Raw genomic sequence first — 115,343 nt, 5'->3', positions numbered from 1 at the left:
GTGGGTCATAATGGTAATGAACAATCCGCCGTTATCACTAAATTTTTTCAATGCAGCGCTTGTTTTTGCCATTTGCATTAGGGAAAGAACACCTTCCTGCATCCTTGCACCGCCCGAAGCAGTAAAAATAATAAATGGAAGCCTTCGTTTATCAGCCTCTTCAATAGCACGGGTAATTTTTTCTCCAACGACAGATCCCATACTTCCCATGATAAAAGTTGAATCCATAATCGCTAATACAATTTCGCGTCCGTTAACCTTCCCAGTTCCAGTTAAGACTGCTTCATTCATCTTTGCTTTCTCGCGAACTTGTTCCAGTTTTTCTAGATAGCCAGGAAAACCAAGCGGATTTTCAGAGATCAGCTGGCCGTCCATTTCTTGGAATGTGCCTTCATCAATAAAGCTCTCCACACGTTCATATGCATTCATTTTCAGATGGTATCCACAGTGTAAGCACACTTTTAAGTTTTTCTCTAGATCCTTCGAATATAAGATTTTACGACAATTTGGGCATTTGGTCATTAACCCTTCAGGTACATCATGTTTTGCCGCTTCTGAAGGAATGGTTGCATATTTTTTCTTTTTAGGTTTCGTAAAAAAATCTTTCAGCAAAATTAATCCTCCTTTAAAAACAACTGGGAAGCAGCTTGTTCTATATCTTTTACAATTTATCGTACTTTCGTAAAAAATAATGTTGGAATTCGTCGATGTTTTTTCGACACTTTTCACATTGTATCATAAATTTCAATAGCATGTTCTGAATTCCTTTTTATGATGCTGTCTAATAAGAGAAGATATTTATCTCTATGGATGAAATTTCCCTTATTGGAAATTAATTGTGACGAATATTCATTTATTATTTGCCATATTTTTAATAGCAGCCGATTTTCCGTAATGGCAATAAGCTGATGATAAAATCTATCTTCCGTATTGATTTCTTCGCTTTCCAGCTGTTCTTTCAAGACATGTAGTTTCTGAACATATTGCTCCTTGGAAACAAGCCTAATTACATCCTTTTCAATTAGAGCCTTCGTTTCCAATACATCTTGCCTAACCTGTGAATCTTGTAAAATAAAGGTACTTAGAAGCTCTACTAATTGATGATTAGTAAAATCGCGAAGATATGTACCTTCACCCCTCCGAGTTTCAATCAACCCAAGCAGTTCTAATGCCCTAAAAGCTTCTCGAACAGAAGAGCGCCCTACATTAAGACGCTCTGAAAGTTCCCGTTCTGAAGGAAGCTTATCGCCAGGCAATAATTGGTCCTCTGTTATCATTTCTCGAATTTGATGTACAATCTCAAGATATAGCTTTGTTTTGCTTTGATTTGAACTCACTAATCAAATCACTCACTTTTTCCAATTGCAGACAGTCGCATTGTTCTAGCTCTAACTTCTTCAGGATCGACTTTTAAACGTGCTACTCCTGTTTCCATTGCAGCTTTAGCAACTGCAGCGGCAACGGCTGGAGCAACTCTTGGATCAAATGGTCTTGGGATGACATAATCTGAGTTTAGCTCACTTTCTTCTATTAAGCTTGCAATAGCCTCCACTGCGGCTTGCTTCATTTTTTCATTAATATGTGTGGCACGAACATCTAATGCACCACGGAAAATTCCTGGAAACGCCAACACATTATTAACCTGATTTGGGAAATCAGATCTACCGGTACCAATCACTGCAGCCCCTGCTGATTTCGCATCCTCCGGCATAATTTCCGGATCAGGATTAGCCATTGCAAAAATAATAGAATCCGGATTCATTGATTCGACCATTGCTTTTGAAAGTGCCCCTGCTACAGAGACCCCAATAAAGACATCTGCACCTTTAATGACATCTGAAAGTTTACCTTCTTCTTTATTTCTATTCGTATATTTTGCAACTTCTGATTTAACACTGTTCATCCCAAAAGTACGGCCTTCAAAAATAGCCCCTTTTGAATCACACATAATAATGTCACGAACACCGTAATGATATAATAATTTTATAATAGCAATTCCAGCAGCCCCTGCGCCGCTTGCGACAACTTTAATTTCAGACATTTTCTTGCCGACAATTTTTAATGCATTTACTAATCCTGCAACCGTTACAATTGCTGTTCCATGCTGGTCATCATGAAAAACAGGAATATTAACTTCTTTCTTTAATCTTTCTTCCACTTCAAAACAATGAGGTGCGGAAATATCCTCTAAATTCACACCGCCAAATGTTGGCTCCAATAGTTTCACTGTTTCTACGATTTTATCTACCTCTGTAGAATTTAAACAAATTGGAAAAGCATCTACACCTGCAAAACTTTTAAATAATACTGCTTTTCCTTCCATAACAGGAAGTGCAGCCTCAGGTCCAATATTCCCTAAGCCTAATACTGCTGTTCCATCTGTTACAACAGCAACCATATTCCCTTTCATGGTGTATTCATACACCGTTTCCGGTTTATCGTAAATCATTTTGCATGGTTCAGCCACCCCAGGTGAATAAGCAAGACTTAGATCCTTTGCATTTTTTACGACTACTTTAGACTTGGACTCTAATTTTCCTCTGTTTATGCGGTGCATATGTAATGCTTCTTCTCGTAAAGACATGATTTCACTCCTTCGTTAAGTGGTCTGACCACACATGTCTATTAAATAATATACCACATTTATCTTACAAGTGAAAAATATTATTGTAAAATCACGTTTTCTTGTCCTAATAAATCCTTACATGCCTTTAAACATTCATCAGAACCATCGACCCAGTCATTTCGTGATAGCTGTACTGTTCGCTTGCTGCTTTCATAATATAAAATGACAGGGATATCTCCAGTAAATTTTCTTAATTTTATTTTCATTTTCTCTATGCCGATAGAATCTTCAATCTGTTTTGTTACTTTAATATACAGTTTTTTATTGTCCATTTTAGAGTTCTCTGCTGCTTCATCCATTTTAGTTATTTTTTGGACAATGAATTGAAGCTTTCCATTTCTCTCTTCCACTGCTCCTTCCATGACCGCAAGCTGCCCTTGATTACAAACACTGCTAAATTGTCGGTAAACGTTTGGAAAAATCACAGCTTCCATTTCTCCTGTGGCATCACTAATTTTCAAAAAGCCCATGACTTCCCCTTTTTTAGTACGAATCGTTTTAAATTCATTTATATATATGCCTAGTTTACAGTGCTTCTGTCCTTTTTTTATATCTACTACTAAGGTTATCGAAAGTTGCTCCAGCATTTTTTTATATGAACTTACAGGATGATCAGATAAATAGAGTCCTAATACTTGTTTTTCGAATAATAGCTTATCCATATTTTGCATCTTTTCAACTTCCATATATTTGGGTTTAAGCTGGAAAACGTCATCTTCTGAAAATAAATCATATTCCTGATTTTCCGGTCTGACTAGTGCAGCATGTTCTATTGCGATATCCAGACTTGCAAGTAATGTCGCACGGTCATGATTAAAATCATCCATTGCCCCGGAAAATACAAGCGATTCTAGTACATTTCGATTTAAAGCCTTCCCGGAAACCCTTATACATAAATCAAATAAATCGCTAAACGGTTTTGTTTGTCTTGCTCCCATTATTTCCTTCAAGGTAGCCATGCCAACCCCTTTTATTGCAGCAAGACTATATCGAATTGAGCCTTTTTCCACACTAAATGGGTAAAAACTATGATTGATAGAAGGAGGAAGAATCTTTATTCCCATTAGTCTAGCTTCTCTTATATATTGTGAAATTTTATCCTCATTTCCTATCGCAGATGTTAAAAGCGCCGCCATAAAATACAGGGGATAATGTGCCTTTAAAAAGGCGAGCTGATATGCTATAAAGCTGTATGCCACTGCATGACTGCGATTAAAACCATAATTGGCAAATCGGACAATTAAATCGTAAATATCATTTGCAGTTTGGCTATCATAACCCTTTTCTGCAGCACCTTTAACAAAATGTTCTCTTTCTTCATCCAATACTTCTTTTTTCTTTTTTGCAACCGCTCTTCTTAATAAATCTGCCTCCCCAAGTGTAAAGCCCGCCATTATGGAAGCTATTTGCATTATTTGCTCCTGATAAACAATAACGCCATATGTTTTTTTCAAAATTGGCTCTAAATCAGGATGTGGATATCGGATCGGTTCCTGTCCATGTTTTCGTCTTATATAGGTTGGAATGTTCTCCATTGGGCCGGGTCTGTACAAGGCATTCACTGCAACAATATCTTCAAAATCTGATGGTTTAAGCTTTTCCAGCACATTTCTCATACCATCTGATTCAAGCTGAAATATGCCTGTGGTAATACCATCGCTTAATAATTTAAATGTTTTTTCATCAGACAGCGGCAAACTTTTTATGTTTATCTTTCTTCCCAGACCTTTTTGAATACTAGCAACAATTCTTTCTATAAGGGATAAGTTTCGCAGACCCAGAAAGTCCATTTTCAATAAACCGATTTCCTCTAAAATATCCATCGGATACTGTGTCAAATAGACACCATCATGTCCATCTTGGATAGGAATAATATTACTTAAAGGTTTATCACTTATAATGACTCCTGCAGCATGCGTAGAGGTGTGTCTCGGTAACCCCTCCAGCTTTAATGCAGTGACAAAAAGCTTCTTATGCAGTTCTGATTGCTGTACAAAGCTTCTCAGCTTTTCTGACTGTTCATATGCCTTATTCAGTGTTGTTCCCGGTCTGGATGGAATAAGTCTGGAAAGCTGCTCTAATTCTTTTGTATTAAATCCAAAAACACGTGCAACATCTCTGATCGCAGCTTTTGCTGCCAGAGTTCCAAATGTGATAATTTGGGCAACATGCAGCTTTCCATACTTTTCTGCAACATATTGAATTACTTCATCACGGCGATGGTCAGGAAAATCAATATCTATATCAGGCATCGTAATTCTTTCCGGATTCAAAAATCGTTCAAATAGTAGTTCGTACTGAATGGGATCCACATCTGTAATATTTAAAGTATAGGCAACTAGGGAACCCGCTGCAGACCCGCGTCCCGGTCCAGTTAAGATTCCATTATCACGGGCATATTTCATAAAATCCCATACTATCAGAAAATAGTCATTGAATTGCATCTTATTGATTATATTTAATTCATAATCTAATCTTTCTATGTAAATGGGAGCCACATGATCAATTCGCTCATTTAAGCCATGTAAACATAATTCCCGCAGCAAATCCTTTGTCGTCTGATTTCCTTCTATTGGGAATTTTGGCAATAGCCTTTGATTCATCTTTATTTCTAAATTGCACGAATTTGCCAATCGAATCGTGTTTTCCAACGCATCTACTTCATCAGCAAATAACTGTACAATTTCTTCCTTCGATTTTAAATAATATTCTTCCGATTTCAGTGTAAAACGTGTTTCGTCACTTAATTTTAAACCTTGGCCGATGGCTAGCAAGCATTCTTGACTAAAAGCATCCTCTTTTTCAACATATCTTACATCATTAGTCACTATAGTGTTTATCCCATTATTTTTTGCGATATCTTTTAATTTTTGATTGATTCTTTGCTCATCAGGAAGCAGATGATTTTGCAGAGATAAAAAAAAGGAATCACTCTCGAATAACTGTTGATAAAACTTCGCTGTACGGATTGCATTTTCCGTTTCATTTCGAAGTAATAGATCTTCAATTTCACCCTCTATCCCTGGTGAAAATGCAAATAAACCTTGCCTGTATCCTTTTAACCATTTTGTTGGTATACCTGCCGGGGACACGGTTTGAATAGTACTTGAAATTTTTATTAGGTTTTCAAAGCCTTTTTCATTTTTAGCCAATAAAACAAGAGGATATGATTTATTTTCCTGTGTTTCGCTTAAAACATCTACAGTAATTCCAATAATTGGTTTGATTCCATTCTTTATACATTCTTTATAAAAAGGGATAACTCCATATAAAACATTCCGGTCTGTAATAGCAAGTGTTTGATAATTTAACTTTTTCGCTTGCTCAATTAAACTTTTTATGGAAACAGTACTAGATAGCAGACTATAAGCTGTTGATATTTGAAGGTGTATAAATGACAATCCTACTCCCACCTTTTTACTTCTTTCTTTTATTATAAATCGATAAAAACAAAAAAGAAAATATGTTCTCATTTTTATACTATGTTTTTTCTTATTTGATTTACAGGGACTTTATTTATTTCTGATAAGTTTTTTTATTTCATTTCATATACCGGTGTGTTGTCCCATATAGTGTAGGGAAGGACAATCGATTTCAGGGGATGGTCTCTAGTGAATGAAGCATTTTTTCCGGCCTTTTTTAATAGTTTTTTTATCGGTTTTGGTGTCATGATTGGGGGAACTTTAATTGGTGGACTCGCATCATTTATTACTGGACAACCACTACTCACGGAAATTACAAGAATATCCAGCAATTTGCGAATATGGGCGATTATCGCTGCAATAGGCGGCACCTTTGACACTGTATATAGTTTTGAAAAAGGATTTTTAGACGGAGGGACAAAGGACATTGTAAAGCAACTTTTGCTTATCCTATCTGCTATGGGCGGCGCAAATACCGCTTCCATTATCATATCTTGGCTTACACAGGAGCATGTCCAATGAGAGTTCCAACCTTACATCGAAAACCGGTCTGGCAAAGATTTTTTGCAGGGGTTGTCATTGGCGGCTGTATTAGCTGGATGATCTTTCTTTTCATGTATGGCACCCTGCAGGAAAAACAATCCATAGTTATTAAAAGACAGAACTCCATTATTAAAGACCTTAGAGATGAAAAAAAAATATGGCAGGATGAGTGGGATAAGCTGACAAAGAAAAATGCAGAAATGTTGATTGTCCAAAATGTAAGTGTGAAAATTAATAGGTATGAAAAATACGGAATAAAGGATTCTCATAGCATTTTTGAAAAGGAAGAAGAGATAAAAGAAGACTTACGATCCTTGATTGCGAAAGACATTAGTGAAGTCTACCAAAACAAGGATTTAATCTTTAAAACCATTGAAAATAAGACGCTTAAAATAAATAATCGCCGTTATAAGCTAGTAATTAAGGACATATTATTCTATTCAACCATCAATATTTATTTGGAACTAAAGTTAGCGGACTAGTAAAGCCTCAAATAGAGGCTTTACTGTCTTTACATACTTCCACCAAGTCTTTCATGACGTTTTGTGCTTCGTCCCATGAATAAATCGAAGCACCCGCAGCAAGCGGGTGGCCGCCGCCGTTATAATTACGGGCAATCTGATTAATAATAGGCCCTTTTGAACGAAGTCTTACCCTAATTTGGTCCTCTTCTTCAATGAAGAAACACCAAGCCTTAATACCTTTTATATTTCCTAACTGACTTACAAGCTGTGATGCTTCCGATGGTACTACATTAAATTCGCGCAGCATCTCTTTTTTCAAAATGACAACCGCTGCTCCTTCATCTAAAACCTCAAAATTTTGCAAGACATAACCTTGCAGCTTTACCACCTTAGGATCCAATTCATACATTTTATTGTAGAGACTATTTCTGTCAAATGAATAACGAATTAGTTCTCCTGCATAATCAAATGTTCGTTGTGTTGTGCTTGGATATAAAAAACGCCCGGTATCGCCAACTATTCCACCGTAAATTAGTCTTGCAGCCTCATCCGACATTTTTAAACCTTTGTCTCTACCAAATAAATAAAATTCATAGATCATTTCACTGACGGAAGATGCATCTGTATCTACCCATAATAAATCCCCATATGGGTCCTCATTTGGATGATGATCAATTTTAATTAGCATGTCCCCTAATGTATATCGATCGTCGCAAATTCTCTCTTTGTTGGCTGTATCACAGACAATTACTAAAGCACCATTGTATGCCTCATCCGGAATAACATCAAGGGTCCTCAAAAATTCTAATGTTGGTTCGGGTTTACCGACAGTATAAATATTTTTTTCAGGATAGGATGCTTTTAAAATTTCAGCAAGTCCTCCTTGGGAGCCATACGCATCAGGGTCAGGGCGAACATGACGATGTATAATAATAGTTTCGTATTGCTTTATTGTTTCAAATATCTCCTGTTTCATTTAATCACCTTCGTTAATTTGTCATGGAATTCATAGATACTTTGTAGATATTTCTAGTAATTATCGTTACAATATTGTTTGTATATAGCCTAGATTATTGTCTTTTGGAGGATAAAAAATGATTATTTTAGTGTTTCTTATTGTTATTTCTCTTTCCTTTTATGTTTATTATAAAATTAAATATGTACGCAGCAGATTACAAATGGAAAGAAAATATTTATCCGGAAAATCCAGTATTGCACTTGGATTATTTGTCGCTTTTTTCGGAATCAATCAATTGTTTCTCTATCATACGATAACGACCTATATAGTAGCAGCTGTTTTTATTATCATAGGTTTTCTAAGTGCCTGGACTGGTTTTAAAGCTTTTAAATATTATAGGCCATTTGCCCTGAAAGAAATCGAGGAATTGAATAGTTAACAGATGCCGCTTCTTATGTAAAGCGGCTTTTCTCTTCTATCGGTCAATTAGCTGACAGGTTAATAATGCCTTTCCCACCAGAATCCCTTCATGGTAAACCTCGACATCTACTTTTCCAAATTTTCGTCCTACTTCTAGAACTTTCGGAATAATTTCTATCGTACTCTCAATTTGTACTGGCTTAATAAAATAGACGGTCATGTTTTCGATAATAATATCTTCTTTTTTTTGCTGACGCAATTTCCGGTTAGCTGCTTCATATAGAAGTGTGGTGAATACACCATAGGAAATGGTTCCGAGCGGATTCGTCATTTGCGGAGAAACCTCAAAAAAATAACTTTCTTCATCTTGATTTTTTATAGAGGTAGAATCTAGCCGTGTTGTTATGATATCGTCTATCGTTTCCCCAACCTGAGGCTGGCGCTGTGTCATTTGCAACGCTTTTAAAATATCCTGTCTGCTAATAATTCCTTGTAGGCGCTGATAATCATCCACAACCGGGATCATTTCAATTCCTTCCCAAATCATCATGTGGCTGGCAGAAGTTAGACTTGTTTTTGGACTAACCGTAATAGGATTTTTCGTCATTACCTTTTCAATAGGTACGAAAGCTTCCTGCTCAATGATATCTTTAGCTGTAACCATCCCCTGAACCTTCATATGGGAATCTACTACCGGAAATCGACTATGAGTAGTATGGCGCTTTTTTTCATACCAATTTTCTACTTTTTCATCGATTTTTAAATAAATTGTTTCGGCTAAAGGTGTTAGGATATCTTCTACTAGTATAATCTCTTTTTTAATCAGCTGATCGTAAATAGCACGATTTATCATGGTTGCAACTGTAAAAGTATCAAAACTGGTAGATAAAATCGGGAGTTCTAATTGATCGGCAAGTTTTTTGACACGTTCTTCGGTATCAAAGCCGCCTGTAATGAGAACTGCCGCACCAGCGCGCAATGCCAGTTCATGGGCATTGGTTCGATTACCGACAATTAGCAAGCTGCCTGCATCCGTATACTTCATCATTGCTTCTAATTTCATGGCACCAATGACAAATTTATTTAATGTTTTATGAAGTCCTGATTTCCCACCCAAAACTTGTCCATCTATGATATTTACAACTTCAGCAAAAGTAAGCTTTTCAATATTTTCCTTTTTCTTTCTTTCGATTCGAATCGTGCCAACACGTTCAATAGTGCTGACATAACCCTTATTTTCAGCATCTTTAATGGCTCTATACGCAGTTCCTTCACTTACATTCAAAGCCTTCGCAATTTGCCTAACCGAAATCTTCTCACCAATAGGCAAGGTATCTATGTATTGCAAGATTTGTTCATGTTTAGTTGCCAAGCTTTTCACCCTTTTTTCCGCCGCAATATTTAAGCTTCATTATAAAGTGAAAAGCTTGGTAATTCAATTAATAAGAAAAGCATACCTTAAAGTTAAAGCTAATTAATGTAGGAATTCCGCATTTTAAATAGATAATTCAGGCGTTTCGAAAAATAATTCAGGCACTACCGGGATTAATTCAGGCGGAACTGCAAATAATTCTGCCACAAGCAAAAAACCCCTGAAACAGGGGTGCCAATTAATTTTCTAAGTAGCAATGAAAGAGTTTTTTAATGTGATCTAATTCGTTTCCTCGCCTGAATTTCTCTCTTATTGTAGGATTTTTTCTTTGGTGAATAAAGAAGTGCTGAAAGGTTCCCTGCAATCACCAATAGAGCAAATCCAAGCCAAACAGATGCAAATAATCCGCCTGACCCAGATGCTGTAAATGGCAGCTGTGGAATGGCATAATAAATCAGGGCTGCTGCGAGCAGAAAACAAAGTAAATATCTATTTCTTTTCATCACAATACCTCCATTTTTTAAGGCTTGTATTATTTTATGCGTTTATTCATTAAAAGTGCACAAAAAAAACGACCTAAAATTAGGCCGTTATCATAGTTCAATCGTATCTCCAGCATGCATGATTTTCCCATGCTGCCCTTCTAATAGTTCAATAAATTTAGCAGGATCTTGTTTAATAGGAGGAAATGTATTGTAGTGAATAGGCACTACTGTTTTTGCTTTCAAAAGGCTTGCAGCATAAGCCGCATCATCCGGCCCCATCGTAAAATTATCTCCAATTGGCAGGAACGCTAAATCAATAGGATGTCTTTCCCCGATAAGCTTCATATCTGAAAATAGCGCAGTATCACCAGCATGATAGATTGTTTTTCCCTCTGCCATTAACAGAACACCAGCAGGTTCTCCTAAATAAATGATTTGTTTATCTTCTGTATAATAGGATGAGCCATGAAATGCCTGTGTTAATTTAACCTTTCCAAAGTCAAATTCACAAGAACCGCCAATATGGAGAGGATGTGTTTTTAATCCTTGCCATTCCATATAAGTGGCAATTTCATCATTTCCAATGATTAGAGCACCGCTTCTTTTAGCAATTTCAACGGTATCTCCAACATGGTCATTATGACCGTGCGTTAAAATAATGACATCCGGGTTTTCATTTTCTGCTTTTAAATCTGTTTGTGAGTTTCCATTAATAAAAGGATCAAATAAAATCGTTTTCCCATTTGTTTCAACTTTCACAACTGAATGTCCATGATAAGATACTTTCAATTTCTTCACTCCTCTTATTTTTATTCTTTATGTACTTCGGGAAAAATAGCTTTATTTCCTTCCGCCACTCTACCTTAAATAATAGAATAACTTCTGAAATTTTGCTATTCTTAAGAGGAACCTATTTAAGGAGATGACGGTAGTGAACCAACGATTACAAAGTTTAACGGAATGGTTAAAAACGGAAAACATTGATGCAGCATTCATCACTTCTTCCGAAAATGTATTTTACTTAAGCGGTTTTTATAGCGATCCCCATGAGCGATTACTTGGTATTGCTGTATTTCAAGATAAAGAGCCTTTTTTAATTTGTCCCGCTTTAGATGCCCATGATGCAAAGCAATCAGGTTGGGAATATGAGATTATCGGCTGTTCCGATACAGATAATGCTTGGGATATTGTTGCCCAAAATATGAAATCCCGAGTGGAGAAAGTTGCAAAAATGGCTCTAGAAAAAGAGCATATCAATCTTGAACGCTATGAAGAAATACTGAAGAGATTTGCAGGCGCTTCCTTTGTTGCTGCAGAAGAAAAGCTGCGTGAACTTCGCCTTGTGAAAGATGAAAACGAAAAACAAATCTTAAAAAAAGCAGCTGAATATGCTGATTTTGCCGTGCAAGTTGGTATTAACGAAATCGCTGAGGGAAAGACAGAACTTGATATCATTGCAGCGATTGAATACGAACTAAAGAAAAAAGGAATCTCCCAAATGTCATTTGAAACGATGGTGTTGACAGGTAATAATGCCGCTTCACCACATGGAAATCCTGGATTAACAAAAATTAAAAAAGGCGATCTTGTGTTGTTTGATTTGGGCGTCATTTATGAAGGCTACTGCTCTGATATTACTAGAACGGTTGCTTATGACCATATCAATGATGAACAGCATAAAATCTATCATACAGTACTTAAAGCTGAGGAAGAAGCTGTTAAGGCAGTAAAACCAGGGATCAAAGCAAAAGAACTAGATCAACTTGCAAGAGATATTATTACAGACGCAGGTTATGGTGAATATTTCACCCATCGATTAGGCCATGGTTTGGGAATTGGTGTCCACGAGTTTCCTTCCGTTACCAATACGAATGAACTTGTTTTAAAGGAAGGTATGGTATTTACGATTGAACCTGGAATTTACGTACCAGGTATTGCCGGGGTTCGTATTGAGGATGATGTTTTTGTTACGAAAAATGGAGTAGATGTTTTAACATCGTTTGATAAAACTTTACAAATAATAAAGTAAGCTAAAAATCCACCCATTTTGGGTGGATTTTTTTCACCATTATTGAAGCAGTGTCTTCGCATCAACATATTCAAGTTGAAGAGAGTCTGCAACCGCTTGATACGTACAACGACCATTTAGTGTATTAATACCTTTAAATAATGGTTCATTATCAAGACACGCTTGTTTGTATCCTTTGTTCGCGATTTGCAATGCGTATGGAACCGTTACATTTGTTAACGCAATCGTTGATGTACGTGGAACAGCTCCAGGCATGTTAGCAACGGCATAGTGAACAACACCATGTTTTTCATAAGTTGGGTTATCATGAGTTGTAATGCGATCGCTTGTTTCGAAAATTCCACCTTGGTCAATAGCAATATCCACTACAACAGAACCTGGCTTCATAGACGAAATCATTTCCTCTGTCACTAATTTCGGTGCTTTTGCACCAGGGATAAGAACAGCTCCGATTACTAAATCAGCATCTTTCACAGATTCAGCAATATTATATGGATTTGACATTAGAGTGGAAATATCGCTTCCGAAAATATCGTCAAGCTGACGTAAACGATCAGGGTTTAAGTCAATCACAGTTACTTCAGCACCTAGACCAACTGCCATTTTCGCAGCGTGCGTTCCAGCCATACCACCGCCAATGATGGTAACTTTTCCTCTTTGTACACCAGGAACACCTGATAACAGAATTCCTTTACCTCCATGATTTTTCTCAAGGAATTGAGCACCAATTTGCGGAGCCATTCTTCCTGCCACTTCACTCATTGGAGTTAATAGTGGTAAAGAACGATTTGGAAGCTGTACTGTTTCGTATGCAATACCGATTACTTTGCTTTCTAATAATGCTTTTGTTAATTCTGGTTCAGCTGCAAGATGTAAATATGTAAATAGAATTAAACCTTCTCTGAAATACTTATATTCACTTTGTAAAGGTTCTTTAACCTTCATGACCATTTCCATGGACCATGCTTCTTCAGCTGTTTGGACAATCTTTGCTCCAGCTTGAGCATAATCTCCATCGATGAATCCGGAACCTAATCCCGCTCCAGTTTCAATAAAAACCTCATGTCCAGCTTTTGTTAACGTTACAACACCTGCTGGAGTCATAGCTACACGATTTTCGTTATTTTTAATTTCCTTTGGTACCCCAATACGCATAAGATAAACCTCCTTTATATCATCCATGAACAAAATATATTAAAAAAGTAATTTTAGAAAGCACTTTCATTTTATCAAATATAATCGTATATTCCTATTAATTTTTCTCTTACTTATAAAAAATAATAGAATAGCCACCCTAAAGGTGGCTAGATAATAACCTATTGTTCATCATTTTGATCATAGATATGAAATTGTCCATCTGGCTGATCGACAACTCCGCTGGCATAGGCATCCATAATTTGATTTGTCGTTTCTTCAATTGCCTGTTCATCATAAGTAAGGTCTTTGCTAGGTTCCTGCTTTTTCATACATACACCCCTTCAAGTTTTAAATACTCTATTATTTTTCGGTTACGAGGAATAAATTATCCGAAAAATATGGAGGAAATAAATTGAAGAGTTAATCAGTAAAAGTCATATTAAAGCCTTATAGATCCTTTTCTATTTCATGAACGACATGATTAAGCTCAGGTACGATAAGCTTCTCCATCGCTAATCGTACTGCACCTGTAGAGCCGGGAGTTGAAAAAATAACACGGTTTCGGTAAATTCCAGCTGTCGCCCTGGACAGCATAGCAGCAGGACCGATATCTACCGTATAACTTAGCATTCGAAATAGCTCACCAAATCCAATTATTTCCTTTTCGAAAAGATTGGTAACTGTTTCTATGGTAACATCCCGCTTTGCAATACCAGTTCCTCCATTTAGAAGAATTGCTTTGATATTGCTATTTTCCAGAACTTCATGAATAGAATTTATTATTTCATCCCTGTCATCCTTAATAATTTTGTAATATTCCACTTGATGTCCGTTTCCAATTAAAAGATCTTTCATTAACTTTCCGCTCTTATCATTTTCAACATTTCTTGTATCACTAATGGTAATGACGGCACAAGTCACATAGCCCTCAGCGTTTCGTTTATGTTCTTCCACACTCATCAATATTCTTCCCTTTGTTTATCAAGTAAAAATCGATATTGATAATACTTTTCTGCAAATTGATTCACTTTTCGCGAGAATTGATAATTTGCGCCTGCCCCAATAGCCAGTGAAACAAAAGAAGATTTTGAAGAAGAATTTTTATTAAAAAGTGAAATAAAAAATACTTTTAGCAATTGTTTAAACGGCTCCTCCAACCACCTATAATCGATTATTTTTTCCATGCCTTCATAAAAATACAAGGAGTGATGCTCCTCTAATTCATCCGTTAACTCTTTCCACCCCATCCCTTTTAACCGATTTGGAAGAGATGCAGTATGAAAAACTTTCAAAGATGTCATCATTTCAAATGGCTGTCGGACATCATATCCATAGGTGATAGCTGTTAATTGTACGGACCGTAAATTAATCAAGATTAAAGCTAAAAAATCGGAGCTCAAAAAAATAGGCTGTGCTGTTGCTGTCATTCCTCCCTGCAGCAAGGAATATATTTTATGTCGTGAAACATGCTGGTCAGCTATGTATGAAAGCTGATCAATGGATAGCTTTTTCATATCCTCAATTAAAAAAATGGATTCGTCAAAAACTTTTGCTGATTTTAGGATTCTCTCTCTCGCTTCGTCCTGGATATGCAAACCTTGAAGAAGGGAATGAAGATGAAATAACCATGTATCCAGCTTTTCAAAAAACGGTTCAGTCAAACTTTCTGGAATTGATGTAAATGCCTTTTCAACCCATTTTCCATAAAGATTCTGAAAATCATTTCCTTCATATGATTGAAAGGATTGAACATATTCTTCAATATCCTCCCACACCTTTTGTTCGTTTTTCGTCCATGTCATCTTGTAGCCACCTCATTCCAAGGAATATTTTTCTACTATTAGAAGTATATCAAAAAGGAAGGAAAGAGAACAAAAAAAGTACAACCCTCAGGTATTTAGAAGGTTGTACTTATAATTTTATAAGGCTGCAATTCGCAGTACATCTCGTGCAATCATTACCTCTTCATTCGTCGGGATTACCATTACCTTTACAGGCGAATGGGGATAACTGATGAAAGCCTCTTTCCCGCGGATTTTATTTAACTGAGGGTCCCAGTAGACTCCCATAAATTCAAGTCCGCGCAATACCTTCCCTCTAATAATATCACTGTTTTCGCCAATTCCCGCTGTGAAAATAATCGCATCTACCCCAGACATTTTAGCTGCATAAGTTCCAATGTATTTATGAATACGATTTGCAAATATTTCTAAAGCTAAATCAGCACGCTCGTTACCTTCTGATGCCTGTGATTCAATATCACGAAGGTCGCTTGATAAACCAGAGATACCAAGTAATCCTGATTCTTTATTGAGCACTTGTAATACTTCATCAACCGTTTTCCCTGTTTTCTCCATGATAAATGGAATGAGAGCAGGGTCAAGATTTCCTGATCGTGTCCCCATGGCAACACCTGCTAAAGGGGTAAATCCCATCGAAGTATCGATGGATTTTCCACTTTCAATAGCAGCTATACTTGCCCCGTTTCCAAGATGACAGGAGATTAATCTTAGTTGTTCTGATGGGCGTCCTAGCAATTCGGCCGCACGTTCTGACACATATTTATGGGAAGTGCCGTGAAATCCATATTTTCGAATCCCGTACTTTTTATAATATTCATACGGTAAGCTATATAAAAAGGAGCTTTCGGGCATCGTCTGATGAAATGCGGTATCAAATACTGCGACTGCTGGAACATTAGGCAATGCATTTTTAAAAGCTTTTATTCCTGTAATATTCGCAGGATTATGAAGAGGTGCTAATTCTGACAAATCCTCTAGTTGCTGAACCACCTCATCATTTATTAAAACAGAATCATGGAAAACTTCCCCTCCATGGACAACCCTGTGCCCAACACCGTTAATTTCGGATAGAGATTTAATAATTTCTAATGATGTAAGCTTTTCTAACAGTAATTTAACTGCTACTTCATGATTAGGAATATCAAGAATTTCCGTTTGTTTTTCATCGTTTACCGTTATATTAAAAATAGAATCGTTTAAACCGATTCGCTCAATAAGTCCTTTTGTAATTACCTTTTCCTCGGGCATTTCAAATAATTGAAACTTTAAGGAAGAACTTCCGGCATTTATTGCAATTATTTTTGACATTGATACCGTCCCTTCTATTCTTAAGTCAATTTATATCATATGTTTTGTATCCATACGATTCATTTAAACATGTTAAAAAATGTTTATCAAGCTTAAGACCTAATTGCAATCGGTTCCAATTCAAAATAAATATATTCAAATCTTTACAAAAAATTAAGCCGGTGTCATACACCGGCATCAATACTTATTTTCTGCAAACCACTTTTCAATTTTTTGAAGAATACTTCCCATTGCCTGTTGATTAGATAGTGTAGGCAGTGATGCAATAAGCACTTGTTTAGGCGCAGAAATTTCTTCTGATTTTTTTTGTAAAATAAAAATACTTTTTGCTGCACGCGGATTTTTAAACATAGATAACGGAAGCTGCAGCACACCTTGAATATGTGCATGCTCTTGTATATATGTATGGAGTTTAGGAGCCTCCTTCGATTCAAATAAATCATTTGGAATGAGGAAGAATAAGTATCCCCCTGGTTTAATATGATTTAAACTTTGTTCTATAAATAAATGATGAGCATAAGAATGACCTTCTTCTGCTTTTAATTGGTATTTTTGTGCACCTTCATCATTCGGATAATAACCGACAGGAAGATCACAAACAATTGCATCAACCGGATCAACGAATAAGGATTGCAATGCATCCTGATGAAAAAATTGAATAGGATGTCTTTGTAAATTCGCTCCAATATAAGCTAGCTTAAGCAGAAGATCATCCACATCTACGGCAACGGCATTTATTTCTTTTGGTCTTAAATGATTCAAAATTGTCGTTAATAGATTTCCGGATCCTACCGCTGGATCAAGCAATGAAAAGGACTGGGAGTTTTCAAAAAATTTATTGATTAAATAACCCATGAATAGTCCTATGGAATCTGGTGTCATTTGATGGTTAGGTTGAACACTGTCCTTCATCCCTTTTAAAATTGCCAATTGATAGGCTTTACGGATTTGTTCATTTGAAAATTGATTCCAAGATAGTTCACTATATATTTTCTCTAATCTTTTTCTTATTATTTCGCTTAATTCCTCCTGCATAATATCTTCGTGGAAAATATTTTCCCCTGTTTCTGCTAGAGCTTCTAAATAAGTGCACGAAAGTTCCGCTTGCAAAATCTCCGCCGTTTCATTCAATACATTAAAAATCTTTTCGATACTTTCCAACTTCATTAACAAAATTCCTCCTGCAATATCCTATAAGAAATCAGTGACAATAATAGACCCCGATTTAATATCGGGGTTAAATTAGCGTTATTTTGCTTCTTTTGCTGCCGCAATTGCTTTATCGTAATCAGGATGATTAGTACCTTCACTTACGTATTCTACATATGTAACCATATCATTGCTATCAACGACAAAAACAGATCTTGCTAATAATCTTAATTCTTTCATTACAACACCATATGCTTCGCCAAATGATAAATCACGATGGTCAGATAATGTTACCACATTGTCAAGACCGCTCGCTGCACACCAGCGTGCTTGCGCAAAAGGTAAATCAACTGAAATTGTAAGGACTTTAACATTATCAAGTTTTGATGCTTCTTCATTGAAGCGGCGAGTTTGTGCATCGCAAACACCAGTATCAATGGAAGGAACAACACTAATGATACGCACAGAACCTTTTGTATCGTCAAGTGTTACTTCTGATAAATCATTTGCTAATACCGTGAAATTAGGAGCTTTATCGCCAACCTTTACTTCATTGCCGACTAAAGTCATATTTGTGCCTTTAAATGTTACGGATGCCATTTATTCATTTCCTCCTTAGGTAATTTATTTCTATATCTATTCCTATCATACTGAAGAATTCGCTATTTTTCCAATTAAAAACCTCGCCGAAAACGGCGAGAGTTGTTAATTGCTGGTTTCGTATAGATTGTTAAAATCAAAGGTCCATTTAAACTTGTTGCTTCCCGTATTTTTTTTACAATTTCAAATACAGATTTCATTTCAGGTTATCTTTTCTAAATAAGTTCCTGCTTAACTTAGCTTTTCATCTACTTAGGCAACATAGTCTAAGAATAAAACTGTATTAAAAATCAAAATCTTGTTTTTGCTGCGTAGGCTGGTGTGTCTTCCATCCATTTGAATTTTGATTATTTTGGTTATTTTGGCTATTCTTCTTTATCATTGACTGAATTTTATCTACGACACTAGGTGCAACATCTAAGATTTTTTCAAGAAGATGGGTACTCTCATCGAGGTGCAGCATTTTAACTCCGGACGAATTAACGATTAAGAAAGCAATTGGTGTAATCGAAACCCCGCCACCGCTTCCTCCGCCAAATGGAAGCCCGGACCCGCCACCTTGCTGTCCTTGACTTTGCTCTGATGCATGCGATTTTCCATTAGCATTAAATTGGCTACCACCGGCAGCAAATCCAAATCCAACCTTGGAAACAGTTAAGATCACACTTCCATCCGGTGTTTCCACAGGATCACCAATAATGGTATTTACATCTATCATTTCCTTTAAATTTTCCATGGCAGCTGTCATTAAGCCCTCAATTGGATGGTCACTCATTTCGACTCCTCCTCATTAAATGGAATGATTATTTTCATCTTCTGAGACCGTAGATAAAGGCTTTGTTTTAAATGAGCCTTTACCACCTCTCCAAAACTTCAATATTTTTATTCCTGCTAAAATAGCATTCCCGATTCGAATTTTAAACATACATTTTATCTTTGTTTGGGATAAGGGAATTTGGAAGGAAGGATGAATAGAGATTTCGGGATACACCATAAGTTTCATATATTTACTCAGCAGCCCCACTATGCCTCCCTTAAACGCCCAAGCGGTCCCTGTTAAAACCCCGGTTAAAGCAGCATCCTTTACTCCGATGACAGAGTGCCATTCCAACTGTTTAACCTTTATCGTTTTAAAAAATTTCCGAAATACCATATTTAAGCCAAAAACATGTTGTAATAGTTCCTTATAATCGGAAAGGCGGTCACTAATTTCATGAGGAGTTATTTTGTTCGTATCATGATCCCCATCCGTATTTTTCGTTTTATAAATAAGATGTGGTTCATCCTTATCAATTTTTACAACGGGCACCTCTATGGTATAACGAATAATTTTCCAAACCTGAAGTTTAATTTTAAAATGATCATCATCTTGTTGATGAGAATAATCCAGTATGATGGTGACAGTCGTAAACCAAATAATGAAAAAAATTAGTATAAGAATTCCAATTATAATAGAGGCTACGATCATCAGGACACACAACCTTTCAGCCTACCATTTTCTCCAGTTCATAAAAAAATAAACCTGCTCTTAAAGAGCAGGCTGTAATAATTGTTTTTTATTTTCTTCCCGTACGACAGTTGTATCAGCAAACAAATCATGTAATCCTTGTTTTTTTGAAGTAAATGCAATGATTACATACAATATCGAGATAGTTGTAGATATATAACGTCCAATTAATTCCCGAATCAATATCATTCCCCAGGTTCGTTTAGCTTCTTTCAACGAAATCACTTTCAATCCGAATACCATCTTCCCAATCGTCTGCCCTGTGAATTTCGTCATTAACACAAAATATCCATAAAAGACAAGAGCTGTGGTAATGGCAATAGGCGAGAACATTCCTGTGTTTTCCAAAGAAATACCAAGCAGGCGGAAAATTGATTTAACAAGCAAACGATCAATGCTTCCGATCACAATTAAATCTACTAAGTATGCCCAAAACCTCATCCAAAAGCCGGCAAGATAATAATTATTTTCCTTTGATTCGCGATTATTAGTAAGCAATTTATCTGCTTCAGCCGGATCTAGAAGATATTGATCATCGTTATTTATTCCACTCATTTTCTGCCCACCTCCTTATTTCGAATAAAGATACATTAATCTTGGCGCATTTGGTTGGGCTAGTAAATGCATCAATCCCGACAATTCTGCATCTTTGCCAGCCATTTTTTGTGCTGTCATGGATAACAAGGAGCTTAATCCAAAATTTGAACTATATTGAACTACTTGTGCTCCTTGTATATGATAATCCTTTTCCATATTATTGATAACATCATCCAAATAACCAAAGTCATCTATTAAATTTAGTTTTTTCGCTTGTCTTCCATCATAAACTCGCCCATCTGCTAATTCACGTACTCGTTTTTCCGGAATATTTCGCCCTTCTGATATAACCTTTACAAACCCGGCATAAGAATCATTGACCATATTTTGGAGGATTTTTTTCTCGCTATCTGTCATAGGACGTGATGGACTCATGATATCCTTATATGGTCCGCTTTTTATGGTCATAAAGTTAATTCCGTATTTTTTTGCAAGCTCTCCATAGTTTACCCCTTCCATAATAACACCAAGTGAACCTGTAAGTGTCTCAGGGCTTGCAAATATTTTTTTCGCTGGGGTAGATATGTAATAACCGCCAGATGCTGCTGTAGCACCCATTGAAACATAAACGGGTTTTTTCGTTGTTTTTTGGATTTGAACAATTTTGTCGTGAATTTCCGCCGACTCTACTACCCCTCCGCCAGGTGAGTTCACACGAATGATAATGCCTTTTACATTATTATCATCTTTTGCATAGTTTAATTGATCCATAAAATCTTGAAAATTAAAGCTTCCGTTATTTAATAAGGAACTTGCACCTCCGGAATCTTGAATCACACCATTGACATTTAAAACAGCGATTTTTTTAGTGCTTTTTCCATCCTTCATAACATCCTCCGTGAAATTTTGTTCCGGGGTTGTAAAAGCCTTATCAAAAAGGCTGGAAAAATCAGTTGTAAAGGCAGTAATAGCAAAATTAACAATAATTGATACTACAAATAAAGCAGCAGCAATTCCTAGTGCCGCCCATCTTTTTTTATTCATTCTTCATCCTCCTTCTAGCTTTATACCATATGTATGATGAAATGATTTTTTAAATATAATTTGTTACACTAATATTACTATTAATTTAGACTTGTGAAATGAGGTAAAATTATGACGGAACGTAATCACATTTATTTTTTTCATAAAGAACGATCTGATGCAAAAATATTTGCTTTATTTGAACTAGCCGAAAGGTATGGCTTTCAAATTGTTCAAAATCCAAACGATGCAAACATCATAATAAGCATCGGAGGAGATGGAACCTTTCTTCAAGCAGTAAGAAAAACGAATTTCCGTCAGGATTGTCTTTATGCGGGAATAACTACAAAAAATGAGCTTGGATTATATTGTGATTTTCAGCTTGAACATGTTTCCGACATGATTGACGCCATTACCCAAGAAAAAATCGAAGTTCGAAGGTATCCCGTTCTCATCGCTAATATTGATGATCAAGGATCCTTTTATTGTTTAAACGAATTCAGCATCCGTTCCGGGATTATCAAAACATTTGTAATGGATGTATTCATTGATGATCTTCATTTTGAAACGTTCCGCGGCGATGGGATGCTAATTGCGACTCCTACTGGAAGCACTGCTTATAATAAGTCTGTGAATGGAGCTGTTGTTGACCCAATGCTACCGTGTCTTCAAGTAAGTGAAATAGCATCGTTAAATAATAACAGATATAGAACTTTAGGCTCCTCCTTCATTCTCGATGGCAGTCGCAAACTTACCTTAAAGATTACCGGAGACGGAAACGAATATCCCTTAATGGGAATGGACAATGAAGCTCTAAGTATTCGCCATGTCGATAAAGTAGAAATCAAGCTAAGTGACAAAAAAATAAAAACAGTAAAACTAAAAGACAATTCCTTTTGGGAGAAAGTCAGGAGAACTTTCTTGTAATTATGTATAAAAAGCAATCGGGTATATTTCCGATTGCTTTTTATACGGAATAACCGGATGGAAGGTTTCGTCTAATTCTAAAATAATTACCAGATTCATGCGCTAATGCTGTTAGGCTTCTTCCATTTACTGCTTTTATATACATTGGATGCAGATAGAATAATAATGGCTGCCCAAATACATACAAAAGCCCACATATGTGCTTTTGTAAAATGTTCATTATAAAAAAATACACCTAGGATGAGCATGATGGTTGGAGCAATATATTGTAAAAAGCCTAACAAATACATTGGTATTACTTGTGCACCTTTTGCGAAAAACAATAATGGAGTGGCAGTTACAATCCCCCCTCCCATTAGTAAAAGATCCGTTCCTAAAGATCCTGAAAATATCGACAGGTTCCCCTTTAAAGAAAGATAAATGAGAAAAATAATTGCAAAAGGAGTTACTGTCATTGTTTCTAAAGTTAAACCAATTGAAGAATCAACTTTAATAACCTTTTTCACTAACCCATATAAACCAAATGTCAATGCTAAACTAAAGGCAACCCAAGGAAAATGACCATATGACAAAGTGAGAATTATTACCCCAATCGCTGCAAGAAGAAAGGAAATAATTTGCACATAATTAAGCCTTTCTTTTAAAACAAAAACACCTAATAAAATACTAATTAATGGATTAATATAATACCCCAGACTTGCTTCTACAATATGATCAGCATTCACGGCCCAAATATAAATGAACCAATTCATTGTAATGAGAATGGAAGCGACTGTAAGAGATAAACCAGTTTTTCGATTGGTCTTTAAATTTTTTATTGTTTCTACGAACTTTTTCCACTTTTTTGTCACTATTAGTAAAATGACCATAAAAGCAAAAGACCAAAAAATTCGATTCGCTAATATTTCATCTGCTGATACATGCTGCAGCCATTTCCAATATACAGGTAATACTCCCCAAAAGATATAGGAAAAAGCGGCATAAAAAACTCCCTTTTTTTCATTCTGCATCATTTCTCTTCTCCTCTTTTCTAGTTCTGAGTCGATGATGTAATATATACTCGTTTCTCAACTCTAATATTATAAATGAAAGAAAGGCAGACAGTATATAAACCGTCCACCTTTTTATCAAAAATTTATTTCACCTTTTCCATTTCCTGTTGACGTAATTCAATGCGACGAATTTTTCCTGATGTTGTTTTCGGCAATTCGTTAATAAATTCAATTTGGCGCGGATATTTATAAGGTGCAGTTAATGCTTTTACATGATCCTGTAATGTTTTGATTAAATTAGGATGCTCTGGATCCATACCATCCTGAAGGACTATAAAGGCTTTCACGATATTTCCTCTAATTTCATCGGGGCTTGCGACAACAGCACATTCCTTTACAAATGGATGTTTGACAAGAGCATCTTCCACTTCAAATGGTCCGATTGTATATCCTGAGCTGATGATAATGTCGTCAGATCTACCTTCAAACCAAAAATAACCATCCTCATCTTTCTTTGCCCTGTCACCGGTAATATAGTATTCCCCTCTAAATTGCTTTGCAGTTCGTTCAGGATCTTTATAATAATTTTTAAATAATGCAGGTGTTTCAATATGAACTGCAATATCTCCAACTTCCCCTACTTCACACGGATTTCCGTTATCATCAATTATTTCAACAGTATTCCCGGGTGTTGGTTTTCCCATTGAACCCGGTTTGACATCCATTTCCTTCGTAATCCCAACAAGCAAGGTATTTTCCGTTTGGCCGTATCCGTCTCTTACAGTTATATTAAAATATCTCATAAAAGTCTCAATCACTTCTCTGTTTAATGGTTCACCGGCAGATACTGCACTATGTAAATTTGACAATTGATATTCATTCAAATTGTCTACCTTCGCCATTAAACGATATTCTGTTGGTGTACAGCATAACACATTTACTTTATATTTTTCTAAAAGATTTAAATATGTTTTCGGTTCAAATTTCCCATTATAAACAAAGCCTGTTGCCCCTGAACCTAAGACTGATAAAAACGGGCTCCAAATCCATTTTTGCCATCCTGGCCCTGCTGTCGCCCATACTACATCATCTTCTTCGATGCACAACCAATTCGGAGCTGCCGTGCGTAAATGAGCGTATCCCCATCCATGGGTATGTACGACACCTTTTGGATTACCGGTAGTTCCGGAAGTATAGGATAAAAATGCCATATCGTCTTTCGATGTATCACCAATTTCTAAATGTTCCGAGGAAGTCTCCATTAAGTCATATAAGGAATTCCAATCATTTGTTTTATTCCCAACGACAAATTTTAATATATCCTTTAAATCTTCGATATCATTAAACTGCTCGATATATGGATAATAGGCTACAATACCTTTTACCTCTGCATGTTGAATGCGATATTGTAAATCTTTTGCTTTTAACATTTCGGAGCTTGGAATTACCACAATTCCGGTTTTCAAGGCGGCAAGGTATATCTCATATGCTTCAATTAATCTTGGAACCATTACTAAAATAACGTCGCCCTTTTGAAGTCCGGACTTCAAGAAAATGTTTCCAATCTTATTCACATTTTTCATTAAATTGGAATAGGTAATTTCTCTTGTTTCTCCTTGTTCATTTTCCCATTTGATTGCTATTCTGGAAGGATCTTTTGCAAACCTTTCAACTTCCTCTACTATATTGTACTTTTCCGGTGCTAATAAATCCTCACGCCTCATCCAAACTCCCCCTAAACATTATTCTTCTATATCATTATACATAATAATTTAAAAATTTGAAATTATTAAATCGAAGAAGAGCAAAAAGGAGCGGGCATTGCCCACTCCTTTATCCATACTTTATTTAATTATTGAATACGTCCACCTAGTTGTTGCTCAGCCATAGAAACAAGGCGTTTTGTGATTTCACCACCAACAGAACCGTTAGCACGTGAAGTTGTATCTGCTCCAAGGTTTACACCAAATTCGTTTGCAATTTCATATTTCATTTGGTCAAGTGCTTGCTCAGCACCATTTACTAATAATTGATTATTGTTTGGCATGTGTTTTCACCTCCTTGTGAGTATAGATTTTGCAAAAACACATGCCTTCATACAACGAAACGTATGGTAATTGTTCCTTGTATAATTAATTTTTACTATAATTTCTATTTACAATAAATCAGAAAACTGTTCGCTTTTAATAGGGTCTTCACTGCTAACAATAATTGTTTCTACATTATTCACAGCTTCTTCTATTAATGTGTCGAAGTCAATATCACTTTCATAATATTGAATTTTAGAAAGTTTCGGCCTTGTTTTAGGAGAAGGCGGGGTAAAGATTGTGCAACAGTCTTCATAGGGCAAACTTGAAATATCAAATGTATCGATTTTTTTTGCGATATCAATAATTTCCAGTTTATCCATTGAGATTAACGGCCTTAAAATTGGTGTTGCCGTTACATCGTTTATCGCTATCATACTTTCAAGCGTTTGGCTTGCTACCTGTCCTAAACTTTCTCCTGTAACAATCGCTAATCCATCATTTTTTCTTCTTATTTCATCTGTAATTCTAAGCATCATTCTTCTGGTCGCTGTCATCGAGTATCCTTCAGGGATATGCTTGTGAATGGTTTCTTGTATTTTTGTAAACGGAACAAAATGCATTTTTACATAGCCGCTAAATGCAGAGATTTTCTTTGCTAAATCTATCGTTTTTTGTTTTGCCCGTTCACTTGTGAAAGGAGGGCTTTGGAAATGAACTGCCTCTATTTGAACCCCTCGCTTCATTGTTAAATACCCGGCTACAGGGCTGTCGATTCCGCCGGATAACATGAGCATCGCTTTACCGGATGATCCAACTGGAAGTCCTCCTGCGCCTTGAATGACCTCGCATGATAAGTAAATAGCATCAGGTCTGACATCAACAAGAAGATTAATATCCGGATTTTTCACATCCACTTTAATATTTTCTATATTTTGTAATATATGCCCTCCAACCGCATGATTAATGTCATTCGTATCGTATTCAAACGATTTGTCGCCGCGTCTTGTTGATACTTTAAATGTTTTTCCCGATTCGAAAATTTGTTCGACTAAAGACAATCCTACTCGCTGAATATCTTGAATATTTCTTTCTGTACGAACAGCTAAGCTAAAGGATTGGATACCAAAGACTGAGGTTAGTTTCTCCATAATTGGATCACTATCCTCACCATTTAATAAGATGTACATACGATCATGTCCACCTTGAATATGAATATTTTTAAAATCCTTTAATACTTCACGAATGTTTCTTTTCAAATGGGTAATAAAATGCTTACGATTTCTACCCTTTGTGGATAATTCTCCATAACGGATTAATATACGGTCATATTTCATTTTGAATCCCTCATTACCATATTTAATTTTTCTAAAATTTGTTGTAGGGTTTGGATAAAGACCTTCGCTTCATCCATTGTATTATCATATGACAAGCTGATTCTTACTGCACCTTCTGCTAGGCTTTCTGGAACTCCTGTCGATAATAATGTTCTGCTGAGTTTTCTCTGCTTTGATGAGCAAGCGCTTGTAGTAGAAACATATACCTTTTCCTTTTCAAGTGCATGAACAATAACTTCTCCACGTAAACCAACGACAGAGAAATTAATAATATGTGGTGCGGAAACAGATGGTTTTGTATTTAATTGAACTTGCGGTATTTGGCCGAGCTGTTCCACTAAATAATCGCGGATCTGCAGAAGCTCTGCACCTTTTTCTTTCCTCTTATCTTCTATCATCCGCATGGCTTTTGCCATGGTTACAATCCCACCTGTATTCTCGGTACCGCTACGCAATTTCCCTTCTTGGCTGCCACCGGTTAAAAGGGGAGAAATTCTTATCCCATCACGTTTAAATAAAAGACCATTTCCTTTCAGTCCATGAAATTTATGTGCTGAAATCGTACATAAATCAATATTTGCCTTATACAGGTCTAGTGGAACCTTTCCAAATCCTTGTACATGGTCTACATGAAATAATACTTTTGGATAGTTTTTCAGGATGCTTCCAATTTCCTCAATTGGTTGAATAGCCCCAATTTCATTATTTACATGCATGATGGAAACAAGTATCGTTTCTTCTGTTATCGCGGACTCCAGATCCTCAACATTTACTTGTCCATTTGAATCAACAGATAAATAAGTTATCTTATATCCCAATGATTTTAATTGCTCACAAGTTTCATAAACAGAAGCATGCTCAATTCCTGAAATAATAATATGTTTCCCACGGGAAGCATACTGCAATGCGGTTCCTTTAATTGCTAAATTATTCCCTTCCGTTCCACCTGAAGTAAAGAAAATTTCGTTTGACTTTACCTGTAATAGACTAGCTATTTGCAATCTGGCCTGTTTTAAAAGCTCTTCTACCTGACCACCTAAGTCATGTAAGGAAGACGGGTTTGCAAAAAACTGAGTTGATATTTTTACAAAAGCATTGATTACCTCGTCATATGGCTTTGTTGTAGCACTATTATCGAAATATATCATGAAATACACCTTCATTTATTTAATATGAAAAGTCCTAATAGGAAAAACGTTAACAAAAATAAATCTTATCATAAATTACGACTATTGAAAATGAAGTAGATTTATTTTCCTATTGGAATGTTCGTATGACATCCATAGCATTTTATGCATAAAAAAATAAAGACAAAAGCAGCACTCCGCTTTTGTCCTTATTATTCTTCGTTCAATAAACTTTCAATATGTTTTAATGCGCCAGGCTCCACTTCTTCTACTGCTGTTGCAGCTTCTTCAAGAGCTGCCCGGTAATCAAAGCTTCTAAAAGCTTCTTCCGCATGTTGTAAACCAATTGCAACCTTTGGATAACGGGCACGATAACGATTGCCATATTGAATTACCTTTTCCGCTAAAACAACACTTTCAATCAAATCTTCTGTTTTTCCGCTTAAATGATCTACTGTATCTACTGCATTATTTAAGTGCTGCTGTACTGAGATTATATTTAAAGGTTTTTCATTTAGGCTCGCAAACACATCCTGTATGTGTTCCATTGCTTGTTCCAGAACTGATTGATAATCGTTAGGCAGCCCCGGGACATTACTTTTGGAAATATTTCTCTTCATTTCTGTTATTTTTCTCTTTAAATCTTGCACCTTTTCACGTGCTTCCAGTTCATCTTTCCTTAGAGTTTGCAGGTGCTCCGTAAATTCTTGTTGCTCTTTCTCAATTTTCTCCATTAAATCTTTGATTTCCTTTAGGTCTTCACTAAGAAGTGTATAAGCGGAATTCTCTTCCCTTAATCTTGCTTCGAGCATTTCATATCTCTTCATTAGCTGAGATAATTCCTTTTCAAAATTAACCGGAATTTGCTGTTCCCCTTCCAATAACTGATAGCTTTCCTGAACAATTTCGGTCTCCGCTTTTATTTTTTGATTTGCTTCTTTTAATTTGTCGAATATGTTTATAATGCTATTTTGGTGCTGATGAATATAATGCTTTGCATGTACTTCCTTTTCGAGAAGATCATATAAGATCTCGATCTTTTCTTTTATCTCTTGTACGCCTTTTTCAACTTCTGCAATCTCTGTTTTCTCTAAAAAGCTGCTATAAGTTACTAAAGTTTTTCTTAGTTGTTCTATCTCTTTTTCAAGCTGCAGATGTTCCAAAATAAATCCTTGTTCAGACATCTCCTTATAGCCTTCTTCGATTTCATTCACTTGAGATGGCAAAACGGTTTCTATTTCTGTTAATAAATCTGGTAGTTTTTCAACTTTTTCTTCAAATTCCTCCATCCCGGAAGTTAAGCCAATTACCAGCTCGCGAGCTTCCAGATAATCTCCGTTCGTCGTTAATTCTTCAAACTTTTGAAGGCCCTCTGCTATCTCCTCAAGTTTATTTTCCAATTGTTTAATAGACTTTCCATATGTATGCCTATGAATGAGCAAGTGTTTTTTTATTGATTTATATTTTTGCTGCAGTTCCTCTATTTCAACTTTGTTTTTTTCCTCACTGCCAATTAGTTCGCTTAATTCGGAAAGTATCGTCTCTATATTTTCTTCAATATCCTGTAAAACCTTTTCAATCTTTGCTTGCTCACTTTTTGCTTTTTTGAAACGATATCGATCTGTATACTCCTCAATATCGAATAAATAATCCTCCACATCAGGAAGCCGCACGGCGACAATCTCATCCCATGACTTTCTCCAACGTTCAAACTTTTCCTCTGTTTGTCCAGTCATGTTTAATTGCTTTACTTTTCCCAGTTCATCTAATACTGGGCGATTCATAATGTCAATTTTCCAAGCCTCCAGCTTGTCAATTTCTTTATAATACTTTTTCCGTATAATAAAACCGATCACTAATAAAATAAGTACAAGTACAATTATACTGATGATGCCGTACATCATATGACCATAAGCCTCCTGTTTATCCGAAATACATCTATTTTAACGATTTTGTTATTTTATGTATGATGTATTTATGATACCATGTAACGACAATTTTTGACTATTAAATTCGCTAATTTTTGCAAAAAGAGAAGGATTTTTACACAAAATTTTCGCCCTTTACAAAAAAGAGTTCGAATATCGCATTAAATATGGTCAAAAAAACACCGCTTAAATCACGGTGTTGGTATTGGCTGGTTTGCCGTTTCCTTTTTTTCTACAGTTATTTGATCAATCCATTCCTTTAGAACAAGATAATATTTTTCAATAAAATATTTTTCCTGAGGGAATATATGCAGAACTTCCCTTAAATATTGACTGTTTAAAAATGGCATTGTAAGCATGCTCTTCAATTGAATTATTTTCATATAGATGGAAGCATTGTTTCCTTCTCCTTCCTCTAATAGACGCTTAAATAAGTAGCGTTCCTTCATTAGATAGGATGAAGTAATTTCCCTAATAACTTGTGAGTCAATCGATATTTCTCTCCAAACAAATCTTGTTAAAAAGTGATTTTTTCCTTGAAATTCTAATATCTTATAAATAGCTCTGTTTAAACATTCTTTACGGTTCTCCAACGCGATCAAATTCACTTCTTCTTCCAAAAAGTTTAAATAATGTTCAAAAAAGTACACAAGACATGCTTCAAGCAAACCTTGTTTATTATGAAAATAGTAAGAAATATTTGCAGGATTTACATTTGCCTTGTTTGATATATCTCGAATCGAAGTTCCATCGTATCCTTTTGTATTAAATAATAAAATTGCTGAATTCAAAATTGTCTCCTTTGTCGACAGAGCTGATTTCATCACGGAATCCCTCATTTCATACTTTTTCCTTGTACATTTACTTGAAATATGCTATTCCTAAAAAGAAGCAGTTCAAAAAATATTTATTATTTATACACTTCTAGCTAATATGCATTTTTCCTATAAATAAATATCGACACTTTTCATTGATATTGACGAGAAATGCTGAGTTTTAAAATATTTTGCTAAAGAATAGGGTGAATATCATGTTTCATGCAAGTGCATATCAAGGTACAAAAGAAGAGAAATACCAGCTTGTCATAAAGCAATTAGAGGCTCTGATTGAAGATGAGCCAAATCGAATTGCAAACCTAAGCAATGCCTCCGCTCTTTTAAATCAATTTTTAGAGACAATTAATTGGGTTGGCTTTTATTTAGTGGAGAATGATCAATTAGTGCTCGGGCCGTTCCAAGGACTGCCTGCCTGTGTTAGAATTCCTTTTGGTAAAGGGGTTTGCGGCACTGCTATTGCAGAAAGAAAGACAATAAGAGTAGAAGATGTTAACCAATTCCCTGGCCATATTGCATGTGATTCAGCATCCCAATCAGAGATTGTGGTTCCCATTATTAAAAATGAAGAATTGATAGGTGTTCTTGATATCGATAGTCCTATTACCAATCGCTTCGACGAGGTGGACGAAATCCAATTAGGCAGGTTTGTAGAAGTATTGGTTAAATATCTTTAAAATTAAGTAAAAGCCATCAAAATGATGGCTTTTTACATAATTTGATATTCTTCTTTTATGACTACTTGGTTTTTTCCAAGATTTTTGGCATCATATAGGCCAATATCTGCTCGATTAAACAAATTTTTTGCTTCATCTTGCCTTTTTTTGTTCCAATAAGAAACGCCGCATGAAACCGTAATTTGTGGATTTGTTTTTTCTTGTACTGCCTTTACTAATCGTTTAGCAATTTGTGCTCCAGCTTTTAAAGAGACACCAGGAAGATAGATCGCTAATTCTTCTCCTCCCCATCTTGCACCAATATCCGTTAATCGAATATTTTCTAAGATTAAATTAGCTACTTGAACAAGCACATCATCCCCTACTTGATGACCATACGTATCGTTTACTTCCTTAAAATTATCAATATCCAATAAAATAAAGGTGCCTTCATTATCACTCGTCATAGATTTTTTTATTTGATTATTCAAATAGCTTTTCACAAACAATTGCGTCAATTGATCCGTAATCACCATCTTCTCTAATTTTTCTCGCAAAATGGAATTTGAAATTGCCATAGTAGAATGGTGGATTAGGGATTGGAATAATTTAAATTTATCAAATGTAAAAAAATATGGCTGCTCATGTAAAACGATACAGAAACCTTTTAACGAATTACCTTCCAACATCGGAACTGCCATCATCGATAAGTAGGATAAAGGCTGACCCAATATTCTCCCATTCATATCACTTATGAGAATAGAATCTTTCTGTTTATTTAAGGAATCAAAGACAAATTGAATATAATCTTTGCCTTTTGAAGATGAAAAAAATTGGCTGCTTCCCTCAAGTATTAAACTTGTGTTATCCTCGTTAACAAATATAAAAGCAATTGTATTTGCATGAAAAGATTTGGAAATTTGAGCTATTAAAAATTGGGTGGTCTCATTTAAGCTGGAACTGCCATTTAAGACATGGGATGTTTCATTAATTAATCGTAAATCCTCTATTAAACTTCTGGATTGCTGATATAGTTTTGCATTTTCGATTGCACTGCCGGCAGTATTGGCAAGCAGGCGGATAAATTCAATCTCGTTTGGCTTAAACATAAATGAGGCGTATGTTATAACCTCAAGGACGCCATATACTCCCTGTTTCCCGTGCAACGGTGAATATAATCTTGTCAAATGGGTATCACATGTTGTATCAATTTGAATGGAACCATTTACAAATGCCTGCATGGCCCTATCATCCAAACTTTCATATTGCAATGGTTTAACAGGTAAATCTTGATTGTAGTCATTATCATTAGATATCATCAAACTATACTCGAATTTTGGAAATACACGTCTAAGAGTATAAATAATTTCAGAGAGAACATTCTCTACATCCATAGATGAATGGAATTTTTCTGTTACTCTAAATAATTCCTTATATAAACTTTCATTATTCATGTCCATCTACAATCACCTATATATCTAATCCTTTTATTGTTAAAGAAAAATTAACACTTTTCATAGTACTATTATACTATTAATGATTTCGATTTGCACAGAACTGAATAAAAGTTTAAGGAAATTTTCCCATAAATAAAATCGCTTCAGAATACATAATTTCTTTTAATTCGCCTTGACTTTATTGTATTAGAAACATATAATGAAATTTGTGTAAAATAATGCAGCCTGTGCGGACAACTTTATGAGCGTATTTTGTTCCCGTTCTAGGAGTTTTCTAATCGCAAACTCTAGAATGTGGTGTATCGTGTAACCCTTAGCTGCTAGGGCGATGGTACATGAAAACATCATACACATAATGGATGTTCACATCTGTTTTTATTTTACAACAAAATAAAAACAAAGAGGAGGAGTCATTCATGGCTCGCTATACTGGTCCAAGTTGGAAATTATCACGCCGTCTTGGTATTTCACTAAGCGGTACTGGTAAAGAATTAGAAAAGCGTCCTTACGCGCCAGGACAACACGGTCCTAACCAACGTAAGAAATTATCTGAATATGGTTTGCAATTGCAAGAAAAGCAAAAGCTTCGCCATATGTATGGAGTTAACGAACGTCAATTCCATAACACATTCGTAAGAGCTGGTAAAATGCCAGGTAAGCATGGTGAAAACTTCATGATTCTTCTTGAGTCTCGTTTAGACAACCTTGTTTATCGCCTTGGTTTAGCTCGTACTCGCCGTCAAGCTCGTCAGCTTGTTAACCACGGCCACATTCTTGTGAATGGCAAACGCGTTGATATTCCATCTTACCGCGTATTACCAGGACAAACAATCAGCGTTCGTGAAAAATCACGCAACTTATCTATCATTAAAGAAGCAATTGAAGTAACAAACTATGTTCCTGATTATGTTACTTTTGATGCTGATAAGCTTGAAGGTACTTTCTCTCGTTTACCAGAACGTTCTGAATTACCAGCTGAAATTAACGAATCATTCATCGTAGAGTTCTACTCTCGTTAATTAAATTGCTTATTCAATAGCAATGCTAAAAAACCTAGAAATGTTGTTATATCAACATTTCTAGGTTTTTTGTTTTTCTATTTTATTCTCTGATAATTAGTTAAAAGGATTTTGTGGGAATATCGGACACATATTTGGGTGAAATTATTAATTATTTTCCCTGTTTAAAAAGCTAAATTCATGAGTGTATAATGAAATACTTATTATTTATTCAATTGCACTTCCTTGATCATCTTTTTTGAACGGTAATAATTAAAAAAACCAATCAAAAGAAGAATTACTCCTAGTGTAATGGATATGTACGCTGTAATTTCGAACTTTATGTTCTTATCAAAAAACTCTATTAACGCTGCTGAACCTGCAAAGAATGTTAAAGATGTACGAATATAGGCTAACAGGGTCCGAATATTGGCTAGTTTTGTTCTTTCCATAGCTAATAATTCACTTGGAGATGCTGTATTTTTATTTGATACATTAGTATTTCCGCTCATACTACTGCTCCTTTTTCTGAAGGATGTGTATAGTATGCCAAAATCGATACATTTTAAGAGTAAAAAGTTGGTTGAGGAATCAATCATTTATCCTCAACTCTATACACTTACGAACAAATATCCTTATGCTATAAAATACAAATTATTTCATTCCACATAAAAACCAGCAGATTTTTTATTCTGCTGGTTTTTTCAATTAAATAAACTTGATGAGGAAATATTTTTTCTTCCCTTTACGAATAACGGTAAATTCCCCTTCAATACGGTCACTTTCCGATAATATATAGCCTACATCATTATTTCTTTCACCATTGATATAGATGGCTCCATTTTGAATGTCTTCCCGTGCTTGACGCTTAGAAGGTACAATTTTTGCTTCCACTAATATATCAACAAGATTTAAATCACTATCCTTTGGAAGATCAAAAGAAGGAACATCTTTAAAGCCTTGCTTGACTTCAGTTGCAGTTAAGTTTTTGATATCTCCGCTGAAAAGTGCATCCGTGATTTTTAATGCTTGCTGCAATGAAGCTTCACCGTGAATTAGTCGTGTCATTTCCTCCGCAAGAGCTTTTTGAGCTTTACGCAAATGCGGTTCCTCTTCCACAGATTTTGCTAATGCCTCAATTTCTTCATGAGATAAGAATGTAAAGTATTTTAAGTATTTCACCACATCAGCATCTGCTGTATTAATCCAGAATTGGTAGAATTCATATGGACTTGTTTTATCAGGATTTAGCCACACAGTTCCGCTTTCCGTCTTACCGAATTTTGTTCCATCTGCTTTTGTTACTAGCGGAATCGTTAAACCGTATGCTTTCGCTCCCTCTTCTTCCACTTTGCGGATAAGCTCTAAACCAGTTGTGATATTTCCCCACTGATCGCTTCCGCCAATTTGTAGTTTACAATCATAGTTTTGATATAAATGTAAAAAGTCAATAGCCTGCAGAATGGTATAAGTGAATTCTGTATAGGATATTCCCGTTTCTAATCTGGATGAAATAGTATCCTTCGCAAGCATGTAATTAACACCAATGTATTTTCCATAGTCACGTAGGAAGGAAACAAGATTCATGGTGCCTGCCCAATCATAGTTATTGGTCATTACAGCAGCATTTTCGCCTTCAAAGTTAAAAATTTGCTTAAGCTGTTTCTTAAGACCATTTACATTTTCTTGTACATTTTCAATAGTTAGCAGCTTTCTTTCTTCCTTCTTTCCACTCGGATCTCCTATTAACCCTGTTGCACCACCAACTAAAATAATTGGACGGTGACCAGCCTGCTGAAATCGACGTAATGTTAAATAAGGAAGCAAGTGTCCGATATGCATACTATCTGCCGTCGGATCGATTCCGCAGTATAGGGAGATTTTATTTTCATCTAACGTTTTTTGTAAGCCTTCTTCATCTGTTTGCTGATAAACAATACCCCGCCACTGTAAATCTTCTAATAAGTTCATCCTCATAATCACTCCTTTGAAAAATAAAAAGCCCCTTCGTTACATAACGAAGGGACGAAATTATCGTGGTACCACCCAACTTGAGAAAAAAATTCTCCACTCAAAAACTTTAACGGAATTCAACCGTTTGCTGCTACTAACCTTCACAGCAAAAGCTCCAGAATGTAATTCATCTTTTCTATATATACCGATTTACACCACCCACCGGCTCTCTTAGAACAGGGATAGAAAGACTACTTTATTCCTTCAATGCATTTCATATAAATTTGTAATAAAATCTTAATACATTTTAAACATACTCATGAAATAATGTCAAATCCTTTAATAAAATTCTTGCGTATTTTTATAGCCATAAGATTAAAATGCATCTGATTGACGCTCTTACAACGTTGAACAGGTAAAGGTAAAGGAATGAACCTAACCTATTTAATTTTTTTACTTAAAATACCCTTTTCAATCAAATAAATAGTATGCTTCTTTTCTTAGGGGTAATTCTATACATAACAAATAATTTACGAAAAATCTGCTAATTCCCACCCATACTTATGCTATAATGAGGGTGATTTTGGGGGGATATGATGAGAGAAAGAATACATAAGATAAAAATATTTTTCGATAAAATTTTATTGTTTTTTCAAAATGAAAAACTGCAAAAACGAACTAGAATTACTTATGGGGTTTTTTGGAATCTACTTCTTATTTTTTTTATTGTCGGTGTTATTGGTTTTGCTTTTGCTGGGGGGATCGGTGCTGGTTATTTTGCATCCTTAGTAAAGGACGAGCCTATCCGCACTTATGCTGAGATGAAGAAAGATATCAATGATGAGAATCAAACAACGAAACTATATTTTGCAAACAATGTATACCTAGGTAAAATGCGAACAGATTTAGAACGTGAAGAAGTATCCATTGACCAGGTTTCAAAATATGTAAAAAACGGACTCATTGCAACGGAAGATGAATATTTTTATGAGCATCATGGGATTGTACCGAAAGCATTATTTCGGGCCATCTTTCAAGAACTGACTAACTCTTCTAGTCAAACCGGCGGAAGCACTTTGACACAACAGGTTATTAAAAATCAAATTTTGACGAATGAGGTTTCCTTTGACCGAAAAGCAAAGGAGGTATTACTTGCCCTTCGTTTAGAAAAGTTTTTTTCAAAGGATCAAATCCTAGACGCCTATTTGAATGACACAACTTTTGGACGTAATTCATCCGGAAGGAATATCGCTGGCGTGCAAACAGCAGCCAAAGGAATATTTGGAGTAAATGCAAAGGATTTGAACCTTCCGCAATCGGCCTTTATAGCGGGATTGCCCCAAAGCCCATTTGGTTATACCCCGTTTACCAATCAAGGAACATTAAAGAAAAACTTGCAACCTGGTATTAACCGTATGAAAACTGTATTAAAAAGGATGCATGATAATGGATATATAAGTGATAAAGAATACAAGGATGCACTTCAATACGATATTAAAAAGGACTTTATTTCCTCTCAGACAAGCCCGCGGGAACAGTACCCTTGGCTTGTCGACGAAATTGAGAGAAGGGCAACAGATATCATCGCTACGATTTTAGCAAAGAAGGACGGCTATTCTGATACAGACTTACAAAAAGATAAAACCTTAAATCAAAAATATGAGACACTGGCAAATCGTAATATCCGTCAAAATGGATATAAAATTCATACTACTGTCATTAAACAGATTTACGATAAAATGCAAAAAGCGAAAAATGAATTTCGTGGGTACGGGCCTATCAATACAGTTACCTATACAGATCCTAATACGGGAAGGGTAAAGAACAGGATTGAACCGGTACAAATTGGTGCGATGCTCATTGAGAATAGTACTGGAAAAATTTTAAGTTTTGTAGGAGGACGTGATTTTAAGCTTGAACAATTAAATCACGCAACACAAGGAAAACGCCCAAATGGGTCAACAATGAAACCATTATTAGTATATGGTCCCTCCCTTGAACAAGGAAAAATTTCTCCCGGCAGTATGATCGCGGATACGAAGTTTTCTATCACATCTGGTGGGAAGGAATGGAGTCCAGAAAACTATACAATAGGAAAAGAATATGGGCTCGTTACAGCAAGACAAGCACTCGCATATTCTTATAATATTTCCGCTGCCAAAACGTATTTAAACATAATCAACGGGCGGCCCGCAAATTATTTAAAACAAATGGGCTTTACATCTTTAACCGAGGGAGACTATTATAATCCTGCTTTGTCACTTGGCGGAATTACCAATGGTGTTACAGTTGAGGAAAATGTCAATGCATATGCAACATTTGCAAACGGAGGTAAATTTGTCGATGCTTATCTAATCGATAAAATTGTCGATAAAAATGGAAAAACCATCTATCAGCATCAGGCAAAGCCAGTCCAAGTTTTTAGCAAGCAAACGTCTTATTTGGCTATTGATATGATGCGAGATGTATTAGGTTATGGAACAGCGGCATCAGCTAAAGGTATGCTTAAATTTTCAGCTGATTGGGCTGGAAAAACGGGGACCACTCAAGACTGGAAGGATGCATGGTTTGTTGCTACTAATCCTAATGTTACCTTTGGTACATGGATTGGCTATGATACACCAAGTGATTTAAGATCTTCCAATTACCCTAACTACAGTATCAGAAATCTGCAAATATGGAGTAAGCTCATGAATGCTGCATATGATGCCAAACCAAATTTAGTTGCTCCGAAAGAACATTTTAGCATGCCTAGCGGTATTGAAAGAAAATCCTATTGTGCCATATCGGGTAATCTTCCGTCCAAAGCATGCTCAGATGCAGGACTTGTTAAATCTGATTTGTTTAATGTAAAATTTGCTCCAACAAAAGTGGATAATAGCTTGATCGAAGGAAAATACGTGACCATTAAAGGCAAAAATTACGTAGCATTAGAATCTACCCCATTCGAATTTGCTAGATCTGGATTTATATTAAATCCAGACTTTATAAAAGAAATTGGTGCAGATCAAAGTAAAGATTTGCGAAAGTTGATCCCAAATAATCCGCTTTGGAGTAAAATTCTAATTCCGGATGATAAAATAACGGATGATGGAAAACCTCCATTACCTGTAAAAGTAACAACAGAAGGAAAACATATTAAATGGACGGAGTCGCCAAGTTCTGATGTTGTAGGGTACCGCGTATATAGTAAAGATGGTAAAAAACTTACATCTATCAAAAGCGGATCAACCCTATCCTATTATTCAAATAATGAGAAGGTATTTGTAGTGGCTGTGGATGTTGCAGGAAATGAGTCCATTCATTCCAATGTAATTCAGATTGGGATTGAACCTCCTAATGATAATCAAAAACCAGATGAAAACAATAATGACGATGAGAACATTGACATCATTAATGGACTAAATCATTAATCATAGAAAAAACCGGGCAAAAACCGCCCGGTCCTTTTTTGTTTGAGGACATCCGTTTCTGACTTTATGCTTTAATCCAAGTTTTTGAACAAGCTTCATCTTTGCGTTACCGTTTTTCTTGCATTACTTTGATTTCGGGCACGATTCTCTCCTTATCGTTACCGTTTTCCTTTCCTTAACCTGATTTCGAGCACGATTCTCGATTAAGTCCATATAATTGTGTAAAAAGAATAGGTCATCATCATGACCCGTGTTACAATGTTTTCGACCAAGAAACCATTTACGGAGGACATGATGATGACCCAAATAAATATTACTATAAATTTAGAAGATCTCAAAGAAAAAATTGAAAAAAGCTCACTTGAATCACCCGTAAAAGCCTCTTTGACATTAATTTTAAATTCTTTGATGGAGAAAGAAAGAGACGAATATATCAATGCTCTTTCCCATGAAAGAACAGAAGAACGTAGAGGGTATCGAAATGGTTATTATGAGCGTGAATTAATGACTGGTGCGGGCTCACTTACGTTAAAAGTTCCTCGAACTAGAGACGGTGAATTTTCTACGACTATCTTTGAAAAGTTTAAACGCTGCGATCAAGCATTAATTCTATCCATGATTGAAATGGTAGTAAATGGTGTTTCCACACGTAAAGTGACTAAAATTGTAGAAGAATTATGTGGGAAAAGTGTGTCTAAATCACTTGTTTCTAACCTAATTAAAACATTGGACCCTGCAATTAATGAATGGAGAAACCGACCACTAAACGTAAGTTATTACCCATATATTTACGTTGATGCCATGTACATTAAGGTTCGCGAAAACAAACAAGTCGTTTCAAAGAGTGTCCACATTGCTGTTGGAGTGACCGAAGGTGGCCATAGAGAAATCATTGGCCTAAAAATTAACCATACGGAGTCCACAGAAAGCTGGTCTTTCTTCTTTGAGTATTTAAAATCCAGAGGACTTCAATCTCCTAAAATGGTTATTTCAGATGCTCATAGTGGCTTAGTTTCATCTATTAAAGAGACATTTTTAGGTACTTCATGGCAACGCTGTACGGTCCATTTCATAAGAAACCTCCTGGATTCGCTACCTAAAAAAGGAACAGCTGAAGCTAGGCAAGAGCTAAAATGTTTATTTAAAAACTCAGATATGGATGTTGTGAGAGATTTGAAAAATCGTTTTGTAGAAAAATATCAAGATACCAAAGGCTTTTCCAAAACCATAGACATCTTAGACAGTGGTTTTGAAGATGCAATCCAGTTTCTTGCACACCCGGTTGAGTATCATATAAGTTTACGTACAACCAACATGCTAGAACGATTAAACCAAGAGGTCCGTAGAAGAGAAAGAGTCATTCGTATTTTTACCAATGATCAGTCTGCCATAAGGATTATTGGCTCAGTATTGATGGATATTAATGAAGAATGGACGTCAAAGGATTACCCATATTTAAAAAAATCAAAAGATAATTAACTCTATCATACAGAGTGTAAAAGCCTAATTTCGAATTGACTTTGAGCCTCCAGTAGGCATGATAAAAAGCCAGGAAGCCAGGAGTTTACAACACCTGGCTTACCCTCCAGGCTATCATGCCCACCCCTCAAAGTAAATTCGAAATAATATAGTTCATTACACAAGTTGAATTAACTCGAAAATATTGTTAACACTTTTACACAATTAAATGGACTTGACTCGATTCTCTCCTTATCGTTACCGTTTTCCTTGCCTTACTTTGATTTCGGGCACGATTCTCTCCCTATTGTTACCATTTCCCTTGCCTTTCCTTCATTTCGGGCACGATTCTCTCCTTATCGTTACCGTTTTCCTTGCCTTACTTTGATTTCGGGCACGATTCTCTCCCTATTGTTACCATTTCCCTTGCCTTTCCTTCATTTCGGGCACGATTCTCTCCTTATCGTTACCGTTTTCCTTGCATAATTTATTTGATAATATATTATGTTTTCAAAAAGAAAGCCCACACCGAAATGGTGCGGGCTTTCTTTCATTTAATTAGTCTTCCATTGTTGACAAATCACCAACAGGTAAATCAAGTTCCCAAGCTTTCAATACACGGCGCATTATTTTACCGCTTCTTGTTTTCGGAAGTTTGTCACGGAACTCTATTTCTCTTGGTGCTGCATGGGCAGCAAAGCCTTTTTTAACAAATTGGCGAATATCTTCTTTTAGTTCATCTGATTCTTCATAGCCATCCATTAATGCTACGAAAGCTTTGATGATTTCACCACGCACAGGGTCAGGTTTACCGATGACTCCTGCCTCTGCAACAGCTGGATGCTCTAATAATTTACTTTCCACTTCAAATGGACCTACTCGTTCACCTGCAGTCATAATAACATCATCCACACGGCCTTGGAACCAGAAGTATCCATCCTCATCCATATAGGCGGAATCTCCTGATACATACCAGCCATTAGGGAAGAAATAGGAATCATATTTTGCTTGATTGTTCCAAATAGTATGCATCATAGATGGCCAGCCGCGTTTAATAGCTAGATTCCCCATTCGATTCGGAGGAAGAACATTTCCTTGATCATCCACAATCGCGGCTTCCACACCTGGAATCGGTTTTCCCATGGAACCTGGTTTAATTTCCATGCTTGGGTAGTTGCAAATTAAATGTGCTCCTGTTTCTGTCATCCACCATGTATCATGGATTCGATGATTAAACACCTTACGTCCCCAGCGAATTACTTCCGGATTAAGCGGTTCACCTACACTTAAAATATGACGCAGAGTGGAAAGATTATATTTCTTAATAACTTCATCTCCTGCACCCATTAACATTCGGAAGGAAGTAGGCGCACTGTACCAAACAGTTACACCAAATTCTTCAATTGTTTTATACCATGCATCAGGACTAAAACGGCCTCCGATAATTACATTGGATGTACCTGTTAACCATGGGCCAAACATTCCATATGAGGTTCCCGTTACCCAGCCTGGATCTGCTGTACACCAATAGATATCCTCTTCTTGTAAATCTAACACCCATTTAGCAGTTTGATAGTGTTGGATCATTGCATTATGGACATGAAGGACGCCTTTTGGTTTACCAGTAGAACCGGAAGTATAGTGAAGAATTAAACCATCATTTCTGTCAACCCATTCAATATCTAAACTTGACGGTGCATCTTCCAAATGTTTTAGAAAGTCTACATATTTTCCATCTTCCTCTACATCTGTTCCGACGATAAAGATGGTTTTTAAAGCCGGCAATTGGTCAACAGGAACACGGTATAATAAATCTGGTGTGGTAACTAGTACCTTTGCCTCACTATCTTCTAAACGGTCTTTAACAGCACCCTCCATAAATGCTTCAAACAACGGACCAACAATAGCGCCTAGTTTAATAGCACCTAGTGCTGCAAAATAAAATTCAGGTGATCTAGGCATAAAAATAAATACTCTATCACCTTTTTCAACATCCCCATATGATTTTAAAACGTTTCCTGCCTTATTTGTTAATTCTTTTAATTCCTTGAATGTATACTTTTCTTTTCTTGAATCATTGCGGTAATATAGTGCTATTTTATTTTTGCGAAACGATTCGGCATGACGGTCTATCGCTTCATAAGCCATATTTACCTTACCTGTCTCAGACCATGAAAAAGACTTCTCTGTTTCCTTCCAATCAAAGGTTTTGTAAGTTTCTTCATAGTCTTGAAGATTATAGTTTCCTTTAATTGCTGGTAACGCTTCCACTTTCATGATTACAACCCCTTTACCAAGATAAGAAAGTTCAATATTCAAGGCTTTATCATTAAATTATATTATGTTAACCATTTCCCTTGAACATTCTTTAAATAATTTTCACACAATTATTATAATATAAAGTTTTTAAAATCTCAATTTTTTTAGGGTTTTCGGCCACTGTTAACATGGTATAATAGAAACGGTTTACCAGAATGAAAACGCTTAACTTCAAGAAAATGTTGGTTTATTTTTTATATAATTAAGATAATTATGTATAATATTAATATCTATGTGACAGGTGGAGAACTGGATGGAGCACAGAAAAACGTATAATGCGATGGAACTGAAAACAGCACACGGAAATCTAATCATTGAAGGGCCGATTCCTTCCAAACAGCTTGCTAGCTTGGAATTCCATAAAGATTTAGTCGCTTTTCGCCCCCCTGCCCTGCAGCACAAAGCGCTAATTGAAATTGCCGATTTGCCTGAAGGCAGAATTATTATTGCTAAGGATCACGAAACCATTGTCGGCTATGTTACTTATCTTCATCCTGACCCATTAGAACGTTGGTCCGAGGGAAATATGAGTAATTTAATAGAATTAGGGGCAATTGAAGTAATTCCTAAGTATAGAGGGGCATCCGTTGGAAAAAGCTTATTAAAAGTTTCGATGATGGACGATTATATGGAAAATTATATTATTATCACAACCGAGTACTATTGGCATTGGGATTTAAAAGGAACAGGACTCAATGTTTGGGAATATCGAAAGGTAATGGAAAAAATGATGAAAACAGGCGGGTTAGAATGGTTTGCAACAGATGATCCGGAAATATGCTCACATCCTGCTAATTGTTTAATGGTGAAAATAGGTAGAAACGTTGACCAAGATTCCATTCAGCAATTTGACCGTATTAGATTTAAGAATAGATTCATGTATTAATAGTATAACTAAAAACTATCCGGGAGTTTAATGATGACTAAAGATGCTGTATTTATTTATTCAAATGAACTTCTTTCTTATCGTTTTTCTAATAACCATCCTTTCAACCAGATGCGCATCAAATTAACATTAGATTTATTAAAAGAAATGAAGGCGATTACCAGTACGGATATTGTGGCACCACGAGTCGCTACCGATGAAGAACTTTCTTTAAATCATGAGCCGTCCTACATAAATGCTGTAAAAAATGCCGGAAATAATCAATTAACGCTTGAACTGGCCGAAAGCTTTGGGTTAGGGACAGAGGATACCCCTATATTTGCCAATATGCATCACGCTAGCGCTTTATCAGTAGGGGGAACTTTAACTGCTGTTGATGAGGTAATGTCTGGCAATTATTTACACGCCCTTCATTTAGGAGGCGGACTCCATCATGGATTTCGCGGGAAGGCGTCAGGATTTTGTGTCTATAACGATTGTTCTGTTGCACTTAAATACTTACAAGAAAAATATAATGCTAGAGTCTTATATATAGATACAGATGCCCATCACGGGGACGGTGTCCAATGGTCGTTTTATGACGATGAGAATATTTGCACCATCTCCATCCATGAAACTGGCCGGTACTTATTTCCAGGTACCGGTAACGTGAACGAATGGGGAACAGGAAAGGGATATGGATATTCCTTTAATATCCCGCTCGATGCTTTTACGGAAGATGAGTCCTGGTTAGAGTGCTATATTGCTGCAGTAAAAGAAATTGCCGAGTATTTTAAGCCAGATATTATCTTAACTCAAAATGGAGCAGATGCTCATTATTTCGATCCACTAACCCATTTATCCGCAACGATGAATATATATCGTGAAATACCGAAGCTTGCGCATGAGCTTGCACATAAGTATTGCAGTGGTAAATGGATTGCAGTCGGAGGAGGCGGTTACGACATCTGGCGGGTCGTTCCAAGAGCCTGGTCTCTTTTATGGCTTGAAATGACAAATAACACGAACATCGGACGTACACTTCCAAAAGCTTGGTTAGAAAAGTGGCAGCCAAAAGCACGCGTTTCATTAGTGTCAACATGGGATGATCCTGAAAACATGTATGAACCAATTCCTAGAAAAAAAGAAATTACTGAAAAAAATAGACAAACACTTGAAAAAGCACTGCATATGCTGAAAACGAATCGAGTAGGAGGAGGTGACTAACCCCCGACCTCTCACACCACCGTACGTACGGTTCCGTATACGGCGGTTCCATTTATGTCTGACGTAGTTGAGAATATCTCACATAAAGACTCTTCAGCCCTCGCATCTCCCAATAGGAGTTTGTGAGGGTTTTCTGTAGGATTGGGCTTCTGGCTATTCTCCAATATTTCTTTCTAGAGTTTCCCCATTCGTATGCCTTCTCTTTTGGAATCCCTAATCCAATGAGTTTTCTTACTTTGGTTTTTGGTTTCTTCCATTCTTTCCATTGGCACATTCTGAGACGCCTTCTAATCCATTCGTCTAATTCTTTGAAAATAGTGGGTGTATCTGCTAATGCATAATATCCGCACCAGCCAATCAAATATTGATTCAGCTTCTCTATTCTATAATCCATTGGAATTGGTTTTGACCTTGAAGTTAATTCTCGTATCCGTTTCTTGACACGTTGAATACTTTGGTTTGACATCCGCACCTTCGGTTTCTTATGAAATGTGAAGCTAAAACCTAAAAACTTTCTTTTCCAAGGTCTGTCTACAGCTGACTTTTCTCGATTCACCTTTAGTTTTAGAGTAAATTCAATGAAAGTAGTAATCGAGTCCATTACTCGCTCTCCGGCTCTTCTCGATTTTACGTAGATATTACAATCATCTGCGTATCGGACAAACTTGTGCCCTCTCTTTTCTAACTCTTTGTCTAGTTCATCTAGAACGATATTGGAGAGTAAAGGACTTAATGGTCCACCTTGGGGCGTACCCTCCTCGGATTTCGTTATGACTCCATTAATCATAATGCCAGACTGTAGATACTTCCGAATTAGTGATAGGAGCGTTCTGTCTTGAATCCTTTTGGATAGAGTCCGCATTAATCTATCATGATTGACTTTATCAAAGAATTTCTCCAAGTCCATGTCGACTACCCATCGGTATCCCTCTTCGATATATTTCTTCGCTTGTCTAACACCGTCATGACCTCGTTTGTTTGGTCGAAAACCATAGCTCTGTGTTGAAAAAGTCGGGTCGAAGATAGGGGTTAAAATCTGAGTAATCGCCTGTTGGATGAAACGGTCTGTCACGGTTGGGATACCTAATAACCTTACTCCACCGTTCGGTTTTGGGATTTCAACCCGACGGACAGGAGAAGGTTGATAAGTACCCTCCATTAAGGATGTTTTAAGTGTATCCCACGTTTCGAGAATATGTCTTCGTAGGTCTTTTACGGACATATTGTCTACTCCATGACTTCCTTTGTTCTTTTCTACTCGCTTTAATGCCAGTAAAAGATTTTCCCGTGACAGCATTCGTTCCATTAACATTGAGATTTATCCTTTCTACGTGAACAATACATTCTCATTAAGTGGGTTCTTTACTAAGCCCTCCCGAAGTCCCCCATGGAATTCACCATTTCTTCCTTTCAGGTAGGTTCCGTAAGAATTTTCTGCTTTCATACATAAAGAACCGTTTGCCGAGTGTTTGTTCTCCTAAAATGGTTCAGTCCTTCCTTGATTCTCTCGAGCAAACCAAGTACTACGACTTCGGCTGACTTCTGATTGTTCAGCTATCCATTACTAGATAGGTTACCAAGTGTACTTGGCGTATCAACCAGACCTCCCCGGGTAAGAGTGCAATCTTTCCTTCCATCTATCTGCTTCATTTACTTTGTATCACCTTCGGCAGAAAGGACTTTGTTTTGTATTGCAAACTCATCCAATGATACCTAGCCTTGTATGAAGTTCGTGTTCCTCAGACCGGAAGTTTGCCGCTCGCTTCCTTCAGATTCCGCGTCACCACGGACACCCTTGCGTTAAGCTAACTGCTACTTCTGCCTTCACAGTTCGGGACTTTCACCCTAGAGACTACACCCATGCCGGGCGCACAATAAAAAACAAGACCTTTTAGGTCTTGTTTTAACGGTTTATTTAAATACATTAATCTCGTTTAATGGCCAAAAACGAATCTTCACTTTTCCCACTACCGATTTCATAGGAACAAATCCAAATATCCGACTATCCTTACTTATTTTTCTGTTATCCCCTAGCACGAATAAATAACCTTTTGGAACTACTTTTGCGTTCGTCGGCGGGTCTTGCAAAGAAAAATCTCCCGTCAGCTTTTGCATTGGCGGTAAAGCAGATTTATATTGTTTCAAATATGGTTCATCGTATTTTTTTCCGTTGATATACAGTTCATCATTCTTCATTTCTACCTTGTCTCCAGGCAGTCCGATAACTCTTTTCACATAATCCTCATCTGCATCTGGAGCATGAAAGACAATCTCATCAAATCGCTCAATTTTACTTAATTTACTAACAATAATTCTATTACCATCTTGAAGATTCGGCATCATGGATTGTCCCACCACGACGGATGGCACAAAAATAAAATATCTGCAAACAAAAACAATGATTGCTGCAAATAATATTGATTTAATCCATGAATATACTTCCTTTTTTGTGTTTTTTTCCATTTAATTACCATCCTTTTAGAATTCATGCAAACATCAAAAAGTAATATACTTACAACTATATATACGTGAATTTACTCATATAATAACAGGTTAACAGAAATATGTATATGTATCAAATGGTAAAAAAACAATAAGTATGATTCTTTTTTTTACTTGTTGTTGTTAAACTAGTTAATGCATGTATTTTCTAGTTCCATAACAATTTTTATTTCAATAGAAAATAAAAGGGTTTTCCAGAAGCGGTAGAATGTAATTACTTCTGGGAACCCTTTCTTTAGAGATAAGAAAGTATTGATTTTTTATAACAAAAATTAATTATCAAGTACAGACGCTTTCTTATTCTTTTGTTGAACTGCGATGTTCAATTCTATGTGGCAAAATAACAATATTTTCGGTTACTTTCTCTTTGTTCATATATTTTGTTAAAAGTCTCATTGCAACTGCTCCAATATCATACAATGGCTGAACTACTGATGTAAGCTGTGGACGAACCATTAAAGCTAATCTGGTATTATCGGAAGTGATAACCTCCAACTGCTCAGGGATGACGATACCATCATCCTGCGCCCCATGTACAACTCCGAGTGCCATTTCGTCATTTCCGGCAAAAATAGCTGTTGGCTTTGATTGTTGTTCACTTAATTTTTGCCATGCTTCAATACCGGAATCATAGGTATAATCACCTTCAATAACAAGTTCTTCATTATAAGGAATGCCTGCATTTTGAAGTGCCTCTTTATACCCCTCAAGCTTTAATTCCTTGTTAATAGGATCATGTAATGGACCTATTAAAAGAGCTATGTTTTTATGCCCTCTATTAATAAATTCAGTAATGGCATCATACGCAGACTGCTTATAATCAATATTTACAGATGGAATCTTATTGAACGGTTCAATGGAACCTGCCAATACAATTGGGACAGGTGAGCGTTCAAATTCCACAACATGTTCTTCTGTTATATTTCCGCCCATAAACACGATACCGTCTACTTGTTTTCCAAGCATCGTATTGAGTAAATGCAGTTCCTTTTCTTTATTTTGATCGGAGTTGCTTAAGATAATATTATATTTATACATGGTTGCAATATCTTCTATACCGCGAGCCAGTTCTGCAAAAAAGATATTAGATATATCCGGTATAATAACTCCAACTGTTGTTGTTTTCTTACTTGCTAATCCACGGGCTACCGCGTTAGGACGGTATCCAAGTCTTTCGATTACTTCCATTACTTTTTTTCTAGTTGCCGGTTTTACGTTAGGATTTCCATTCACAACCCTTGAAACGGTTGCCATTGAAACATTTGCTTCTCTTGCAACATCGTATATCGTAATATTCATTTTTTTCTTCACTCCAATTTTACAACTTCTATATTCTATTTTTATTAGTATTTTCCATTTCTCTTATTTTTACCAAAAAAGTATGTATGAAAAAACTAAGCTTAGAATAATCATACGACACAAGTGCCTATACTGCAACGAATTACACAATTTTGACAAACTCAAGCTAGTATTTATAATTTTTTAAAAAGGAAAAACCCTCGGATATCCGGGGGTTATACTCTTACTGGTTGTGAAGCTAGCAACTCTTGATAAAATTTATCAAATTGTTGTATGTCCATTTGCTGTGCCGCATCAGAAAGGGCAACCGCTGGATCAGGATGAACCTCTGCCATTACACCATCCGCTCCAATTGCCAACGCTGCTTTTGCCGCCGGCAGAAGCAAATCTCTTCTTCCGGTAGAATGAGTCACATCAACAAAAACAGGCAGATGTGTTTCTTGTTTTAAAATCGGCACTGCTGTTATGTCTAATGTATTTCGTGTTGCTCTTTCATAAGTACGTATACCGCGTTCGCAAAGAATAATTTGCCCGTTCCCTTGCGACATAATATATTCAGCTGCATTGATAAACTCATCTATGGTTGCAGCAAGTCCTCTTTTTAATAATACTGGTTTATTGATTGCACCTGCAGCTTTAAGCAATTCGAAATTTTGCATGTTTCGAGCCCCTATTTGGATCACATCAATGTATTCCACAGCCTTTTCGATATCTGTTGGGGTTACGATTTCACTGATCACAGCCAAATCAAATTCATCTGCTATTTGCTTTAAAATTTTTAACCCTTCAAGTCCTAAACCTTGGAAATCATATGGTGAAGTACGTGGTTTATATGCCCCTCCCCTTAATAGCTTAAGACCTTTTGCCCTAACCGCTTTCGCCACTTCGGCAACTTGCTCATAAGATTCAACCGCACACGGGCCAAAAACAAAATGCGGCTTTCCGTCCCCAATCGTTTCTCCCTTTAATGTAACAATTGTATTTTCTGGCTGTTTTTTACGTGAAACCAACAATGCTTTTTGATGATTCTCTTGTTGAAGATCTAATCCGGCTTTAAAAATTTCTTTAAAAATATGTTCAACGGTCGCATTTTCAAATGGACCATCATTATATTCTTTAATAATATTCAACATATCTCGTTCACGAACCGGATCGAAGCGATTTACACCTTGAGTTTCTTTAACTCGTCCAATTTCCTGAACTAATCGTCCTCTTTCATTAATTAACTCTAATAGTCTTAAATTTACATCTTCCACCTGTTTACGTAAATCATTAAGCTCTTGATTTCCCACTTCCTACACCCTTTCTTTTCATCACACGATATTAGCAAATTCATATAGAAAATTGCCTTGTGAAGCTTTTTACAATTGTCATTTTGCTAGGAGATCTTGTAACCCCTCCCCTTTTGTTTGTATCTAAAATGTCACATCGAGACAATTTTCAATTTTGTTTAAAAAATTCGGTCTATATGTTACATTTTAGATAGAAAAAACATTAACCATAAACATATATTAGGAATCATTATAATCCATTGTTGTAAAAATGTCACTAAAAATTTCTTTAACAATTAAACGCTTTTAAGTATTAAAGTGCTTTTTGAATTCTATATAAGAAGGTGTATCATCTTGGACGAAAAAAAGAAGATATTTGCATTAGACATTGGTACACGTTCAGTGGTTGGAATTATTTTAGAAGAAGAAAACAAACAATACAATGTCTCCGATATATTTGTAAAAGAACATGTTGAAAGGGCTATGTTAGACGGACAAATTCATGATGTCGTAGCCGTTTCCAAAATCATTAAAGAAGTTAAAGAAGAAATGGAAAAAAAACACGGACCTTTAACAAAAGTTTGTGTAGCTGCTGCCGGCCGTGCTTTAAAAACAGAAAAGGCAAGTGTGTCTGTATCAATTAAAGGAAAGCGGGTAATAACAAAGGAAGATGTTTTGCATCTTGAATTAAGTGCCGTACAACATGCACAAGCAATAGCTGCAGAAAAAAATTCAATAGAAAAAAGCAAAAATTATTATTGTGTTGGCTATTCTGTTTTCCAGTACCAATTAGATGGCGAAGAGATTGGTAATCTTATAGACCAGCAAGGTGATGAAGCTTCTGTTGAAATTATCGCTACTTTCCTTCCAAGGGTTGTCGTAGAGTCTTTGATAGCTGCCCTTCATCGTGCAGAACTGGAAATGGATGCACTGACTCTGGAACCAATTGCAGCTATTAATGTACTCATTCCATCATCTATGAGGCGACTAAATGTCGCGTTGGTAGATATTGGCGCAGGTACTTCCGATATTGCTTTAACGGAATTAGGAACGGTTACCGCATACGGTATGGTGCCAATAGCTGGGGACGAAATTACAGAAGCAATTAGCGATCAATTACTTCTTGATTTTCCTCTTGCCGAAAAAGCAAAAAGGGACCTCTTAGAAAATGAATCCATTATTGTGCAAGATATATTAGGATTTGAAACAGCAATGGATAAAGCTAATGTCGTAAAACAAATAGAATACGCGATCGATCGCCTGGCAGATGCAATCTCGACCGAAATTTTGCAATTAAATAACGGAAAATCGCCAAAAGCTGTCATGCTTGTGGGAGGGGGAAGCCTTACCCCTGATTTGCCGAAAAAAATAGCCGAATGCCTGCAACTTCCTGAAAATCGTGTTGCGATTCGTGATTCTAGCGCCATTCAGGGCTTGCGCTTTTCTGAGAAAATCCCAATGGGACCGGAATTTATTACACCAATTGGAATTGCCATAGCAGCGGATCTTACTCCCGTTCATTATGTTACCGTCTACGTGAACGATCAGCCTGTCCGTTTATTCGAGGTAAAGCAGCTTACCATTGGGGACTGTTTATTAGCATCTGGCACAAAAGTGAGTTCATTACATGGAAAGCCTGGCATGGCCATTATTGTTCAAATAAATGGTCAACAAATTACATTACCTGGTGATCATGGACTTCCACCCATTATTAAAAAAAATGGTGTGGAATGCGGGTTGGATGAGCCTGTGCAAAATGGTGACGAAATAATTGCTGTAAAAGGAATGGATGGGCAATCACCACAAATCACGATCGGTCAGATGCTGGACGATATCCCATCTAAAGTTACATTTATTAACGGGAAAAAATATGAAATAACAACCTTAATTAAAATGAATGGTGAAATCGTGACTACGGATACATTACTGAAAGATCGAGATGAACTAGAGATTCATTTTCCTAATACAATTGAGGAGCTGCTGAAGACAACGAAGCAGGATAAGCTGCTTACTGATTTACAGCCATTTAGAATTCGGTTAAATGGCAAGGAAACATTCTTGCTTGCTTTTTCAAGTAAATTATTATTAAATGATAACCCTGCAAAGCTTTCACAGTCATTTCATGATAACGATCATGTTCAAGTAGTTTCCAGTAAACTTAGCACGATTAAACATCTTGCAGACATAAAAAACATACCACTCTACTATCAAATAAATGTTTTCTTTAATGGTAAAAAAATTACGATGAAGAAATCAAGAATAGAATGGTATAGAAATGAAGTAAAACTATCTGAATCAGATATACTTTCACACGGTGATGTGATTGAAATGAAAGAAATGGAGATGGAACCTTTTATATTCCAAGATTTATTCCGATATGTAGAAATCGATATACCGAAGGAGAGCTCAGGGAAATTTCATCTATTAAAAAATGGAGAAGAAACGACTTTCTACGAAACTGTCATAGACGGAGATAAATTAGAAATTGTATGGGACCCAGTATTTCGCTGAAATAAAAACCAGCAGAGGCTCTGCTGGTTTCTTTTCTATTAAAAAGCCTCTACTTCTTCGTTACGTTTTCCGTTATAATTTTGGACTTTTCTTTCACTGTTTCTGCTAAATTACTTCCTTTTTCCATCGTTAAATCACGCAATCGAGCGGATTTTTCCTTAGTTGCGGCGATAAGTTCAGTGCTTTTTTCAGAGGCAATCGTTTTAAGCTGATTACTTTTATTTTTCAAGGTATCCACTTGTCCTGTTAAATCACTGCGAATTTCTTTTCCTGATTTTGGAGTAAGTAATAATGCGGTAGCAGCACCAACTACACCTCCAATAATTGCACCTACTATAAAAGTCTTTGTATCTAATTTTTCACGAGCGTCGCTTCGATTCATTTCTGTTTTCTCCATTACTATTCCTCCTATTCGCTTCTTACTCTTTTAACCTCTCTAAGTTCTACATCTGCTTGTTCATCAAAAGTAACCGGCTCTTTTTTGCTTTCTTTTCTTTCCATCCATTTATCTCTTAATTCTTTTATTACCGAGCCCCATTGTAAAACCTGTGCGATTTTATCCTGATTATTGACAACTTGTGTAGAAAGACTTGATGATACTTTTCTAATAGATCCGTTGAATTCCTTAATAGTGGATCCAATATCTTGAACAGCATTTACAACACTATTTAATTTTTCCGATTTTCTCTGAATGTCTTCAGCTAATTCATTCGTCTTATGTAATAATAATGTAGATTCCGTTGTTATTCCTTGCATTTGACCTTCCAAGTCTTCCATTGTCTTAGAGACCCTATCCAATGTTATTTTCATGGATTTTAAGGTTTTTGTAAGACTGATGACAAGAACTAAAAATGCCACCGCTATTAATGCAACACTTAAATAAAGAATAATAATCATCTGCAAACCTCCAGTTAACTAAACAATTCCCCAATTATGGACTACCTAAACTTTCATCTCGTTTTTTTTTCCTTTAACATACGTCCTAATTTGAGATGTCTTTTTTCTTTTATTTTCTCATATTCGTGTTCTTTCGCCAAATATTAAATTATTTAGACTTTTTTTATTAAACAGGATCTATTCATTTGGGTTACAATATAATAGTACGTAAACTTTTTACTGGAGGAATACAACATGAAAGATCCACGTATTGAAAAACTGGCTAAAAATCTAATTAATTATTCCGTTCAATTACAGCCCGGAGAAAAAGTGTTAATTGAGAATTTCGGATTACAGCGTGAATTAGTAGTAGCACTTGTAAAAGAGGCTTATGCAGCAGGTGGCTATCCTTTTGTTTCATTAAAGGATCAACAGGTTGATCGTGCCCTTTTAATGGGAGCAGTACAAGAACAATTTGAGATGAAGGCTGAATTTGAAGCAAATGTTATGCAGAACATGGATGCATATATTGGCCTTCGTTCTGGTGATAACATCAATGAACACGCAGATGTACCTGATGAGAAAATGAAAATCGAAGGAAATACGGTTGGTAAAAAAGTACATAGAGAAATTCGGGTGCCGAAAACAAAATGGGTCGTTCTTCGTTATCCAAACTCTTCAATGGCACAGCTGGCAAAAATGAGTACGGAAAGCTTCGAAGACTTTTATTTCGATGTATGTAATTTGGATTACAGTAAGATGGACAAAGCAATGGATTCATTAGTGGAATTAATGAACAAAACGGATAAAGTAAGACTGGTAAGTCCGGGTACAGATTTAACTTTTTCCATTAAGGATATTCCGGCAATTAAGTGTGCCGGCCACCTTAACATACCAGATGGAGAGGTTTACACAGCTCCGGTACGAAATTCCGTTAACGGGACTCTTACCTACAATACTCCATCCCCTTACCAAGGTTTTACTTTCGAAAACGTGAAGCTAACATTTAAAGATGGAAAAATTGTTGAAGCCTCGTCCAATGATACTGAAAGAATTAACAAGATTTTCGATACGGATGAAGGTGCTAGATATGTCGGTGAGTTTGCAATCGGTGTTAATCCATATATCCTTCACCCTATGCAAGACATATTGTTCGATGAAAAAATCGCCGGCAGTATTCACTTCACTCCAGGTCAATGCTATGATGTAGCACCAAATGGAAATAACTCTAATATTCATTGGGATATGGTTCTAATCCAACGACCAGAATATGGCGGCGGGGAAATTTATTTTGATGATGTGTTGATTCGAAAAGACGGACTATTTGTAATACCAGAATTGGAATGCTTGAATCCTGAAAATCTAAAATAATGATAAGAAAAAGGACTGCTATCTCAAGCAGTCCTTTTTCAAGAAATTATTTAGATTGCAATAAATTCTCATATGCTTTTTGGAACTTTTGAATATCTCCGGCACCCATAAATAGAATAACACTATTGTCGAGATGTAATAATGGTGAAGTATCTTCTTCTGAAAGGATTTCAGATCTGTCAATTTTTTCTTGTAAATCTTTAATTGATAATTTACCATGATTTTCTCTTGCAGATCCAAAAATCTCACATAAGAAAACATCATCCGCTTGGCTTAAGCTTTCCGCAAATTCATTTAAAAATGTTTGTGTTCTGGTAAAGGTATGTGGTTGAAATACAGCAACAATATTACGATCGGGATATTTTTGTCGTGCTGCATCAACAGTCGCTCTTATCTCGGTTGGATGATGAGCATAGTCATCAATAATTATCTGCGATCCAATCTGTTTTTCCGTAAAGCGACGTTTTACTCCTTGGAAAGACTTAATATGCTTTTGAATAGCTTCTGTTTCAATTCCTTCATAATGGCATATTGCAATGACGGATAAGGCGTTCAACACATTATGATCACCAAAGAAAGGAATTTCGAATGTTGCATAGTAATTATTTCTTACATGAACATCAAACTTTGTCCCAGTTGTTTCTTTTACAATATTTCTTGCTTGAAAATCATTCTCTTCTTCAAATCCGTAAAAAAGGACAGGAACTTTTGCCTGAATTTTTTGCAGCTGTTCATCATCCCCATACGCAAATATTCCTTTTTTGACTTGTAATGCTAACTCCTGAAATGCTGAAAATACATCATCAATATTAGCAAAATAATCAGGATGATCAAAATCAATATTGGTCATAATGGCATAATCAGGAAAGTAGGATAGAAAATGTCTTCTATATTCACAGGCTTCAAATACAAAGTACTCTGCATTCTTTACACCACTACCTGTACCGTCGCCGATCAGATAGGAAGTTGGCCTTACATTTTTCATGACATGTGCCAATAAGCCAGTCGTCCCCGTTTTTCCATGCGCACCAGTAACGGCTATACTCGTAAATCGCTGCATAAATTCCCCTAAAAATTTATGGTAGCGAATAACTGGAATACCCTTATTAAAGGCTTCTTCAATTTCTTCATGTGTATCAGGAAAAGCATTACCTGCTATTACCGTCATACCAGGTTGAATATTTTCACGCTGGAAGGGCAATATTTTTATACCTGAGTCTTCTAAGGCTTTCTGGGTAAAAAAATATTTTTCAACATCTGATCCTTGCACTTCATAACCCATATCGTGAAGTATTTGTGCTAAAGAACTCATTCCGGAACCCTTGATGCCTACGAAATGGTATACAGTCATAATAGAACCTCCAACAATGTCTATATGTATGCAGTATATGACAAAGACTATTTTTTGCGAAGAAAAAACTTGCAATTTTCTAACGGTTATGTAATTCAAAATGAATCGTAATGTCCTTGTTCATCAAAAAACATACTTAATAATTATAGCACTTTTTATTATGGGTGACTATGGTATCTTAGGAGGAGTTATATAAGATATCTTTCCCAATTTTATGAAGATATTATCTTATAATCCAAATTTTTCATTCATCTACATAAAAAGTATGGGAGCTTATCCTTTATAATAAGCTCCTCCTAAAACTACTTTTAATTTGTATCTTCTGTTCCAATGAGAATATTTAATTCTTCACGTGAAACTAATATATCCCTAGGTTTGCTGCCTTTTGCCTCCGATATAATTCCTTGCTGCTCCATCATTTCAATTAAACGTGCCGCACGATTATAGCCAATTCTAAAGTTCCTTTGAATAAGGGATGTAGATGCTGCTCCTTGTTCCATTACAAATTCACATACATCTTGAAAGATTTCATCTTCTTCCTCTTGGATGATGGCTTTTTTAAGAAGTTCTTCCTGTTCAAATAAATAATCCGGTTTCCTTTCTGCACGTACATGTGCCACCACCTGATCAATTTCCTCATCTGAGACATATGTTCCTTGAAGGCGTACAGGCTTGGAAGTGCCATTACCTAAAAAGAGCATATCACCCCTTCCCAACAGCTTCTCTGCACCACTTATGTCTATAATCGTTCTGGAATCGACTTGTGAGGATACAGAAAAGGCGATTCTGGTTGGAACATTGGCTTTGATTAATCCAGTTATGACATCAACAGATGGACGTTGGGTTGCAATGATCAAGTGAATGCCACATGCCCTAGCTTTCTGGGCAATACGGCAGATAGCTTCCTCCACGTCAGCAGGAGCCATCATCATTAAATCCGCTAATTCATCAATAACAATGACGATAAAAGGCAGCTTTTGATTAAATTGCCTATTTTCTTCGGCCATCTCATTATACCGCCCGATTTCCCTGACACCTGTATGCGCAAATAGTTCATATCTTCTCTCCATCTCTTCTACAGCCCATTTAAGTGCTGCGGTTGCTGCTTTGACATCTGTTATAACTGGACTCACTAAATGCGGAATATAATTATATGGCGCAAGCTCCACCATTTTCGGATCTATCATTAACAACTTTAATTCATCAGGAGTTGATTTATACAACAGACTGACAAGAATAGAATTGATACAAACACTTTTTCCTGATCCTGTTGCTCCTGCAATTAAACCGTGCGGCATTTTTCTTAAATCAGTTATAACCGGGTTTCCTGAAATATCTAATCCAAGTGCAGCAGTGAGAGGTGACTCACTTTGTTGAAATATTTCGCTGGAAATAATTTCACTAATATATACTGGTCTGCTTTTCGCATTAGGAAGTTCAATTCCAATCGTATGTTTACCTGGAATAGGCGCTTCCATTCGAATATCTCTTGCAGCAAGACTTAGTTTAATATCGTCACTTAAATTGGTTATTTTATTTACCTTAACTCCGGGTTCAGGCTGAACCTCAAACCTTGTTACGGATGGACCTTGACTTACATTTACAACTTTTGCCCGAACATTAAAACTCAATAATGTCTCATCCAGTAGTTCACTTTGACTTTTAAGCCACTCCTTATCCATATCTTGCTGGATAGGGGGATTTAACAACTGCAGGGATGGAAAAACATAATCCTCTTCTATATATTCTTCAGTTTCATATACTTCCGTGTCTACGGCAGCTGCAATTTCAGGATTTGCCATCGGAATTTCGACTGCCGTTTGCTTTTTAGCTAAATTTTCGCGGTCTTTTTTCAGCATGATAACGTTAAATGGTATATGAGAGCGAACTGGCTCTTCATTTAATTCAGGATTTGTTTCTTCCACGTCTGATTCATCTGCATCAGGATATAATGCTACTTCTTCTTCCGACTCTTGCTCCTCTTGCAGTGATTGTTCTTCTACTTCTGGTTGATTTGCATCAGAATTTAATGCTACTTCTTCTTCCGATTCTTGCTCCTCTTGCAGTGATTGTTCTTCTACCTCAGATTCATTTGCATCTGAATGTAATACTACTTCTTCTTCCGACTCTTGCTCCTCTTGCAGTGATTGTTCTTCTACTTCTAGTTGATTTGCATCAGAATTTAATGCTACTACTTCTTCCGATTCTTGCTCCTCTTGTAGTGGTTCTTTCACTTCTGATTCATTTAATGGAATTTCTTCTTCTGCTTCTTGCTCCTCTTGTAGCGGTTCTTCCACTTCCGGTTCATTTGAATTAGAATTTAAAGCTACTTCTTCCAGTTCTTGCTCCTGTTGAAATAATTGATCTTTCCCTGCCAGTTTATTTTGATTAGAAATTGACCGTTTTTCTTCTTCCAGTTCCTGTTGCTCTGTTTGGAGTGGAACTTCTGTTTCTAACCAATTTTGCAACTTTTGCTGTTCGTCTCTTTTTAACTGATGATCATTAACGTTATCCTGTTTCACCATATTATTTTCCGATACTTCCATAACCGCCGTTGGTCGCATCGTTTCATTTTCGAAATCCTTATAAGATTGTATATCTTTACTTTCCTCATTGTTTAAATCGTTAAGCACATTACTGTTTTTTTCTTTGTTTCTTTTTGGTGGTCGATTAAATCCATACACGGGCGAAGGAATTTCTGTTGGCCGAAATGGCTGCTTTATTTTCGGCTTGATTTTAGTCTGAATCCTTTCACGTTGGTCAGAAGATACGGAAGTTTCCACAGAGCTGTTATATTTTTTCTCCGTTGTTTTCCCCGTAAATGGACGACTTTTCGAAATTGGTTTTTGATGTTGTTTTTGATCTTGATCTTGATACTGATCTTTATTATTTATTTTTGAAGTGCTTGTCCTAATAGATGCGTTCCTTTTATCTTCTACCTGTAACGGAAATCGGAAATTTCCTTTTGGATATTGATATGTAACCTTTGTTTCCATTTGTCCGTTTGTATGTTCATGTCGTTTTAATTCTTGATTTTCAAATTCGTCATATTCTTCACTTTCATTTGATCCAAATATTTTCATTAGATTTTTTATCCAACTCATTTTATCACTCTTTCTATTGTTCAACCTGTTTCAAAACAAAGGCACAAACTCCCCAGCTCCAACGCACGGATTTCGTAGTGTTCGATTGAGATAAAGGAACACAGTGAGGAAGTTCACAAAATAATGTTGACTTATCGTAGGAAGGAGACGGAGAAATCCGCTAGCCGACGGCTGCTTTGGCTAGACGCAGACTATTTTTTTGAAAAGTTATCCACAGGGTTAAATTTTTTATCATTTCCTAAAACGAGTACAGAGGAAATTTAAGCAATTAAAATTCCTATATTATTCATTATACAAGGATATGTTGAAATTTCGAGGGATTTTCTTTGTTAATGGCAAAATAAGTACATAAGCCTGTCTCGGCTAACAATAATTAGCAGAATGAAATTCAATAGTGTATGGAAAATTAATAGGGATTAACGAAATAAGGAGGCGATAACGTTGAAAATCGTTAAGACAGTACTAACACTTGGTCTTGCTTCAGGATTATTATTGGGATGTGCCAATAATAATGCCGATAGGGGAAAAAGTAATGTAAGCCCGGTTCGTTATAATCCAAACACTAACAACATGGACCGAGTAAGTTATACAGATAACCTAGGTCCTGGGGCAAATGTTAACTACCGTGACCGCGATAATAATCTTGATGTTAACCGAGATAATACTTTTGGAGTTAACCGAGATAACAATCTTGGAACAGATGTTAACTATAACAGAAATTACAACAACCGTAGCAACTACAGAATTGCAAAAGAAGCGGCAGACCGTGTATCTAATTTAAAAGAAGTTCGCAGAGCCAATGTTCTTGTTACGGGAAATAATGCATATGTGGCAGTAATGCTGAACAACCGTTCCAGAGGTGAACTGCCAAAAACATTTGAAAATAAAATAGCCCGTGAGGTCAAAAAAGCGGACAACACCATTGATAATGTATATGTAACAACAAACCCAGATTTTTACAACCGAGTAACTGATTTTGGTAATGAGCTAAGAAAAGGACATCCTGTTAAAGGATTATATGACCAAATCAGCAGTGCGGTAAATAGAGTTTTCCCAAATAATCGTTAAAGGTAAGGCCAGCATTAGCTGGCCTTTTTATTTTTTCCGATTTTTTGCCATAATAAAAATTGGCTCCAATTCTCCATTTTCATAAATAAATGACAATGCTGTAATGGGAACATGTCCATTCGTAAAGAAGCTCATTGACATTTGTGCTAAAATATCATATCCAGTCTCATTGCGGAGATCACAAATGATAAGAACATCCTGATGGGGAACAGAAACTGCCATATCTCCTTCTATCTTCTCCGACATTTCCTTTAAAAATTTTTCATTTAAAATTCTGCTTGCATCATAACCATCATTTGTATTTAAGAAATAATAATCATTTCCTGCTACTGTATCTTTTTTCATTTCTGTTGATAATGATCGAAGATTAAATTGGGCCATTTCGCGAATTTTCTCTTGATCCCAGCCTTCTTTTTTTAATAATTCTTCATCCACAAGCCTATATGTATTGCCTAAATCTAATGCATAATAAATACGGGTTTCAGCTGTATGGTCATCTGTTATAAACGTATTTCCATCTGATGATTCTTGTGGAAAAGAGGTAGAACGAATAACCGGAAATATTTTCTTTTCATTACCAGAAATTTTTTGTTCCGTTCCCATTACTCCCAATGCTTCTTCTACATAATAGACAACTTCATCTATTGCCTTTTCCTTTTCCTCATGCCATTTTGATACAGCACTCGATAAGGATACCGTAATGCCCTTGCCAGTTTCTTTATTTTCAAACCGAATCGTTTCTTTTTCACGATCATAGTGAATACTACGATTATCTTTTTGTAATCTTTTTTCCAGTTCTTTTTTCATTTTTTTCGTATCCATCTTCACGATCTATCATCCTTTTGGGTAAACATTTTATTAACTCATTTTACATGAAAAAACCTCTATCTAAAAGACAGAGGCTTATTTTACATTATTTAAGACCGTTAATGAAATTTTCGATTTCTTCTTTTGTTTTACGGTCTTTACTTACAAAACGTCCTAGCTCTTTGCCATCTTGGTAGGCAAGAAAGCTTGGGATTCCAAATATGCTTAATTCCCCGCAGAGATCAATGAATTGATCACGATCAACATAAACAAAAGTATAATCAGAAAATTCTTCTTCCAACTCAGGTAACACTGGTTCTATAAAACGGCAATCCGGGCACCAATCCGCTGAAAACATAAATATATGTTTTCCTTTCTTTGTTAGTTCATGAAATTGCTCAACAGATGTTAATTTTTCCATAGTATTTCCTCCTTAACTTTTATTTTCTATATTTCACTGAAGAAACGATTTTCATCATTTTTTCTGCGTCGCTTGCTATATTTTTCATATCTGTTTCCGTGGTCATTTTTATGCCGCCAATTCCAACAGTCACCTCATAAAGATTTTTTTTAACTTTAGAAACAAATAAATATCCAAATTTCTCCTTTGAGGTGAAATTCTTATCCAGAAGAATTCCTTTATTAGGCTTAGAAATTTTGTACACTTCCTTGCCTTTTTTATCCACCTTTTGATTATAAAATAAAAGATAGTTTTGATTACCTCTTTTCATAATCACATTATTTGGAGAATCTTTTTGAATCGCCATTCCAAAAGGAAGATATAGCTTTAAATGTTTTGTTGATTTTTTGGCTGCTTTCGGTTGATTTGAAAAAGCCTCATTTACATTTTTAACTGCTTCCTTTTGTTGTTCCTTTATGGAGGTGCTGCATCCTGAAATTAGGGCAATTACGAAAACCAAAAGCATTCCCATCGTTATTTTCCGTAAAATAGTATGTTCCCCCTATACTACCCGAGTATCTATTACTATTTTAACTTTTTTAAATAAAACTTTACAAGAGAGAAGATTTTTAACTCTCCATTAAAGCTCTGTATTGATATTGACCAATCAATAATTTCATTACATGTATGAACATCTCTTCTCGCGTAACTAATCCATTCGTAAATACTCCGATGGCTCCTTCTTTTTTGCGGATGTTTTTCTTATTAGCATAATCATCCATTACTGGACCTAGCTCCTCCCCGGAGCGTAAACGGGATGTTATTTCATTGGGAAGGATGATTCTTGCCCCACCTGCGATAATAGGAGATTTACCTTTTTCTACTAAAGCTCCCCAATTGCAGACACTTAACCCGAATTCAGATTCGACAACGCCGCCCTCAAGTCCGATAGCGATATCAATCTCCTTCTTATTTAAACAGTTTTCTGCCCTATGTACGGCACCTTTTATGGTTTCTTCGTCTGAAAAAGGCTGTTCACTAACTCCCGAAGGAACATCCATTGGTTGAACTTCTACTTCGATATTCATTTCTTTGAAAGCAAGTTCGACCGCATGTATTTTCGCAGGATTTTTTGAGCCAATTGCAACTAACATATGATCTCTCCTTACAGTCTTTGATGATTTCCTTGAATGTTGAGTCTTTTTATGACAAGTATAAAAAAGAGAGGGGCTCTATGCCCCTCATCAGTTTATCCTATTTTGCCCGAATTGCTTCAACCGTAGACTTATCACATGCTTTTACAAGCTTCACGAGCAGCGCCTTTGCCGCTGCATAATCATCAACATGGATAATAGATGCATGTGTATGGATATAACGAGAACAAATTCCGACAACGGCACTAGGCACTCCTTCATTGGAAGTATGAACTCGTCCTGCATCTGTCCCGCCTTGCGATACAAAATATTGGTAAGGGATGCTATTGCTTTCCGCTGTATCAAGAACAAATTCACGCATTCCTTTATGGGTTACCATCGAACGGTCGAATATGCGTAATAAAGTTCCTTTCCCAAGCTGACCAAATTCATTTTTATCGCCAGACATATCATTGGCAGGGCTCGCATCTAGAGCAAAGAAGATATCAGGTTTAATCATATTTGCCGCAGCCTGTGCTCCACGAAGACCAACTTCTTCTTGAACGTTAGCTCCGGAATAAAGAATATTCGGAATAGATTCTCCTTGGAGTTCCTTTAATAATTCAATGGATAATCCGCATCCGTAACGATTATCCCATGCTTTTGCTAATATTTTCTTTTCATTTGCCATAACAGTAAACGGGCAGATTGGGACAATCTGCTGACCTGGTTTGATACCAATTCTTTTAGCATCCTCGCGGTCATCTGCACCGATATCAATTAGCATATTTTTGATATCCATTGGTTTATTGCGTTGGCTATCATCAAGTAAATGTGGAGGGATAGAACCAATAACCCCAATAATTGGACCATTATCTGTAATAATTTGGACACGTTGGGCAAGCAATACTTGACTCCACCAGCCACCAAGGGTTTGAAAACGAATCATTCCATTATCCGTGATCGAAGTAACCATAAAGCCTACTTCATCCATATGACCAGCAACCATAACAGTAGGTCCATTTTGACTACCGCGTTTCACTCCAAAAATACCGCCAAGGCCATCTTGCACAACCTCTTCCGCATATTTGGATAATTGTTCACGCATAAATTTTCTTACCTGATGTTCATTTCCTGGTGCCCCAGGTAATTCTGTCAAGGTTCTAAAAAGTTCCAGCGTCTCATTTTCCATTGTTCATACCCCTTTACAAAAAAACTAATATGTACCCCCTTCATTTTACAGAACTTTCTTACTGATCGCCAGTTTAGTGTCTGAACTTATTATTCTTTTGATGAAGGGTTTTTAATAATAATTCCGTCACTTTCCAAAAAACGGAGTAAATCTCCAAAGATAACATTATCGGAATACATTAATTCATTCTGCACTTTGTCTAAATATGGGGTACAAAGATTTCTTTTAACCTTATTACCTACCGATTTATCATAGCAACCATCATCCAAATAGGCATATTTATTTGTTACGAAGCTGCCATCACGGAAAACAACAAGATTTTTCCTATCAGATGAGAACAAGCTTCTGCCAAAGTCTACTTCCTCTTTCTTTGGCACAATTCCCATAATATCAAGAATCGTTTGCCTTATATCGATTTCTCCGCCTAATGTATTTATTTGTTTCCCTTTTACTCCTGGGATATGAATAATGAATGGTACTTTTTGAAGATCTAATTGATCCGTAAGCGAAATTTTCTTTCCTAATACCTCTTCAAGTTCCTTATCGTAGCTTCTCGATATGCCATAATGATCGCCATATAAAACAATAACGGAATTATTATATATGCCTTCTTTTTTTAGTAAATCGAAAAATTGTTTTATTGCTTCATCCTCATACCGGACGGTAGCAAAATAGCGATGAACCAAATCTGCATTATTTTCATCAATATTTAAGAAACGATCATCTTCATTATGAAGCAAAAAAGGAAAATGATTTGTTAACGTTAAAAACTTTGCATAAAACGGCTGTGGCAGTTTTTTTAAATATGGGATAGACTGCTTAAAAAACGGAATATCTTTCAATCCGTAATTTACTGAGTTTTCTTCCGTAACCTGGTAATCCTTTTTGGAAAAAAAACGATCATAACCTAATGTTTGATACATATTTCCCCTATTCCAAAACGATTCATCATTACTATGAAATACCGTACTAATATAGCCTTGCTCCTTTAAAATTGCGGGGAGTGCATAGTAATCATTATGCGGCCTTCTTACAAAAACAGAGCCTCCGGATAATGGATACAGCCCATTGTCTATCATAAATTCAGCATCTGATGTTTTGCCTTGAGCTGTTTGATGGTAGAAGTTTGGAAAATAATAACTTTCTTTTATTAATTTATTTAGAAATGGTGTAATTTCTTCCCCGTTTATTTTCCGATTAAGGACGAACTGCTGAGTTGATTCTAATGATATTAAAATTAAATTTTTTCCTTGTGCCTGTCCATGGTAGCTAGATTTAGAAAGACTTGGGGCATTTTCTTTTTTTAGATAGCTTTCTACCTTATGAATATCGTTGCTTTCAGCAAATGCTGATTGTACTAGCATTTTTGAATTAAAGAGAATATCATATACATGGTAGTTGAAAGTTCCGATAGTTTTGACAAGCAATTCCCTGTCATATGTTTTCTTAAAAAGGTTTGGATCTTCAACCTCCCCGCCGACTAATACTGCCAGAATCAACATAATGCTAATAGCAAGTGAAGCACGATGTTGTTTTTTTGATACGAATTTCGATTTATCAACCAATTTTATTGCTGCAAAAATAAGAAATATTATATCAACAACCAGTAACGGGTCCGTCCATCTTAACAATTCAACAGTGCTTTGACTTAATCCACCAACATTTTGAAATTGAAAGAGAACAGGCACTGTTACATAATCTATGTAAAATCGATAATAAAGAATGTTTCCAAAAAGGATGCCTGTTAATACTGTGTATACGATTAGCATACAAACGATTCTTATTTTTTTCGAAAAGAAAAAGCTGATTCCTAAGAATAACGCAACGGAGCCGATAGGATTTAAAAACAACAACAGCATTTCCATCATAGACTTGCCGCGCAAATCAAATTCGCAAAAATAAACAAGTATTGTTTTGATGGTTAAAAATGCAACTGCAATAATATAAAAAACAAACTCATTCCACTTTTTCATAACGTATCCTCACCCCGCTTTCTCTATAGTAAAAAATTGGGCAATATATTACAAGAAAAATCATTTTATTTTTTAAATGTTACGATTTGTTAAACATGTTATACTTAAATTAAGATAGGTTGTTTTCGCAATAATTGTTGCTTTACGTCAATGGTTAAAAATCCTAAGTAGACTTTGTTTTGGGGCATCTTTCCTTACCAAGTTTATTCATTTTAACCTCAATAAGGTTGTTACTTAGAATTTCATATACATAAGCAACAAGGTTTAAGAAAAGAGCCTTCGATAAGACAGGAGGTTTAAATTCATGACCTGGAAGTCCTTTATTGCCGGAGCGCTTGTAGGAGCAATTAGTGGATACTTATTAAATGAAGCAGTAAAAAAGAACACTTCTCTATCTAGTGAAACCGTTCTAGCAAATGTGAAAAAAGCTTTTAAAGAAGAAGGACCAATTAATGGTTCCTGGATACAAATGACCAAGGAAGATTATACTAAATATGCCGTTAAGACAAAAGTATACCGAGGCGGAATCACAACAAGTCAAAATGGGGAAAGAAAGCAATATGAATTTATTGCCGATGCATCTACAGGCAGTGTCTTAGATGTATATCCTATTTCGTAAAAAATACATATTAATAATGAAGGAGTGTCTTTGTAAGTAATTTTATTCGGACACTCCTTTCCTTTTGCTTAACGTTCACATTTTACAGCATCTATAAGCTTTCCTTCTCCGTCCCACTTTAATGCGCGGTAAACAGCATCATGATAAAAAATAAACCAAGCCCCGTCCTCAATCGCTTGTGCAATCCATTTTTCTTTTGCAAAAATAGAAGTCATTGGATAATCATCATATGCTAAAACCCATAGTGGATTCTGATGTGCATGTGTCGGCATGATATCCGCCATATGAATGGCTTTTTCGCCTTTACTTTCTATTAAGATAATGGAATGGCCATCGCTATGTCCTCCAGTATGGACCATTCGAAGTACTCCTTCAATTAACAGTTCTTTCTCAAAAGTAACAACTTGTGATTCGATAGCTTCCCAGTTTTCTTTCCAATATGTACTTTTTGAACGGATATTTGGATTTCTCATTTCATCCCATTCTATTTGGGAAGAATAGATAACGGCATTTGGGAAGACGGAAACAAATCCATCATTAACTGGCTTAGTTAACCCACAAGCATGATCGAAATGCAAATGCGTCATGCATATAATATCGATATCTCCTGGAGTAATTCCTAATTCCAATAATGATTCCTCTAATTTTGATTCTTCTGTAACTCCAAAATTTCGTTTTTGTTTCTCTGATAATTTCCCAAATCCAATTCCAGATTCTATTAAAATATTTTTTCCATTTACCTGCAAAAATATTGGATCGGTCAATAAGGGTATTTGATTTTTTTCATTGACTGGATATTTTTTCGACCATAACGGCTTTGGTACGACTCCGAACATTGCCCCTCCATCTAAATGGGTTATACCGCCATTCAACCATTTTAACGTTATATCTCCGATTGTTAGCGTTTGCATTTTGTGTTTTTCCTCCCTCTCCTTATGTCCTCTTTATTTTATCATAAAAAAAATACCCTCTGCCAAAATCAATTAAGGCGGAGAGTATTTCTTCCCATTACCTTATTTAGTTTGATACTGTACCTCACAACGATAAATGCGTTGCCCGCGTGAAGAAAACTTTTCCTCATATTCTGTCATAATATTATTTTCAAAGTCACTATTGTGTAAATCAAGGCTAACAAATTTTAATAAAAGTCCATATTCAGAAAAGCTTCTTAATGAATATTCAAATAATCCTTGATTATCTGTTTTGAAATGAATTTCTCCATTATCAACCAAAATGTCCTCATATAATTTCAAAAAGGTTTTATACGTTAACCGACGCTTTTCATGACGTTTTTTTGGCCATGGATCAGAGAAATTTAAATACACTCTTTCCACATCGTCTTTTGCAAAATATTCTTGTAAATTGGTTCCGTCAATATTAAGAAGTTTTAAGTTAGGTAACGGATCTTCTATGATTTTATCTAAGGCAGAAACAATTACGCTGTCCTGCATTTCAATGCCAATATAATTGATTTCCGGATTTGCCTTTGCCATTCCATATATAAATTGCCCTTTTCCTGTTCCAACCTCAATATGGAGCGGATGGTCATTTTGAAACTCTTCATTCCATTTGCCTTTAATAGTTTCAGGATTTTGAACTACATATTGTGGGTATTGCAAAAGCTTATCCTTTGCCCATGGTTTATGTCTTAGACGCAAAATTCACACCTCGTTCATTTCATAGTTGTAATAGTATTGCATAAAGTTAATAGAAAAAAGCAAACTAATGATACGACATTAAAGAAACTGGCCAAAACGCCAGTTTCGTTTCATATATTTATTTACCATATTCACGAAAGGAATGTACATAAAACATGCCGCTGAGCCATCATGACCAAATAACCTTGTTAAAAGATATTTTAAGTAACCATCAAACCGACTGCTGCGGATCCGTCGCAGAATGCGAACAATTAGAAAGATTGGTTAAATCGCTTTTAGTAAATCCTAGTATAAATAATAATATTAGACCAATATTAGAACAAGTATATTCTTACAGCCAAAATGGAATTAATACGCAAAACTTAGACGATCATATTTTGTCCAACCAAAGCAATCTTTCACAATGGGTTCAGGATATGAATTCCTATTCATAGCTTTCATTTACTTCCTGTAAAAATCGAGTCCAATGGTTCATTTCCTGATAACGTTGTTTATCTTTATGCCATTGAATATCAATTAATGTTTGCCTTACCACATACCATTTCATCCTAAGCAATAGATGATCAGTTAGTATTACACCATATTGGTTAAGCCAAGTGGGCCAATTTTCGCGGGGAATATATAAATATAAAAGCATTCCGATATCCAATGCCGGGTCGGCTATAACCGGGCCGTCCCAATCTATTAAATATAATTCATTATCTTCCGAAAGCATCCAATTATTATGGTTTATATCGCTATGACAAACAACAAATTCACCGTTCTGAATATTTTTTATTTCAGCTTTAAGAAAGGTAATAGCGGACCTGACACTTGGCATTTGTAACAATTCATTATCTATACTTTTTTCTAATTCTGCCAACATTTTTTCGGGTTTAAACGAAGCTTTTCCCAATCGCTCAAGCATTGAAACTAATGGAGCAGAATCATGTATTTTTTTCAAAAGCTTTGCAACACGTTCTTGGCCCATTTCCTCAGGCTTTAGCTCTCTGCCGTTCAGCCATTGTTGTGCTGTGATGACATCTCCGTTTTCCATCCTTTTTGTCCAAACAAGCTTTGGAACAATTCCTTCAGCTGATAGAACTGCTAAAAAGGGAGATGAGTTTCTTTTTAAAAATAATTTTTGTTCCTGATATTTGGCAAAGAATGCTTCTCCTGTTGCCCCCCCAGCCGGATGTATCTCCCAGCCTTGACCAAGTATGTGTTCCAACTTCATTCACCTTCAGTTTCACGCGCATGTTTCGTGCATACGACTCATCTAAATCTATATTATATACTAAAATGATGAAAAAACCTACATAGACTTCCTCTTAATGACCAGTCTATATAGTTTATCAAACAGCAGCAATTGATATAATCATAATATACAAAGAAAAAAAGACAGCTATTGGAAACTAGAGTAGACAACAATAGCCATCTTTTAATAAATTTTATCGCTTTTTGACATTTTTCGTCAAGGTGAATTTTATCATTTCCTGTATTTTTCATCTTTTTTTGGCTGTTTTCTTTATCAAAGTTAGTTGGCTTAGTAGAAAACCTTATGAACACCCTTATCTGTACAAAGAATGAATAACCTTTATAAAAAAAGATGCCCATAACTATATCTGCATTAGGATTACTAAAAATATAAGAAAAACACTAATCACGAAACCATGATTTTCACTTCAAACTTTCCTCTTCAAAAGGGTCGGTATTTTCTTCCTCCCATTCTATCCTTTTGAAACTTACAGTCTGACAATAATCCAAAAGAATTTTGGCTGCTTTTAATTGCATATGCTTTAATGGAGCACGAGTTTGTCTCATCTGCTCAAACCATTTAGGATACTCTCTTTTTTCTAATAAGGAAAGGTCATATGGCTTTTCCATAAAATCGATGTATCCATTTCTTGAAATAATCGCTTTTTTAATCGGAAGATCCACATTGTAATACGAAAAAATTTGACCCACAATTTTTGACATTCTATTTAATGATATCATCGGATTTAACAGTTTCTTTTCCTGTTTGTTTGTTCTCTTCAGCCAAAATCGATCGTTTGAGCCAAGAAATACAGCATCCTTTTCTTCTTCCAAAAATGTAATGCACCATACCTCCATTGGGGTAATGAAAATAATCTCCATTTCAATTGGTGCCTTCTTTAATAATAAAACAGGCTCATACAGAAGAAGACAATTATCTGGAAATCGCTGCAAAAAAGTGCGGAGTTTGTCATCATAATAGTATTTTGGATGAGCATCTGATTTTTCATAAATGGTTGAGCTTGCCCATTTTAATTGAAAGCTAAAGAGCTGGTCTAAAAATAATTGCTTTAATTCCACTTCTGTATCAGGTCGAAAGGATAGGATAGGAGCAAATTGGAGAGATGTAACAGTCCTAGTATCTGATTCATCCTTAATTTCACTTTTTTCTTCTTTTTTAAACATTTTTGTCATTTTATTTAAAATGCTAGATTTTTTATCCTCTGTATCCTTCCACTCTATCGGAGACATTTCGAGAGAATCAGTTATCCATGCTTCTTTCAATTTATCCCACTGTTGTTTTTTTAATCGTATATATTGGGTAGGATATCGGTAAACATCCTGCTCATAGCGAGACACATAATCTTGGAGCTTAATTAACTGCGCCAAATAAGCTCACTCCTTCCTGAAAGTCTAAAACTTACGACAGTGTGTATGTTTTCTTTATCACATATTTAGGATTCTTATTTAAATGGGTTTCATATAACACAACATGATTTGCCATAAATTTTTTATCTTCCAGTGCAAAACGCTTCAAAGATTCCAGAGAAAACTGATTATCTCCTAACCAATTTCTTGCCAGTGTTATATGGGGTTTAAATGGTCTTGGGTCTAGCTGAAATCCTGCCATAGTGCAGGAATCATACACTAACTCTCTAATCGTATTTAAGAATTGCGAACTCTTCGTATTAGCCCAGAAGATTCTAGGAGAATCTGGACGCCCAAATCCCCCAAACTGATCGAGAGTTAACTCAAACCCTTCTTTATGACGTAAGACATCTTTTATGTAATAATCCGCTTTTTCAAGCTGCTCTTCTGATGCATGACCTAAAAAAGCTAAAGTAATATGGTAATCTTCATGATGAACCCATCTTTTAAAAGGAAAATCCATCTTTATTTGTTCACATTTCTCTTGAAGATATGATTTAATATGCTGCGGCAATAGCAATGCAAAAAAATAATGATGTCCTTCCACTTCATATACCTCTTTCGTTTAATTTTATTTACAAATATATTGTAACAAATTTCTATCTATAAGACATATTTCCCTTTTTATTTACATATATTGATTTCAGGTTTGATAATTATTGTATTTCATTCATACGAAATCATGTAAAAGGGAGAGCAATTCCATGAAAATTGGTGATTTTGTTAGTTATAAAGGGGAAAAATGTGAAATTATTTATATGTATGACAGCGGATACTGTGAAATAAAACGACCATATAGATTATCTATTCAATTAGTTCCTCAAACGGAGCTTGATGAGATAAATTGGAACAGCGCAATTTAAAAAGAAACCCGTCTATGACGGGTTTCAGACATATTATTGCAACACTACATTTTTACATTCCTTTTGAATTTCTTCTACGAACAACTTTTGTAATTTCTTTGTGATTTCTCCTGGCTCTCCATTGCCGATAACACTTCCGTCCAGTTGAATAATCGGCATAATTTCAGATGTTGTACTTGAGATAAAAATTTCATCTGCTGTTTTAATATCATCCACAGTAAAAGATTCTTCCTTAACTGGAATTTGATTATGTTTACAAATCCTTAAAATCACTTGCCTTGTAATCCCGTTTAAAATAAGATTTACTGCTGGATGTGTTTTTAATATCCCATCCTTTACAATAAACACATTAGATGAAGAACCTTCTGTAACGGTTTCTCCACGATGTTGAATTGCCTCAAAGCAGCCTGATTCCGCCGCTTTTTGTTTTGCCATAATGTTTCCCAATAAATTTAAGCTTTTAATGTCACATCTTAACCAGCGAATATCTTCAACAAGCAATCCCTTCGCACCAGACTTCATTAAATCTTCCGGGCGATCCATTGGTTTTGTATAAGCGACAAATGTAGGTTCAACTTCAGGTGTTGGGTATCCATGCTGTCTTGGCGACACACCTCTGGAAATTTGCAAATAAATTATACCTGTCTCTAAGTGATTTTCTTGCACCAATTCCTCAAGCTTCTTACAAAGAACATCCTTTTCATAAGGAATCTTTATTCCTATTTTTTCACCACTTTCATATAAACGCTGAACATGCTCCTTTTTTGTAAAAAGTTCCCCATTATATACACGAATGACTTCATATATTCCGTCACCAAATTGATATCCACGGTCTTCAATATCTACTTTAACATTTTCTCTTTCAACTAGTTCCCCGTTAAAAATCACTTTTCCCATCATTGCCTCTTCCTCTCCGATTTATTTTTCCTTTTTGCCCGCAAGCTCATATATCGCTTGTGCATAAATGGCCGTTGCCTTTACTAAATCTTCTATAAACATATACTCGTCTTTTTGGTGCATAACATCCGGTCTTCCTGGAAACAGTGCACCAAAAGCAACACCTGATTTTAAAGAACGTGCATATGTACCACCGCCAATGGCAAGCAATTCAGCTTTTTCGCCAGTTTGTTCTTCATATACTTTCTTTAAGACTTGTACTAATTCGTCATTTTCGTCTACATGGTGAGGCTTCGAATCAGAAAAATCCTCTATGGAAAATCCTTCTTGTTTCACATGTTTTTCAATGCTGCTCTTCCCTTGCTCCATATCAAAGGTAACAGGATATCTCATATTTAGTCCGAACCTGCCTCCATCTGCCTGTTCATAATCCATTTTTCCGACATTGATAGTAAGATCGCCTGTTATGTCATCCGCATATTGAATGCCAAAACCTTCTCCGCGGGACTTTTCAAACAAATAATTTGCGGCGAACTTAATAAATTGATCCCCTTGTTTGTCGAGTGAAATATCTGCTAAGAAAGAAGCCAAAATAAGACCTGCATTCTTTCCATTTCTAGGCTCCATTCCATGAGCGGATATCCCTTCTAATTCCAACACTAGCTCTCCGGATTCAACATAATATTTTCCTTTTAAATTTACTTGCTGAAGGAAATCATTATATTTTTGTAAAATCTCCGTTTGTTCTTTTTGCATAAAAAGCTTTGCCTGTGCAAAATCAGGAACCATGTTATATCTTCTTCCTGAATGGAAGGAGACTAGTTGAATTGGCTCATTCTTATTACTATGACCGCTTTCTTCCACTTTTTGGACGATATCATAATCTGCAATTCCCTTTTCCGCGTAGATAATTGGAAAATCCGCATCTGGGGCAAATCCCATATCCGGCATTTCTTCATGTTTAAAATAATGGTCCACACAACGCCATTCACTTTCCTCGTCCGTGCCAATAATCATGCGAACACGCTTTTCCAACGGAATTCCTAGTTCTTTTACAATTTTCATCGCATAGTATGCGGCCATTGTAGGGCCTTTATCATCACTAGATCCACGGGCATAAATTTTGTCATCTTTTACAATACCACCGTATGGATCAACCGACCATCCGTCCCCTTCAGGAACAACATCCACATGACAAAGGATTCCGACTAATTCATCGCCAGTTCCCATTTCCAGATGTCCTGCAAGATTTCCAACATTTTTAGGAATGAAGCCATCCTTTTCACCCAAATCCAATAAATATTGCAAAGCTTCCTTTACACCAACTCCTAAAGGTGCATCCTCAGTTGCATTTTCCTCATCTAAAACACTTCTAATTTGCAAAATTCCCTGCAAATCTTTTATAAGATCCTCTTTTCTTTTTAGCACTTCGTCCATCCATTGAATTGACATCGTCATAACTCCTTTAATAATGGCTCTTTTCTTCACTTTGTTGCTTTTGTATACGGAAGTCCTTGGTTATACCCTAAACCTGGCCAGATTAGGATTTATAACAAATGAAGCTAAGCAACAATTATTGCGAAAACAGCTTTTAAATTTACAATACTTTGTGATTCCAGATTATTTTACTCCTTTTTAAGCTTCAATAAAACATCCACAATACAATATAAAATTTACCTCTGTGGACCCTTTTATAAAATATCTGCGTCTAGCTTCAGCATTTATACTTTAAGTTATTTTACTATATTAATACTAAAAATGGATGAGAAACATATTATAAAGTAAAGTAATTACCTAAAATATTTGTAAATTCCCACTATAGACTGGAAATTTAAAAACAATGGGTGTAAAATGTAATTGTCTGACATCTGGGGTATAAAATTCGACATGAAAGAAGGAGTTGTCTGGCAAAGAAAGGTCTGTAAAGCTTGAAGAGATTTTCTTCAAAACCAATAAGTCGTCCGTAGTCTTAAGTCTTAGGAAAAAGGATGAGGGAGTGGTTTTTTGAAACCTTCAACAAACAGGATGTTAACCCGAATTAAATCAATCTATGTGTTTATTAAAGAAAATGGCACGGTAACCACACAGGAACTTGTCGATGAGTTCGGAATAACTCCGCGTACAATTCAAAGAGATTTGAATGTATTGGCTTATAATGACTTGATTAAAAGCCCCCACCGCGGGACTTGGACAACAACGAAGAAAAGGGTAAAAATGTCATCGTAATAGAATATAATACTAGAATCGAGTAGGAGGAGGTGACTAACCCCCGACCTCTCACACCACCGTACGTACGGTTCCGTATACGGCGGTTCCATTTATGTCTGACGTAGTTGAGAATATCTCACATAAAGACTCTTCAGCCCTCGCATCTCCCAATAGGAGTTTGTGAGGGTTTTCTGTAGGATTGGGCTTCTGGCTATTCTCCAATATTTCTTTCTAGAGTTTCCCCATTCGTATGCCTTCTCTTTTGGAATCCCTAATCCAATGAGTTTTCTTACTTTGGTTTTTGGTTTCTTCCATTCTTTCCATTGGCACATTCTGAGACGCCTTCTAATCCATTCGTCTAATTCTTTGAAAATAGTGGGTGTATCTGCTAATGCATAATATCCGCACCAGCCAATCAAATATTGATTCAGCTTCTCTATTCTATAATCCATTGGAATTGGTTTTGACCTTGAAGTTAATTCTCGTATCCGTTTCTTGACACGTTGAATACTTTGGTTTGACATCCGCACCTTCGGTTTCTTATGAAATGTGAAGCTAAAACCTAAAAACTTTCTTTTCCAAGGTCTGTCTACAGCTGACTTTTCTCGATTCACCTTTAGTTTTAGAGTAAATTCAATGAAAGTAGTAATCGAGTCCATTACTCGCTCTCCGGCTCTTCTCGATTTTACGTAGATATTACAATCATCTGCGTATCGGACAAACTTGTGCCCTCTCTTTTCTAACTCTTTGTCTAGTTCATCTAGAACGATATTGGAGAGTAAAGGACTTAATGGTCCACCTTGGGGCGTACCCTCCTCGGATTTCGTTATGACTCCATTAATCATAATGCCAGACTGTAGATACTTCCGAATTAGTGATAGGAGCGTTCTGTCTTGAATCCTTTTGGATAGAGTCCGCATTAATCTATCATGATTGACTTTATCAAAGAATTTCTCCAAGTCCATGTCGACTACCCATCGGTATCCCTCTTCGATATATTTCTTCGCTTGTCTAACACCGTCATGACCTCGTTTGTTTGGTCGAAAACCATAGCTCTGTGTTGAAAAAGTCGGGTCGAAGATAGGGGTTAAAATCTGAGTAATCGCCTGTTGGATGAAACGGTCTGTCACGGTTGGGATACCTAATAACCTTACTCCACCGTTCGGTTTTGGGATTTCAACCCGACGGACAGGAGAAGGTTGATAAGTACCCTCCATTAAGGATGTTTTAAGTGTATCCCACGTTTCGAGAATATGTCTTCGTAGGTCTTTTACGGACATATTGTCTACTCCATGACTTCCTTTGTTCTTTTCTACTCGCTTTAATGCCAGTAAAAGATTTTCCCGTGACAGCATTCGTTCCATTAACATTGAGATTTATCCTTTCTACGTGAACAATACATTCTCATTAAGTGGGTTCTTTACTAAGCCCTCCCGAAGTCCCCCATGGAATTCACCATTTCTTCCTTTCAGGTAGGTTCCGTAAGAATTTTCTGCTTTCATACATAAAGAACCGTTTGCCGAGTGTTTGTTCTCCTAAAATGGTTCAGTCCTTCCTTGATTCTCTCGAGCAAACCAAGTACTACGACTTCGGCTGACTTCTGATTGTTCAGCTATCCATTACTAGATAGGTTACCAAGTGTACTTGGCGTATCAACCAGACCTCCCCGGGTAAGAGTGCAATCTTTCCTTCCATCTATCTGCTTCATTTACTTTGTATCACCTTCGGCAGAAAGGACTTTGTTTTGTATTGCAAACTCATCCAATGATACCTAGCCTTGTATGAAGTTCGTGTTCCTCAGACCGGAAGTTTGCCGCTCGCTTCCTTCAGATTCCGCGTCACCACGGACACCCTTGCGTTAAGCTAACTGCTACTTCTGCCTTCACAGTTCGGGACTTTCACCCTAGAGACTACACCCATGCCGGGCGCACAATATAAAAGGAGCTGGATTTTAACAGCTCCTTTTCATGTACCTTTCATTTCGATTCCTCTATACAGGGAAATTCTTTAATTGTTCTACTTCCTCTTCCGACAGTTCACGATATTCTCCAAGCATTAAGTTTTCATCAAGTTGGATTGGCCCCATAGAAATACGCTTTAAATAGACAACCTTTTTTCCAACCGCTTCAAACATTCTTTTTACTTGGTGGAACTTTCCTTCCGTAATCGTTAATTCGATATCGGAGCGAATTCCGGATTTAAGGATTTTTAGCTCCCCGGGCTTTGTAGGGTATCCATCATCTAATAAAACACCTTTTTTAAAGGCATCGATATCTGATTCAGAAACTACTCCATCGATGACTGCAAAATAGGTTTTGGGAACATGCTTTTTCGGAGATAGCAGCTTATGCGCCAGCCCTCCATCATTTGTAATTAGGAGAAGTCCTTCCGTATCCTTATCAAGTCTTCCTACCGGAAACGGGTTCAGGACAGAATCTTCCATATCTAATAAATCTATGACCGTTTTTTCATGATAGTCCTCGGTTGCCGAGATAACTCCTGGTGGTTTATTCATCATTAAATAAATGAATTCTTTATAATAAACCTGATCCCCGTGTATCGTAATAATATCTTCAATAGGATTTACATGTAATTTTCCATCCTTCGCGACATTCTCATTAACTTTTACAACGCCGTCTTTTAAAAGCTTTTTCACCTCTTTTCGGCTACCATATCCGACATTTGCAAGCAATTTATCAAGTCTCATTTCGTGCTCCTTTTATCATTTTAAGAATGGCCTTTTTCTCAGACTTTATTATTCCTCAAAAAAATTACACCTTATTTCGATTTCACAAAAGAAAGAATAAAAACATTATATTCATTTAAATCATAAGAATATTTATTGTTTTTTGGGCAGCTACCCATACCTAAAGCGTTTACCTACATAGGCTATTAGGGAATGGCAAGAAGATTTATTAGTTGTTTTCTGCAAAGTAATTATGTAGAAATCGATAGAATCAAAAAAATAACCTGCATGTTCAATACAACTAATAATCGAATTGCTTAATTATCATGATGAGGTGAAAACGAAATGGATTATAGACAACAAATGTATCCCCAAATGCCCGGCCAGCAATATGCAAATTTCCCACCATCTATGCAGCATCAGGGAGGCGGGCATTTGCCTCCAGGTACTACCACCTTTCCAGGAGGCGGGCAGAGCCAATTGGAAAGGCGAATGGAACGTCTTGAAAGACAAGTAGAACGAATGAATCGCAGGATTACTCAAATCGAACGCCAAATGCAATATTGGGGACAAATGGGTCATCACTAATAAAGCGGAAAGTGCGCAGCAAACGAACAGAATGTATAGACTCCGACTCATGACTCATAAAACATAGCGAGTCTAAGGACGAGTTGATGTTGACATATCGAAAGGAGGAGATTGGAAGACCTATAGTCGATAGGCGCTAAAACTTTACAAGGACAAGACTTTTTATATAAGAGGTCAACTTTTTCAGTTGACCTCCTTTCCTATTATCCGATATGAAGCCTTCTCTTAATGCTTTGCAGCCTTTGTCCAAATAGCTTATCAGCAAGACCAGATCTTAATCCTATATAGCCATAAATTGCAGCCCCAATTCCTCCACATATAATCACAATCAACAATGACTGCCATTTAGATGCTGGCGAAAGAAATAGAGTGGTAATTTTGTAAAAAGCGATAACAACCCCAACCATAATTGCATTCATTAACAAAATTAATATACTTCTTCGCAATACTGTTTTGAATGGATAGTTTGCAAAAATCTTAATGACAACCAAGTTGATGATGATAGAAACAGAGTAGCCCAAAGCCGTAGCATATACTGCTCCATCCGTTTCGAATAATTTTATCAACGGTATATTAAAGGCTAACTTAACCAACAAACCAGTTAACAAGCTCAGTATCGTAAACCGCTGTTCATTAATTCCTTGTAAAATGGCGGCGGTAACGGAATACAAAGCGAAAAGAATAGCAACCGGCGCATAATGTCCCAGAACATCCGCACCTAATTTACTATGCTGATAAAACACGGTAAAAATAGGGTCTGCAAGCAATGATAACCCCATTGCCGCAGGTACCGTTAAAAACAGTAAGAGTTGAAAGGTTTGATCCACTTGACGAATCATGGACTGGCGATTTCCTTTGGCGAATGATTCCGTTATAAGCGGAACAAGCGTTAAAGAAAACGATGTGGCCAGTGAAACTGGTATTATTACAAGCTTATGAGAATCGAAATTAAGTACCCCAATAGCCTCAAGTGCTTCTTTTCCCTTATTTATAGCTGCCATACCTCTTGTAAAGGTTAATTGATCCACATATTGGAATAGGGAGTTAGCTACACCTACAAATACAAAAGGCAAGGCGTAGATAAAAATTTCCTTGTACATTTCCCTCAGCGAAACATTCAAGGTGCCTTTATCGTGTTCCAGCAGCTCATCAAAATGATGCTTTCTTATTTTCCAATACCAAAATAAAACAATTAAACTCGCAATTCCTCCAACAAATGCTGCAAATGTCGCAACACTAATAGCTGTTACCATACTTCCATTAAATACATGCAGTACTAAATATGCTCCCAACAGAAGAAATACGATTCTGACAATTTGCTCAATCACCTGCGAAACCGCAGAAGGTCCCATAGATTGATGACCTTGAAAATATCCGCGAATTAAGCTCATTATTGGAATAATAATAAGTGCAAAGCTTACAGCCCGGATAATTGTCGTTACATTATCAATGGAATATTTTTTAGACTCTACCCCTGACATACTCAATTCCGCAAATGTTGGTGCAAAAATATACATAATGAGAAAACAAACGATACCGGTCATCAACATTAATATCATCCCGGATTTAAAAAGCTTTCTGCCAACTGCATATTCTTCTAATGCATTGTACTTTGCTATATATTTTGAAACAGCAAGCGGAACTCCAGCTGTTGCAATGCTAATAAATAATGTATATGGAACATAACCAAATTGATATAGAGCTTCCGGCTCCGAGCCTCCAATAATAGCGTGAAACGGAATGACATAAAATAACCCGATAAATTTGGAAATAAATGTTCCTAACGTTAAAATAAATGTACCACGGATAAGTTTTGAAGACATATAATCCCTACTTTAATCATGATTCATAATTGAAATTCACTAATTAGTAGTGTACAACTAACCAAGTCAATTGACAATTTATTCGAAAAATCTTTTTATTCCTTTTGCTTCCTTAAGCGGGATAAAAATTGTTGCTCTCTTGATTTAATAGTCAAGTCATTCTAAAATGAAACGAATATATACAAAGGTGTGGAACGAATGAAGTTTGATGTAATTGTTGTTGGAGGCGGCCCCTCCGGTTTGATGGCTGCGATTGCAGCTGGGGAAAAAAACGCCAAAGTAATGTTAATAGACAAAGGAGACAAGCTAGGGAGAAAGCTTGCCATTTCAGGCGGGGGCCGATGTAATGTCACGAACCGTCTTCCAATTGAGGAAATTGTAAAACATATCCCGGGAAATGGCCGCTTTCTATATAGTGCCTTTTCTATTTTTAATAATGAAGATATTATTCAGTTTTTTGAAAATCTCGGAATTAAGCTCAAGGAAGAGGACCACGGAAGAATGTTTCCCGTGACAAATAAAGCACAATCAGTCGTGGATGCCCTTTTAAAAAGGCTGTCTGAATTAAATGTAACCATCAAAACAAATACTCCTGTAAAAGAGGTATTGTATGATCATCAACAAGTAACAGGTGTTATGCTCCAAAATGGCGAAGTGATTCATAGTGATTCCGTTGTGGTGGCAGTTGGGGGGAAATCTGTTCCGCAAACAGGTTCAACCGGAGACGGATTTCCATGGGCAGAAAAAGCAGGACATTCTATATCGGAGCTTTTCCCCACAGAAGTACCTGTAACATCAGATGAATTTTTTATAAAAGAAAAAACATTACAGGGGCTTTCCCTTCGTGACGTGGCTATTAGTGTTTTGAATCCAAAAGGAAAACCAATTATTACCCATAAAATGGATATGATTTTCACTCATTTTGGCATTTCGGGCCCAGCCGTCTTAAGATGCAGCCAATTTGTCGTAAAGGCAATGAAAAAGTGGAATTTACAGCATGTCACAATGAGCATAGACGCTTTACCTGATTTTAACGAAGAACAGCTTTTTCAGCATATTATGAAAATATTAAAAGACGAACCGAAAAAGGCTGTAAAAAATAGTTTGAAAGGACTTTTGCCAGAACGTTATTTATTATTTTTACTCCATATGAGCGGAATCGATGAAAACACGCAAGCCTCCAATGTTTCTGTAGAAAAAATCCGTTCTTTTACAAAGGGATGTAAACAATTTCAATTTACCGTTAATGGAACACTCCCATTGGAAAAAGCATTTGTGACAGGAGGCGGTGTTTCTGTTAAAGAAATTGAACCAAAAACGATGGCTTCCAAATTAATGCCCGGTTTATATTTTTGTGGAGAAATTTTAGATATATACGGTTATACTGGAGGCTATAATATAACATCCGCACTTGTAACAGGTAGATTAGCTGGGATGAATGCAGCTATCTATTCTACGGATTGTCATTAATACACAATAACGCATGGATTTTTTCCATGCGTTGCTCGTATTGCGGACACTGAGTCCGTTATTTTCATAAATAATGTAATGATATTTTTTTATTGTTTCCGGACACTGAGTCCGCTATTTGCCAAAAATCACGCTAAAATAACCCTTTTTTGGCTAAATAGCGGAACGTATGTCCTATAATATCTTGAAATCCCCATTTTTGTCACAAATAACGAAATGTATGTCCGTTTTACCACATAGGCGGAACTACTTTATTTTTTATATAAAATCATCGCACTAAAACAATAAATTTGGTCGTCTTCGTCTTCGGGCATAACTGCCACATGATATTTTATATCTAACAGTTTATTATCATCAATGGTTTTCAAAAATTGATTCACATCTTCTTCTAAATCCTTTTCATGTTCATAATCGAATACCTTTACTTGGATCATACGATTTCCTCTCCCGTTTTTTATTACTATTGTTTCCAGGAGATGAAATTTTTAAAACATTCAAACATAATGAATTTTGGCTTTATACATCCTCCATTAGTATCAAGTTGATATTACTGCATAACTGCTGACATTTCCTCACAAGCGGGTACGAATTATCTTTTATGCGATGAAATATCAATTTAATTCATTATTTTTACATAAAAAACCAGGCAAATTGCCCGGTTAGTTTTTATTACTTTTTAGGCTTTGTTTCCCCTGTCCAATGTGACATTCCGCCTGTCATATTAATAACATGAAACCCTTGGTCTTGAAGAAATTGACATACTTTCATGCTTCGTCCCCCTGCATGGCAAGCAATGATATATTCTTCGTTTTTATCTAATTTATCCAAGGAATCAGGGATATCCCCCATTCGTATATGTACTGCTTCAGGAATCATTCCTTCTGCAACCTCATCATCTTCGCGCACATCAATTATATATAATGTCTCATCATTTTTTAATTTCTTTTCCACTTCTTCTGGAGTAATTTGTTTTATTTCCAATCCTGTCATTCCTTTCGAGTATTTTCTTTTCGATTATATCAAATACGTTTATGTAAAAACAAAGAAAGGGGTTTAAATAACCCCTCCCTTAATTTGCAACAATATTCACTAGCTTACCTGGAACTGCAATTATTTTACGAACGGTTTTTCCTTCAATAAAACCCTTTACTGTATCATCATTTTGTGCTATCTCTTCTAATTCTTTAGCAGATGCCTCACGGGAAACAGTCATTTTGCTTCGAACTTTTCCATTTACTTGGATAACGATTTCAACCTCATTATCAACAAGCTTAGCTTCATCATAAGTTGGCCAAGCTTCATAAGAAATCGTACCTTCATGGCCAAGTTTTTCCCAAAGCTCTTCACAGATATGCGGAGCAATTGGAGCTAGCATTTTCACAAAGCCCTCCATATATTCTTTTGGAAGAACGTCTGCTTTGTAAGCTTCATTAACGAATACCATTAGCTGAGAAATAGCAGTGTTATAGCCAAGATTTTCGAAGTCTTCCGTTACTTTTTTCACGGTTTGATGATATACCTTTTCAAGGACATCTTTATTTCCATTCTGAACTTTGCTTGAAAGCTCACCATTATCATCCACAAGCAAACGCCATACACGGTCAAGGAATCGTCTTGCTCCATCAAGACCATTTGTTGTCCAGGCAATAGATGCTGTTAGTGGTCCCATGAACATTTCATATAGACGAAGCGTATCAGCACCATGGCTAGAGACGATTTGATCAGGGTTAACCACGTTTCCTTTTGATTTACTCATTTTTTCATTGTTTTCACCAAGAATCATCCCTTGGTTAAGCAATCTTTGGAAAGGCTCTTTTGTTGGAACAACCCCAATATCATACAAGAACTTATACCAGAAGCGAGCATATAGCAGATGAAGCACGGCATGCTCTGCCCCGCCAATATACGTATCAACTGGAAGCCATTCTTTTAGTTTTTCTGGATCCGCAAGCGCCTCACTATTATGAGGATCAATGTAGCGAATAAAGTACCAGCAGCTTCCTGCCCATTGCGGCATCGTATTCGTTTCACGACGGCCTTTTTTTCCTGTTACAGGATCCACAACATTTATCCATTCTTCGATATTGGCAAGAGGAGACTCCCCAGTACCGGATGGTTTAATGTCCGTTGTTTTTGGAAGAGTAAGCGGAAGCTCTTCTTCCGGAACAGCTGTCATTGTACCATCTTCCCAATGAATAATCGGGATTGGTTCACCCCAATAACGTTGGCGGCTAAATAGCCAATCACGAAGGCGGTAGGTTACTTTCTTTTCGCCTATTCCTTTATCCTCAAGCCAAGCAATCATTTGCTTAATGCCATCTTCTTTATTTAGACCATTTAGGAAATCCGAATTTACGTGCTCCCCATCACCTGTATAGGCTTCTTCCGCAACATTTCCGCCTGCTACAACTTCTTTTATAGTTAATCCGAATTTTTTAGCAAATTCATAGTCGCGCTCATCATGTGCTGGAACAGCCATAATTGCACCGGTTCCATAGCTCATTAGAACATAGTCGGCAATCCAGATTGGCATTTTTTCATCATTTACAGGGTTGATAGCATAAGCTCCCGTAAATACACCTGTTTTGTCTTTGGCAAGATCTGTACGCTCAAGATCGCTTTTCGATTTAATTTGATCAAGATATGCATCAACTGCTGCACGCTGATCGGCAGTTGTAATTTTTTCTACTAGCGGATGCTCTGGTGCCAAAACGGCATATGTTGCACCGAATAGAGTATCAGGACGAGTTGTGAAAACAGTAAATGTTTCATCTGTACCATTAATATTGAAAGTTACCTCTGCACCCTCAGATCTGCCAATCCAATTTCTTTGCATATCTTTAAGACTTTCTGGCCAATCAAGATCATCCAGATCTTCAAGCAGTTTGTCCGCATAAGCAGTGATTCTTAGAATCCATTGTCTCATCGGACGTCTTTCAACCGGATGACCACCGCGTTCACTTTTTCCATCGATAACTTCTTCATTTGCAAGTACTGTGCCAAGTGCCGGACACCAGTTAACCGGTACCTCGTCGACATATGCAAGACCTTTTTCATAAAGCTTCAAGAAAATCCATTGTGTCCATTTATAATATTCCGGATCCGTTGTATTTACTTCACGATCCCAATCAAAGGAAAAGCCAAGTGAGTTCAATTGACGTCTAAACGTCTCGATATTGTGTTTCGTAAATTCAGCCGGATCATTGCCGGTGTCAATCGCATATTGTTCTGCAGGCAGTCCAAATGCGTCCCATCCCATTGGATGAAGCACATTATAGCCCTGCATTCTTTTCCATCTTGCCAGAATATCGGTGGAAATATATCCTTTTGGATGCCCGACATGAAGTCCTACTCCAGAAGGGTATGGGAACATATCCAACGCATAATAGTTTTCTTTTGATTTATCCTCTGTTGTTTTAAAGCTATCATGGTCTTTCCAATATTTTTGCCACTTTTTTTCAATCTCAATATGATTGTAACTCATGAAATTGCCTCCTTATCTTTTTATAACAGCAAAAAACCTCTCATCCCTATCAAAATAGGGACGAGAGGTTAACTTATACTCCCGCGGTACCACCCAAATTAGTGCATGCACTCGCTTCATTCATCCTTAACGCGGAAAACGGCAAAGATTACTTGGGTGTTCCCGTTCACATTTGCAACTAATAGGCGAGTTCATGATGGATCCGATTGGCTTGCACCTACCGCCAATTCTCTTGTTCAGATGAACATCACTACTATTCCTACTCAAACGTTTCATATGGATTAAATTATTTACCATTTTAGCCAATTTTAATCGTTGTTGCAAGCCTTTTTTTCATTCATGTTACATGCTTAAAGTTTGTTCCTGATTGGAGGATGATTTTAACGGTTTATCAAAGAAAATGGATAATCCAATAGATATAACAAATAATACCATCAGCGAAATAAATAACGTGGACATTCCGTATAAATCTACGACAATTCCACCGACTAAAGGTCCGACCATACGACCGCCCGTTGCTGTACTATTGACGATACCTTGAAAAAGCCCTTCTTTTCCTTTTGGAGACAGCTGACTCGCAATAGTTGGAATAGCTGGCCATACAAGCATTTCTCCTATCGTAAGAATAACCATAGCTGCAACAAAAGCACTCAAGCTATGTGCGACACTTACAACCCCAAAAGAAATGATAAAAATGACAATTCCCATTATGATTTGTCCTTTTAAGCTTGAACAGAACTTCTTGATCAGTGGTGTCATGATCGGCTGGCCAATTACGATTAATGCACCGTTAATCGTCCATAAAAGGCCATATTGTCTTAAAGTGATCCCAATTTCTTGAGTATAGCTTGAAATGGTCGCTTGCCACTGAACATACCCTACCCAGCATAGCAAGTAGGCCGAACATAAAATAACCAAAGCCTTAAAAATTTGTTTATTTCTAATAGCTCCATGTTCTTGAATAACCGATGTTTGCTTTCCTTGCTGGGCAGACAAATTTTTATACCCGAAGAAGGCAATCAATAAAAAGACAATAAACATAAGTAAATTAGCTAAAAAGATATAGTTAAAGGAAAAAGATGCTACAAAGCCACCTAAGGCAGAACCAACTGCAACCCCAACGTTCTGCGCAACATAAATAGCATTAAAAGCTCTTCTTCCTCCTTCTTTCCAAACGGAACCTGCCATTGCAAATACACAAGGAAAAATAATTCCTGAACCAAAACCAGTTATGGTCAGAAAAATGACATAGTTTGGCCAATCATGCCAAAGAGTAAGACCAAGTGCTGCCAATATAGTAAGGATGATTCCGAATAAAACGGTCCGGTACCCCCCAAGTTTATCAAAAAGAGTTCCCCCGAGTAAGTTACCTATAACGCTTGCAGCCGAATTTAACATTAAAACAATTCCTGCAATAGATAATGACTTTCCGAGGTGATCATGGATGTAAATGGTGTTTAAAGGCCATAAAAAAGAAGAGCCTGTTGTATTCACCACCATCCCGATTACTAAAAGCCACAAGGATTTAGGCATGAGAAACGCTCCCTTCCCCCAGTATATATTTTATATCAATCACCATTGTATTCTTTTTAAATTATAGCGACAAGGGGTAAAAGAGATAACTATGTTTTCAGAAAAAGAAGGAGTGCTGAAGATGCACTCCTTCTTTACTTTATCTAGTTAATCCGGGTTTTCAATATGCTGTTTCGAACGAATTGGCTGGCTTTTTTTAGCATTGTTTTTCTTTAACTGTTTTACAGGATCATATTCCTTACCGAGCTCCATGTCCTGATTATTTACACCATTGCGAGTTTTTTGCTCTGGATTATTTTGCTTAGATCGTTTTTTCATTGTTTCCTCCGACATTAAATATTTAATTATATTGGCCTGTCATGATTGAGAAGGATCATTTGGTTTTGTAATTGCTGCAGTTGCAATCTCTTGCGATGTAATATTTCTCTTTGCTGGGAATTGGAGCTATTTGCTAATTGACATACTTCATTATAAGATGCTTCTAATTGTTGCAATGCGTTCGTATAATCATAATCATGATAATGCTCCTGGCGCAGTCCTTCTGTATATTGTTCCTGTGCTTGTTGAATCGCGTTATCACATCTTTGGAGGCATTCGTCAATTGATTTTCTAGTGGCCACTTATGAATCCTCTCCTTATTCAGCTAGTGGAAGCATCGCAAAATGCTTCACTTTTAGTTTGTTCACTAATGGAATGACTATGTAGGAAATCCAAGGTAAACTGGTTATAGCTTCAAGACAAGGTTTTTGATACTATTTTCTAAGGATCTTTTCTTAAACGCTGTTACATTTCCAGTAAAAACTTTATTTGGGTTAAAAATGATAAACTAGTAAGAAAAGATGCCCCGAATCCAAGTCATATTAGGAAATATAACAAATGACGAAAAACAACCATTTATGCGGAAGCAGCCCTTACTAAAGCTGTTCAACTATTAGGAGGAAGATTTTTGACACAGGATAATCCATTTCCATATGCAACAGATCATAAAAGATACTTAACATGGAATTATCATTTAAGAGAACATTTTGGCTATAAAGTTTTTAAGGTTTCCTTAGACGGAGGATTTGATTGTCCTAATCGCGATGGTACAGTGGCACATGGAGGATGTACATTCTGCAGTGCTGCAGGGTCGGGAGATTTTGCCGGTGACCGTGCAAAAGATCTCGTAACACAATTTCACGAAGTTAAAGCAAATATGCACAAAAAATGGAAAGACGCTAAATATATGGCTTATTTTCAGGCATACACAAACACCCATGCACCAGTCGAGGTATTACGGAGCAAATTCGAGCCCGTTTTAAAACAAGAAGGAGTAGTTGGAATTTCGATAGCTACCCGTCCAGATTGCTTACCGGACGAAGTTGTCGAATATTTAGCAGAGCTAAATGAGCGTACTTATTTATGGGTAGAGCTTGGACTCCAAACCGTTCACGAAAGAACCTCCTTACTCATTAATCGTGCTCACGATTATCAATGCTATGTAGATGGCGTTGCTAAGCTACGTAAACATGGAATTCGAATTTGTACCCATATTATTAATGGACTGCCGCTTGAAAATAAGGAAATGATGTTAGAAACAGCTAAAGAAGTAGCAAAATTAGATGTACAGGGAATTAAAATACATCTCCTTCATCTCCTTAAAGGTACCCCAATGGTGAAACAATTTGAGAAAGGGTTACTTCAGTTCCTTTCTTTTGATGACTATGTAAACCTAGTATGTGATCAATTAGAAATTATACCGCCCGAGATGATTATTCATCGTATTACTGGAGATGGGCCTCTTGATTTAATGATCGGACCTATGTGGAGTGCAAATAAATGGGCAGTTATGAATGCAATCGATGCAGAATTAAAAAGAAGAAATAGCTGGCAAGGAAAATATTATACAGTGGAGATGAGTTTATGAAGCTGCAACGAATCTTAAACTTTGCTCACTCCCTGCTTCAATCCGCTGTTTCCAATGGTGATATTGTTGTGGATGCAACCGTAGGAAATGGACATGATACAGAAATGTTGGCCAAATTAGTAGGAGATTCTGGACATGTTTTTGGATTTGATATTCAAGAAGAGGCAATAGCCAATACTCAAGTTCGTTTAGCTGACCATAAGCTAAACAGCCGAGTTACACTTTTTGCTAAAGGACATGAAACCTTAAAGGAATCAATTCCAGACAAATTTCACCCATTTATTACTGCAACTATCTTTAATCTCGGGTATTTGCCAGGCGGGAGTAAAAACATTGTTACCCACGGCAATACAACAATCTCAGCAATCGAACAGTTATTAGAAATCATGCCAAAAGAGGGTATAATTATATTAGTGGTCTATCATGGTCATCCAGAAGGTGCAGTAGAACGCGATGAATTATTACAATATGTAACAAAGCTGGATCAGAAAAAAGCGCATGTATTAAAATATGAATTCATTAATCAAATAAACAATCCGCCATTCATCATTGCCATTGAAAAACGATAAGAGATTAAAAGCTCTTATCGTTTTTTTTATACCACATTCTTTTCATTTTTTTCACGATTATTCAGTAATACCTTTAATAAACTGGTCGGAATGACATTTTGCAACCCTCTGTATGCTCTGCCATTCCAATAAAAGAAATAACTGATGGAGCCAGCATATTTCATCAATTTCCTCGAGAGTTTTTGCACATCTCTTTGTTTGTTTACTTTTTCATCCGATAAATACACGCCTAATAACCCTCGGTTGATTAATTTATGGAATTTTTGATCAGGTAGTTTATTTGTATGCTTGTCCGCTTCTTTTAAAAAGTGAATCAGCCTCTCAAACAATTGCTTTTCACTTTCATAATAAAAACAAAAATTCAAATCTCCGCCTTCTCTATCCTCATCCTGATCAATAAAATAGTCCAGTAATATATGTAAGCCTTGAATATAAGGAAAATAACCCTCTCTTATAATTTGAGCATATTCTTTTTTAAAATCCTTTCGCATTGCGTACGAAACCAGACAAAAAATTCCTAGCGTAGAGCCGGAACATGCCGAAAACTCATGCCATTCCATTTCAGGCAGACCATCTTTATATTGATTGAACATGCCTTGCAATCTCTCTACCCTTTCTTCCACACATACATGCTTATGAATTTGCAAATCACAATAATATTGGCATAACTCAATTAAAAAAGGTTTTATCACTTCATAATGGTCTATTTTTGCCAATACAGATTGACATGTTTTCACCAGTTTATGTAAGTATTCATTATCATTTTGATCTTCCCGAAAACGATAATAATTTTTTGGTTCCGCTCCTACTGTCAAAGCATCCTTCATCGATTCGTGCAATGCAGCAAAATCTACAGGATCTAACGAAGTACTCCGATCACAAAGATTATCTAAATAATCGCTGATCGTTTGATATGCCACAATAAACTTAATCGCTTCTTCTTTTCTATCCAAGCTTAATAATGCGAGAATAGATCCACCTTCGCAATGAAAGGTTTTATGTTCAATGCTGGCAAGGGCCTGGTTTCTTAATTCCGCATTCGGAATCATCTTCGCCGCATCTTTCCAATAAAATAGCTCACGATGAACATTGGGCATTACCTTTCGATAGACCTGGTTCATAAGTGAAAATGGATGAGAGGGTACTGTCATTTATATATTCACCTCAATCAACAATATATCCAATTAAACGCAAACGATTTTCTACGAAATTTTTCGCATAAAGAAATATGTCTTCCCGTTCGGGTTCATTAAAAATCTCGTGATAACACTTAGGCCATTCTTTATAATTTTTCTCAGATAATTTCACCTGATTAAACCAGTCGCTAACTGAAGTCTTATTCACAATTTTATCATCTCCGCCTTGAAGAACCAAAAGTGGCACATCCGGAAATTTTGAAATATTTGTGAAAGCAAGTTTCATTCCTTTTACTAACTCTCGGTACCATCGAACGGAAATTTTTGTAATATACAAGGAATCATTAACAGCTGATTCCATTATTTCCTCATTTCTTGTAGACATTTGAATAGTTAAAGGGCTTTTAAACCGTACTCCTGGCGCGATCTTATTTAACCCGACAGAAAGTCCGCTTAAAATTTTTGATGGATAATCTACAAGCCCAAGGCACGGGGACGATAAAATTACTCCTGCAATTTTTAGCTTTATTTCTTGAAGTGTACGAATTACAGCGAGTCCTCCCATACTATGTCCTAATAGAAAAATAGGAACATTAAATTGATAAGCTGTTTGTACCCAATCTTTTATTTCAAATATATATTCGTCAAAGGAATCAATATGACCTCTATTTGATCTTGTAGTCATCCCTTGTCCGGGTAAATCTCCCATAATAACATGGTAACCGGAGGAGCGCCACATTTCAATTAACCAGCTGTAACGTCCGTGGTGCTCCATTGCCCCATGAACCATGACAATGACCGCTTTAGGAGCTTCATCCGCTTCCCATTTCCACATAGCTTCTGCCTCCCTTTTCTCTTGTTGTTGGCCGTTTTCGTATCAATTGTTGCTTCACGTCATTTGTTACAAATTTCAAGCAAACTTGGAGTCGGGGCATCTTTTCTTACAAAATTTATTCGTTTTTAACCCCTATTAAGGTTGTACCAAGTGTTTTCGTATGACAAAGCAACAAAATTTAAGAAAAGAGCCTTTGTTGGAATACTCTATTTTACCCTAAATATGCTAACTCCTCTCTTTATTATATATCTTTTCACAAATTGGCATTAACTTTTTCGAAAGTTTGACGATGTAATACATAGAATCTTCTTATTTAGGTGGTAGGAATGAAGCAGTTTATATCAGGTTTATTATGTTTATTTTTTCTAATTGGAACAGGGATTATTGTTTATGGAATACGTGATTCAAAGGAATCTGAATCATATACACACGATGCACTAGTAAATAGCGATCATGAACAATATGCTGTTATTAAGATAAAGGATGCGGTATCCATTAATGTTCCCTCTATAAACCAGCATCCTGAACTGGATAGAGGTTGTGAGGTAACGAGCCTTGCAATGCTTTTGCAGTCTGCTGGTGTTCAAGTAGATAAATTAACTTTGGCTAAGGAGATTAAGAAAAATCCTACACCACGAACGATTAAAAATGGAAAAATCTATTATGGAGATCCAAACGAGGGATTCGTCGGTAATATTTATACCTATCATAAACCCGGGTACGGTGTTTACAATAAGCCAATTTATGAATTAGGAAATAAATTTCTGCCAGGAAAGTTAATTAATTTAACAGGGCATTCCTTTGAAGATTTAAAAATATATCTATCTGATGATCGGCCAATATGGGTAATCATTAATACAGAATATAAAAAACTGCCTTCCGCATACTTTCAATCTTGGTATACAAAAAACGGAAAAATCCACATCACTTATAAAGAACATTCTGTGCTTATTACAGGATATGATAAAAAATATATTTATTTTAATGACCCACTTACTGGACAAAAAAATAAAGCACCCGCTAATTCCTTTATGGAAGCGTGGGTGCAAATGGGCAGCCAAGCTATCACTTACGAAAAATAGCTTGGCTTAATTTTTATTTGAAACATGATGATTTTCAATTGCTTTCGAGGAGCATTTGTTCAGCCGTAAATTTATACAGTTGCCTGCTCAGCGTTTAATCTATATTGTTTTTGAAAGTCATATTTTTCTTCTAAATAAACTGCATGCCAAATCATGAAGACTAAAACAGTCCATATTTTACGACTATGATCTAATTTTCCTTGGCAATGTTCTTCCAGAAGATTTAATACATAATTTTTATTTATGATATGATCAGTCGGGCTACCCTTGATAATGTTGATTGCCCAGTCATGCATTTCATCTTTTAGCCAATGTCTAATCGGAACTGGAAAACCTAGTTTTTTTCGATTTAAAACATGATCAGGAACTACTCCCTCCGCAGCCTTGCGAAGAATATACTTCGTCGTATCATTAGCGGTCTTTAGACTGGTCGGAATTTGTGACGCAACTTTAAATACCTCTTTATCCAAAAATGGAACACGCAACTCGAGGGAGTGTGCCATTGTCATTTTATCCGCCTTTAATAATATATCCCCGCGCATCCATGTATGAATATCAATGTATTGCATGCGATCTACAGGATCATACCCAGCTGTCTCTGCGTAAAGGCCTTTCGTAATCTCTGTATAGTCCAATCCTTGTTTGTACCTGGCTAAAAGTTCTTTCTTTTCTTTTTCCGTATACATTTTTGCATTTCCGATATAACGCTCTTCCATTGGAGTAACACCGCGTTCTATAAAGCTCTTTCCTTTGACACCTTCCGGCATCATTTTAGCCAATGCCTTAAGAAGCGATTTTCCAACTGCAGGAATCTTATTAAATACCTCTAAAGATTGGGGCTCTCGATAAATATTATAGCCTCCGAACAGCTCATCTGCCCCTTCCCCTGACAATACAACTGTAACATGTTTTCTTGCTTCTCTTGCAACAAAGTATAAAGGAACGCATGCAGGGTCAGCCAATGGATCATCAAGATGCCACATGATTTTCGGAAGTTCCTTCATGTATTCCTCCGGAGTAATCACATAGCTGATATTTTCTACACCAAGCTTTTCCGCGGTTTCCTTCGCTACATCAATTTCGCTAAAACCATTGCGTTCAAAACCCACGGAAAAGGTTTGAATTTTGGGATTGTATTGTTTCGCAATGGAAGCAATAATAGAGGAATCAATTCCGCCAGATAAGAATGATCCAACCGGAACATCACTGCGCATATGAACATTTACAGAATCGAAAAGAACATCTTTGATTTCTTTTATAAATTCATCTTCGGACTTATGAATCGGTTTAAACGCAGCTTTCCAATAGCGTTTAATATCTAACGGTTGTCCTAATCTTTTCACAAAATAATGGCCAGGCTCTAATTTTTTAATTCCAGCAGTCATCGTTTCAGGCTCAGGAACAAATTGGTATGTCATATAATGCTGAACAGCATCATAGTTTAATACATCATTTTCCATTGCCAATAATATACTTTTCTTTTCAGATGCAAAAAATGTCCGATTTTCTTCTTCTAAATAGAAAAAAGGTTTAATTCCAAAAGGATCACGAGCACCAAGCAAGGATTGTTCTTGTTTATCCCAAATAACAAACGAAAACATTCCGCGCAGTTTTTCAACAGCCTTTTCCTTATAATGGCTGTACAATGCTAAAATAACCTCAGTATCTGATGAAGTCGCGAACGTTAAGCCTGCTTCTATTAATTCATTACGTAATTCCACGTAATTATAAATTTCTCCATTAAAGATAATCCAATAACGATCGTTTTCATATGTTAACGGCTGGTGTCCGCTTTCTAAGTCAATAATGCTCAGACGACGGAAACCAAATTGAATATGTTCGTCTTCATAAAAACCATCGTCATCGGGTCCACGATGGGTAATAATGTCATTCATATTTTTAAATAGTTGTTTATCTTCATCACGAAGTTCAATTGAACGGTCGTGTACACAACCTATAAATCCACACATTATGTAGTTCACCTACTCCATTTTTTTAAGCTTCTTTTGAACAATGCTATTTTTCTTATAGATTATTGCTTTTCGTCATTGTTTTAAATCTTAGACTTTGTTTCGGGCAATCTTATCCGATGAAGATAGTTATAAGATTTTACTTTTACAAAAGCAATAGTACAAGAAAAAAGTCATTAAAAAATTCATACTACCTTATACTATCATTTTTTATTTCGTTTTTGCAGTAGCCATTTTACTTATCCCGACAAATATTTTTTTCCAAAATGTTCTTACGAATAGCTCTGTTAAATAATTCGTTGGTGTTTAGTACCGACTTATGCGCACCCGTTCACGTTTAAGCATACATTTAATTCAATAATAATCACTAATTTACCTCTTCGATAAAAAACAAAGAGGAGTTACAATATCGTTCTGTAACCCCTCCATTTTCTTTCAACCACTATTTTGCAAGTTGACTTAAAACTTCCGCTTTGTCTGTTCTTTCCCAAGGTAAATCTAAATCATTGCGTCCAAAATGTCCGTAAGCAGCCGTTTGCTTATAAATAGGACGTCTTAAATCTAACATTTTAATGATACCAGCAGGACGAAGGTCGAAGTTTTCACGAACCGCTTCAATCAATTCCTCTTCTGAAACCTTTCCTGTACCAAAAGTATCAATGGAGATGGATACCGGCTTTGCTACACCAATAGCATAAGCAAGCTGTACTTCACATTTATCTGCAAGGCCAGCAGCTACAATATTTTTAGCAACATAACGTGCAGCATATGCTGCGGAACGGTCCACTTTTGTAGGATCCTTACCTGAGAATGCACCACCGCCATGGCGTGCATAACCACCATACGTATCAACGATAATTTTACGACCTGTTAATCCAGCATCCCCTTGTGGTCCACCGATAACAAATCGACCAGTTGGATTAATGAAATATTTTGTGTTTTCGTCGATTAATTCTTTAGGAACAACTGGACCAATAACATATTCTTTCACATTGCGTTGAATTTGCTCTAAGCTGATTTCTGGATGGTGCTGTGTAGAAATAACGATCGTGTCAATTCTTGCTGGTTTGCCATTTTCATCATATTCAACCGTTACCTGTGTTTTAGCATCCGGGCGTAAATATGGAAGAATCTCTTCTTTACGCACTTCTGATAATCTGCGTGCAAGCTTATGTGATAGGGAAATTGGCAAAGGCATTAACTCCTTTGTCTCATTACATGCAAAACCAAACATTAATCCTTGGTCCCCTGCACCAATTGCTTCAATTTCTTCTTCAGACATTTGTCCTTCACGTGCTTCTAATGCTTTATCAACACCCATTGCGATATCGGCAGATTGCTCATCTATAGATGTAAGAACCGCACATGTTTCAGCATCAAAGCCATATTTTGCACGAGTATATCCAATATCTTTAATGGTTTCACGAACAATTTTTGGAATATCCACATATGTGCTGGTAGTAATTTCTCCTGCAACAAGTACAAGACCTGTTGTCACAGATGTTTCACAAGCCACACGTGCGTTAGGGTCCTTTGCTAAAATCGCATCCAAAATGGCATCCGAAATTTGGTCACATATTTTATCCGGATGACCTTCCGTCACGGATTCGGATGTGAATAAACGACGTTTGTTTGTCATCTTTTTTCCTCCCTTAGAGATAAATCAAAAACTCTATATTTACGCCTCACGGTACTCATTTCCCTAATAGTATGAAATAATCAGGAGAATTTATCCTCGATTCTTTCAAGATGCTATTTGCATTCATTCGCATTTTGCATTTACTTAGGCTGGGGCGAATAACAAATAAAACCTTTCCTATTAATATTTTGAGGAAAGGTTCACATTCGTTTTTACGCCTTTCACTCTTATCGTTCAAGGAATTACCTTGCTACAGGTTAGCACCTTTTCATTTTAGCATGCTTATAAAAATGACTCTTCAACTTATCTACTAAGCTTTCATTTTTATTATATGCACCTAAAAAGCTGGTTGCTGGGCTTCATCGGGCCTGTCCCTCCGCCATCTCGGGATAAGAGTATCCGTTCAAGGTAAAATCATACGCAATTTGTCGCACCGTGTCAACTACTTCATGCATTTTTTCAATATTATTTAAGGCTTTTCTTAGACTTTGTTGCTTTTGTATAACAACCTTATTAAGGTTAAATATGAATGATACTTTATAGAAAAGATGCCTCGAAACCAATCTACTCAGGTTTTAGGAAAAAGTGACGAAAAGGAACAGATTAAATTCGGCTTTTGGGTTTTTAACAATCTATTCGAAAACAGCCTTATATAAAGTCCATTTTTAAAAATCGGAATAATGTTCCGTCAGTCAAAAATACTAATGTTATGGCTTAAATAAGGAAAGAAATCGAAATGTTAAAACTTTGTGTTTTTTAAAAAATAAGCATATATAGTATAGACTAATTATTTAATTGTGTTATACTAATTGACATAAGCGATTAAAAATTTTTTATTCTTTCATAAAGGATGGTAACGCATTCATGAATTCAATAAGTTTATCTACTGAATTAAGTGAATTACTAAATGGAAATAATGTTTATACTCAATTATCCGTTCCACGATTAGTGGAAAAAATATTAGCGCGTAAAGAAGGAATCTTAACCTCAACTGGAGCCGTTCAGGCTGAAACTGGAAAATATACTGGGCGTTCCCCTAAAGATAAATTTATTGTTGAAGAACCTTCTGTAAAAGACAAAATTGATTGGGGTTCTGTCAATCAACCAATTTCTGTAGAAGTCTTTGACAAACTGTATCATAAGGTAATTCAATATTTAGAAAATCAAAATGAATTATTTGTATTTAAAGGATTTGCCGGTGCAGACAAAAAAAGCCGTCTTCCTATACAGGTTGTGAATGAATATGCTTGGCATAATTTATTCGCACATCAATTGTTTATCCGCCCATCAGAAGAAGAATTAGCGGATCATAAGGCACAATTTACGATTCTATCTGCTCCAAATTTTAAAGCAGACCCACAAGTAGATGGAACTAAGTCGGAAACATTTATCATTGTGTCCTTTGAACGCCGAATTATTTTAATTGGCGGAACGGAATATGCTGGAGAGATGAAAAAATCCATTTTCTCCATAATGAATTATTTATTGCCTGAAGCAGGAATATTACCTATGCACTGTTCCGCAAATGTAGGTCCGGAAGGCGATGTAGCATTATTCTTCGGCCTGTCCGGTACAGGAAAAACTACGTTATCCGCAGATCCAAATCGCAAGCTTATTGGGGATGATGAGCATGGTTGGTCAGCTAATGGGGTATTTAATATAGAAGGCGGCTGCTACGCAAAATGTATTGGTTTAACCCGTGAAAAAGAGCCGCAAATTTATGATGCCATTACGTTTGGATCTGTTTTGGAAAATGTAATGGTAAATCCTGATACACATGAAGCAATGTATGATGACAATACATTGACAGAAAATACACGTGCCGCTTATCCGATTCAATCCATCGAAAATATTGTTGAACCAAGTGTAGCAGGTCATCCACAAACAATCGTTTTCTTAACAGCCGATGCATTTGGTGTCTTGCCTCCGATCAGTAAATTAACAAAAGAGCAGGCAATGTATCACTTCTTAAGTGGATATACATCGAAGCTTGCAGGAACAGAGCGCGGGGTTACTTCTCCAGAAGCAACATTCTCGACATGCTTTGGAGCACCATTCCTTCCGCTTCCTGCCACGGTCTATGCGGAAATGCTCGGTAAAAAAATTGATGAATACGGAGTCGATGTCTTCCTTGTAAATACAGGATGGACTGGCGGAGAATACGGCGTAGGATCACGTATGAAATTAAGCTATACACGCGCCATGGTTCAAGCTGCTTTAGAAGGAGAATTGCACCATGCTGAAACAGTAAAGGATGAAATCTTTGGCTTAAATATTCCATTACATGTTCCAGGTGTTCCAGACGAAGTACTATTACCAAATAAAACTTGGGCTAGCCAAGATGAGTATATTATAAAAGCAAAGGAACTCTCTGAAAAATTCCAATTGAATTTCCAAAAGTTCAAAAATGTTGACAAGGAAATTGTGGAATTAGGAGGTCCAAAGAAATTATAATAGAAAGGGTGACCAATTTGGTCACCCTTTTAATTTGTAGAATTCAAGGAAATTAACTGATAAAAAATCGTTGTTTTCTCTTTTTCCCATTCTACCTTTTGAATAACAGCTGTTCCGCTTGAATCACTTTCCAACGTCCGCTTGACATCAATTGGTATATCGATTGGATATAGGCGATACCCCGCTTTTTCTAATATAAATAAATTATCGTCTAATCGTTTTTCATTTCCTTTTGTCACAATCATCGTATTAAGTTCTAAAGGCATTCCCATTTATTTTTCTCCTTTACCTTATCTGCATTCTTACAACTATTTTATCATGTCAGTGCCTGTTTTTTCATCCATGAACATAAATCCGAAACAATTTGCCGATTTATTATAGGCGGAAAATAATGTGTGTAATTTGGAAAATACCATGTTTCGACTGGTTTTTTTAGCAGTTTCAATCTTTCCTCCAGTCTTTTTGCATGCTCAAAAGATACATTTTGATCATGTTCCCCATGTATAATTAATACAGGTGATTCTATTTCCTCCAGAAAATACAGCGGGGTTCGCTCTTTGTATCGATCCGGATATTTTGCAGGAGTGCCTCCAATTACCCGTTTCATCATTCTTCGTAAATCCTTTCTCTCTCCATAAGTTAATTCCATATCGGAGACCCCTCCCCATGTTACAACGGATGCTGCCTCCTTTCGATGGATAGCCGTATGTAGAGCCATTACCCCTCCTCTTGAAAAACCAAACACATGGATGCGGTTTTTAGCTACCCGGGGATACTGTTTCAAAAGATCGAAAGCAGAATAGGCATCCATTCGATCCTCCCCTGCAAAATCTTCATCTCCTTCCCCTCCTCTGTTTCCTCGATAGAAAGGAGCAAAGACAACAAAGCCCTCACTGGCAAATTGTCCGATTCTAGCAGGTCTCACCATCCCTACACTTTTAATTCCACCCCTTAAGTATAAAAATCCATCATACACAAGGTCATCCTTTGGTTCTGCTAATAATCCCTTTACCTTATAGGAACCAGACATATAAGTTATTATGTACATATTTACCTGTGGATTGGGCGACGGAAATCGAAATTTTTCCATAATATTCATGTAAATACCTCCTTCCAGCTTCTTTATATCCATGTCTTCTAGGCATTCACACATTTTTTTTACAATCATACGATAGGTAACAAATCAGAAATAAACGAATGCCTATAAGGAGGTTTAAATATGAAAAGATGGCTTAGAGTTAGCTTTTCACTTTTGGTACCATTCATTCTGCTGTTTTCTTTAGGAGCATGCTCAAAAAAGGAAGGCTTGAAAACAGTTCGCGTTGCAGAGGTTACCCGTTCCGTTTTCTATACACCTCAGTATGTAGCAATCCAGAAAGGATTCTTTAAGGACGAAGGCTTAAAAATCGACTTAAAAACAACTGCTGGCGGCGACAAAACGATGACAACGTTATTGTCTGATGGAGCCGATATTGCCCTTGTAGGTTCTGAAACCTCCATTTACGTCCATGCTCAAGGCAGTGATGATCCAGTTATTAATTTCGCCCAACTGACTAGAACGGACGGAACCTTCCTTGTCTCTCGAAAAAAAATTGATAACTTTTCCTGGGACCAATTAAAAGGCTCCACTTTTCTTGGTCAAAGAAAAGGCGGGATGCCGCAAATGGTTGGAGAATTTGTTCTAAAAAAACATGGCATTGACCCACATAAGGATTTAAAGCTTATTCAAAATATTGATTATGCCAATATTGCTAATGCCTTTGCCTCTGGAACAGGTGATTTTGTCCAATTATTTGAACCGACCGCATCTGTTTTTGAAAAAGAGGGAAAAGGATATATCGTCGCTTCTTTCGGGAAAGAATCCGGTAATGTCCCATATACCGATTATATGGCAAAGCAAAGCTATATTAAAGAACATAAGGATACAATAGAAAAATTTGTCCGCGCTTTATATAAAGCGGAAAAATGGGTGAAGGATCATGATTCCAAGCAAGTAGCGAAAGTAGTCCAACCATTCTTCGAAGATACGGATATTGATATTTTAGCTTCTTCCATTGAGCGCTACCGTAATCAAGGTTCATTTGGAACTGATTTAGTCCTAAATGAGGATGGTTGGAATAACCTTCAAAATATTATGAGTGAAGCAGGAGAATTACCAAAGCGAGTTGATTATAAAACGCTTGTAAATACGTCCATTACAAAAAACGTTATTAATAAATAAGGAGGTTAAATATTATATGAGCTTCCTATCTGTAGATAATGTCCACCATAGCTACTTTACACCAAAATCAGCTACAAATGCTTTAAAAGACATAAACTTTGAGATTCAAGAAGGAGAATTTATTTCTTTGCTTGGTCCTAGTGGTTGTGGAAAAACAACGATGCTATCCATTCTTTCAGGTTTGATTCAACCAACAGAAGGAAGTGTTTTAATCGATGGAGCAGTACCTAGTTCGTTAACATCCTCCATCGGCTACATGCTGCAACAAGATTATTTATTTCCATGGAAAACCATCGAGGAAAATGTTTTACTTGGACTGAAACTTAATAAACAATTAACAGCTAAATCACGGAAAACAGCATTAAATTTACTAAAAGAAATAGGTTTAGCAGGTGTTGAAAAACAATATCCGAGGCAGCTTTCCGGCGGAATGAGGCAAAGAGCTGCTTTAGTAAGAACATTGGCCATCAATCCAAAAATTTTATTTTTAGATGAACCATTTTCAGCACTTGATTATCAAACAAAACTAAAATTAGAGGATCTCGTATTTGAAACATTAAAATCATACAAAAAAACTGCCGTATTAGTCACACATGATATAGGAGAAGCCATTTCTATGAGTGATCGCATTTTATTATTTGCTGCTAAACCTGGGCGTTTATATAAAACCTTTCTTGTCCCTGAAGAATTAAGAGCTATTAGGCCTTTTGATGTAAGAAGTAAAGAAGCATATTCTGTGTTATTTCAGGAAATTTGGAAGGAGTTGGAGTCCCTTGAAAACCACGAATAAACCAAATTTCCTTTATCACCAATATTTAAATAAGCTTAAAATCGAAAAAAGATGGGTTCGATTTTATCAGTTGATTATTTTAATCGTATTTTTTTCTCTTTGGGAAACAGCTAGCAGGCTTCATTGGGTAAATCCCCTTATATTTAGTTCTCCATCAAAAATATGGGTATTATTAGTTCATAAGATCCAAGATGGCACTATTTTTAGCCATATTGGCGTAACAGTATTTGAAACCATTATGGGATTTGTCCTTGGTACTTTTCTTGGAGCACTTTTGGCAGCCATTCTTTGGGCATCTCCAAAGCTATCGAAAATATTGGACCCCTACCTAGTTATCTTTAATGCAATGCCAAAGGTTGCCCTAGGACCAATCTTAATTGTTATCTTTGGACCTGGAGTATCATCTAGTATCGCGATGGGAATTATAATATCCGTCATTATAACCACCATCGTCATCTATACAGCCTTTCGAGACGTGGATTCTAACTATTTGAAGGTGCTGCAAACATTTGGAGCAACAAGGTCCCAAATGTTCAAGGAAGCCATTTTGCCTGCATCGTTTCCAACAATTATTTCCACTTTAAAGGTAAATGTCGGTTTATCTTGGGTCGGAGTTATTGTTGGAGAGTACTTAGTCGCATCAAAAGGATTAGGATATTTAATTATATATGGATTCCAGGTTTTTAATTTTACCCTTGTCATGTTATCACTCATTATTGTAGCGATAATAGCAACCATTATGTATCAATTGGTAGATTTATTAGAAAAAAAGCTTATTAAAGACTCAAATAATTAAAGGGGGCTATTTAAGATAGCACCCCACTATTTATTCTCTACTTTGAAGTAAAATCCTTTAAAATTCCAATACTGTCAATATGTTTTTTTGCCTCTTCATCCCCTAAATCATACAACATTTGATAAGCACGCAGTAAATTTTCATCCGAAATATCATTAGGACGATCATGATGATATTCTACAACAGGAACATGAGCCCGCCAAAATCCTAATACATCCGCATCATAATTTGAATCAAAAATTTGTCTCAGACGTGTGATTTCTTCATCTGTTGCCTCTATTTTATAATTCCATACTGATGCATCTTTGCTTCTAGAAATTTCCCCGCTTCCCAGATCGACATAATATGTGTGCTTAACTTCTTCCATGTTTGTTTCACCTCTAATTATTTTCAGATACGTTTAGAAATCTTTATGTATCGTTTCCCACAAAACTACTCAAAATATTCCTATTCAAGGAAAAAGCCTTTCTGAACGTAAACTGAAAAAAGGAGTGTTCTAATTGAGATTAGTGGACGAACTCTTTCAAATATATCGCGATAGATTAACGGGTGATGAAGAGGATTTAGACATTATCGCTTTAGCGGTTGTAGAAAACAACAGTCGTCAAGAACTTTTAAACATCGTCAAAGAAATGAACGATTATGAATTGCACTATTTCATAAGCATGTATTTAACAGAAACACTAAAGGAAAAATTTGCAAGCCATTCGGGTAATATTGATTATAGCCACCATTCAAAGTATCTTCATTAAAATAGTACTTTCTTCCTTCACTGGATGTTCATTTCCTAGTCAATTTCAGTGCAAAAATTGCAGAAATACATGTTAAAATATATTTATGTATTAAATTAAGAGGGGTATTGGAATGCTGATTTTGACTGCAATAGTATCGATTATTATTATTATCGTGATTATGTCAGCTGCTGTCATTACTACATCAAAAGCATATTCACATAAGCATACAATCGATCCGATTGAAAATAACCCAAATATTAAAACAGATGGAAAAGAACCGTCCGATATTTAAGGATGGTTCTTTTGACTTTTTTTCTGTTATGGAATAACCTAAAGAAAAAATAAGGAAGTAATGATTCATGCTAAAATATTTATTTATCTTAATCATTCGTTTTTATCAACTTGTCATTTCCCCTTTAAAACCACCAACATGTCGTTTTTATCCAACTTGTTCCCATTACGGACTTGAATCCATTAAACGATTCGGCGCTCTACGTGGCGGATATCTAGCCATCAAACGGATTTTAAAATGTCATCCTTTTCATCCAGGCGGAGTAGACCCGGTTCCAACAGAATGGCCCTCAAGGAAGAAGCAAAAATAATCATTGCTTTACCGCTAGCAATCTAGTATTAAAATTTCGTTTCTTAAATCGGAATCATTCTATTTTCTAAATAATGTCTAATCTAAACTGGCAAAGGTTGTAAAATAAGAAAACAGAACAAAGGTCCTTTATTTACACAATCTTGCTGTTTTAAGGGAAAAACGAGGATTATTTTTTACTAATGCAAAAAAATATTCAGTCACTTAACTGCCTTAAACTTATCTTCCTTTGATTTCCGTTATATTTTCATGGTGCCCGCAAACAATAAAAGATGTATCATCAATTTTATAAAATGAGGTGGTATGAAGATGGCAAAGGATGTTTTATGCGAAGTAAACAACTGTCATTATTGGAAAGACGGAAATAAATGCTCTGCTGATCAAATATACGTTGTAAGCCATAAAGGGCATGAAGCTAAAAATCAAGCAGAAACAGATTGTAAAACTTTTAAGCCTGAGGGTAATTGGTAAAATAGAGATAAGACAAAAAGAAATCGGCAAATTAGCCGATTTCTTTTTTAATCATATTTTTCCTCAAATATTGTAACTTCCTTTAAACGTCTTTGATTTAATTCGTATCCGATACCATAATCGGAAGGAGCTTTTATTCCACCATTATGCACTTTAATTTCCGGCGTAATAATATCTTCTTCCCAATACCTGCTAGACGAAGAAATATCACCAGGTATAGTAAAACCGCTTTTGGTTGCCAAGGCAATATTATGTGCCTTTGAAATACCGAACTCAATCATTCCCCCGCACCATACTTTAATATTGTTTTCTACACATAAATCATGCATTTGAATAGCGTTCCATAAGCCGCCAACTCGACCGATTTTTATATTGATGACACCGCAGCTTTTTAAGTAAATGGCGCTTTTCGCATCCTGGAGAGAAACAATACTCTCATCTAAACAAATAGGCGTCTTTATCTCTTTTTGAAGAATGGAATGTTCCACAATATCATCTATACCAAGTGGCTGTTCAATCATCAGCAAATTAAATTCATCCAAAGACTTAAGGATCTCGACATCTTTTAAGGAATAGGCAGAGTTAGCGTCAGCCATTAAATCGAGTTCAGGATAATGCTTTCGTATTTCTTTTAAGAGATAATAGTCATTCTCCGGTTTAATTTTTACTTTTACTCTTTTGTAGCCCTCCTGCAGATACATAGATATGTTTTCAATAGCCTCTATAGGATCTTGTGAGCCAACTACAACACCTGCAGGCACATGTTCCCTTACTCCGCCGATAAGGTCCCATAAAGGCTTCTTTTGTTGTTTAGCATATAAGTCCCATATAGCTGTTTCTATACCTGCTTTAGCCATTTGATTACCACGAATCATATCAAAGCGTTTGGACACTTCACTTGGATCATTAATAGGCTGATGCAGAATTAAAGGAAGTAAAATATCCTTTAACATGTGGAAAACTGTCTTAACGGTTTCCTCTGTGTACCATGGCGTTGAAAAAGCAACTGCCTCCCCTAATCCAATCGTTCCTTCCTCATCTCTTACCTTGATGATTATTCCTTCTCTTTCCGTCACTTTGCTTAGAGAAGTGGAAAAAGGAGATTTTAATGGCATTTTAATAACATATATCCAAGCTTCCGTTATCTTCATATTTCCATATCCTTTGGAATTATTTCGATTAACCTTCTGCGCAAAAGCTTATTGGAAGCATTTCTTGGCAAAGATTCAACCTTATATAACTTTTTCGGTATTTTATATTTTGCTAATTTTTTCCTACAAAATGAGATTAATTCTTCCTCTGATACGGAATGATTTAATACTACAAATCCAATTGGAACTTGACCCCATACCTCATCTTTTATTCCAGTTACCCCCGCTTCTTCGACATTAGGATGAGCTAATAACACCTCTTCAATTTCGGCTGGATATATATTTTCACCGCCTGAAATAATAAGGTCTGAGCGCCTATCCATGACAAAGAGATAACCTTCTTCGTCCACATATCCGATATCTCCTGTTTTAAGCCAGCCCTCACAGAAGCTATTTTGATTAGCTTCCGGCCGATTCAGATAGCCAATTGTAACATTTGGTCCCTTTACGACAATTTCCCCTGGCTCAAATGGTTTGTTCACTTTTCCTTCTGACATAATTTTTAACTCAGATGGAAATAACGGTTTCCCTGCTGAACCAAGTTTTTTCAAACTATCTTCCGGTGCTAATGTAACAATTTGTGAAGAGGTTTCTGTCATTCCATAGGACTGAAAGACTGGAATTCCTTTCTCCGCACATGCTTCCAGCAATGGACGTGGAGCAGGTCCTCCACCAAGTAGCATGCATCGGAATTTGGAATGATATCCTTGTTCATTTAGTGAAGAAACCATTCTTTGCAGCATGGCTCCTACTACAGACATAATGGTTATGTCCCCTGTCTGCAGTAATGTATTCACTTTTGTTTCGTTAAATTGCTCCATTAAATATACAGGAATCCCATAGATTACACTTCTCATCAAAATAGATAATCCGCTAATGTGAAATATAGGAACCGTACAAAGCCATGCATCATCATCTCTAATTCCAAGATTAAGAGCGGATCCAACAGCACTCCACCAATGGTTTCCAAATGTTTGTAAAACCCCTTTTGGATTTCCTGTCGTTCCGGAGGTATACATAATGGAACAAATATCGCTTAGCATATATTCCTTCACAACCTCGATATCTTTCTTCGGCAAACTCTCTAGCTCTTTAAAGGTGAGAAGCGGAAGTGAATCATATAGCGGATGTATTTCGTTCAATATATGTTTAAAATCGTCATCACTAATTAATAGTTTTGCTTGACTGTCCTTCAGCTGGAATGTCATTTCGGATGGGGTTAAGCGGTGATTTAAAAATACAGCTTTTACACGCAATTGTTGTAATGCATGGATTATAAACACAGTAGAGGGACGATTTTTCATTAATAGGGCAACTGTATCTTCTTGTTTTATACCTAAAGAGGATATTGTTTGGGCATAATCTTTCGCCTTCTCAAAAAGCTGAGCAAAGCTCCACGTTTTATTTTCAAAAACAAGTGCATTCCGATTAGGTGTTAAAAACGCACGCTGCTTTAAAAAATTTGGAATGATTGTTTCCAAAGAGATCACCTTCATTTTTTACATAAATTTTAGGAACAAATCCGTAAGCCGATTGACGCTGAAGCTAGACGTAGACCATTTTTCAAAAAAGCTTTCTACTGGTTTAAACTCTATAATTTTCCTAAACAGCTAAGAAAAAAGCTTGATGGTATTCCACCAAGCTTTTTATTTCATCATGGAAAACGAGGGAATTGTCCGAAGTCTGGTTTGCGTTTTTCTTTAAACGCATCACGACCTTCTTTTGCTTCATCTGTTGTGTAATATAGAAGCGTCGCATCTCCACCCATTTGCTGTAAACCAGCTAGCCCATCTGTATCTGCATTGAACGATGCTTTTAAGAAGCGAAGTGCAGTAGGGCTTTTCTCAAGAATTTCATTACACCATTTGATTGTTTCTTCTTCTAATTGCTCTAATGGAACAACTGTATTGACCAGACCCATATCCAATGCCTCTTGTGCATTGTATTGACGGCATAGGTACCAAATTTCACGTGCCTTTTTGTGGCCAACTATACGTGCTAGGTAACCAGCACCATAACCTGCATCAAAAGAACCTACTTTTGGTCCAGTTTGACCAAAAATAGCATTATCAGCTGCAATGGTTAAATCACAGACAATATGTAGTACATGTCCACCACCGATTGCATAACCGGCAACCATCGCAATTACTGGTTTTGGTGTAAAGCGAATTAATCTTTGTAAATCAAGAACGTTCAAACGTGGAATATTGTCATCTCCAACATAACCACCATGTCCGCGAACTTTTTGGTCACCGCCGGAGCAAAATGCTTTATCCCCTGCACCAGCTAATACAATAACACCGATTTTGCTATCATCACGTGCATAAGAAAATGCATCAATCATTTCATTTACTGTTTTAGGAGTAAATGCATTATGTACATGAGGACGGTTTATGGTTATTTTCGCAATTCCATTATACGTTTCATATAAAATTTCATCATATTTACGTTCAGCAATCCATTCAACTGCCATTAATATTCCTCCTTTTTTGTCAAGTTAAAACGATGGGAGTCGATGTTCCTTTCCGATTTTTTTGTCGGTAAGCAAATCATTTTGCAGGATAACAAAGCGCTGCAAAATTTAACGAAAAAAAGCATTATTTATCTGTTTTCGTCAAAAACTCCATTACTATTGTACCAAACTTTTTTGGACTTTCCACATGAATTGCATGTCCGGCATTCGGAATAGTTATCCATTCTGCGTGTTGGAGTCTGTTTTTCATCTCGACTGCAATATTACAAAACTTCTGATCAAGTGCACCTGTTATTAAAAGAATGGGCATTGTTAAGTTTGTAAGAGAATCCCACCAAGACGGCTGGCTTCCTGTTCCCATTCCTAAAAGGCTATTTGCCAGCCCAGTAGGATTATTGGATAGCCTTTGCATCCTAATACTGTTTTGGATGGAGGGATCAAGAGATTTCTGTGTTTGGAACAAAGCAATATTTGTCCAATAATCTACAAAAGACTCGATCCCCTCTGCCGTTATTTTATCTGCTAATATTTTGTCTTGCTTTCTTCTTGCTATTCTATCATTTTCACTTGCTAACCCTGGAGATGCACTTTCTAATATAAGATGTTTCGTTCTCTCAGGATATTTTTGGGCAAAGGTTATTGCTAATCTGCCGCCCATCGAATAACCAATGATACTAACATCTTTGAAAGCTAATCTATCAATGATTTCTTTTATATCATCAGCAACTAGTTCAATATCATAACGAGCTGGATTTTTAGGGCTGTCAGTCAATCCATGACCTAAGATATCCACAAGAACAACCTTAAATTGTTTTTTAAGATACTCAGCCAAGAAGTTCCATGTAGAAGTATCACCAGTAAACCCGTGCAATAATATTACCGGATCGCCTTCTCCTAAAACCTCAACATGGTACTGGGCATCATGAACTTTCATTAACATAATGTATCACCAGTTAATAATTTGCTCTTTTCCTGCGAAACATGATTCCACATATTTCGGTGGGTTTGGACATTTTTTTCACGATTGGTCGGTACTTCAATAACATTTAAACCGGATGTTTCAATAGCCCGATTGATTGAAGATTGAAACTCATTCCAGTTTGTGACTTTCTTATAATTTCCGCCATACATTTTTACAGCATATTCAAACTCTACATCAATTGGTGTGCCAAATAAATTTTCAAAATTCTTGGAAGAGCTTGCTTGCGGAAGAAACGAAAAGATCCCCCCGCCATTATTGTTAATAACAATAATCGTAATATTTAAATGATGCATTTTGGCTGCTAAAAGCCCGTTTAAATCATGGAAAAAGGAGAGATCACCAATGATCAGAAATAAGTTTTCTCCATAGACGCTTGCTCCTATTGCACTGGATACAACACCATCTATACCATTAGCTCCACGATTAGCCATCACTCGAATGTTTTTTTGATTATTATGAAAGAAAGTATCCACATCTCTGATTGGCATACTATTTCCAACAAATAAAGTACTGTTATTTGGCAATAGCTTAGTTAGTTCCAAAACGACTCTACCCTCATCTAATTCTTGAACATCCTCTATCGTTTTGGTGACAATCTTTCTTGTGTTCCTATTTAATTGCTGCCAGATTTGAAGCCATTTATTATTTGGTTCATTTTTTATCCGAGAAGATATACCCTCACAAAATAATATTTCATCTGCATGAATCATTTGTGTGCCCATTTTTATAGGATCTCTCCAGCCGCTTCCACTATCTATAATATAATGGTCCACTTTTTTAAGCTTTTTAAGGAATAATGTTAATGGTTTTGATACAGGCATGGCACCAAAGCGAATAATGACTTCCGGAGAGAGCTTCTCCTCATACTTACCGTCTTTTAAAAATGAATCATAGTTATCTATAATTGCCTCACTACTATGTAATCCACTTCTTAACTGTGACAACGGATCCGCTATAATAGGATATCCAAGCCGTTCGGAAAGAGTAAGGACCGCCTGAGCAAAATCTGGTTCATCTATAACTCCACAAATGATTAACCCTTTTGGTTGTGTTTCGAGATCCATACAAATCCTTTCCAATTCACCATTAGAAAGAATTAACTTACCTTGCGAACTTTTCACAGATTGCTTTGTTTCTTCAAATGGTGATGGTTCGAGTCTTGGTATTAAAGGCTCTCTAAATGGAAAATTTAAATGAACTGGTCCTGCAGGTGCTTGTAGGGATAGATTAACCGCTCTTGCAGCAGTAGTTCTTACAAAATAGTGCAGTTCTTCATTTGGATCCGGAATGGACATTTCTACAAACCATTTTACATGTTTTCCATATAAGTTGATCTGATCAATTGATTGTGGCGCTCCAATATCTCTTAACTCATGAGGGCGATCTGCAGTTAGCACAATCAATGGTACCCTTGAAATTTTTGCTTCAACGATTGCCGGATAGTAATTGGCTGCAGCCGTTCCAGATGTACATAGTAGGGCAACTGGTTTTCTCGTCTGTTTTGCCATTCCAAGCGCAAAGAAAGCAGCAGATCGCTCATCAATATTGATATGGTAAGCAAGATCTGGATGCTCAGCAATCATCATCGCTAAAGGGGTTGATCTTGATCCAGGACTAATAACAACATCTTTAACTCCATTAAAGACCAACTCCTGAATAAAATCTGCTAAAAAACTTGTTAGTATTTCTTGTTCATTCATCTTCTTTTCCTCCCAATGCACGAAGCATAGGACGAAATTTAATTTTCGTTTCTAAATATTCATCCTCTGGGTTTGAATCTGCAACAATTCCACACCCAGCATATATAAATGCTTCATTTCCTTTTAATAAACCTGATCTGATACCAACGATAAATTCACCATTACCGCGATAATCCATCCATCCGATTGGTCCCGCATATAAGCCTCTATCCATATTTTCAACATCCCTTATGACTCTCATCGCATCTTGTTTTGGAGTACCGCCAAGTGCTGGTGTCGGATGCAAAGATTCGACCAATTGAAGAATAGATGTGTTTTCCTTAACTTTCCCTTTTACCGGTGTATATAAATGTTGAATATCCGGTGTTTTCATTAAGGTTGGTTCATCTGGAATATTAACCTCCCAACAATGCTTCCGGAATACATCTGCAATCATAGATACTACTAGCTGATGCTCATGTCTATTTTTTTTATCCTCTAATAACATTTTACCTAAAGTTTCATCATGCTTCTCATCATTGCTTCTTTTCATTGAACCTGCTAAACAAGTGGATAAAATATTCTCCCCTGTTTTCTTCACTAATCTTTCGGGCGAAGCACCAGCAAAGCAATGATTCTGGAACCCAAATGAAAATACGAAGCTTGTCTGTTGCTGGTCCAATAAGTGATTCAAAATATTTTCAGGCAATATATCTTGCTGGTATTCAACTCTCATTTTTCTTGCCAAAACTACTTTATCCAAATGACCGTCTTTTAAAAGAGAAATAACCCTTGCAACGGACTCTTTCCATTCTTCCGGATTTATTTCTTCCTTTTTCATCACTTCTGAGATGAAATTATTTGAGAACTCTTGAATGTTTAATATTTTCTTCTTTTGATTTTCCAAATACATTAATTGGGATACATCACTTTCAGGCTTTACAATGGAATTTACCGTCAGAAAACTATTCTTTTCTGTTATTGTAAGCATGATTTCCGGAACATAAAAAGTTGCATTTGAAAATGCTCCCCATTCGTATTCTTTCCTATTATAAGGGTCGAAAGTAAAGCCACCAAATAATAAAGGACCTGTTCCAGGCTGATCAGCTGAATTGTATATGGAAGCGTTTTCTAAAATATTCTCCCATTTTTCTTCTACATTGCGAAATCTCTCATCTATCAGTTCAGAAATAATCGGAAGTACATTGCCTAATCCAATTATAATGGTCTCATTCTGAGGATCTTTCCAATAAAAATGATCTTCACTATTGCGGATAACAGATGAATATAATTGGTGAGGATATGGAAGAGCAATCTGTTCTGTGTAACTGAATAATATCTCTTTATTATTTTCCTTCGCATTTTTTATGGATAATTCAAATTGTTCATCTATTGGTTTCAATTAAATCTCCCCCAGGGCCATAACATCTTAACTATTTTATCAACAATAAAAAATAAATGGTGCTTTATTTGTATTTGAATAATGAAGAATTCATCCATCCTTTAAGATACACCTCAAAAAGTTTCGAGTCAATGTTCGACAAGTTTTGCACTTTCCCTTACCTATTATAATTATTTTGAGCAGATAAATCAGCTATAACGTGTCCTATATAGCTAAAAAGGAATAATTTCTCTACAATACATATAAAAATTCATTGACACCACCTTCTCCTTTACCTACACTTTAGATTGTAATGTTTTGTCTTTATTCATTAAACCTTGAACCAATATAAGGGAGAGACTTATAATGAGCAAACAATCTTCACCACCAATAGAACGAGATCATGGTTGGCGAATATGGTGGCAATTAACTAGACCTCATACACTAACAGCTGGCTTTGTGCCCGTTTTTCTGGGAACTGCACTAGCATTGCATTACACACATCTAAATATTTCATTATTTATCGCAATGCTGATTGCTTCCCTATTAATACAGGCTGCAACAAATATGTTCAATGAGTATTATGACTATAAAAGAGGCCTGGATAATGAAAAGTCTGTAGGGATAGGCGGAGCCATTGTAAGAAATGGTGTACATCCTAAAACTGTGTTAAGACTTGCATTCACTTTTTTTGGCATTGCCATTCTGTTAGGCGTTTATATTTGTATGAATACTACATGGTGGATTGCCGTAATTGGGACTGTATGTATGCTGATTGCTTATTTTTATACAGGTGGACCTTATCCGATCGCCTATACACCATTTGGAGAATTCTTATCAGGATTCTTTATGGGAGTCATTATTGTTCTAATTTCTTTTTACATTCAAGTAAGAGAAATCACCGCAGACAGTGTATTAATTTCTATACCAATAATGATTCTTATTGGAGCTATTATGCTATCCAATAACATTCGTGACCTTGATGGTGATAAAGAGAACGGTCGAAGAACGGTAGCGATTTTAATCGGGCGTAAAAAAGCAATAAATTTATTAGCCGCCATGTTTACTGTTTCGTATGTATGGATTATTGCCTTAATTCTTTTTGGAGGCGCAACGCCTTGGCTTCTATTGATATTGATAAGTATTCCTAAACCTATTACGGCTGTTAAGGGTTTTATCGGTAAAACAGAGCCAATCCAAATGCTGCCTGCTATGAAGGCTACAGCTCAGACCAATACATTTTTTGGACTATTGCTGTCAATTGGTTTAGTAATTGCACATTTCTTTTAATCTGCAAAAAGACTTCATTCCGTTTGGAATGAAGTCTTTTTGTTTTCTTATTTGGAGGAAATAGATCTGCTATCTTGTTTCTCAGCTTTGGTAACCCATTTGTATCGTATGTAGATTTTATTCTAGTTTTGTACGGATTTCATAAATATCGTTATTCTAAAGTATTTTTTTGTAGTTTTCTATACTAATCCCAGGAAAATGACAGCTAATCTTTGTAATTTTATATTTAATCTCGTGAAAGTAGCAAATAATCTCATCATTTTTATACTTAATCTCGCGAATTAGGACTTTCTGCCTAATTTTGTTATAAAAGAAAAAAGGATTTCTCATGAATGAGAAATCCTTTTTTCACTCTATTAAACTATGACCCGTACGGGATTCGAACCCGTGTTACCGCCGTGAAAGGGCGGTGTCTTAACCGCTTGACCAACGGGCCAAGGTGAAAATATGGCGGAGAAGGAGGGATTTGAACCCTCGCGCCGCTTACGCGACCTACACCCTTAGCAGGGGCGCCTCTTCAGCCACTTGAGTACTTCCCCCAAAAAAATGGCTCCGCAGGTAGGATTCGAACCTACGACCGATCGGTTAACAGCCGATAGCTCTACCACTGAGCTACTGCGGAACAATAATTGAAAGTTATTTTGCTATTGCAAAAAATTCTGGTGGGCCTAAATGGACTTGAACCATCGACCTCACGCTTATCAGGCGTGCGCTCTAACCAGCTGAGCTATAGGCCCATTTACTATGGAGCGGGTGATGGGAATCGAACCCACGACAACAGCTTGGAAGGCTGTAGTTTTACCACTAAACTACACCCGCGTAAAATATGGGGCGACTAGTGGGAATCGAACCCACGAATGTCGGAGCCACAATCCGATGCGTTAACCACTTCGCCATAGCCGCCATTACAAATAAATATTATTAAAAGATGGATGGTGGCTCGGGACGGAATCGAACCGCCGACACAAGGATTTTCAGTCCTTTGCTCTACCGACTGAGCTACCGAGCCATAATTACTTATTTTTAAAATAAATGGCGGTCCGGACGGGACTCGAACCCGCGACCTCCTGCGTGACAGGCAGGCATTCTAACCAGCTGAACTACCGGACCAGGTTTTTTCAAGAATTGAAAATAAACTTTCTTATAATCTTCCTTGAAAATAACTTACCTTAATTGCGGGGGCAGGATTTGAACCTGCGACCTTCGGGTTATGAGCCCGACGAGCTACCGGACTGCTCCACCCCGCGACGATATTATAAAACCATTTTATTTAATTATGGCGGAGGAAGAGGGATTCGAACCCCCGCGCGGTTTAACCCGCCTGTCGGTTTTCAAGACCGATCCCTTCAGCCAGACTTGGGTATTCCTCCGAATGATTATGGTGGACCTTGTAGGACTCGAACCTACGACCGGACGGTTATGAGCCGTCTGCTCTAACCAGCTGAGCTAAAGGTCCATTTTATGGTAGCGGCGGAGGGGATCGAACCCACGACCTCACGGGTATGAACCGTACGCTCTAGCCAGCTGAGCTACGCCGCCATAAAATACTATATTATTGGTGGAGCCTAGCGGGATCGAACCGCTGACCTCCTGCGTGCAAAGCAGGCGCTCTCCCAGCTGAGCTAAGGCCCCATTTTTTTAAGTGGTCGGGAAGACAGGATTCGAACCTGCGACCCCATGGTCCCAAACCATGTGCTCTACCAAGCTGAGCTACTTCCCGTTTGTATTGATAATGGCGCGCCCAAGAGGAGTCGAACCCCTAACCTTTTGATCCGTAGTCAAACGCTCTATCCAATTGAGCTATGGGCGCATATTATGGTAGTTTATTTTGCTTTGCAAAAAAACTTGGTGCCGAGGACCGGAATCGAACCGGTACGGTAGTCACCTACCGCAGGATTTTAAGTCCTGTGCGTCTGCCAGTTCCGCCACCCCGGCAAAGGGTATTTGGAGCGGAAGACGGGATTCGAACCCGCGACCCCCACCTTGGCAAGGTGGTGTTCTACCACTGAACTACTTCCGCGCAGAATTTTTTATCTATGCGGGTGAAGGGAGTCGAACCCCCACGCCTTGCGGCGCCAGATCCTAAGTCTGGTGCGTCTGCCAATTCCGCCACACCCGCGTTATGAAAATTTATTTACTTTAAAATGGTGAGCCATGAAGGACTCGAACCTTCGACCCTCTGATTAAAAGTCAGATGCTCTACCGACTGAGCTAATGGCTCGTAATATAGTATTTAGAAATGATGTCATATTGCTTTCTACCTAAGTGCATCTACGACGTCCCAATCTCAGAAAGATTATTCAAGTAGCAGCTCGATTGGTACGCTGAAGTATCGCTCCGTAGTTAATCGGTCGTGCTCTACCGACTGAGCTAATGGCTCGTATTAAATGGTGCCGGCCAGAGGACTTGAACCCCCAACCTACTGATTACGATTCAGTTGCTCTACCAATTGAGCTAGGCCGGCATTTCAAGCATTCATTTTGCAATTAAATGACTTAAAATATCTGGTCCAACTAAATAATCAAAGCAGTTAACTTTCATTATTGTAGCCGGGCCGGCTTTATCTGAAATCTTTTATCATCAATAATATGGTGGAGGATGACGGGATCGAACCGCCGACCCCCTGCTTGTAAGGCAGGTGCTCTCCCAGCTGAGCTAATCCTCCATTTTGTAAGCCTGGCAACGTCCTACTCTTGCAGGGGGAGAGCCCCCAACTACCATCGGCGCTGAGAAGCTTAACTTCCGTGTTCGGGATGGGAACGGGTGTGACCTTCTCGCCATAATTACCAGACTATATGAGGTTTGTTCCCTCAAAACTAAATACTGCAGAAGAAGAAGTAAAGAGAATCGCTTTATAATTTGGTTAAGTCCTCGATCGATTAGTATTCGTCAGCTCCATGTGTCGCCACACTTCCACCTCGAACCTATCAACC

The 115,343-nt window shown here is 36.6% G+C and carries 105 protein-coding genes, 21 tRNA genes, 1 rRNA gene, 1 riboswitch and 2 other annotated features (1 of these 130 only partly in view); of the genes, 32 read left to right on the top strand and 95 right to left on the bottom strand.

Annotation, left to right across the window (positions count from 1 at the left end; translation table 11 throughout):
- From accD to dnaE, 4 genes are all read right to left on the bottom strand, one after another.
- Positions 1–612, bottom strand: partial view of an acetyl-CoA carboxylase, carboxyltransferase subunit beta gene (accD, locus tag AN964_RS07285; protein ID WP_055739041.1) — the 5' portion only. It extends 258 nt beyond the left edge of the window; the window shows 612 of its 870 coding nt (coding positions 1–612); its start codon is at positions 610–612; its stop codon lies off the left edge, out of view.
- A 113-nt stretch (positions 613–725) separates the two neighbouring features.
- Positions 726–1,277 (bottom strand): FadR/GntR family transcriptional regulator, encoded by a 552-nt coding sequence (locus AN964_RS07280; protein WP_055741170.1) that lies wholly within the window; start codon positions 1,275–1,277, stop codon positions 726–728.
- A gap of 68 nt (positions 1,278–1,345) precedes the next feature.
- Positions 1,346–2,584 (bottom strand): NADP-dependent malic enzyme, encoded by a 1,239-nt coding sequence (gene ystJ / locus AN964_RS07275; protein ID WP_055739040.1) that lies wholly within the window; start codon positions 2,582–2,584, stop codon positions 1,346–1,348.
- 80 nt (positions 2,585–2,664) lie between these two features.
- Positions 2,665–6,027 (bottom strand): DNA polymerase III subunit alpha, encoded by a 3,363-nt coding sequence (gene dnaE / locus AN964_RS07270; RefSeq protein WP_055739039.1) that lies wholly within the window; start codon positions 6,025–6,027, stop codon positions 2,665–2,667.
- 210 nt (positions 6,028–6,237) lie between these two features.
- Between dnaE and ytrH the strand changes: the two genes are divergently transcribed.
- Positions 6,238–6,570 carry a sporulation membrane protein YtrH gene (gene ytrH / locus AN964_RS07265; protein ID WP_055739038.1) on the top strand — a complete coding sequence of 111 codons (333 nt, stop codon included), beginning with the start codon at positions 6,238–6,240 and terminating at the stop codon, positions 6,568–6,570.
- Complete coding sequence (gene ytrI, locus AN964_RS07260; protein ID WP_055739037.1) at positions 6,567–7,073, top strand: sporulation membrane protein YtrI; 507 nt, start codon at positions 6,567–6,569, stop codon at positions 7,071–7,073. The genes ytrH and ytrI overlap by 4 nt, the downstream gene beginning before the upstream one ends.
- A 7-nt stretch (positions 7,074–7,080) precedes the next feature.
- On the opposite strand, the gene AN964_RS07255 is transcribed toward ytrI, so the two are convergent.
- Positions 7,081–8,031, bottom strand: a complete 951-nt coding sequence (locus AN964_RS07255; protein WP_055739036.1) for a DHH family phosphoesterase — start codon at positions 8,029–8,031, stop codon at positions 7,081–7,083.
- Positions 8,032–8,149: 118 nt separating this feature from the next.
- Between AN964_RS07255 and AN964_RS07250 the strand changes: the two genes are divergently transcribed.
- Entirely contained in the window at positions 8,150–8,452 is a 303-nt protein-coding gene (locus tag AN964_RS07250; RefSeq protein ID WP_055739035.1) for a YtpI family protein, read from the top strand.
- Positions 8,453–8,488: 36 nt separating this feature from the next.
- Here the strand turns inward: AN964_RS07250 and AN964_RS07245 are convergent, their stop codons facing one another.
- From AN964_RS07245 to AN964_RS07235, 3 genes are all read right to left on the bottom strand, one after another.
- A complete protein-coding gene (locus AN964_RS07245) occupies positions 8,489–9,805 on the bottom strand; it encodes a CBS domain-containing protein (protein ID WP_055739034.1) in 1,317 nt (438 codons plus the stop codon).
- Between the two features lie 269 nt (positions 9,806–10,074).
- Positions 10,075–10,308: a hypothetical protein gene (locus AN964_RS07240; protein ID WP_055739033.1), complete on the bottom strand. Its 234-nt coding sequence runs from the start codon at positions 10,306–10,308 to the stop codon at positions 10,075–10,077.
- 90 nt (positions 10,309–10,398) lie between these two features.
- Complete coding sequence (locus AN964_RS07235; RefSeq protein ID WP_055739032.1) at positions 10,399–11,079, bottom strand: metal-dependent hydrolase; 681 nt, start codon at positions 11,077–11,079, stop codon at positions 10,399–10,401.
- 142 nt (positions 11,080–11,221) lie between these two features.
- Between AN964_RS07235 and AN964_RS07230 the strand changes: the two genes are divergently transcribed.
- The gene (locus tag AN964_RS07230; RefSeq protein WP_055739031.1) at positions 11,222–12,319 is read left to right on the top strand and encodes a M24 family metallopeptidase; all 1,098 of its coding nucleotides are present in this window, start codon (positions 11,222–11,224) and stop codon (positions 12,317–12,319) included.
- Positions 12,320–12,358: 39 nt separating this feature from the next.
- Here the strand turns inward: AN964_RS07230 and ald are convergent, their stop codons facing one another.
- The 11 genes from ald to sppA form a co-directional block, all read right to left on the bottom strand.
- Positions 12,359–13,474: an alanine dehydrogenase gene (gene ald, locus AN964_RS07225; protein WP_055739030.1), complete on the bottom strand. Its 1,116-nt coding sequence runs from the start codon at positions 13,472–13,474 to the stop codon at positions 12,359–12,361.
- 161 nt (positions 13,475–13,635) lie between these two features.
- Positions 13,636–13,785 carry a hypothetical protein gene (locus AN964_RS26645; RefSeq protein WP_163258608.1) on the bottom strand — a complete coding sequence of 50 codons (150 nt, stop codon included), beginning with the start codon at positions 13,783–13,785 and terminating at the stop codon, positions 13,636–13,638.
- A 118-nt stretch (positions 13,786–13,903) separates the two neighbouring features.
- Positions 13,904–14,416 (bottom strand): MogA/MoaB family molybdenum cofactor biosynthesis protein, encoded by a 513-nt coding sequence (locus AN964_RS07220; RefSeq protein ID WP_055739029.1) that lies wholly within the window; start codon positions 14,414–14,416, stop codon positions 13,904–13,906.
- On the bottom strand, positions 14,416–15,258 hold the full coding sequence (locus AN964_RS07215; protein ID WP_055739028.1) for an EcsC family protein: 843 nt from the start codon (positions 15,256–15,258) through the stop codon (positions 14,416–14,418). The genes AN964_RS07220 and AN964_RS07215 overlap by 1 nt, the downstream gene beginning before the upstream one ends.
- A 117-nt stretch (positions 15,259–15,375) precedes the next feature.
- Positions 15,376–16,566 carry an acetate kinase gene (locus AN964_RS07210; protein ID WP_055739027.1) on the bottom strand — a complete coding sequence of 397 codons (1,191 nt, stop codon included), beginning with the start codon at positions 16,564–16,566 and terminating at the stop codon, positions 15,376–15,378.
- Between the two features lie 177 nt (positions 16,567–16,743).
- Positions 16,744–17,733, bottom strand: coding sequence for a class I SAM-dependent methyltransferase (locus tag AN964_RS07205; RefSeq protein ID WP_055739026.1), 990 nt, complete (start codon positions 17,731–17,733; stop codon positions 16,744–16,746).
- An 81-nt stretch (positions 17,734–17,814) separates the two neighbouring features.
- Complete coding sequence (gene tpx, locus AN964_RS07200; protein WP_055739025.1) at positions 17,815–18,315, bottom strand: thiol peroxidase; 501 nt, start codon at positions 18,313–18,315, stop codon at positions 17,815–17,817.
- Between the two features lie 283 nt (positions 18,316–18,598).
- Positions 18,599–19,090 (bottom strand): GerW family sporulation protein, encoded by a 492-nt coding sequence (gene ytfJ / locus AN964_RS07195; RefSeq protein WP_055739024.1) that lies wholly within the window; start codon positions 19,088–19,090, stop codon positions 18,599–18,601.
- Between the two features lie 15 nt (positions 19,091–19,105).
- Positions 19,106–19,783 carry a DUF2953 domain-containing protein gene (locus AN964_RS07190; protein ID WP_055739023.1) on the bottom strand — a complete coding sequence of 226 codons (678 nt, stop codon included), beginning with the start codon at positions 19,781–19,783 and terminating at the stop codon, positions 19,106–19,108.
- A gap of 60 nt (positions 19,784–19,843) precedes the next feature.
- Positions 19,844–20,377, bottom strand: coding sequence for an RDD family protein (locus tag AN964_RS07185; protein ID WP_055739022.1), 534 nt, complete (start codon positions 20,375–20,377; stop codon positions 19,844–19,846).
- Between the two features lie 15 nt (positions 20,378–20,392).
- Entirely contained in the window at positions 20,393–21,403 is a 1,011-nt protein-coding gene (gene sppA, locus AN964_RS07180) for a signal peptide peptidase SppA (protein ID WP_055739021.1), read from the bottom strand.
- 111 nt (positions 21,404–21,514) lie between these two features.
- On the opposite strand from sppA, the gene AN964_RS07175 reads away from it, so the two are divergent.
- Positions 21,515–22,309, top strand: a complete 795-nt coding sequence (locus AN964_RS07175; protein ID WP_055739020.1) for an NAD kinase — start codon at positions 21,515–21,517, stop codon at positions 22,307–22,309.
- 95 nt (positions 22,310–22,404) lie between these two features.
- On the opposite strand, the gene rarD is transcribed toward AN964_RS07175, so the two are convergent.
- From rarD to refZ, 7 genes are all read right to left on the bottom strand, one after another.
- Complete coding sequence (gene rarD / locus AN964_RS07170) at positions 22,405–23,322, bottom strand: EamA family transporter RarD (protein WP_055739019.1); 918 nt, start codon at positions 23,320–23,322, stop codon at positions 22,405–22,407.
- Between the two features lie 122 nt (positions 23,323–23,444).
- Positions 23,445–25,025 carry an acyl-CoA synthetase MbcS gene (mbcS, locus tag AN964_RS07165; protein WP_055739018.1) on the bottom strand — a complete coding sequence of 527 codons (1,581 nt, stop codon included), beginning with the start codon at positions 25,023–25,025 and terminating at the stop codon, positions 23,445–23,447.
- A gap of 128 nt (positions 25,026–25,153) precedes the next feature.
- Positions 25,154–25,348: an alpha/beta-type small acid-soluble spore protein gene (locus AN964_RS07160; protein ID WP_055739017.1), complete on the bottom strand. Its 195-nt coding sequence runs from the start codon at positions 25,346–25,348 to the stop codon at positions 25,154–25,156.
- Positions 25,349–25,456: 108 nt separating this feature from the next.
- A complete protein-coding gene (thiI, locus tag AN964_RS07155) occupies positions 25,457–26,665 on the bottom strand; it encodes a tRNA uracil 4-sulfurtransferase ThiI (RefSeq protein WP_055739016.1) in 1,209 nt (402 codons plus the stop codon).
- Entirely contained in the window at positions 26,662–27,813 is a 1,152-nt protein-coding gene (locus AN964_RS07150) for a cysteine desulfurase family protein (RefSeq protein ID WP_055739015.1), read from the bottom strand. Before AN964_RS07150 ends, thiI begins: the two co-directional genes overlap by 4 nt.
- A 191-nt stretch (positions 27,814–28,004) precedes the next feature.
- Positions 28,005–29,696, bottom strand: coding sequence for a septation ring formation regulator EzrA (gene ezrA, locus AN964_RS07145; RefSeq protein ID WP_183101954.1), 1,692 nt, complete (start codon positions 29,694–29,696; stop codon positions 28,005–28,007).
- A 215-nt stretch (positions 29,697–29,911) separates the two neighbouring features.
- Positions 29,912–30,544: a forespore capture DNA-binding protein RefZ gene (gene refZ, locus AN964_RS07140; protein WP_055741168.1), complete on the bottom strand. Its 633-nt coding sequence runs from the start codon at positions 30,542–30,544 to the stop codon at positions 29,912–29,914.
- Between the two features lie 206 nt (positions 30,545–30,750).
- Between refZ and AN964_RS07135 the strand changes: the two genes are divergently transcribed.
- Positions 30,751–31,230 (top strand): GAF domain-containing protein, encoded by a 480-nt coding sequence (locus tag AN964_RS07135; RefSeq protein ID WP_055739014.1) that lies wholly within the window; start codon positions 30,751–30,753, stop codon positions 31,228–31,230.
- A gap of 32 nt (positions 31,231–31,262) precedes the next feature.
- On the opposite strand, the gene AN964_RS07130 is transcribed toward AN964_RS07135, so the two are convergent.
- Positions 31,263–32,669: a sensor domain-containing diguanylate cyclase gene (locus tag AN964_RS07130; RefSeq protein ID WP_055739013.1), complete on the bottom strand. Its 1,407-nt coding sequence runs from the start codon at positions 32,667–32,669 to the stop codon at positions 31,263–31,265.
- A 413-nt stretch (positions 32,670–33,082) separates the two neighbouring features.
- Here AN964_RS07130 and rpsD point away from each other — a divergent pair, with 413 nt between their 5' ends.
- Complete coding sequence (rpsD, locus tag AN964_RS07125) at positions 33,083–33,685, top strand: 30S ribosomal protein S4 (RefSeq protein ID WP_055739012.1); 603 nt, start codon at positions 33,083–33,085, stop codon at positions 33,683–33,685.
- A 203-nt stretch (positions 33,686–33,888) separates the two neighbouring features.
- Here the strand turns inward: rpsD and AN964_RS07120 are convergent, their stop codons facing one another.
- Positions 33,889–34,176 carry a DUF202 domain-containing protein gene (locus tag AN964_RS07120; RefSeq protein WP_055739011.1) on the bottom strand — a complete coding sequence of 96 codons (288 nt, stop codon included), beginning with the start codon at positions 34,174–34,176 and terminating at the stop codon, positions 33,889–33,891.
- 196 nt (positions 34,177–34,372) lie between these two features.
- Positions 34,373–35,635, bottom strand: coding sequence for a tyrosine--tRNA ligase (tyrS, locus tag AN964_RS07115; protein ID WP_055739010.1), 1,263 nt, complete (start codon positions 35,633–35,635; stop codon positions 34,373–34,375).
- Positions 35,636–35,682: 47 nt separating this feature from the next.
- Positions 35,683–35,894: a binding site (T-box leader), on the bottom strand.
- Between the two features lie 319 nt (positions 35,895–36,213).
- On the opposite strand from tyrS, the gene AN964_RS07110 reads away from it, so the two are divergent.
- Positions 36,214–39,030, top strand: coding sequence for a transglycosylase domain-containing protein (locus AN964_RS07110; protein ID WP_235950770.1), 2,817 nt, complete (start codon positions 36,214–36,216; stop codon positions 39,028–39,030).
- Positions 39,031–39,327: 297 nt separating this feature from the next.
- Positions 39,328–40,509 (top strand): IS256 family transposase, encoded by a 1,182-nt coding sequence (locus tag AN964_RS07105; RefSeq protein WP_055738254.1) that lies wholly within the window; start codon positions 39,328–39,330, stop codon positions 40,507–40,509.
- A 537-nt stretch (positions 40,510–41,046) separates the two neighbouring features.
- On the opposite strand, the gene acsA is transcribed toward AN964_RS07105, so the two are convergent.
- A complete protein-coding gene (acsA, locus tag AN964_RS07100) occupies positions 41,047–42,765 on the bottom strand; it encodes an acetate--CoA ligase (protein WP_055739009.1) in 1,719 nt (572 codons plus the stop codon).
- Between the two features lie 295 nt (positions 42,766–43,060).
- Here acsA and AN964_RS07095 point away from each other — a divergent pair, with 295 nt between their 5' ends.
- Both AN964_RS07095 and AN964_RS07090 read left to right on the top strand, forming a co-directional pair.
- Positions 43,061–43,693: a GNAT family N-acetyltransferase gene (locus AN964_RS07095; protein WP_055739008.1), complete on the top strand. Its 633-nt coding sequence runs from the start codon at positions 43,061–43,063 to the stop codon at positions 43,691–43,693.
- Positions 43,694–43,726: 33 nt separating this feature from the next.
- Positions 43,727–44,899 (top strand): acetoin utilization protein AcuC, encoded by a 1,173-nt coding sequence (locus tag AN964_RS07090; RefSeq protein WP_055739007.1) that lies wholly within the window; start codon positions 43,727–43,729, stop codon positions 44,897–44,899.
- Between the two features lie 52 nt (positions 44,900–44,951).
- On the opposite strand, the gene ltrA (AN964_RS07085) is transcribed toward AN964_RS07090, so the two are convergent.
- The 4 genes from ltrA (AN964_RS07085) to AN964_RS07070 form a co-directional block, all read right to left on the bottom strand.
- Positions 44,952–46,211 carry a group II intron reverse transcriptase/maturase gene (gene ltrA, locus AN964_RS07085; protein WP_055737770.1) on the bottom strand — a complete coding sequence of 420 codons (1,260 nt, stop codon included), beginning with the start codon at positions 46,209–46,211 and terminating at the stop codon, positions 44,952–44,954.
- A 599-nt stretch (positions 46,212–46,810) separates the two neighbouring features.
- Positions 46,811–47,362: a signal peptidase I gene (lepB, locus tag AN964_RS07080; protein ID WP_055739006.1), complete on the bottom strand. Its 552-nt coding sequence runs from the start codon at positions 47,360–47,362 to the stop codon at positions 46,811–46,813.
- 336 nt (positions 47,363–47,698) lie between these two features.
- Entirely contained in the window at positions 47,699–48,700 is a 1,002-nt protein-coding gene (gene ccpA / locus AN964_RS07075; protein ID WP_055739005.1) for a catabolite control protein A, read from the bottom strand.
- Between the two features lie 215 nt (positions 48,701–48,915).
- Complete coding sequence (locus tag AN964_RS07070) at positions 48,916–49,992, bottom strand: bifunctional 3-deoxy-7-phosphoheptulonate synthase/chorismate mutase (RefSeq protein WP_055739004.1); 1,077 nt, start codon at positions 49,990–49,992, stop codon at positions 48,916–48,918.
- A gap of 333 nt (positions 49,993–50,325) precedes the next feature.
- Between AN964_RS07070 and AN964_RS07065 the strand changes: the two genes are divergently transcribed.
- Positions 50,326–52,482: a cell division protein FtsA gene (locus AN964_RS07065; RefSeq protein ID WP_055739003.1), complete on the top strand. Its 2,157-nt coding sequence runs from the start codon at positions 50,326–50,328 to the stop codon at positions 52,480–52,482.
- A gap of 49 nt (positions 52,483–52,531) precedes the next feature.
- On the opposite strand, the gene AN964_RS07060 is transcribed toward AN964_RS07065, so the two are convergent.
- The gene (locus AN964_RS07060; protein WP_083489249.1) at positions 52,532–52,879 is read right to left on the bottom strand and encodes a YtxH domain-containing protein; all 348 of its coding nucleotides are present in this window, start codon (positions 52,877–52,879) and stop codon (positions 52,532–52,534) included.
- Positions 52,880–52,890: 11 nt separating this feature from the next.
- Positions 52,891–53,379, bottom strand: a complete 489-nt coding sequence (locus AN964_RS07055) for a DUF948 domain-containing protein (RefSeq protein ID WP_055739002.1) — start codon at positions 53,377–53,379, stop codon at positions 52,891–52,893.
- Between the two features lie 234 nt (positions 53,380–53,613).
- Here AN964_RS07055 and AN964_RS07050 point away from each other — a divergent pair, with 234 nt between their 5' ends.
- Positions 53,614–54,729, top strand: a complete 1,116-nt coding sequence (locus AN964_RS07050) for an aminopeptidase (RefSeq protein WP_055739001.1) — start codon at positions 53,614–53,616, stop codon at positions 54,727–54,729.
- Positions 54,730–54,775: 46 nt separating this feature from the next.
- On the opposite strand, the gene murC is transcribed toward AN964_RS07050, so the two are convergent.
- Both murC and AN964_RS07040 read right to left on the bottom strand, forming a co-directional pair.
- Complete coding sequence (gene murC / locus AN964_RS07045; RefSeq protein ID WP_055739000.1) at positions 54,776–56,080, bottom strand: UDP-N-acetylmuramate--L-alanine ligase; 1,305 nt, start codon at positions 56,078–56,080, stop codon at positions 54,776–54,778.
- A gap of 308 nt (positions 56,081–56,388) precedes the next feature.
- Entirely contained in the window at positions 56,389–59,184 is a 2,796-nt protein-coding gene (locus tag AN964_RS07040; RefSeq protein WP_055738999.1) for a DNA translocase FtsK, read from the bottom strand.
- Between the two features lie 441 nt (positions 59,185–59,625).
- Between AN964_RS07040 and AN964_RS07035 the strand changes: the two genes are divergently transcribed.
- Positions 59,626–60,252: a YhcN/YlaJ family sporulation lipoprotein gene (locus tag AN964_RS07035; protein WP_055738998.1), complete on the top strand. Its 627-nt coding sequence runs from the start codon at positions 59,626–59,628 to the stop codon at positions 60,250–60,252.
- A gap of 27 nt (positions 60,253–60,279) precedes the next feature.
- Here AN964_RS07035 and AN964_RS07030 read toward each other — a convergent pair whose 3' ends face one another.
- The 6 genes from AN964_RS07030 to AN964_RS07005 all read right to left on the bottom strand — a co-directional run bounded on the left by AN964_RS07030 (position 60,280) and on the right by AN964_RS07005 (position 65,757).
- On the bottom strand, positions 60,280–61,074 hold the full coding sequence (locus tag AN964_RS07030) for a DUF1444 domain-containing protein (RefSeq protein WP_055741166.1): 795 nt from the start codon (positions 61,072–61,074) through the stop codon (positions 60,280–60,282).
- 91 nt (positions 61,075–61,165) lie between these two features.
- A complete protein-coding gene (locus AN964_RS07025) occupies positions 61,166–61,480 on the bottom strand; it encodes a thioredoxin family protein (RefSeq protein WP_055738997.1) in 315 nt (104 codons plus the stop codon).
- Positions 61,481–61,499: 19 nt separating this feature from the next.
- Positions 61,500–61,991 (bottom strand): hypothetical protein, encoded by a 492-nt coding sequence (locus tag AN964_RS07020; protein ID WP_055738996.1) that lies wholly within the window; start codon positions 61,989–61,991, stop codon positions 61,500–61,502.
- A gap of 97 nt (positions 61,992–62,088) precedes the next feature.
- A complete protein-coding gene (locus tag AN964_RS07015; protein ID WP_055738995.1) occupies positions 62,089–62,613 on the bottom strand; it encodes a DUF84 family protein in 525 nt (174 codons plus the stop codon).
- Between the two features lie 100 nt (positions 62,614–62,713).
- Positions 62,714–63,784, bottom strand: a complete 1,071-nt coding sequence (locus AN964_RS07010) for a M42 family metallopeptidase (protein ID WP_055738994.1) — start codon at positions 63,782–63,784, stop codon at positions 62,714–62,716.
- A gap of 89 nt (positions 63,785–63,873) precedes the next feature.
- Positions 63,874–65,757: an LTA synthase family protein gene (locus tag AN964_RS07005; RefSeq protein WP_055738993.1), complete on the bottom strand. Its 1,884-nt coding sequence runs from the start codon at positions 65,755–65,757 to the stop codon at positions 63,874–63,876.
- Positions 65,758–66,061: 304 nt separating this feature from the next.
- Here AN964_RS07005 and AN964_RS07000 point away from each other — a divergent pair, with 304 nt between their 5' ends.
- Positions 66,062–66,376: a PepSY domain-containing protein gene (locus AN964_RS07000; RefSeq protein ID WP_055738992.1), complete on the top strand. Its 315-nt coding sequence runs from the start codon at positions 66,062–66,064 to the stop codon at positions 66,374–66,376.
- Between the two features lie 68 nt (positions 66,377–66,444).
- On the opposite strand, the gene AN964_RS06995 is transcribed toward AN964_RS07000, so the two are convergent.
- Both AN964_RS06995 and trmB read right to left on the bottom strand, forming a co-directional pair.
- Positions 66,445–67,287 carry a YtnP family quorum-quenching lactonase gene (locus tag AN964_RS06995; RefSeq protein WP_055738991.1) on the bottom strand — a complete coding sequence of 281 codons (843 nt, stop codon included), beginning with the start codon at positions 67,285–67,287 and terminating at the stop codon, positions 66,445–66,447.
- 102 nt (positions 67,288–67,389) lie between these two features.
- Positions 67,390–68,034 carry a tRNA (guanosine(46)-N7)-methyltransferase TrmB gene (trmB, locus tag AN964_RS06990; protein ID WP_055738990.1) on the bottom strand — a complete coding sequence of 215 codons (645 nt, stop codon included), beginning with the start codon at positions 68,032–68,034 and terminating at the stop codon, positions 67,390–67,392.
- A gap of 155 nt (positions 68,035–68,189) precedes the next feature.
- Here trmB and AN964_RS06985 point away from each other — a divergent pair, with 155 nt between their 5' ends.
- Positions 68,190–68,468, top strand: coding sequence for a YtzH-like family protein (locus AN964_RS06985; protein WP_055738989.1), 279 nt, complete (start codon positions 68,190–68,192; stop codon positions 68,466–68,468).
- Here AN964_RS06985 and AN964_RS06980 read toward each other — a convergent pair.
- The 3 genes from AN964_RS06980 to thpR all read right to left on the bottom strand — a co-directional run bounded on the left by AN964_RS06980 (position 68,459) and on the right by thpR (position 71,245).
- Positions 68,459–69,244, bottom strand: a complete 786-nt coding sequence (locus AN964_RS06980) for a phosphotransferase family protein (protein WP_055738988.1) — start codon at positions 69,242–69,244, stop codon at positions 68,459–68,461. The two genes, AN964_RS06985 and AN964_RS06980, sit on opposite strands and share 10 nt — an antisense overlap.
- A 449-nt stretch (positions 69,245–69,693) precedes the next feature.
- Entirely contained in the window at positions 69,694–70,659 is a 966-nt protein-coding gene (locus AN964_RS06975) for a hypothetical protein (RefSeq protein ID WP_055738987.1), read from the bottom strand.
- Positions 70,660–70,690: 31 nt separating this feature from the next.
- On the bottom strand, positions 70,691–71,245 hold the full coding sequence (gene thpR / locus AN964_RS06970) for an RNA 2',3'-cyclic phosphodiesterase (protein ID WP_055738986.1): 555 nt from the start codon (positions 71,243–71,245) through the stop codon (positions 70,691–70,693).
- A 157-nt stretch (positions 71,246–71,402) separates the two neighbouring features.
- Here thpR and AN964_RS26290 point away from each other — a divergent pair, with 157 nt between their 5' ends.
- Positions 71,403–71,561, top strand: coding sequence for a hypothetical protein (locus AN964_RS26290; protein WP_161809220.1), 159 nt, complete (start codon positions 71,403–71,405; stop codon positions 71,559–71,561).
- A 33-nt stretch (positions 71,562–71,594) separates the two neighbouring features.
- Here AN964_RS26290 and dat read toward each other — a convergent pair whose 3' ends face one another.
- Together dat and pepV are read right to left on the bottom strand one after the other, a co-directional pair.
- Entirely contained in the window at positions 71,595–72,458 is an 864-nt protein-coding gene (gene dat, locus AN964_RS06965) for a D-amino-acid transaminase (RefSeq protein WP_055738985.1), read from the bottom strand.
- A gap of 21 nt (positions 72,459–72,479) precedes the next feature.
- The gene (gene pepV, locus AN964_RS06960; RefSeq protein WP_055738984.1) at positions 72,480–73,910 is read right to left on the bottom strand and encodes a dipeptidase PepV; all 1,431 of its coding nucleotides are present in this window, start codon (positions 73,908–73,910) and stop codon (positions 72,480–72,482) included.
- 552 nt (positions 73,911–74,462) lie between these two features.
- On the opposite strand from pepV, the gene AN964_RS06955 reads away from it, so the two are divergent.
- Positions 74,463–74,684, top strand: a complete 222-nt coding sequence (locus tag AN964_RS06955; RefSeq protein WP_055738983.1) for a DeoR family transcriptional regulator — start codon at positions 74,463–74,465, stop codon at positions 74,682–74,684.
- A gap of 92 nt (positions 74,685–74,776) precedes the next feature.
- Here AN964_RS06955 and ltrA (AN964_RS06950) read toward each other — a convergent pair whose 3' ends face one another.
- On the bottom strand, positions 74,777–76,036 hold the full coding sequence (gene ltrA / locus AN964_RS06950) for a group II intron reverse transcriptase/maturase (protein WP_055737770.1): 1,260 nt from the start codon (positions 76,034–76,036) through the stop codon (positions 74,777–74,779).
- Between the two features lie 620 nt (positions 76,037–76,656).
- Complete coding sequence (locus AN964_RS06945) at positions 76,657–77,373, bottom strand: pseudouridine synthase (protein ID WP_055738982.1); 717 nt, start codon at positions 77,371–77,373, stop codon at positions 76,657–76,659.
- Between the two features lie 324 nt (positions 77,374–77,697).
- Between AN964_RS06945 and AN964_RS06940 the strand changes: the two genes are divergently transcribed.
- Positions 77,698–77,940: a hypothetical protein gene (locus AN964_RS06940; protein WP_055738981.1), complete on the top strand. Its 243-nt coding sequence runs from the start codon at positions 77,698–77,700 to the stop codon at positions 77,938–77,940.
- 203 nt (positions 77,941–78,143) lie between these two features.
- Here AN964_RS06940 and AN964_RS06935 read toward each other — a convergent pair whose 3' ends face one another.
- Complete coding sequence (locus AN964_RS06935; RefSeq protein WP_055738980.1) at positions 78,144–79,763, bottom strand: putative polysaccharide biosynthesis protein; 1,620 nt, start codon at positions 79,761–79,763, stop codon at positions 78,144–78,146.
- A 198-nt stretch (positions 79,764–79,961) separates the two neighbouring features.
- Between AN964_RS06935 and AN964_RS06930 the strand changes: the two genes are divergently transcribed.
- Entirely contained in the window at positions 79,962–81,233 is a 1,272-nt protein-coding gene (locus AN964_RS06930) for a BaiN/RdsA family NAD(P)/FAD-dependent oxidoreductase (RefSeq protein WP_055738979.1), read from the top strand.
- Positions 81,234–81,484: 251 nt separating this feature from the next.
- Here AN964_RS06930 and AN964_RS06925 read toward each other — a convergent pair whose 3' ends face one another.
- The 6 genes from AN964_RS06925 to AN964_RS06900 form a co-directional block, all read right to left on the bottom strand.
- On the bottom strand, positions 81,485–81,667 hold the full coding sequence (locus AN964_RS06925) for a sporulation protein Cse60 (protein WP_055738978.1): 183 nt from the start codon (positions 81,665–81,667) through the stop codon (positions 81,485–81,487).
- Between the two features lie 235 nt (positions 81,668–81,902).
- Positions 81,903–82,214 (bottom strand): rhodanese-like domain-containing protein, encoded by a 312-nt coding sequence (locus AN964_RS06920; RefSeq protein ID WP_055738977.1) that lies wholly within the window; start codon positions 82,212–82,214, stop codon positions 81,903–81,905.
- 88 nt (positions 82,215–82,302) lie between these two features.
- Positions 82,303–84,717: a leucine--tRNA ligase gene (leuS, locus tag AN964_RS06915; protein WP_055738976.1), complete on the bottom strand. Its 2,415-nt coding sequence runs from the start codon at positions 84,715–84,717 to the stop codon at positions 82,303–82,305.
- A gap of 53 nt (positions 84,718–84,770) precedes the next feature.
- Positions 84,771–84,992, bottom strand: a binding site (T-box leader).
- Between the two features lie 67 nt (positions 84,993–85,059).
- Entirely contained in the window at positions 85,060–86,250 is a 1,191-nt protein-coding gene (locus tag AN964_RS06910; RefSeq protein ID WP_055738975.1) for an MDR family MFS transporter, read from the bottom strand.
- A gap of 147 nt (positions 86,251–86,397) precedes the next feature.
- Positions 86,398–86,568 carry a hypothetical protein gene (locus tag AN964_RS06905; protein WP_055738974.1) on the bottom strand — a complete coding sequence of 57 codons (171 nt, stop codon included), beginning with the start codon at positions 86,566–86,568 and terminating at the stop codon, positions 86,398–86,400.
- Positions 86,569–86,594: 26 nt separating this feature from the next.
- Positions 86,595–86,870, bottom strand: a complete 276-nt coding sequence (locus tag AN964_RS06900) for a YtzC family protein (protein ID WP_055738973.1) — start codon at positions 86,868–86,870, stop codon at positions 86,595–86,597.
- Between the two features lie 326 nt (positions 86,871–87,196).
- On the opposite strand from AN964_RS06900, the gene mnmL reads away from it, so the two are divergent.
- Together mnmL and mnmM are read left to right on the top strand one after the other, a co-directional pair.
- Positions 87,197–88,156 (top strand): tRNA modification radical SAM protein MnmL/YtqA, encoded by a 960-nt coding sequence (mnmL, locus tag AN964_RS06895; protein WP_055738972.1) that lies wholly within the window; start codon positions 87,197–87,199, stop codon positions 88,154–88,156.
- A complete protein-coding gene (gene mnmM / locus AN964_RS06890) occupies positions 88,153–88,725 on the top strand; it encodes a tRNA 5-(aminomethyl)-2-thiouridylate-methyltransferase MnmM (protein WP_055738971.1) in 573 nt (190 codons plus the stop codon). Before mnmL ends, mnmM begins: the two co-directional genes overlap by 4 nt.
- A 26-nt stretch (positions 88,726–88,751) precedes the next feature.
- Here mnmM and tbcS read toward each other — a convergent pair whose 3' ends face one another.
- Positions 88,752–89,876, bottom strand: coding sequence for a tetraprenyl-beta-curcumene synthase (gene tbcS, locus AN964_RS06885; RefSeq protein WP_055738970.1), 1,125 nt, complete (start codon positions 89,874–89,876; stop codon positions 88,752–88,754).
- A gap of 13 nt (positions 89,877–89,889) precedes the next feature.
- Complete coding sequence (locus AN964_RS06880) at positions 89,890–90,696, bottom strand: alpha/beta hydrolase (RefSeq protein WP_055738969.1); 807 nt, start codon at positions 90,694–90,696, stop codon at positions 89,890–89,892.
- Positions 90,697–91,022: 326 nt separating this feature from the next.
- Between AN964_RS06880 and AN964_RS06875 the strand changes: the two genes are divergently transcribed.
- Entirely contained in the window at positions 91,023–91,778 is a 756-nt protein-coding gene (locus tag AN964_RS06875) for a C39 family peptidase (RefSeq protein ID WP_055738968.1), read from the top strand.
- 71 nt (positions 91,779–91,849) lie between these two features.
- Here AN964_RS06875 and asnB read toward each other — a convergent pair whose 3' ends face one another.
- Positions 91,850–93,748, bottom strand: a complete 1,899-nt coding sequence (asnB, locus tag AN964_RS06870) for an asparagine synthase (glutamine-hydrolyzing) (protein ID WP_055738967.1) — start codon at positions 93,746–93,748, stop codon at positions 91,850–91,852.
- A gap of 442 nt (positions 93,749–94,190) precedes the next feature.
- Positions 94,191–95,387, bottom strand: a complete 1,197-nt coding sequence (gene metK, locus AN964_RS06865) for a methionine adenosyltransferase (RefSeq protein WP_055738966.1) — start codon at positions 95,385–95,387, stop codon at positions 94,191–94,193.
- Positions 95,388–95,611: 224 nt separating this feature from the next.
- Positions 95,612–95,783: riboswitch (SAM riboswitch) on the bottom strand.
- A 468-nt stretch (positions 95,784–96,251) separates the two neighbouring features.
- On the opposite strand from metK, the gene pckA reads away from it, so the two are divergent.
- On the top strand, positions 96,252–97,841 hold the full coding sequence (gene pckA, locus AN964_RS06860) for a phosphoenolpyruvate carboxykinase (ATP) (RefSeq protein WP_055738965.1): 1,590 nt from the start codon (positions 96,252–96,254) through the stop codon (positions 97,839–97,841).
- 29 nt (positions 97,842–97,870) lie between these two features.
- On the opposite strand, the gene AN964_RS06855 is transcribed toward pckA, so the two are convergent.
- Positions 97,871–98,113 (bottom strand): DUF2584 domain-containing protein, encoded by a 243-nt coding sequence (locus AN964_RS06855; RefSeq protein WP_055738964.1) that lies wholly within the window; start codon positions 98,111–98,113, stop codon positions 97,871–97,873.
- Positions 98,114–98,157: 44 nt separating this feature from the next.
- Positions 98,158–98,940: an alpha/beta hydrolase family protein gene (locus AN964_RS06850; protein ID WP_055738963.1), complete on the bottom strand. Its 783-nt coding sequence runs from the start codon at positions 98,938–98,940 to the stop codon at positions 98,158–98,160.
- A gap of 120 nt (positions 98,941–99,060) precedes the next feature.
- Between AN964_RS06850 and AN964_RS06845 the strand changes: the two genes are divergently transcribed.
- From AN964_RS06845 to AN964_RS06835, 3 genes are read left to right on the top strand one after another with little or no spacing between them, the layout of a single operon-like run.
- Complete coding sequence (locus AN964_RS06845) at positions 99,061–100,062, top strand: ABC transporter substrate-binding protein (RefSeq protein ID WP_055738962.1); 1,002 nt, start codon at positions 99,061–99,063, stop codon at positions 100,060–100,062.
- Between the two features lie 16 nt (positions 100,063–100,078).
- A complete protein-coding gene (locus tag AN964_RS06840; protein WP_055738961.1) occupies positions 100,079–100,852 on the top strand; it encodes an ABC transporter ATP-binding protein in 774 nt (257 codons plus the stop codon).
- A complete protein-coding gene (locus AN964_RS06835; protein ID WP_055738960.1) occupies positions 100,836–101,648 on the top strand; it encodes an ABC transporter permease in 813 nt (270 codons plus the stop codon). The genes AN964_RS06840 and AN964_RS06835 overlap by 17 nt, the downstream gene beginning before the upstream one ends.
- 37 nt (positions 101,649–101,685) lie before the next feature.
- Here the strand turns inward: AN964_RS06835 and AN964_RS06830 are convergent, their stop codons facing one another.
- Positions 101,686–102,015: a hypothetical protein gene (locus AN964_RS06830; RefSeq protein ID WP_055738959.1), complete on the bottom strand. Its 330-nt coding sequence runs from the start codon at positions 102,013–102,015 to the stop codon at positions 101,686–101,688.
- Positions 102,016–102,157: 142 nt separating this feature from the next.
- Between AN964_RS06830 and AN964_RS06825 the strand changes: the two genes are divergently transcribed.
- The 4 genes from AN964_RS06825 (at position 102,158) to AN964_RS25370 (ending at position 103,454) form a co-directional block, all read left to right on the top strand.
- Complete coding sequence (locus AN964_RS06825; protein WP_437177112.1) at positions 102,158–102,400, top strand: DUF6154 family protein; 243 nt, start codon at positions 102,158–102,160, stop codon at positions 102,398–102,400.
- Between the two features lie 112 nt (positions 102,401–102,512).
- Positions 102,513–102,674: a YtzI protein gene (gene ytzI / locus AN964_RS25375; RefSeq protein WP_083489247.1), complete on the top strand. Its 162-nt coding sequence runs from the start codon at positions 102,513–102,515 to the stop codon at positions 102,672–102,674.
- Between the two features lie 67 nt (positions 102,675–102,741).
- Entirely contained in the window at positions 102,742–102,984 is a 243-nt protein-coding gene (gene yidD, locus AN964_RS06820) for a membrane protein insertion efficiency factor YidD (protein WP_055738957.1), read from the top strand.
- Positions 102,985–103,292: 308 nt separating this feature from the next.
- Positions 103,293–103,454, top strand: coding sequence for a DUF1540 domain-containing protein (locus tag AN964_RS25370; protein WP_083489246.1), 162 nt, complete (start codon positions 103,293–103,295; stop codon positions 103,452–103,454).
- Between the two features lie 47 nt (positions 103,455–103,501).
- On the opposite strand, the gene menC is transcribed toward AN964_RS25370, so the two are convergent.
- The 6 genes from menC to AN964_RS06790 all read right to left on the bottom strand — a co-directional run bounded on the left by menC (position 103,502) and on the right by AN964_RS06790 (position 111,141).
- Complete coding sequence (gene menC, locus AN964_RS06815; RefSeq protein ID WP_055738956.1) at positions 103,502–104,605, bottom strand: o-succinylbenzoate synthase; 1,104 nt, start codon at positions 104,603–104,605, stop codon at positions 103,502–103,504.
- Entirely contained in the window at positions 104,602–106,101 is a 1,500-nt protein-coding gene (locus tag AN964_RS06810) for an o-succinylbenzoate--CoA ligase (RefSeq protein ID WP_055738955.1), read from the bottom strand. The genes menC and AN964_RS06810 overlap by 4 nt, the downstream gene beginning before the upstream one ends.
- A gap of 158 nt (positions 106,102–106,259) precedes the next feature.
- Positions 106,260–107,078 (bottom strand): 1,4-dihydroxy-2-naphthoyl-CoA synthase, encoded by an 819-nt coding sequence (gene menB, locus AN964_RS06805; RefSeq protein ID WP_055738954.1) that lies wholly within the window; start codon positions 107,076–107,078, stop codon positions 106,260–106,262.
- A gap of 124 nt (positions 107,079–107,202) precedes the next feature.
- Positions 107,203–108,018, bottom strand: a complete 816-nt coding sequence (menH, locus tag AN964_RS06800) for a 2-succinyl-6-hydroxy-2,4-cyclohexadiene-1-carboxylate synthase (protein WP_321198518.1) — start codon at positions 108,016–108,018, stop codon at positions 107,203–107,205.
- The gene (gene menD / locus AN964_RS06795; RefSeq protein ID WP_055738953.1) at positions 108,012–109,760 is read right to left on the bottom strand and encodes a 2-succinyl-5-enolpyruvyl-6-hydroxy-3-cyclohexene-1-carboxylic-acid synthase; all 1,749 of its coding nucleotides are present in this window, start codon (positions 109,758–109,760) and stop codon (positions 108,012–108,014) included. Before menD ends, menH begins: the two co-directional genes overlap by 7 nt.
- Positions 109,753–111,141, bottom strand: a complete 1,389-nt coding sequence (locus AN964_RS06790) for an isochorismate synthase (RefSeq protein ID WP_055738952.1) — start codon at positions 111,139–111,141, stop codon at positions 109,753–109,755. The genes menD and AN964_RS06790 overlap by 8 nt, the downstream gene beginning before the upstream one ends.
- A gap of 345 nt (positions 111,142–111,486) precedes the next feature.
- Here AN964_RS06790 and AN964_RS06785 point away from each other — a divergent pair, with 345 nt between their 5' ends.
- The gene (locus AN964_RS06785) at positions 111,487–112,410 is read left to right on the top strand and encodes a 1,4-dihydroxy-2-naphthoate polyprenyltransferase (RefSeq protein WP_055738951.1); all 924 of its coding nucleotides are present in this window, start codon (positions 111,487–111,489) and stop codon (positions 112,408–112,410) included.
- Positions 112,411–112,774: 364 nt separating this feature from the next.
- Here AN964_RS06785 and AN964_RS06780 read toward each other — a convergent pair.
- The 22 genes from AN964_RS06780 to rrf form a co-directional block, all read right to left on the bottom strand.
- Positions 112,775–112,846 (bottom strand) — tRNA-Glu (locus AN964_RS06780).
- Between the two features lie 12 nt (positions 112,847–112,858).
- Positions 112,859–112,949 (bottom strand) — tRNA-Ser (locus AN964_RS06775).
- An 8-nt stretch (positions 112,950–112,957) separates the two neighbouring features.
- Positions 112,958–113,032 (bottom strand) — tRNA-Asn (locus AN964_RS06770).
- 38 nt (positions 113,033–113,070) lie between these two features.
- Positions 113,071–113,147: transfer RNA gene (locus AN964_RS06765), tRNA-Ile, on the bottom strand.
- Between the two features lie 8 nt (positions 113,148–113,155).
- A tRNA-Gly gene (locus AN964_RS06760) sits at positions 113,156–113,229 on the bottom strand.
- Positions 113,230–113,237: 8 nt separating this feature from the next.
- Positions 113,238–113,313: transfer RNA gene (locus AN964_RS06755), tRNA-His, on the bottom strand.
- Between the two features lie 30 nt (positions 113,314–113,343).
- A tRNA-Phe gene (locus tag AN964_RS06750) sits at positions 113,344–113,419 on the bottom strand.
- 24 nt (positions 113,420–113,443) lie between these two features.
- Positions 113,444–113,520, bottom strand: a tRNA-Asp gene (locus tag AN964_RS06745).
- Positions 113,521–113,583: 63 nt separating this feature from the next.
- Positions 113,584–113,657, bottom strand: a tRNA-Met gene (locus AN964_RS06740).
- Positions 113,658–113,687: 30 nt separating this feature from the next.
- Positions 113,688–113,780, bottom strand: a tRNA-Ser gene (locus AN964_RS06735).
- A 9-nt stretch (positions 113,781–113,789) separates the two neighbouring features.
- A tRNA-Ile gene (locus AN964_RS06730) sits at positions 113,790–113,866 on the bottom strand.
- A 6-nt stretch (positions 113,867–113,872) separates the two neighbouring features.
- Positions 113,873–113,949: transfer RNA gene (locus tag AN964_RS06725), tRNA-Met, on the bottom strand.
- 17 nt (positions 113,950–113,966) lie between these two features.
- Positions 113,967–114,042, bottom strand: a tRNA-Ala gene (locus AN964_RS06720).
- A gap of 11 nt (positions 114,043–114,053) precedes the next feature.
- Positions 114,054–114,130 (bottom strand) — tRNA-Pro (locus tag AN964_RS06715).
- Positions 114,131–114,143: 13 nt separating this feature from the next.
- A tRNA-Arg gene (locus tag AN964_RS06710) sits at positions 114,144–114,220 on the bottom strand.
- Between the two features lie 36 nt (positions 114,221–114,256).
- A tRNA-Leu gene (locus AN964_RS06705) sits at positions 114,257–114,345 on the bottom strand.
- Positions 114,346–114,355: 10 nt separating this feature from the next.
- A tRNA-Gly gene (locus tag AN964_RS06700) sits at positions 114,356–114,430 on the bottom strand.
- 17 nt (positions 114,431–114,447) lie between these two features.
- Positions 114,448–114,529 (bottom strand) — tRNA-Leu (locus tag AN964_RS06695).
- A 26-nt stretch (positions 114,530–114,555) separates the two neighbouring features.
- Positions 114,556–114,631 (bottom strand) — tRNA-Lys (locus AN964_RS06690).
- Between the two features lie 167 nt (positions 114,632–114,798).
- A tRNA-Thr gene (locus AN964_RS06685) sits at positions 114,799–114,874 on the bottom strand.
- A gap of 125 nt (positions 114,875–114,999) precedes the next feature.
- Positions 115,000–115,075 (bottom strand) — tRNA-Val (locus AN964_RS06680).
- A gap of 9 nt (positions 115,076–115,084) precedes the next feature.
- Positions 115,085–115,201, bottom strand: a 5S ribosomal RNA gene (gene rrf / locus AN964_RS06675).
- Between the last annotated feature and the right edge of the window lie 142 nt (positions 115,202–115,343).

Origin of the sequence: Heyndrickxia shackletonii (assembly GCF_001420715.1) — a bacterium.
Classification (GTDB): domain Bacteria; phylum Bacillota; class Bacilli; order Bacillales; family Bacillaceae_C; genus Margalitia; species Margalitia shackletonii.
This window is presented reverse-complemented; position numbering and strand designations above follow the sequence as displayed.

Bases quoted from the DNA above. Each gene is read 5' to 3' on its own strand.
- refZ (WP_055741168.1), bottom strand. From the start codon at position 30,544: ATGAAATCAGCTCTGTCGACAAAGGAGACAATTTTGAATTCAGCAATT.
- AN964_RS07220 (WP_055739029.1), bottom strand. From the start codon at position 14,416: ATGAGTGTGGAAGAACATAAACGAAACGCTGAGGGCTATGTGACTTGT.
- pepV (WP_055738984.1), bottom strand. From the start codon at position 73,910: ATGTCAATTCAATGGATGGACGAAGTGCTAAAAAGAAAAGAGGATCTT.
- ltrA (WP_055737770.1), bottom strand. From the start codon at position 76,036: ATGTTAATGGAACGAATGCTGTCACGGGAAAATCTTTTACTGGCATTA.
- AN964_RS07025 (WP_055738997.1), bottom strand. From the start codon at position 61,480: ATGGAAAAATTAACATCTGTTGAGCAATTTCATGAACTAACAAAGAAA.
- AN964_RS06910 (WP_055738975.1), bottom strand. From the start codon at position 86,250: ATGCCTAAATCCTTGTGGCTTTTAGTAATCGGGATGGTGGTGAATACA.
- menD (WP_055738953.1), bottom strand. From the start codon at position 109,760: ATGAATGAACAAGAAATACTAACAAGTTTTTTAGCAGATTTTATTCAG.
- AN964_RS06935 (WP_055738980.1), bottom strand. From the start codon at position 79,763: ATGTCTTCAAAACTTATCCGTGGTACATTTATTTTAACGTTAGGAACA.
- AN964_RS06875 (WP_055738968.1), top strand. From the start codon at position 91,023: ATGAAGCAGTTTATATCAGGTTTATTATGTTTATTTTTTCTAATTGGA.
- AN964_RS06945 (WP_055738982.1), bottom strand. From the start codon at position 77,373: ATGAGACTTGATAAATTGCTTGCAAATGTCGGATATGGTAGCCGAAAA.
- ytzI (WP_083489247.1), top strand. From the start codon at position 102,513: ATGCTGATTTTGACTGCAATAGTATCGATTATTATTATTATCGTGATT.
- AN964_RS07010 (WP_055738994.1), bottom strand. From the start codon at position 63,784: ATGGAAAATGAGACGCTGGAACTTTTTAGAACCTTGACAGAATTACCT.
- sppA (WP_055739021.1), bottom strand. From the start codon at position 21,403: ATGAATAAAAAAAGATGGGCGGCACTAGGAATTGCTGCTGCTTTATTT.
- yidD (WP_055738957.1), top strand. From the start codon at position 102,742: ATGCTAAAATATTTATTTATCTTAATCATTCGTTTTTATCAACTTGTC.
- AN964_RS06930 (WP_055738979.1), top strand. From the start codon at position 79,962: ATGAAGTTTGATGTAATTGTTGTTGGAGGCGGCCCCTCCGGTTTGATG.
- ystJ (WP_055739040.1), bottom strand. From the start codon at position 2,584: ATGTCTTTACGAGAAGAAGCATTACATATGCACCGCATAAACAGAGGA.
- AN964_RS07185 (WP_055739022.1), bottom strand. From the start codon at position 20,377: ATGAGTGGAATAAATAACGATGATCAATATCTTCTAGATCCGGCTGAA.
- AN964_RS07030 (WP_055741166.1), bottom strand. From the start codon at position 61,074: ATGGATACGAAAAAAATGAAAAAAGAACTGGAAAAAAGATTACAAAAA.
- AN964_RS07050 (WP_055739001.1), top strand. From the start codon at position 53,614: ATGAAAGATCCACGTATTGAAAAACTGGCTAAAAATCTAATTAATTAT.
- mnmM (WP_055738971.1), top strand. From the start codon at position 88,153: ATGAAGCTGCAACGAATCTTAAACTTTGCTCACTCCCTGCTTCAATCC.
- ezrA (WP_183101954.1), bottom strand. From the start codon at position 29,696: ATGATGTACGGCATCATCAGTATAATTGTACTTGTACTTATTTTATTA.
- AN964_RS07095 (WP_055739008.1), top strand. From the start codon at position 43,061: ATGGAGCACAGAAAAACGTATAATGCGATGGAACTGAAAACAGCACAC.
- AN964_RS07205 (WP_055739026.1), bottom strand. From the start codon at position 17,733: ATGAAGTTGGAAAGTATCGAAAAGATTTTTAATGTATTGAATGAAACG.
- pckA (WP_055738965.1), top strand. From the start codon at position 96,252: ATGAATTCAATAAGTTTATCTACTGAATTAAGTGAATTACTAAATGGA.
- AN964_RS06840 (WP_055738961.1), top strand. From the start codon at position 100,079: ATGAGCTTCCTATCTGTAGATAATGTCCACCATAGCTACTTTACACCA.
- ytfJ (WP_055739024.1), bottom strand. From the start codon at position 19,090: ATGAGTGACCATCCAATTGAGGGCTTAATGACAGCTGCCATGGAAAAT.
- AN964_RS07000 (WP_055738992.1), top strand. From the start codon at position 66,062: ATGACCTGGAAGTCCTTTATTGCCGGAGCGCTTGTAGGAGCAATTAGT.
- AN964_RS26645 (WP_163258608.1), bottom strand. From the start codon at position 13,785: ATGAAAAAGCAGGAACCTAGCAAAGACCTTACTTATGATGAACAGGCA.
- AN964_RS07215 (WP_055739028.1), bottom strand. From the start codon at position 15,258: ATGACATGGACGAAAAACGAACAAAAGGTGTGGGAGGATATTGAAGAA.
- thiI (WP_055739016.1), bottom strand. From the start codon at position 26,665: ATGAAATATGACCGTATATTAATCCGTTATGGAGAATTATCCACAAAG.
- AN964_RS07150 (WP_055739015.1), bottom strand. From the start codon at position 27,813: ATGATATATTTCGATAATAGTGCTACAACAAAGCCATATGACGAGGTA.
- rpsD (WP_055739012.1), top strand. From the start codon at position 33,083: ATGGCTCGCTATACTGGTCCAAGTTGGAAATTATCACGCCGTCTTGGT.
- ccpA (WP_055739005.1), bottom strand. From the start codon at position 48,700: ATGAATATTACGATATACGATGTTGCAAGAGAAGCAAATGTTTCAATG.
- acsA (WP_055739009.1), bottom strand. From the start codon at position 42,765: ATGAAAGTGGAAGCGTTACCAGCAATTAAAGGAAACTATAATCTTCAA.
- tyrS (WP_055739010.1), bottom strand. From the start codon at position 35,635: ATGAACTTATTAGAAGATTTACAGTGGCGGGGTATTGTTTATCAGCAA.
- AN964_RS07105 (WP_055738254.1), top strand. From the start codon at position 39,328: ATGACCCAAATAAATATTACTATAAATTTAGAAGATCTCAAAGAAAAA.
- AN964_RS07005 (WP_055738993.1), bottom strand. From the start codon at position 65,757: ATGAAAAAGTGGAATGAGTTTGTTTTTTATATTATTGCAGTTGCATTT.
- AN964_RS06830 (WP_055738959.1), bottom strand. From the start codon at position 102,015: ATGGAAGAAGTTAAGCACACATATTATGTCGATCTGGGAAGCGGGGAA.
- AN964_RS06785 (WP_055738951.1), top strand. From the start codon at position 111,487: ATGAGCAAACAATCTTCACCACCAATAGAACGAGATCATGGTTGGCGA.
- AN964_RS06855 (WP_055738964.1), bottom strand. From the start codon at position 98,113: ATGGGAATGCCTTTAGAACTTAATACGATGATTGTGACAAAAGGAAAT.
- leuS (WP_055738976.1), bottom strand. From the start codon at position 84,717: ATGAGTTACAATCATATTGAGATTGAAAAAAAGTGGCAAAAATATTGG.
- AN964_RS06845 (WP_055738962.1), top strand. From the start codon at position 99,061: ATGAAAAGATGGCTTAGAGTTAGCTTTTCACTTTTGGTACCATTCATT.
- AN964_RS07160 (WP_055739017.1), bottom strand. From the start codon at position 25,348: ATGCCAAACAATAATCAATTATTAGTAAATGGTGCTGAGCAAGCACTT.
- AN964_RS26290 (WP_161809220.1), top strand. From the start codon at position 71,403: ATGAAAATTGGTGATTTTGTTAGTTATAAAGGGGAAAAATGTGAAATT.
- AN964_RS25370 (WP_083489246.1), top strand. From the start codon at position 103,293: ATGGCAAAGGATGTTTTATGCGAAGTAAACAACTGTCATTATTGGAAA.
- AN964_RS07120 (WP_055739011.1), bottom strand. From the start codon at position 34,176: ATGAGCGGAAATACTAATGTATCAAATAAAAATACAGCATCTCCAAGT.
- AN964_RS06880 (WP_055738969.1), bottom strand. From the start codon at position 90,696: ATGTGGAAATGGGAAGCGGATGAAGCTCCTAAAGCGGTCATTGTCATG.
- menB (WP_055738954.1), bottom strand. From the start codon at position 107,078: ATGGCAGTTGAATGGATTGCTGAACGTAAATATGATGAAATTTTATAT.
- AN964_RS07240 (WP_055739033.1), bottom strand. From the start codon at position 10,308: ATGAAAAGAAATAGATATTTACTTTGTTTTCTGCTCGCAGCAGCCCTG.
- mbcS (WP_055739018.1), bottom strand. From the start codon at position 25,025: ATGAGGCGTGAGGATTTATTAGCACCGGAAAAGTACAATATAGTAGAG.
- menC (WP_055738956.1), bottom strand. From the start codon at position 104,605: ATGAAGATAACGGAAGCTTGGATATATGTTATTAAAATGCCATTAAAA.
- menH (WP_321198518.1), bottom strand. From the start codon at position 108,018: ATGTTAATGAAAGTTCATGATGCCCAGTACCATGTTGAGGTTTTAGGA.
- AN964_RS07135 (WP_055739014.1), top strand. From the start codon at position 30,751: ATGTTTCATGCAAGTGCATATCAAGGTACAAAAGAAGAGAAATACCAG.
- ald (WP_055739030.1), bottom strand. From the start codon at position 13,474: ATGCGTATTGGGGTACCAAAGGAAATTAAAAATAACGAAAATCGTGTA.
- ltrA (WP_055737770.1), bottom strand. From the start codon at position 46,211: ATGTTAATGGAACGAATGCTGTCACGGGAAAATCTTTTACTGGCATTA.
- AN964_RS06925 (WP_055738978.1), bottom strand. From the start codon at position 81,667: ATGATCCAAGTAAAGGTATTCGATTATGAACATGAAAAGGATTTAGAA.
- AN964_RS07190 (WP_055739023.1), bottom strand. From the start codon at position 19,783: ATGATCGTAGCCTCTATTATAATTGGAATTCTTATACTAATTTTTTTC.
- AN964_RS07060 (WP_083489249.1), bottom strand. From the start codon at position 52,879: ATGGAGAAAACAGAAATGAATCGAAGCGACGCTCGTGAAAAATTAGAT.
- dat (WP_055738985.1), bottom strand. From the start codon at position 72,458: ATGGGAAAAGTGATTTTTAACGGGGAACTAGTTGAAAGAGAAAATGTT.
- tbcS (WP_055738970.1), bottom strand. From the start codon at position 89,876: ATGACAGTACCCTCTCATCCATTTTCACTTATGAACCAGGTCTATCGA.
- asnB (WP_055738967.1), bottom strand. From the start codon at position 93,748: ATGTGTGGATTTATAGGTTGTGTACACGACCGTTCAATTGAACTTCGT.
- AN964_RS06905 (WP_055738974.1), bottom strand. From the start codon at position 86,568: ATGAAAAAACGATCTAAGCAAAATAATCCAGAGCAAAAAACTCGCAAT.
- AN964_RS07210 (WP_055739027.1), bottom strand. From the start codon at position 16,566: ATGTCAAAAATAATTGCAATAAATGCCGGAAGTTCTTCCTTAAAGTTT.
- AN964_RS07040 (WP_055738999.1), bottom strand. From the start codon at position 59,184: ATGAGTTGGATAAAAAATCTAATGAAAATATTTGGATCAAATGAAAGT.
- AN964_RS07020 (WP_055738996.1), bottom strand. From the start codon at position 61,991: ATGGGAATGCTTTTGGTTTTCGTAATTGCCCTAATTTCAGGATGCAGC.
- AN964_RS06850 (WP_055738963.1), bottom strand. From the start codon at position 98,940: ATGAATATTATGGAAAAATTTCGATTTCCGTCGCCCAATCCACAGGTA.
- tpx (WP_055739025.1), bottom strand. From the start codon at position 18,315: ATGGCATCCGTAACATTTAAAGGCACAAATATGACTTTAGTCGGCAAT.
- metK (WP_055738966.1), bottom strand. From the start codon at position 95,387: ATGACAAACAAACGTCGTTTATTCACATCCGAATCCGTGACGGAAGGT.
- rarD (WP_055739019.1), bottom strand. From the start codon at position 23,322: ATGATGCAGAATGAAAAAAAGGGAGTTTTTTATGCCGCTTTTTCCTAT.
- AN964_RS07015 (WP_055738995.1), bottom strand. From the start codon at position 62,613: ATGTTAGTTGCAATTGGCTCAAAAAATCCTGCGAAAATACATGCGGTC.
- AN964_RS07090 (WP_055739007.1), top strand. From the start codon at position 43,727: ATGACTAAAGATGCTGTATTTATTTATTCAAATGAACTTCTTTCTTAT.
- AN964_RS06940 (WP_055738981.1), top strand. From the start codon at position 77,698: ATGGATTATAGACAACAAATGTATCCCCAAATGCCCGGCCAGCAATAT.
- lepB (WP_055739006.1), bottom strand. From the start codon at position 47,362: ATGGAAAAAAACACAAAAAAGGAAGTATATTCATGGATTAAATCAATA.
- AN964_RS06985 (WP_055738989.1), top strand. From the start codon at position 68,190: ATGCCGCTGAGCCATCATGACCAAATAACCTTGTTAAAAGATATTTTA.
- AN964_RS07055 (WP_055739002.1), bottom strand. From the start codon at position 53,379: ATGATTATTATTCTTTATTTAAGTGTTGCATTAATAGCGGTGGCATTT.
- AN964_RS07250 (WP_055739035.1), top strand. From the start codon at position 8,150: ATGATTATTTTAGTGTTTCTTATTGTTATTTCTCTTTCCTTTTATGTT.
- AN964_RS07255 (WP_055739036.1), bottom strand. From the start codon at position 8,031: ATGAAACAGGAGATATTTGAAACAATAAAGCAATACGAAACTATTATT.
- AN964_RS06995 (WP_055738991.1), bottom strand. From the start codon at position 67,287: ATGCAAACGCTAACAATCGGAGATATAACGTTAAAATGGTTGAATGGC.
- ytrI (WP_055739037.1), top strand. From the start codon at position 6,567: ATGAGAGTTCCAACCTTACATCGAAAACCGGTCTGGCAAAGATTTTTT.
- AN964_RS07280 (WP_055741170.1), bottom strand. From the start codon at position 1,277: ATGATAACAGAGGACCAATTATTGCCTGGCGATAAGCTTCCTTCAGAA.
- AN964_RS07175 (WP_055739020.1), top strand. From the start codon at position 21,515: ATGACGGAACGTAATCACATTTATTTTTTTCATAAAGAACGATCTGAT.
- AN964_RS07110 (WP_235950770.1), top strand. From the start codon at position 36,214: ATGAGAGAAAGAATACATAAGATAAAAATATTTTTCGATAAAATTTTA.
- AN964_RS06810 (WP_055738955.1), bottom strand. From the start codon at position 106,101: ATGAAGGTGATCTCTTTGGAAACAATCATTCCAAATTTTTTAAAGCAG.
- AN964_RS07130 (WP_055739013.1), bottom strand. From the start codon at position 32,669: ATGGACATGAATAATGAAAGTTTATATAAGGAATTATTTAGAGTAACA.
- murC (WP_055739000.1), bottom strand. From the start codon at position 56,080: ATGACTGTATACCATTTCGTAGGCATCAAGGGTTCCGGAATGAGTTCT.